Origin of the sequence: Streptomyces sp. PR69 (assembly GCF_026420845.1) — a bacterium.
Classification (GTDB): Bacteria; Actinomycetota; Actinomycetes; order Streptomycetales; family Streptomycetaceae; genus Streptomyces.
Genome location: NZ_JAOWCB010000001.1, coordinates 172,017 through 287,359 on the forward strand (window position 1 = coordinate 172,017; position 115,343 = coordinate 287,359).

A 115,343-nucleotide genomic window follows, 5' to 3' on the forward strand; every position below is an offset into this window, starting at 1 on the left:
CCTCCGCGTACGCGGAGGCGGGGTTGGCCGCGTTGACCAAACCCACCGGGGCCATGTACATGGCCGCACCGCAGTTGACGATATTGCCCGCGCCCGCCTCGCGGGGGTCGGCATGACCGTAGTGGAGCCGGGCGACCAGCCACTTCTCGGCGAGGAAGATGCGCTGGAGCGGAAGTGCCTCGGCTTCGAGTTCGGGAATCCAGCGGGGGTGCGACATGAGGTCGGGGACAAGATGACCGGCGACGGCGTAGGCGTCGAGGTGGTCCCGTACCGTCGTGTAGACGCGGACCAGCGCATGGGTCATCAGGGTGTCGTCGGTGACATGGCCATCGCCCTTGTGGTACGGCGCGATCGGGCGGGCGGTGCGCCAGTCGTCGCCGTGCCAGGGGCCGACGAAGCCGGTGATGCGGCCCCCGTGCCGCTGGACGATCTGCTCCGGGGCGTAGCCCTCGACCGGTCCGCCGAGGGCGTCGCCGACCGCCGCGCCGACCAGGCTGCCGGCGATCCGGTCATCGAGTGATGTCATGCCGGAATTGTCCACCCGCGGCGGTCAGTTCCGTGTGTGCGAGCAGCCCGGCGAGTTCCACGAGGTCCGTGCCGGACAGCCGGGGCAGCGCACAGCCCGCGAGGGTGCGGCAGACGTCGCGCCAGCTGGCCGGGATGCCGCTCGCGCCGCCGACGACCCCGGTCAGCGCGCCCGCCAGGGCGGGTGCGGAGTCGGCGACCCGGGACAGACAGGCGGCAGCGGGGACGGCCTCGGCGACCCGGCCACGGGAGGCGGCCGTCAGGGCGAGGGCGACGGGGACGGTCTCGGCGGCCGCGATGCCATAGCTGTAGACGTGGTCGACGATCTGATGCTCAAGGAGCGGGACAAGCTCGAACGCGCCCCGGCTGTGCCGGGCGAGCTTGACGGCGTGGCGGGCGTTGCGGCCGATCTCGGTGGTGTCGGGGAGCTCGTCTAGGGCGGCGTCCACGGTGGCCGTGACGTCCGCGCCGCCGAGCGCCGCGGCCACGGCGGCGGCCAGCGCCCGTGCGCCGTGCACCCCGTCGCCGTCCTGGGTGTAGCGGGCGTCGAACTCGGCGAGCTCGGCGGCCGCGTCGGGATCGCCGGGGTGCACCACGGCGAGGACCGCGGCGCGCACACAGGCGGCGTCGTCGAAATAGTGCGGATTATCGTGCCCGGTGGCGGGTGGGCGCAGTCCGGTGGCGAGGTTGCCGAGACCGGCGCGCACGGAGATGCGGGCGCGCAGCGGCGGCACGGCGGACTCCACCTCGGGGGCGCGGGCCGCCGCGGCGGCGATCTCGCCGGCGAGGGAGTTCCAGGCCAGGTCGACGGCGGCGCGCATGCGGAGCGCGGGGGCAAGGCCGTCGAAGCGGCCGCCGGCGGCGGAGAGCACGGTCTCGGCGGCGAAGGCGGCCCACTCGGAGTCGTCCGAAGGGCCGAGGCGGAGAGGTTCGGGGGGCTGGTTGAGGGCGAGGGGGACGGGGAGGGTGGTGGTGGCGTTCTGCTCGGCGAAGGTGTCGAGCTCACGGGTGAGGCGGCGGGTCCACTCGGGCATGCGGGCGGCACGGTGCCTGGCCGCTGGCCAGCCGGCGGCGTCGCCTGCGGCGAGCCCGAGGAGGAGCCCCTCGATACGGCTGCCCTTGCCGCCCGGGCCGGTTGTCTCCCCTCCCCCTGCGCCCTGCGGCGCAGCGGGACCCCCGTTTCCCGCGGCCGGGGGCACGTCCCCGGCCCTCCGCTGTTTGCGGGGCTGCGCTCCGGGCTGTGGGCCGGCCGCCTCCCGCCGCTCCTCGCGCCGTCGTGCGGCCCCCTCCCCGGGCCGGCGACCGTCCTCGCCGCCGGTGGGCGGGGTCATGAGGTGGCTCGTACGGAGGCGTCCGGGGTGAGCAGGGACGCCACGTGCAGGACGTGGTAGCCGCGCATCGAGGGCAGGCAGGCGCCGCGGACGGGGCCGATCGCCGAGGACCACTCCGGAGGGATCGCCGCGGCCCCGGACAGGGCGCCGGCGAGCGCGCCGGCCACCGCCGCCGTGGTGTCCGCGTCGCGGCCCATGTTGACCGCCGTCAGCACCGACGTACGGAATTCACCGCGGGCCGCGGCGAACGCGCCGAACGCAAGGCCCACCGCCTCGGGGGCCAGATCCGTCCATGGATAGCCGCCGATCACCACCGCGGAGCGGACCCCGCGCTCCGCGGACAGCCGGTCCGGGTACCTGCGGCCCGCCGCCACGACCGCGCGCCGCAGGGAGCGCGCCGTCCAGGAGTCCATCGGGATCACGGACAGCGCCGCCCCGATGACCCCCGCCGGGCCCGCGCCCGCCATCGCCGCCGCGACCCCGGCCGCCACCGCCTGCCCGCCGTAGATCCCTTCGCCGTCGTGGCTGACGGCCCCGTCGATCGCGACCAGCCGTGCCGCCTCCGCGGGCCGCCCGGCCGCGAACACCCCGAACGGGGCCGCCCGCATCGCCAGCCCGTCGCTCCACGCGTGCCGGTGCTGGGCGGAGATGGGCGCGGCCAGCCCGCGCCGCAGATTCTCCAGGGTGCCGCGCTCGCTGAACCCCGCCCCCCGGAACGGCCCTTCGTCGAGATCGGCGATCCAGCGGTGCCAGGCGCGCTCCACATGGGCGACGGACAGCGCGGAGCCGTGCCGGGCCAGCAAAAGCCCGGAGAAGACGGCGTACTCCGTGTCGTCCGTGCCCGCCGGGTCGTCGCTGACGAACCCTTCGATCCGGCCCCAGCGGCGGCGGATCTCGGACGGCCGCATATTCTCCGCGGGCGCGCCCAGCGCGTCCCCCACCGCCAGTCCCAGCAGCGCCCCGCGCGCCCGCTCCAGGAGCGTCGCCGGCTCCGCCGACGTCGGCGGATTGCATGCAATCAACTCCATGGGCGGGTCCTTTCCGTGGAGTGCGGACCGTTCCCGGATATGTGCCACGCGGGATGCGGCGACGCGCTTCCCGGGGCTCAGCGTCACCCGCCTGACGCCAGGTAAGTATGCCCTGCCTTGCTGGCGCGCCCCTTACATCGCGCGTACTTTCGAGGTGTTGAGGGGGAGCGGGTCCACCGCCCGGGCCCGACAGATTCCTATGCGTGCACGCGGCGCATTCCGCGACGACAAAGCAAGACGACAAAGCAGACGACAAAGCAGGGGGAGAGCTGTGTCCATCATCGAGACCGAGGCGGCGCTGCACGAGGCGCACCGTGACAACCACACCCACCGTGACGTCAACGGCGGCTGGCTGCGTCCCGCGGTGTTCGGCGCGATGGACGGTCTCGTCTCCAACTTCGCCCTGATGGCGGGTGTGGCGGGCGGCGCCGTCTCCCAGCAGACCATCGTGATCACCGGGCTCGCCGGGCTCGCGGCGGGCGCCTTCTCCATGGCCGCGGGCGAGTACACCTCGGTCGCCTCGCAGCGCGATCTGGTCCAGGCGGAACTGGACGTCGAACGTGTGCAGTTGCGCAAGCACCCGGTGGACGAGATGGAGGAGCTGGCCGCGCTGTATGTCTCGCGCGGCGTCGACCCCAAGCTCGCCCGCGAGGTGGCGATGCAGCTCTCCGCGGATCCGGAGCAGGCGCTGGAGATCCATGCCCGTGAGGAGCTCGGCATCGATCCGGACGATCTGCCGTCGCCGCTCGTGGCCGCGGTGTCGTCGTTCGGCTCCTTCGCGCTGGGCGCCCTGCTGCCCGTGCTGCCGTATCTGCTCGGGGCGAGCAGCCTGTGGCCTGCCGTGCTGCTGGCGCTCGTCGGGCTGTTCGGCTGCGGTGCGCTGGTGGCCCGTGTCACCGCCCGCAGCTGGTGGTACAGCGGTCTGCGGCAGCTGGCGCTCGGCGGGGCGGCGGCCGCGGTGACATACGGGCTGGGGGCTCTGTTCGGCGCGGCGTTCTGACGCGGGTCGCTCGGCGCACTGGCTGGGCGCGGTGCACTGGCGCGGTGCACTGGCTGGGCGCGGTGCACTGGCGCGGTGCACTGGCTGGGCGCGGTGCACTGGCGCGGTGCACTGGCGCGGTGCACTGGCTCGGCGCGCTGGCGCGGTTCGGCGCGGCGCTCTGACGTGCGGCAGACGGCCGGTTTTGGCCCCGGCCGCCGGAATATTCGCCTCCGCAGGGTTGCGTCATTCCCCGCTCCCGCTCATCCTGGGGCGACCGGGGCGCAGGGGCCCCGGTCACCGTCTGTCACAGATGTCGACGATCTCGATGGGCAGCGGGGCCGGCCGCGGGCGTCGGCCGCATACCGGAACACCACAGCGGTGGCGCGGGCACACCACAGCGCGGGCGCGTCTGTGATGAACCTCCCTCCCCGGAGCCCTTCCGGGGTGAGACACTATGCGTGAAGCCACATAAATTTTCGTTACCCCCCGGTTTCAGGTCCTTGACCGCAGGGCATGAGCCGAGAGCGCGCAGGCAATGAAGCCTGCGCTGCGCCGGTCCGGCGGATGCGATCCGCCCGGCCTCCATCCGCTTCCACCGCTGCTGCGGTGTCCGCAGCGTCCGCATGCTGGAATGCGCTATCCACTTCGCGAGAAGCGCTCCATCATGTAACCTGCACGAAATTTCGCGGAGGGCCAACGTCGTCCCTCGGCACGGAAACATGCCACGACGACGACGGGAGAGCCGATGCGTTCCGACGCCTGGTCGCCCATGGACGGTCGCCCCGCCCCGCAGGGGATGTACGACCCCCGTAACGAACACGACGCGTGCGGCGTCGGGTTCGTGGCCACCCTCACCGGTGTTGCCAGCCATGAGCTGGTCGAGCAGGCGCTGACCGTACTGCGCAACCTGGAGCACCGCGGCGCGACCGGCTCGGAGCCCGACTCGGGCGACGGCGCGGGCATCCTGCTCCAGGTCCCGGACGCATTCCTGCGCGAGACCGCGAACTTCACGCTCCCCGAGGCCGGCGCGTACGCCGTCGGCATCGCCTTCCTGCCCGCCGAGGACGACGCCGCCGCGAACGCCGCCGCCGTCTCGCAGATCGAGACGATCGCCGGCGAGGAGGGCCTGACCGTCCTGGGCTGGCGTGAGGTCCCCGTCGCCCCCGATCTGCTCGGGGCCTCCGCCCGCGCCACCATGCCGGCCTTCCGCCAGCTGTTCGTCGCCGACGGCGTGAGCAGCGGCATCGCGCTGGACCGCAAGGCGTTCGTGCTGCGCAAGCGCGCGGAGCGCGAGGCCGGGGTGTACTTCCCGTCGCTGTCCGCCCGCACGATCGTCTACAAGGGCATGCTGACCACCGGCCAGCTGGAGCCCTTCTTCCCCGACCTGTCGGACCGGCGTCTGGCCACCGCGGTCGCCCTGGTCCACTCGCGGTTCTCCACCAACACCTTCCCGAGCTGGCCGCTGGCCCACCCGTACCGCTTCGTCGCCCACAACGGCGAGATCAACACGGTCAAGGGCAACCGCAACTGGATGCGCGCCCGCGAGTCGCAGCTCGTCTCGGAGCTCTTCGGGGACCGGGAGCGCCTGGAGCGGATCTTCCCCGTCTGCACCCCGGACGCCTCCGACTCCGCCTCCTTCGACGAGGTCCTGGAGCTGCTCCACCTCGGCGGCCGCTCACTGCCGCACAGCGTGCTGATGATGGTCCCCGAGGCGTGGGAGAACCATGACTCCATGGACCCGGCCCGGCGCGCCTTCTACCAGTACCACTCCACGATGATGGAGCCCTGGGACGGCCCCGCCTGCGTCACCTTCACCGACGGCGTCCAGGTCGGCGCGGTCCTGGACCGCAACGGCCTGCGCCCCGGCCGCTACTGGGTCACCGACGACGGCCTGGTCGTGCTCTCCTCCGAGGTCGGCGTCCTCGACATCGACCCCGCCAAGGTGGTCCGCAAGGGCCGGCTGCAGCCCGGCAGGATGTTCCTCGTCGACACCGCCGAGCACCGGATCATCGAGGACGACGAGATCAAGGCGTCCCTCGCCGCCGAGCAGCCGTACCAGGAGTGGCTGCAGAGCGGGATCATCGAACTCGGCGATCTGCCCGAGCGTGAGCACATCGTCCACACCCACGCCTCGGTCACCCGCCGTCAGCAGACCTTCGGCTACACCGAGGAGGAGCTGCGGGTCCTGCTCGCCCCGATGGCGCGCAGCGGCGCCGAGCCGATCGGCTCCATGGGCACCGACTCGCCGATCGCCGCGCTCTCCGAGCGCCCCCGGCTGCTCTTCGACTACTTCACCCAGCTGTTCGCGCAGGTCACCAACCCGCCGCTGGACGCCATCCGCGAGGAGCTCGTCACCTCGCTGCACTCCTCGCTGGGCCCGCAGGGCAATCTGCTGGAGCCGACCGCCGCGTCGTGCCGCAGCGTCACCCTGCCCTTCCCGGTGATCGACAACGATGAGCTGGCCAAGCTCATCCACATCAACGCCGACGGCGACATGCCCGGCATGACCGCCGCCACCCTCTCCGGCCTGTACCGGGTCAGCGGCGGCGGCGAGGCGCTGGCCGCCCGCATCCAGGAGATCTGCGCGGAGGCGGACGCGGCCATCGAGGGCGGCGCCCGGCTGATCGTGCTCTCCGACCGCCACTCGGACGCCGAGCACGCCCCGATCCCGTCGCTGCTGCTCACCTCCGCCGTCCACCACCACCTCATCCGCACCAAGCAGCGCACCCAGGTGGGGCTGCTGGTCGAGGCCGGCGACGTCCGCGAGGTGCACCATGTCGCGCTGCTGATCGGCTACGGCGCGGCCGCCGTCAACCCCTACCTGGCGATGGAGTCCGTCGAGGACCTCGTCCGCGCCGGCACCTTCATCGAGGGCATCGAGCCCGAGAAGGCCATCCGCAACCTGATCTACGCCCTGGGCAAGGGCGTGCTGAAGGTCATGTCCAAGATGGGCATCTCGACCGTCGCCTCCTACCGCGGCGCGCAGGTCTTCGAGGCCGTCGGCCTGGACGACGCCTTCGTCGCCGAGTACTTCGACGGCACCGCCACCAAGATCGGCGGCGCGGGCCTGGACGTCATCGCGCAGGAGGTCGCCGCCCGGCACGCCAAGGCGTACCCGGCCAGCGGCATCGCCCCCGCCCACCGCGCCCTGGAGATCGGCGGCGAGTACCAGTGGCGGCGCGAGGGCGAGCCCCATCTGTTCGACCCGGAGACGGTCTTCCGCCTCCAGCACGCCACGCGCACCAAGCGCTACGACATTTTCAAGAAGTACACGGACCGGGTGAACGAGCAGTCCGAGCGGCTGATGACGCTCCGCGGCCTGTTCGCCTTCAAGACGGGCAAGAACGGCGCCTCCGACCGCCCGTCGATCCCCATCGAGGAGGTCGAACCGGCCTCGGAGATCGTCAAGCGGTTCTCCACCGGCGCGATGTCGTACGGCTCCATCTCCAAGGAGGCGCACGAGACGCTCGCCATCGCCATGAACCGGCTGGGCGGCAAGTCCAACACCGGCGAGGGCGGCGAGGACCCGGAGCGCCTGTACGACCCGGAGCGCCGCTCCTCCATCAAGCAGGTCGCCTCCGGCCGCTTCGGCGTCACCTCCGAGTACCTGGTCAACGCCGACGACATCCAGATCAAGATGGCGCAGGGCGCCAAGCCCGGCGAGGGCGGCCAGCTGCCCGGCCACAAGGTGTACCCGTGGGTGGCCAGGACCCGGCACTCCACGCCCGGCGTGGGCCTGATCTCCCCGCCGCCGCACCACGACATCTACTCCATCGAGGATCTCGCCCAGCTGATCCACGACCTCAAGAACGCCAACCCGGCCGCCCGCATCCATGTGAAGCTGGTCTCCGAGGTCGGCGTCGGCACGGTCGCCGCGGGCGTGTCCAAGGCGCATGCGGACGTCGTGCTGATCTCCGGCCACGACGGCGGCACCGGCGCCTCCCCGCTCACCTCGCTCAAGCACGCGGGCGGCCCCTGGGAGCTGGGTCTGGCCGAGACCCAGCAGACGCTGCTGCTCAACGGGTTGCGCGACCGGATCGTGGTACAGACCGACGGCCAGCTCAAGACCGGCCGCGACGTCGTCATCGCCGCGCTGCTCGGCGCGGAGGAGTTCGGCTTCGCCACCGCCCCGCTCGTCGTCTCCGGCTGCGTCATGATGCGCGTCTGCCATCTGGACACCTGCCCGGTCGGCATCGCCACCCAGAACCCGACGCTGCGGGACCGCTTCTCCGGCAAGCCCGAATTCGTCGTCAACTTCTTCGAGTTCATCGCCGAGGAGGTCCGCGAGCTGCTGGCCGAGCTGGGCTTCCGCACGCTCGACGAGGCCGTCGGCCACGCCGAGCTGCTGGACACCACCCGCGCGGTGGACCACTGGAAGGCGCAGGGCCTGGACCTCGAACCCCTCTTCCACGTCCCCGAGCTGCCCGACGGCGCGGTGCGCCACCAGCTGGTCGAGCAGGACCACGGGCTGGCGAAGGCCCTCGACAACGAGCTGATCAAGCTGGCTGCGGACGCGCTGGGCGCGGCCACGGCCGAGGACGCCCAGCCGGTGCGCGCCCAGGTCGCCGTCCGCAACATCAACCGGACCGTCGGCACCATGCTCGGCCACGAGGTGACCAAGAAGTTCGGCGGCGCGGGCCTGCCCGACGACACCATCGACATCACCTTCACCGGCTCCGCCGGCCAGTCCTTCGGCGCGTTCGTGCCGCGCGGCATCACCCTGCGCCTGGAGGGCGACGCCAACGACTACGTCGGCAAGGGCCTGTCCGGCGGCCGGATCGTGGTCCGCCCCGACCGCGGCGCCGACCACCTCGCCGAGTACTCGACCATCGCCGGCAACACCATCGCGTACGGCGCGACCAGCGGCGAGATCTTCCTGCGCGGCCGCACCGGCGAGCGGTTCTGCGTACGCAACTCCGGTGCGACGGTCGTCTCCGAAGGCGTGGGCGACCACGGCTGCGAGTACATGACCGGAGGCCACGCCGTCGTCCTCGGCGAGACCGGACGCAACTTCGCGGCCGGCATGTCCGGCGGCGTCGCCTATGTCGTCGACCTCGACCGGGACAGTGTCAACCCCGGCAATCTGCAGGCGATCGAGCCGCTGACGGACGCCGACAAGCAGTGGCTGCACGACGTCGTGCGCCGCCACCTGGAAGAGACCGGCTCCACCGTAGCCGAGAAGCTGCTGGCCGACTGGGACGCGTCCGCGGACCGCTTCAGCAAGATCATTCCGACCACGTACAAGGCAGTGCTCGCCGCCAAGGACGCCGCCGAGCGGGCCGGGCTCTCCGAGTCCGAGACCACCGAGAAGATGATGGAGGCGGCGATCAATGGCTGACCCCAAGGGCTTCCTGACCACCGGGCGCGAAGTCGCCAAGACCCGCCCCGTCGAGGAGCGCGTCAAGGACTGGAACGAGGTCTACGTCCCCGGCTCGCTGCTGCCGATCATCAGCAAGCAGGCCGGCCGCTGCATGGACTGCGGCATCCCGTTCTGCCATAACGGCTGCCCGCTGGGGAACCTGATCCCCGAGTGGAACGACTACGCCTACCGCGAGGACTGGGCCGCCGCCAGCGAGCGGCTGCACGCCACCAACAACTTCCCGGAGTTCACCGGGCGGCTGTGCCCCGCGCCCTGCGAGGCGGCGTGCGTCCTCGGCATCAACCAGCCGGCCGTCACCATCAAGAACGTCGAAGTCTCCATCATCGACAAGGCGTGGGGCGCGGGCGACGTCAAGCCGCAGCCGCCGGAGCGGCTGTCCGGCAAGACCGTCGCCGTCATCGGCTCGGGACCGGCCGGCCTGGCCGCCGCTCAGCAGCTCACCCGCGCCGGCCACACCGTGGCCGTGTACGAGCGGGCCGACCGCATCGGCGGACTGCTGCGCTATGGCATCCCCGAGTTCAAGATGGAGAAGCGGCACATCAACCGCCGCATCGAGCAGATGCGCGCGGAGGGCACCAAGTTCCGCACCGGCGTCGAGATCGGCCGCGACATCGACGCCGCGCAGCTGCGCCGCCGCTATGACGCGGTGGTCATCGCCGCGGGCGCGACCGTCTCCCGCGATCTGCCCGTCCCCGGCCGGGAGCTGAAGGGCATCCACTTCGCGATGGAGTATCTGCCGCTGGCCAACAAGGTGCAGGAAGGCGACTACGTCGCCCCGCCGATCACCGCCGAGGGCAAGCATGTCGTCGTCATCGGCGGCGGCGACACCGGCGCGGACTGCGTGGGCACCGCCCACCGGCAGGGCGCGGCCTCCGTCACCCAGCTGGAGATCATGCCCAGGCCCGGCGAGGAGCGGAACGCGAACCAGCCGTGGCCGACCTTCCCCATGCTCTACAAGGTCACCTCGGCGCACGAGGAGGGCGGCGAGCGGGTCTACTCCGTGTCCACGACGCACTTCGAAGGCGACGAGGACGGCAATGTCCAGTATCTGCACCTGGTCGAGGTGGAGTTCAAGGACGGCAAGCTGGAGCAGAAGCCCGGCACCGAGCGGAAGCTCCCGGCGCAGCTGGTCACCCTGGCGATGGGCTTCACCGGCACCGACCGGTCCAACGGCCTGGTCGAGCAGTTCGGCCTGGAACTGGACGAGCGCGGCAACGTCGCACGCGACGCCGACTTCGCCACCAACGTCGACGGCGTGTTCGTCGCGGGCGACGCCGGCCGCGGCCAGTCCCTGATCGTCTGGGCCATCGCCGAGGGGCGCTCCGCCGCCCGCGGAGTGGACCGCTACCTCACGGGGGCGAGCGAGCTTCCCGCCCCCATCCGCCCGACCGACCGCGCGCTCACGGTCTGAGCGCGTGACCGGCCTGACCGGCGACCGGCCTGACCGGCCTGACCGCGTGACCGCCGCGGCCCCGCGGAAAGGCCCATAGACGTCCCGTACAACGGCGTACGGAACTGATCGCGGCGCCTGCCTCGTCCCCGACCGGACCACGGCAGGCGCCGCGGTGTTGCGCGGGGTTTTCCACAGCCTGCTGACACATCGCGCCCGGACTTCTACAGTGCTGAGCCTGAAGCTGTTCCGGGGGGTGGCATGGAACGGACGATCGGCATGGGGAAGCCGGTGCGGGGGAGAGTCGCGCTGTTATGCGCGAGCCTGCTGCTGCTGGGCAGCCCCTGGGCGCGGGAGCCGCTGCGCGAGCTCCGCGCGGACAACGCCGTCCAGGCGCTGCTGTACCGCGCGCTGTACGTGCCCGAGTGGGATCCCTCACCGGGCCCTGACAGCTTCTCGGCCGCGATCGGCTGGAGCGGGAACGCCTCGGCGGCCGTGCTGCTCCTCGGCGTCATCGTCCTGGTGCCCCGGCTGATGGCCCGGGCCCCGGCCGCGGGCGGTGTCCGGTGGGCCGCGGCGCTCGGCGTCGGCGTCCTCGTCTCCGCCGTCGCAGCGGTGCCCGCATGGGCGGTCATCGTAAGCAGGGGCCCCAGAGCCGTCAGCGTCTTCGGCCGGGACGAGGCCGACGCGTTCGTCTATCTCCTCGTCGACGGACTGGTCTTCGGCGTACTGCTGGGCCTGGCCGTCGCCGCCGTCTTCGCCGGGTCCATCGGAGCAGCCGGATCGGCTGGATCAGCCGGATCGGCTGGGTCAGGCAGGTCAGGCGGATTTTTCAGCGTTTCGTCAGCCCGTGGCCGCGAACGGAGAAGAGCCATGGCCGCCATCTCCTCCTCCCAGGACGCCGTCGACGCCGTCGCGACCGGCAGCGCGCCGGGCGACGTCACCCGCTATCTGTGCGCCGCCGCCTACACCGATCCGGCCTTCTCCCGCCGTGTGGTCGAGGATGTGCTGGGGGACGAACTGGGCGCGGTCGCCACCTCGCCCGGCGTCGACCTGGTCCCGGTCGCGCGGCACTGTCTGGCCGCCCGGCAGCTGCACCGGGAGCGGGATGTGCGGCTCACCCTCGCCTGGGGCGTCATCGCGGTGTTCAGCCCCTTATGGCTGGTGTTCGCCCGCTGGGGGCTCAATGCGCTGAGCGCCGCTGCCACGATCCCCCGGCGCTCCCTGCGCGGCCGCGAGCTGCCGGACCCGGCGGCCGCGGCCTGGCGGCTGGCCCTCACCTCGGCCGCCCTGCTCATCACCGGACTGCTGCTGGGCCTCGCCCTGTCCGCGATTCCCCTGCCGGGGCTGCTCGCCTGGCTCGCCGGCGGCTATCTGCTGGGCATTCCGCCGCTGCTCGCCACGGTCGCGGCGGGCTTCCTGGCCTTCCGTACGCTCGCCGACGAGGAACTGGACGTGGACGCGCGGCTGCGGGGGACGCTGCGCCGCGAGGTGTTCGACCCGAGCGCGCTGCCGCAGCCGAGGCCCGTCGAGCAGTGGGCCGCCGGCCGGATCGACGAGGTGGCAGAGGCGCAGCGCGGCAATGTCACCGTCTACAGCGGATACTCGCCGTTCCTCGGGTACGCCCGGCGGGAGTCGACGTGGTCGCTGTCGCTGCCTCTGCTGCCCGCCGAGCACCCGTCCGACTCCGCAGGCGACGCGCGCGCGGTCGTGGAGTTCGACGCGTGGGAGGTCGTCGAACGCCTGCGTGCCCGGCTCAAGGCGGCGGCGGAACGGCACGCCGCCACCGTGCCCACCCAGACCGGCGGCGCGCCCGGCGGGACTCCCGCCGGCGGGCCGAGCCTCTCCGGTCTCCTCCTGGAGGACCGGGTGTTCGTCAGCGGCACGCAGATCGCCTCGGACGGCAGACTGCTGCCCGAACCCCTCTGCGCGCCGGTCACCTCGCTGCCCGACGAGGAGATACGGCGGATCGCACTGAGCCCGGACGGACCGGCGCGGCACTGTCTGGCCGCCCATCTGCCCATGTGGGGCGGCGATGTGGTGCCCAGCCAGTTCCTGCATGTGGCCGTGGTCGGCAAGTCGCTTCATCTGCACTGCGAACGGCATGTCCTCGGGCCCGTACGGCGCGAGCTGCACATCGTGGACCTGCTGCCCGCCACGCTCACCGCGGAGCGCCGCCGCGCCTTGCTGCTGAACGCCGTGCGACGCACCGGCGGCGCGTTGTTCGCCGCCCCGGGCTCCTCCTTCCGCTACGCGCGCGCCGAGGACCGCAGACGCCGCAGGCTCCTCCGTGAGATGCAGGCCGCGGACGAGGACCCCGCCTTTGACCGCGGCGCACGGCTGAGCATCCGCGAGGAGGTCCTCAGCCCGGAATACCTCAACCACTTCCAGCGGGTGGACGCCGAGCGGACGCTCGCCGCGCTGGACCGGCACACCCTGGCGGCCGTACGGGACTTCCTCGACGAGCACGGCGTCGACACCGCCGACTTCCGCAGCCAGACCCAGACCATCCTCAACCACGGGGTCATGCAGACCGGCGGGGTGAGCGTCGTGGGCAACCAGGCGGTCGGCCAGGGCGCGCAGGCCACCGCCCGGACCGCGTCGGCTCAGGCGTCCGGGGCCTCTTCGGCCGCGGCGAAGGGTTAGGAGGACCCGATGCCCGATCAGTCCCGTCCGTCGCCCGACGGCTCACCACGCGGGGACAACCTCGGCGTGCAGTACTACGGCGGGAACAACCAGGCCGGCAACCAGGCTGTGGGCTCCGGCGCACAGGCCAACGCCGGCCGGGTCTTCGTCCAGGCCGCCGCCCCCACAGCCGATGAGCGCGCGCAGATACGGGAGCTGCTCGCCCTCATCGAGCGCCTGCTGGAGGAGCACCGCGCCGCCCTGCCGGACCAGGAGTCCCCCCGGGCGGAGCTGCGCAGACTCCGCGAGGAACTGGACGACGAGGAACCCCAGCCCGGGGTGGTGCGCCGCGCCCTCGACCGGCTGACGGCCTTCGCCCAGCCGGTGGCCCCCCTGGCGGCGGCGGTCGGCGAGCTCTCGCAGGCGGTGCAGTCCTTCTGAGCGGCCCTGAAGCCCCCTCCCGGGAAGGACGGTTGACCGGCCTCTTCCGCCGGTTCGGCAGGAGGGAGCAGCGGGGGCAGGGCGTTCCGGGCCACAGCCAGTGGCTGGCCGCCGCCGCACGAGGCATCAGCGTCTGACGCCAGGCCCGGCGTCAGACGCGGCGACGGGTGCCGACAGCACCTCCGCCCGGCACCGGGCGGGCGTCCCCCAGGCGTCCCGCAGCGGCCGGGCCTTGCGCAGCCACAGGGAGAGGTCAAGCTCCTCGGTGTAGCCGATCGCGCCGTGCAGCTGAAGGGCCGTGCGGGCGGCGGTGTACGCGGCCTCGCCCGCCGCCGCCTTGGCGGCGGCGACATCCCCCGGGGCCATGGTGACGGCCGCCCCGTACACCAGGGGGCGGGCGAATTCCAGGCCGATCAGTGTGTCGGCCAGCCGGTGCCTGACCGCCTGGAAGGAGCCGATCGCAGCGCCGAACTGGGTGCGCTGCTTCACATGGGCGACCGTGCGGTCCAGCAGGGCGAGGCCGACGCCGAGGCACTGCGCGGCGGTGGCCAGCCGCGCCCAGTCGGCCGCCCGCCGCGCCGCCTGAGCCACCCGCGGACCTCTCGCCAGCACCGGTCCGCCGGGCCCGGCGACGCCGAGCCGCCGCGCGGGATCGGCCGACGCCCGCGGCGCGCCCTGCCCGGCGGGCGCGAGACGCAGCGTGTCCGCCCCGCCTTCGCCCCGTACCGGCGTGTCCGCCCCGCCCGAGCCGGTGGGCTCGACGGCGAGAACACAATCCGCCGCGTCCGCGTCGAGGGCGTACGGGCCTGCGCCGTGCAGGGCGAGCGTCGGCAGCAGCGCCCCCGCGGCGAGAGGCGGAAGCAGGCGCTTCGCCGGAGCCGGATCGCCTGCTTCCGCCAGCGCGGACAGCAGCGCCGCCGCACCGGCCGTCTCGGCGTATGGCCCCGGCGCGGCATGACGCCCCAGCTCCACGAAGGCGACGGCCAGTTCGACGGGCCGCGGCCCCAGACCCCCGTACGCCTCGGGCACGGCCAGCGCCAAGACGCCCGCCTCCGCCAGCCGGGACCACAGTGTGCGCCCGGGCGCGAAGTCCCCGGCCGCCCAGGCCCGTACCGTCTTCGGCGTGTCCGCGGCCGTGAGCATCGCGTCCAGCGAGCGGGCGAACGCGGACTGTTCCCCGGTGAGCAGAAATCGCATCAGCGGCGGCCCTTCCCCAGTCCGAGCAGCCGCTCGGCGATGATGTCGCGCTGGATCTCGTTCGTACCGGCGTAGATGGGGCCCGCGAGAGCGAAGACATACCCCTCCGCCCACTCGCCGTCCGCCCGCTCCGCCTGGTCGCCGAGCAGATCGAGCGCCGTCTCGTGCAGGGCGAGGTCGTACTCCGACCAGTACACCTTGTTGAGACTGGACTCCGCGCCCAGCGCCGCGCCCGCCGCGAAGCGCGAGGCGGCGGCACAGGTGAACAGCTGATAGGCCCGTGCGCCGATCACCGCGTCCGCCACCCGGTCACGGGCCCCGGCAGGCTCGCCCCGCTCGCGCCACAGCCGCACCAGCCGGTCCGCGGCGGCCAGATACCGGCCGGGGGAGCGCAGCATCAGCCCGCGCTCGTTGCCCGTGGCCGACATGGCGATGCGCCAGCCCTGGCCGGGCTCCCCGATCACATCCGCGTCCGGCACGAAGACCTCGTCCAGGAAGAGTTCGGCGAAGGCGGGCTTGCCGTCCAGCCGCCCGACGGGCCGCACCGTGACGCCCCGCGCCCGCAGGTCGAACATCAGATACGTCAGCCCCTGATGGGGCCTGGCCGCCCCCGGGTCCGTACGGAACAGCCCGAACGCCCGGTCCGCGAACGCCGCCCGCGACGACCAGGTCTTCTGCCCCGACAGCAGCCAGCCGCCGTCCGTCCGCACCGCACGGGATCTCAGCGCGGCCAGATCCGATCCCGCCTCCGGCTCCGACCAGGCCTGCGCCCAGATCTCCGCACCGCTCGCCATCGCCGGCAGCACCCGCGCCCGCTGCTCGGCCGTGCCGTGGCCGAAGAGCGTGGGCGCGAGCAGCTGAATGCCGTTCTGCGAGACCCGGCCGGGCGCGCCCGCCGCGTAGTACTCCTCCTCGAAGGCCAGCCACTGGAAGATGTCCGCGCCCCGGCCCCCGTACTCCCGCGGCCAGGAGACCGCCGACCAGCGGTCCGCGTAGAGCTGGGCCTCCCAGGCGCGATGGGCCGCGAAGCCCTCGCGCGTCTCCAGGGACGGCAGCGGCTCGGGCGGCACATGCGCGGCGAGCCAGGCGCGGGCCTCGGCGCGAAGGGCGTCGTCGCCGGGGGAGCTGTCCAGGTCCATATGACTGCCCACCTTCCCTAACAAGTGTTTGGTAGGTTAACGTGCCGCCGTGACGGACAACAGGGCCGGGGGCGACAGGGCCGAGGCCAACAGCGCCGGGGGTGAGAAGGTGGGGGCCGACAAGCCGCAGTACGTTCCGGGGCACGGCCTGCTCACCGGCCGCACCGCCGTCGTCACGGCCGCGGCCGGAGCGGGGATCGGCGGTGCGACCGCCCGCCGACTCCTGGAGGAGGGCGCGCGCGTCCTCCTCGGCGACCGCCATGCCCGACGGCTGAAGGAGGCGGAGGCCGCGCTCGCCGAGGAGTTCGGCGTCGCCGCCGTCGCCGCACTGCCCTGCGACGTCACCCAGGAGCCCCAGGTCCAGGCGCTGTTCGACACCGCGGTGCGGCTGCACGGCGGCCTGGACATCGTCGTCAACAACGCCGGGCTCGGCGGCGCCGCGCCCCTCGCCGAGATGACCGACGAGCAGTGGTCCACGGTCCTCGACACCACCCTGACCGGCACCTTCCGCTGCACCCGCGCCGCCCTGCGCCGCTTCCGCGACACGGCCCGGGCCCCCCGGGGCGGCGGCTGCGTCGTCAACAACGCCTCCGTCCTCGGCTGGCGCGCCCAGAAGGGCCAGGCCCACTACGCCGCCGCCAAGGCGGGCGTCATGGCGCTGACCCGGTGCGCCGCCGTCGAGGCGGCCGAGTACGGGGTGCGGGTCAACGCGGTCGCGCCCAGCCTGGCCATGCACCCGCATCTGGCCAAGGTCACCTCGCCGGAGCTGCTCGACGAGCTGACCGCGCGGGAAGCCTTCGGGCGCAGCGCCGAACCCTGGGAGGTCGCCAACGTGATCGTCTTCCTGGCCAGCGGCTACTCCTCGTATATGACCGGCGAGGTCGTCGCCGTGAGCAGTCAGCGTGCCTAGGCCGTGTCGGCAGAGCAGCGCCGTCCGGGGACGACAATGGTCATGTGCCCAAGATGAAGAAGACACAGGTGGCCGCGGCCCCCGTGCCCGACCGACGCAGAGAACTCCTCGACACGGCGGCCGAGGTGTTCGCCGCGCACGGCTACAACGCCACCACCGTGCGCCAGATCGCGGACACGGCCGGGATGCTCGCTGGCAGCCTCTACTACCACTTCGACTCCAAGGAGTCGATGGTCGACGAGATCCTCTCCACCTTCCTCGACGAGCTGTGGCAGGGGTACGACGCCGTGCTCGCCGCCGGACTCGGCCCGCGGGAGACCATCGAGGCCCTGGTCACCGAGTCCTTCCGGGAGATCGACCGGCACCGCGCGGCCGTCGCCATCTACCAGAAGGAGTCCCGTCAGCTGGCCGCCCAGCCGCGCTTCGCCTATCTCACCGAGTCCCAGCGGAAGTTCGAGCAGGCATGGCTCGGGACGCTTCAGCGCGGGGTGGCCGAGAGGGTCTTCCGCGCCGATCTGGACGTCCGGCTCGCCTACCGGTTTCTGCGCGACACCGTGTGGGTCGCCGCCTCCTGGTACCGGCCAGGGGGACTGCACAGCCCCGAGGAGATCGCCCGCCAGTACCTGTCGATGGTGCTGGACGGCATCGCCGTACGAGACACCTAGCCCGGCACTCTCAGCAGCGAAGGAGCGGCAGCCATGGCCGAGGCCTATATCGTCGAAGCGGTACGCACCCCGGTGGGGCGGCGCAGGGGAGCCCTCGCCGCGGTCCACCCCGCCGACCTCGGCGCCCATGTGCTGACCGCCCTGGTCGAACGCTCCTCCATCGACCCCTCCGCCGTCGAGGACGTGGTCTTCGGCTGTCTGGACGCGGTCGGCCCGCAGGCCGGCGACATCGCCCGCACCTGCTGGCTGGCGGCCGGGCTGCCCGAGGAGGTGCCGGGCGTCACCGTCGACCGGCAGTGCGGCTCCTCGCAGCAGGCGGTGCACTTCGCCGCGCAGGGCGTGCTCTCCGGCACCCAGGACCTCGTCGTCGCGGGCGGCGTGCAGAACATGTCACAGGTGCCGATCGCCTTCGCCTCCCGGCAGGCCGCCGAGCCGCTCGGGCTCACCGAGGGCCCCTTCGCGGGCAGCGCGGGCTGGCGGGCGCGCTACGGCGAGACGCCGGTCAGCCAGTTCCACGGCGCCGAACTGATCGCGCGGAAGTGGGGCATCTCGCGGCGCGCCATGGAGGAGTTCGCGCTCACCTCCCACCGCCGCGCGATCCGCGCGGCCGACGAGGGCCGCTTCGAGAGGGAGATCGTGGCGTACGGGGACATGACGGCGGACGAGGGCCCGCGCCGCGACACCACCCTGGAGCAGATGGCGGCCCTGAAACCGGTCCTGGACGGCGGGACGATCACCGCGGCCTGCTCCTCCCAGGTCTCGGACGGCGCGGCGGCGCTGCTGCTGGCGAGCGAACGGGCGGTCCGCGACCACGGCTTGACGCCGCGCGCCCGTGTGCACCATCTGTCGGTGCGCGGCGAGGACCCCATCCGCATGCTGACCGCGCCCATCCCGGCCACCGCCCACGCGCTGAAGAAGACCGGCATGTCCATCGACGCCATGGACCTGATCGAGATCAATGAGGCGTTCGCCCCGGTCGTGCTCGCCTGGCTGCGGGAGACCGGCGCGGACCCGGACCGGGTGAACGTCAACGGCGGCGCGATCGCGCTGGGCCACCCGCTGGGCGCGACCGGCGCACGGCTGATGACGACGCTGCTGCACGAACTGGAGCGTACGGGCGGCCGCTTCGGCCTCCAGACGATGTGCGAGGGCGGCGGCCAGGCGAACGTCACGGTCATCGAACGGCTGTGAGCGCCGGCGGCTCAGCTCCGCCAGGTCACATGGGCCAACGATCATTCGGTGAACGGCGGGGTCCGCAGCGCGCGGAGCACCTCCTCCGCCTCCCGCATCACCCGCTCCACCAGCTCCGCGCAGCTCGGCAGGTCCTCGATCACTCCCGCCACCTGGCCGGAGGCCATCACACCCAGGTCCGTACGGCCGTCGACCATGGCCGCCTTCAGCAGCATCGGAGTGTTCGCGGCGAGCAGCACCTGGCTGAGGGACAGCTCCCTGCCGTGCTTCAGTGCGCGGCCGTCACGGACCAGCTCCGCCCAGGACAGCCCCGAGATCCGGCGGAAGCGGGCGGCGCCGCGCAGCGCGTGCGCCAGCGCTTTGAGACGTCCGGCGCGCTCCAGCGCGTCGACCAGATCCGTGCGGAGCATCCGGTGCGGCAGCCCGTCGACCGCCGTGGTCACCGTGACGTCCCGCACGGACGCCGCCAGATAGCGCGCCTTGACGGCGTCCGGCACGGTCGAGTCCGACGTGAGCAGAAAGCGGGTCCCCATGGCGACGCCCGCCGCGCCGTACGCCAGCGCCGCCACCAGCCCCCGCCCGTCCCGGAAGCCGCCGGCCGCGACGACCGGAACCGACACCGCGTCGACGACCTGCGGCAGCAGCACACCGGTCGCCACCTCCCCGGTGTGCCCGCCGCCCTCGCCGCCCTGCACGATGACCGCGTCCGCGCCCCATGCCGCGACTTTCTCCGCATGCCGCCGCGCGCCCACCGACGGGATCACGACCACGCCCGCGTCTTTCAGCTCGGCGATCAGCTCGGGCGAGGGCGCGAGGGCGAACGACGCCACCCTCACCCCCTCCTCGACGATGATCCGGACCCGTTCGCGGGCGTCGGAGGCGTCGGCGCGCAGATTGACCCCGAAGGGAGCGCCGGTACGGGCCGCCACCTCCCGCACCGCCTCGCGCAGCCGGCCGGGCGTCATGGTCGCGGAGGCGAGGATGCCCAGCGCCCCGGCGTTCGCGGCGGCGGAGACCAGCCGTGGGCCGGCGACCCATCCCATCCCGGTCTGCACGATCGGATGCCGTACTCCGACCAGCTCGGTGAGCGGCGTTCTCATCGGGCCGCCGCCCCGACCGCGTGTTCGCGGCGTCCCTCGGGGTCGATGACCTCGCGGATCAGCCGCAGTTCGGCCGCGGTCGGCTCACGGGTGTACGGGACCTCCCCGGACGCGGACGCGGACCCGGACCCGGACGCTGACGCAGACGCTGACGCGGACATGGACCCGGACCCGGACCCGGACCCGGACGCGGACCCGGATGCGGACCCGGATGCGGACCCGGACCCGGACGCTGACGCGGACATGGACCCGGACCCGGTCACCGGCATGGTCAGCGCGAAACCGGTCGCCTCCCGCACCTCCTCGACCGTGACGCCCGGATGCAGCGACACCAGCCGCATCGTCCGGTCGGGCGTCTCGAAGTCGAACACGCCGAGGTCGGAGACCACCCGCGGGATGCGGTGGAACCGGCTCGCCGACGGGCCCGCGGCCGCCGCCCGCGTGTAGCCGACCCCGCACACCATGTCGACCCGCTCGACGAACACCCTCCGCGCGTGCCGCGGCACCCAGTAGCTCACCGGGTGGTTGAGGGTGTTCGCGGGCGCGCCGCGCACGCCCAGCAGCTGGCGGGCGGGCCGTCGCCAGTCGCCGATGCAGGAGATGTTCTGGTTGCCGTGCCGGTCCAGCTGGCTCGCGCCCATCATCACATGCCGCCGGCCCCCGGTGACCAGCGCCAGATGCTGCCGGTACGGCAGCCAGCCCTCCACCGTCCCGTCGAGGCCGACCAGCATCGCCTCCCCGTCGGTGAGCAGCAGGTCGGGGGAGAAGGTGTACTTGGCCAGGCGCGCGCCGAGAGACGGGATCAGGCCCATCGGGCTGGCCAGCACCTCCCCGTCGCCGCGCCATGCCTCGGCGCAGGCGACCACGCAGTACTCGGCCCGGCTGACCGCGCCGTCCGTCATCGCCGCACCCCCTCTTCCCGCCGCTCCTCATGCCAGGTCCGCACCGCCGACTGATAGGCGGCCTCGCCGCCGCCCGCGAGGAAGCGGTCCGCGAACTGGGGCCAGCCGGTGGTCGCGTACAGCTGCTGGAAGGGCTCGTCGCGGTCGTAGTCAGGGGCGCACGAGGTGAAGTGCGCGCCGTTCGGGGCCTCGACGACACCGGTGACGGCATGGCGTTTGAGCAGCAGGGTCTGCGGCGCGGCCCCCTTGGCGAGGTCGGCCGTCTCCACGAGCCGCTCGCAGGAGACATAGGCCGTGTCGGCGGCCTCGCAGAACAGATCGTCGAAGTACGGGTCGGGGCCCAGATACTGGCCGTTGCCGGACCGGTCCGCGCGGTTCATATGCACCAGCGCGGCGTCCAGCCGCAGAGCGGGCGCGGCGACGAACTCCTCGCCGTCCTCGTACGGCGAGACCACCGTGCGCAGAGTGGGGTTGACCCGCATGACGTCGGAGCCCAGCGCGGTGCGCACCGGCAGGAACGGCAGCCGGTGGGCGGCCGCGGTGAGCCCCCACATGAACATCGCCTCGTCGAGCTCCGTCAGTTCGAAGGCGGCCTGCTGCCGGGCGGTGCGGAAGTGCGGTTCGAGCGGGATCGAGTCAAGGGTGGCGAAGGGGGCGACAAGACGGCGCACCCGGCCCGCCGCGATGAGCAGCCCCACGTCCGGGCCTCCGTACGACACCACGGTGAGATCCGTGAGGCCCGCCCTGAGCACCGCCCTGACCAGCGCCATCGGCTTGCGGCGCGAGCCCCAGCCGCCGATGCCGAGCGTCATCCCGCTGCGCAGCCCGCCCGCGACGTCCTCAAGTGCCATGGTCTTGTCCGTCACCGTCCCGCCTCCCCGGCCGGAGGCTCGCCGAAGGCGTCGCGGACGCGGTCAGCGAGCCCGCTGAGCCCTGCCTCGAAGGTGAAGCCCTGCTCGAAGCGGTAGCTGCGGCGGACGTCGACCGGGTCGATGCCGTTGATCGCGGCCTTGGCCAGCCGCAGCAGTTCGCCGTCCTTCGCCGCGATCTCCCGGGCCAGCCCCAGCGCGGCCTCACGCAGCCGGGCGCGCGGGGTGACCTGCCATACCGCGCCATGGGCGTGCAGATCGCGGGCGGTGACGGTCCGCGAGGTGAAGTACAGCGTGCGCATCAGATGCTGGGGGACCAGCCGGGCGAGATGGGTGGCCGCGCCCAGGGCGCCCCGGTCCAGCTCCGGGAGGCCGAAACGGGCGTCGTCGGAGGCGACGAGCGCGTCCGCGTTGCCCGCAAGGCCGACGCCGCCGCCCAGGCAGTGGCCGTGCACGGCCGCGACGACGGGGACCTCGCACCCGTACACGGCGGCGAACGCCTCGGCGCAGGCGCGGTTGACGCCGATGAGCGCCGTGCGCGCCGCGTCGTCCCGCTGCAGCTCCTTGAGGTCGACGCCCGCGTTGAAGCCGCGGCCCTCGGCCGCCAGCACGACACAGCGCACCGCCGGGTCGCGGCCCGCGGCGCGCACCGCGTCGGCGAGGTCGTGCCAGCCGCGCACCGGCAGGGCGTTGACGGGCGGGAAGTCGACGGTGACGAGGCAGACGCCTTTTCCGGGACGTGCGGTGGAGACACCCATGGGCGGATCAGCTACCTTTCCACCAAACGTTTGTTAGGTGAGGAAGGTAGCAGCCCATGGAGTGGGAGGGGAGGGTCGCGGTCGTCACCGGCGGCACACGGGGGGTGGGCGCGGGCATCGCGCGGGCGTTCCTGCGGGCCGGGGCCGAGGTCCTGGTCTGCGCCCGCCGCCCGCCCGAGCAGCCGGTGGCACACGACGGCAGGCGGGCGCGCTTCCTGCCCGTCGACCTGCGCGACACGGACGCGGTACGGCGTCTGTTCGACGAGGTGGCCGCCCGGTACGGACGGCTGGACACGCTCGTCAACAACGCCGGCGGAACCCCCTACCGCCCGCTGGGCGACGGCGGGCCCGAACGCCACGCCAGGGTGGTGGAGCTCAACCTCCTCGTACCGCTCACGGTGTCGCTCGCCGCCTATGAACAGCTGCGCGCCGCGCACGGCTCGGTGGTGATGACCGGCAGCGTGAGCGGGACCCGCCCCTCGCCGGGCACGGCGGCGTACGGGGCGGCCAAAGCGGGTCTGGAGAGCCTGGCCCGGTCCATGGCGGTGGAGTGGGCCCCCGAGGTGCGGGTGAACACCCTCGTCCTCGGCATGGTCCGCACGGAGCTGTCCGCGCTGCACTACGGGGACGCGGCCGGGGTGGCGGCGGTGGAGCGCACGGTGCCGCTTGGGCGGCTCGCACAACCGGACGAGATCGGCGACGCGGCGCTCTTCCTCGCCTCGGACCGCGCCGCCTACATCAGCGGGGCGTCGCTGCTGGTGCACGGGGGCGGCGAGCGGCCCGCCTTCCTCGCCGCGGCGACCGCCAACCGGCAGCAGCAGACCGCGGACGAGAGAGCCGGCGAGACCGTCGGCCGGCAGGGGGAAGCCGTCGACCGGCAGAAGGGGAGCACCAGATGAGCGGCATCTGCGACGGGCGCGTCGTCATCGTCACCGGAGCGGGCAGAGGACTCGGCCGCGCCCACGCCCTGGCCCTGGCAGCCGAGGGCGCGCGCGTCGTCGTCAACGACCTCGGCGTCGGCCCCGACGGGCTCCCGGGCGAGCCCCCGGGCCCGAGCGGTCACGCACGGCAGGTCGCCGACGAGATCCGCGCCGCGGGCGGCGAAGCGCTGGCGCACGGCGGGGACATCGCCGCGCCCGAGGGCGCGCGCTCCCTGGTCGCCGCCGCCGTCGACGGCTTCGGCCGGCTGGACGCCCTCGTCAACAACGCCGGTTTCCTGCGTGACCGGATGCTCGTCAACCTCGGCGAGGACGACTGGGACGCCGTCGTACGCGTACACCTCAAGGGCCACTTCCTCCCGCTGAAGCATGCGGCGGCGCACTGGCGCGCCGAGGCGAAGGCGGGCCGCGGGACGGCCGCCAGGGTCGTCAACACCACCTCAGGGGCTGGTCTGCTCGGCAGCGTGGGTCAGGGTGGCTACTCGGCGGCCAAAGCCGGAATCGTCGCCCTGACGCTGGTCGCCGCGGCGGAACTGGGGCGCTACGGAGTCCAGGTCAACGCCGTCGCCCCGGCCGCCCGCACCCGGATGACCGAACGCGCCTTCGCGGAGACGATGGCGGCCCCGGCGGCGCCCGGCGCGTTCGACGCGATGTCCCCGGAGAACGTCTCGCCGCTGGTCGTCTGGCTCTGCTCCGGTCCGCCCAGCGCGGGCGTCACCGGGCGGGTCTTCGAGGCGGAAGCGGGCCGCATCACCGTCATGGAGGGCTGGCGGCGCGGCCCCACCGCCGACAAGGGGGCGCGCTGGGCCCCGGCCGAGGCGGGGGAGGCGGCCCGCGGCCTGCTCGCCGGGGCCGAGCCGCCCCTCCCGGTGTACGGGGCGGAGTGACCCCGCCTTCCCATACACCGCTTGACGCCGCTGCTCGGGCGGCGCTGCTCGGGGGCTGCGGCTCAGGGACTGCGGCTCAGCCGCCGCCGCTCAGGTGTCGCACTCCAGAACCGTGCGGCACAGCCCGCAGCGGGCCCGCACCCGCCCGCGGACCGGCAGCCGGATGCGCTGCCGGCAGGTGGGACAGGGGAAGGAGACCTTCAGCCCGCCGTCGGGTCCCCCGCCCTCGAACGCGTACGGCGAGCCCTTCCCGGCGGCGTGCGGATGCTCCAAGGCGTGCCGCCGCTCCTTGGCGTACCGGCGGCGGCCCGCCCATCCGGCCGCCGTCAGCGGGGGCTGCCGGCGGTCGTGCTGCGCCTGCGCCCTGCCCTTGGCGAACGCCGTGTACGCCTGCGGGCTGGTGAACCACGGCGAGGGGTCCTCGCCGAACACCTCCGACCGTTTGGCCAGCACATAGCCGAACTCCTCCGGCGTGAGATAGCCCAGCTTCTGGCTGGAGAGCCGGTCCTCCCGGAACGCGTCGAGCAGCAGCCACCCCGCCCCCAGATAGGTGGTCGCCGTGTCCGTGAGGATCTCGTTGTCGCGCGTCCCGGCGAACGACAGATCCAGCCGGTGCAGCAGCACATGCATGATCTCGTGGGCCAGGGCCGCCCCGATGTCCCGGCGATGCTTGCGGAATCGGTCGTTCAGTTCGATGAAGTACTCGGGGCCCGCGGCCAGTTCGACGGACGCGGCATGCTCCATCTCCCGGAAGCTCACGATCATCCGGGCGTCCGGCAGCCGCAGCTGCTGCACCAGGGCACGCGCGACACGCTGTGCGCCCAGATGCAGATCGTCGTGGTCGGCGAACGCCACATCGGCGGGCAGCACGCTGGTGCCGTACGCGAGGACCCCGTCCGGCGACAGCCGCCGGTACAGCGCGGTGATCGCCTCCCGCACCGTGTCGAGGTGCGGAAAGCCGTGTACGACCTCGCTGCCGTTCACCACGTCCGTACCCCCATGCGCGACGGTCGGCCGGACTCAACTCTACGGCGCTTCGTCGCGGGGCTCCTGGCATGGCCGAAAAGGCCGTCTTGTGAGGTCATGATCCACTCTCCATAATCCGAGCAGGCTTGTCGGGCTCATGTCATGCCGTGCTTGGCCGTGGGGCCGGCGGGCGTATCTCAACCCCCCCACGAAAGGCAGTCCGTTGAAGCAGCTTCTGCGCGCAGCCAAAAGATGCGCCGCGGCAGGGGCGGTCGCCCTCGCCGTGATCAGTCTCCAGCCCGCCTCGGCCTCCGCGGCCCCCGCCGCCGCCCCGCCCGCACAGCAGACACCGTCCGCTCGGCCCGCCCCCTCCGCCGTGCCGCCCGTCGTCGGCGGAACCCGCGCCGCCCAGGGCGAGTTCCCCTTCATGGTCCGGCTCTCCATGGGCTGCGGCGGATCGCTCTACGCCCCCGACATCGTGCTGACCGCCGCCCACTGCGTGAACGGCTCAGGCAACAACACCGGCATCACCGCCACCGCGGGCGTCGTCGATCTGCGCAGCCCCAGCGCGATCAAGGTCCGCTCCACCAAGGTCGTCCAAGCCCCCGGCTACAACGGCGAGGGCAAGGACTGGGCGCTGATCAAACTCGCCAGGCCCATAGACCTGCCCACCCTGAAGATCGCCGACACCACGGCGTACAACAACGGCGCCTTCACCGTCGCTGGCTGGGGCGCCGCCCGGGAAGGCGGACCGCAGCAGCGCCATCTGCTCAAGGCCGAGGTCCCGTTCGTCTCCGACGCCGTCTGCCGCCAGGCGTACGGCAGCGCTCTCATCCCGGCCGAGGAGATCTGCGCCGGATACAACCGGGGCGGCGTCGACACCTGCCAGGGCGACTCCGGCGGCCCGATGTTCCGCAAGGACAACACCGGCTCCTGGATCCAGGTCGGCATCGTGAGCTGGGGCTACGGCTGCGCCCGGCCGGGCTACCCCGGCGTGTACGCCGAGGTCTCCACCTTCGCCTCGGCCATCAGGAGCGCGGCGGCGAACCTGTAGCCGCACACCGGGCCGGGCACACCGGCACCGCAGCACACCGCACAGCAGAGGCGGCCGACCGGGATGACAGCCCGGCCGGCCGCCGTCCCCGCACCCCGGTCCGTTACCCGGAGCCAGGACATCCGCATCCCAGACCCTGAACACCCGCCGACCCTTTTGACCACGGCGACGTAAGCTCCGAGACCATGACCACGAGGGACATCGACGAGTCCGTACAGGCCCAGCTCAACCGGCTCCGCGAGAGCATCGACAACATCGACGCGGCAGTCGTGCACATGCTCGCCGAACGCTTCAAGTGCACCCAGCAGGTGGGCCACCTCAAGGCCCAGCACAACCTGCCGCCCGCCGACCCCGCCCGCGAGGCCCGCCAGATCGAGCGCCTGCGCCAGCTCGCCGAGAGCGCCAAGCTGGACCCCGCCTTCGCCGAGAAGCTGCTGAACTTCATCATCGCCGAGGTCATCCGCCACCACGAGACCATCGCGGCCAACCCCGACACCCCCCGCCAGCCCTGATCCGTCCCCGGCCCGCCGGACCTCTGCACACCGGAGCGCCGCCGAGCCGCAAATCCGGCGCACCCGGCGGGCGACGAACCCCCTCACCGACCGGAGCCCGGGCCCGCCCCGCGCCCCGCGCCCCGCAAGAACGGCCTTGGGCGCCCCGGCCGCCCGGCCGCCAGTGGCCCCGCCCCCGCGCGGGGCACGGGCTCCGGCCATATGAGCCCCGGCCTCCGCCGCCCCGCCTCCGCGTGCGCTCTCAGCGCAACGGGAACCCCATGTGCCGGGCCCGGCCCATCAGGCAGCATGTCACCCATGTCCGTACTGACGCGCGACGAAGCGCAGACCCGAGCCCAGCTCCTCGACGTCCATCGGTACACCGTCGAGCTCGACCTCACCACAGGCGAGGACACCTTCGACTCCCGCACGGTCATTCACTTCACCGCGGGCACAGCCGGAGACACCTTCGTCGAACTGAAGCCCGCGGTCCTGCGCTCCGCCACCCTCGACGGCCGGCCCCTCGACCCCGAGACGCTCCAGGAGAACAGGCTCCCCCTCACCGGCCTCACCCCGGGCGAGCACGAACTGCGCATCGACGCGGACATGCGGTACTCACGCACCGGCGAAGGCATGCACCGCTTCACCGACCCCAGCGACGGCGAGGTGTACGTCTACACCCAGCTCTTCCTGGACGACGTCCAGCGCGTCTTCGCCGCCTTCGACCAACCCGACCTCAAGGCCGTCTTCGAGATGGCCGTCACCGCCCCCGAAGGCTGGACCGTCCTCGGCAACGGCATCGCCACCCACACCGGCGGCGGCCGCTGGCGCTGCGCCCCCACCCCGCCGCTCGCCACCTACTTCGTCGCCGTCGCCGCGGGCCCCTGGCACTCCGTGCGCACCGAACACGCCGGCCTGCCCTTCGGCCTGCACTGCCGCCGCTCCCTCGCCCCTCATCTCGACGCCGACGCCGACGAACTCTTCGAGATCACCCGGCAGTGCTACGACCGGTACCACGAGAAATTCGAGGAGCCCTACCCCTTCGACTCCTACGACCAGGCCTTCGTCCCGGAATTCAACTCCGGGGCCATGGAGAACCCCGGCCTGGTCACCTTCCGCGACGAGTTCGTCTACCGCTCCGCCGTCACCGACACCCAGCGCCAGACCCGCGCCATGGTCATCGCCCACGAGATGGCCCATATGTGGTTCGGCGACCTCGTGACCCTCGCCTGGTGGGACGACATCTGGCTGAACGAGTCCTTCGCGGAGTACATGGGCTACCAGACCCTCACCGAGGCCACCCGCTTCACCGACACCTGGGTCGACTTCGGCATCACCCGCAAAGCCTGGGGCTACGACGCCGACCAGCGGCCCTCCACCCACCCCGTCGCCCCCGCACCGGAAGCCGTCCCCGACACCGCCTCCGCGCTGCTCAACTTCGACGGCATCTCCTACGCCAAGGGCGCCTCCGCACTCCGCCAGCTCGTCGCCTGGCTCGGTGAGAAGGACTTCCTCGCCGGCATCAACCTCCACTTCGCCCGCCACAAGTTCGCCAACGCCACCCTCGCGGACTTCATCGACTCCCTCTCCCGGGCCACCGACCGGGATGTGCCCGCCTGGGCCGAGCAGTGGCTGGGCACCACCGGAGTCGACACCCTCACCCCGCAGACCGCCGAGGCCGCCGGCGGCTGGTCGCTGACCGTGAACCGCGACGGCAGCAGGCCCCACCGCGTCGCCGTCGCCGCCTACGACCAGGACCCGGTGGAGTCCGGCCGGCTCGTCCTGCGCGAACGCTTCGAACTCGACCTCCCGCAGCGCGAGCCCCGGACAGCCTCCGGCCGCCGCCCCGCCCTCGTCGTCCTCAACGACGGCGACCTCAGCTACGCCAAGGTCCGCCTTGACGCCGCCTCCTGGGACACCGCCCTGCGCTCCCTCTCCGGCATTCCCGATCCGCTCACCCGCGCCGTCGTGTGGAACGCCGCACGCGACATGGTCCGCGACGGCGAACTCGCCCCCGACGCCTACCTCGACGCGGCCCGCGCCCACCTCCCCCGCGAAAGCGACCTGGCCATCGTCCAGGGCGTCCTGGCCTTCGCCTCCGGGCAGCTCGCCGACTGCTATCTGCCGCCAGAACGACGCCCTGCCGCGCTGACCGCCGTCACCGCCGTCTGCCGCGACCTGATGCGGCACACCGAGGACGGCCGCGACCCCGGACTGCGCCTCACCGCCGTCCGCCACTTCATCGCCGCCGCCGCCCGGCCCGAGAACCTCCAGGAGTGGATCAACGACGGCAGCGTGCCCGGCGGACCCGAACTCGACCCGGAACTGCGCTGGCGCGTCCTGTGCCGCCTCTCCGTCCTCGGCGCCGCCGACGAGAGGGTCATTGCCGCCGAACTCGACCGCGACCCCAGCGCCGCCGGCCAGGAAGGCGCCGCCCGCTGCCGCGCCGCCCTGCCCGACCCGGAGAGCAAAGCGGCCGCCTGGGACCGGATGTTCCGCTCCGACAGCTTCTCCAACTATCTCTTCATCGCCACCGCCCAGGGCTTCTGGCAGCCCGAACAGGCCGGCCTCGTACGCGACTACGTCCACCGCTACTACCCCGACTCCGTCGCCCTCGCCGCCCGGCGCGGCCCCGCCATGGCCGAAGCGGCCGGACGCCATGCCTTCCCCGCCCACCACGTCGACGCCGAGGCGCTGCGGCTGGGCGAGAAGTGCCTGCGCGACGACGAGATGATCCCCGCCCTGCGCCGCAAACTCGCCGACCAGCTCGACGACCTGCGCCGCGCCCTGGCCGTGCAGGAGGCCCACCGGGAGGACGGTCCCGCCCGGGAGGGCTGATGACCTCTCCGACAGGGCCCCGGAGCACCACTCCGGGGCCCTTCGCCATCCCCGCCCCATCCCCCGCCCCCTTGGCCCCCTCCCACCCCCGCGACGTCCGCCCTGCCCACCCGCACCGCCCCTTACCAGTCGGCCCACCCCGAACGCCTCCGCATCGCACGGCAGTACCCCTTTCGGGTTGAGATCCCCCTCCTCTCCGGTCACCTCCACCAGCCGCCGTCCACCCTGGTGGAACACCCATGTTCCGAGAAGGACCCGAGGATCCCACATGAGTACGCCGCCCCTCGCCGGAGGCATCGACGGCCCCGACGCCCTGCGGCCGCTGCTCGCCACCGTGCTCGATGCGCTGCGCAACGGCGCCATGGCCCGCGGCGGCCCCCTCCCGGCAGGCGGCCCCGACGCCGTCGCCGCCCGTGTCCGCCGGGCCGCACACCCTGTCCTCCCCGACAGCGGCGTCGGAGCCCATGAAGCCCTGCACACCCTCGTCCAGGCCGTCGCCCACGGTGCCGCAGACCCCGCCGACCCGCTGTGCGCGGCACATCTGCACACCCCGCCGCTCGCCCTCGCCGCCGCCGCCGATCTCGCCGCCTCCGCGCTCAACCCCTCCCTGGATTCCTGGGACCAGGCGCCCGCCGCGTCAGAACTAGAGGCCGCCGTCGCCCGCACCCTCGCCGCCGAGGTGTACCCCGCAGGTCAGAGCCCCGATGCCCTCGTCACCACCGGCAGCACCGAGGCCAACCAGCTGGCACTGCTCCTTGCCCGAGAACGCCACGGCCCGGTCCGCGTCGTCTGCGGCCCCGACGCCCACCACTCCGTCCACCGCGCGACCTGGCTCCTCGGCCTGCCCCGGCCCGTCACCGTCCCCGCATCCCCCTCCGGCCTGCTCGACCCGGCGGCCCTCGACACCGTCCTGACCTCGCTGCCCGGGCCTCATCTCGTCACAGCCACCGCCGGCGCCACGGACACCGGCCGCATCGACCCCCTCTCCGACATCGCCGACATCTGCGCCGCACACGGCGCACAGCTCCACATCGACGCCGCCTACGGCGGCGCCCTGCTCTTCAGCAAACAGCGCCGCAGCCAGCTCCATGGACTCGACCGAGCCCACACCGTCGCCCTCGACCTGCACAAACTCGGCTGGCAGCCGGTCGCCGCCGGACTGCTCGCCGTACCGGACACAGAACAGCTCACCCCCCTCGCCCACACCGCCGAATACCTCAACGCCGAGGACGACACAGAAGCCGGTCTCCCCGATCTCCTCGGCCGCTCGCTGCGCACCACCCGCCGGCCCGACATCCTCAAAGTCGCCGTCACCCTCCGGGCACTCGGCCGCACCGGCCTCGGCGACCTCGTCGACCGCACCTGCGCCGCGGCCATACACCTCGCCGACCTCGTCGAGAAGAGCACGCTGCTGGAGCTGTACGAGCGGCCCGCCATCTCCACCGTGCTCTTCCGCCCCATCGCGGCCGACGACCGTCAGACCGCGGCCATCCGCCGCTCCCTCCTCACCGAGGGCCGCGCCGTCCTCGGACGCGCCCGGGCGTCAGGACGCCTCTGGCTCAAGGCGACCCTCCTGAACCCCCATGTCACCGCCCGCGATCTGGAAACCCTGATCGAACTCGTGGAAGGCAGCACCCCCCGATGACCGGCACCCCAGCAACCGAACCCTCCCACCGCGCCCCCGGGGCGGGCGCGGACACCCGGCCCCACGATCTCGTGGGCATCGGCATCGGCCCCTTCAACCTCTCCCTGGCCGCCCTCGCCCACGGCGTCCCCGGCGGCCTCGCCACCGCCTTCTACGAACAACGGCCCTCCTTCCACTGGCATCCCGGGCTTCTCATCGACGGCACCACGCTCCAAGTGCCCTTCCTCGCCGACCTGGTGACCCTCGCCGATCCGACGAGCCCCTGGACCTTTCTGAACTATCTCCGCTCTCTCGACCGCCTCTTCCCCTTCTATTTCGCCGAGCGCTTCCATGTGCAGCGCGCCGAGTACGACGCGTACTGCCGCTGGGTCAGCGACAACCTCCCCGGACTCCACTTCGGCCACCAGATCGACGCCGTGCGCTGGAACCCCGAACGCGCCCTTTTCGAAGTCGACTACACCCAGCTCGACGGCCATGGGGAAGCCGAGGCACTCGGCCGCGCCTACACCCGCAACATCGTGCTCGGCGTCGGCACCGAGCCGTTCGTCCCCGAACCCCTCAAGCTGCTCGCCGAGGCGCCCGCCGTCCCCGTCTTCCACTCCGCCGACTATCTCGACCACCGCGAACAACTCCTCTCCGCCGAACATGTCACCGTCATCGGCTCGGGGCAGTCAGGGGCCGAGGTCTTCCTCGATCTGCTCCGCTCCCGCCCCGTCGGCGCGGAGCAGATCCACTGGCTCGCCCGCACCGAAGCCTTCGCCCCCATGGAGTACTCCAAGCTCGGTCTGGAACACTTCACCCCCGACTACAGCCGCTATTTCCACGCCCTTCCCGAACAGGTCCGCGACGACCTGGCGCCCCGCCAGTGGCAGCTCCACAAGGGCATCGACGCCGGCACCATCGCCGCCATCCACGACGAGCTCTACCGCCGCTCCCTGCACGGGGGCTGGCCCGACACCGTCCTCACCCCCGGAGTCACCGTCCGCACCGCGGGCCGTGTCGCCACCACCAAGGTCGAACTGCACCTTGAGCACCTTCAGCAGGGGACCCGCTCCCGGCTCACCACCGACGCCGTCGTCCTCGCCACCGGATACCGCGAACGGCCCCTCGACCGCATGCTCGCCGGCATCGACCCCTATATGCGCCGCGACGCCTCCGGACGCCCCCGCATCGACGACCGGTACCGCCTCGTCCTCGACCCGTCCGTCAGCGGCTCGATCTATGTGCAGAACGCCGAACGCCACACCCATGGCGTCGGCGCGCCTGACCTCGGTCTCGCCGCCTGGCGCAGCGCCAGCATCCTCAACTCCCTCACCGGCAAAGAGCCCTATCCGCTGCCCCGGCGCACCGCCTTCACCACTTTCGGGCTTCACCAGCAGCAGACGTCGACCGTCCCCGCTCAGAAGCCCCCGCTCACCCCGCTGGACCAGTGCTAGAACTCGGGCTCGCGTAGATTCTGGCGCAGGCGGCAAGAGCTGCGAAAGGCTTGTGGATAACTGTCGCCGCACGGCACGGACCAGGCCAGCGCAGACCCCGGGAGCCCGCCCATGACCAGCTACGACGCATCGTCATCCGAATCCGCAACCGGCGCCGTACGGCCGGGCGGCAGCGCGCCCGCGCCGTACGGGACGCCTGAAGCCCCCCGCGTCTCCGTACGCGGCGAGGCCCGTCTGGAGTTCGATCCGGAGATCGCCAGGCTCTCCGTCACCGTCAAGGCCCGCGGCAGGGACCGCCGCGGCGCTCTGGAAGACCTCACCCGCCGCAATGCCGCCGTTCTCGATCTGATCAAGAGCTATGGCGAGGCCGTCGAGAAACTGGAGACCGGGGCCTTCTGCATCACCCCCGAGCTCACCCGGCACGGCCGTGAGGACCGCGTACGCGCCTGCCATGGGCGTGTTCACATCACCGCCGAACTCCGCGACCTCACCGTCGTCGGCGAGCTCGCCACCCGGCTCGCCGACCTCGAACTCACCCATGTCGGCGGCCCCTGGTGGTCGCTGCGCCCCGACTCGCCCGCCCATGGAGAAGCGCGCCGCCAGGCCGTGCGAGAAGCCGTGCAACGCGCGCGTGAGTACGCCGACGCGCTCGGCGCCCGGCTTGCGGCGCTCGTCGAGCTCGCCGATCTCGGCGCGGAGGGCGCCGTACCGTACGGAGAGTCTCCCGGGTTCGGCGGCGCCTTCCGGGCCGCACCCGCAGCCGCGGCGGCGGAGACGGCGCCCGCCCTCGATCTCGAACCGCAGCGCCAGACCGTCTACGCCCAGGTCAATGCGCGCTTCACCATGACCCCGCCGCAGTTGTGAGCTCAAGCCCCCGGCACAGCAGCACGGGATGCTTTCCACGCTCATCAGAGCACCCCCATGCACAATTCAACACTTGTCAATAACGTTTCATGCAAAGGTTGTTGAGTCGTCATGCGCAGCCGATTCTCTACCGGTTGGTAAGCCATAGGCTCGAGATATGCGCCGAGCAAAGATCGTTTGTACCCTTGGACCGGCCACCGACACATACGACCAGATCAAGGCATTGGTCGAAGCCGGAATGGATATCGCCCGCTTTAACCTCAGCCACGGTGTCTACGCCGACCACGAGGAGCGCTACCGGCACGTCCGGAAGGCGGCCGAAGAGGTCGGCCGCAGTGTCGGGGTCCTGGCAGACCTTCAAGGCCCGAAGATCCGACTGGGCCGATTCCGCGAAGGGCCCGTACTCCTTGAACGCGGCGATGAATTCACGATCACCGTCGAGGAGACGGAAGGCGACCGCCACGGCTGCGGCACCACCTACGCCGGGCTCGCCGCCGACGTCACCCGCGGCGAGCGCATCCTCGTAGACGACGGCAAGGTCGCGCTCGATGTGGTCGAAGTCGACGGGCCCCGCATCCACACCGTCGTCATCGAAGGAGGCATGGTCTCCGACCACAAGGGCCTCAATCTCCCCGGGGTCGCCGTCTCCGTCCCCGCCCTGTCCGACAAGGACATCGAGGACCTCCGCTGGGCCCTGCGCACAGGCGCGGACGTCATCGCGCTCTCCTTTGTGCGCTCCGGCCGTGATGTGGAGGACGTCCACCGGATCATGGCGGAGGAGGGCCGCAGGCTCCCCGTGATCGCCAAGGTCGAGAAGCCCCAGGCGGTCGAGAGCATCGACGACATCGTCGCCGCCTTCGACGGGATCATGGTCGCCCGCGGCGACCTCGGGGTGGAGCTGCCCCTTGAGCAGGTTCCGATGGTCCAGAAGCGCGCGGTCAAACTCGCCAGGCGCAACGCCAAGCCGGTCATCGTCGCCACGCAGATGCTGGACTCGATGATCGACAGCTCCCGGCCCACCCGGGCCGAGGCCTCCGACGTCGCCAACGCCGTCATCGACGGCACCGACGCCGTGATGCTCTCCGGGGAGACCAGCGTCGGCAAGTACCCCGTCGAAACCGTCCGCACCATGAGCCGTATCGTCGCGGCCGCGGAGGAGGACATCCTCGCCAAGGGGCTTCCGCCGCTGACCGAACGGAACAAGCCTCGCACCCAGGGGGGAGCGGTCGCACGGGCGGCGGCGGAGATGGGCGACTTCCTGGGGGCGAAGTACCTGGTGGCCTTCACTCAGTCCGGGGACACCGTCAAGCGGCTCTCCCGCTATCGCTCGCCGATCCCTCTCCTCGCCTTCACCCCGGACGCGGCCACCCGCGCCCAGCTGAGCCTCACCTGGGGCGTCGAGACGTTCCTCGGCCCGCGGGTGGACTCCACGGACGCGATGGTGGCCCAGGTGGACGAGGAGCTGCTGAGGATCGGCCGCTGTGAGCGAGGTGACATCGTCGTGATCACCGCGGGCTCCCCGCCGGGCGTTCCTGGCTCCACCAACCTGGTCCGCGTCCACCGCATCGGCGAGGCCGTATGAAGGCCGTGTGCCCCCCTCCGGGCCTGGTCGCACACCCCCGGGGCCTGGCCGTGCACACAGAAGGCCACGCTCTAAAGCGTGACCTTGGAAAGAAAGAGAACGTACCCCGGGTGGGATTCGAACCCACGCTGGATGGTGTTTGAGACCATTGCCTCTACCGCTGGGCTACCGGGGCCCCTTAGAAACGAAGGGAGGCGGTGACCCTTCGTGACCTAACCATACAGGAGCTGGGTAGGCTCATGGGCAGCAGTACCAGCCCCGCACCGAGGAGCCCCGAGTGACCGCCCCCGAGTCGCCCCAGCCCGTCGACGACGACAAGGCGCATATTCCGCCGTTGACGACCCGCGTCGTGATCGCCGAGGACGAGGCCCTCATCCGGCTCGACCTGAAGGAGATGCTTCAGGAGGAGGGGTACGCGGTCGTCGGCGAGGCCGGCGACGGGCAGCGGGCCGTGGAGCTGGCCCGGGAGCACCGCCCCGACCTGGTCATCCTCGATGTGAAGATGCCCGTGCTGGACGGCATCTCGGCCGCGGAGAAGATCGCCGAGGAGGCGATCGCCCCGGTGCTGATGCTGACCGCCTTCTCGCAGCGCGACCTGGTGGAGCGGGCGCGGGACGCCGGAGCGATGGCATACCTCGTCAAGCCGTTCAGCAAGAGCGACGTCGTGCCCGCGATCGAGATGGCGGTGTCCCGGTTCGCCGAGCTGAAGGCTCTGGAGAAGGAGGTCGCGGACCTCTCCCAGCGGCTGGAGACCCGCAAGCTGGTGGACCGGGCGAAGAGCATCCTGCAGACGCAGTACGGGCTGACGGAGCCGGCCGCCTTCCGCTGGATCCAGAAGACGTCGATGGACCGCCGGCTGTCGATGCAGCAGGTCGCCGAGGCGGTCATTGAGGACGCCGAGGAGAAGAAGACGGCGGAGAAGAAGGCGGCAGAGAAGAAGACGGCGGAGAAGAAGACGGTCGACGGACAGTGATTCCGTAGCCCTTCAGCCCTCAGTGCCCTTCGGCACTTCCGGCCCTTCGCGTCTCGACTGCCGGACTCGCCTCCGGCCCCGTGCAACCCAGGAGCCCCCGGTCGCCGACCGGGGGCTTTTCCATGGCCGGCGCACACCCTGTGACATGGCACTTTGGCTGCCGTCGCCCATCGGACCACGGTCGCGCGCAAGTTGTCTGGATCTTGTCGGTCGGGGCCAGGTTGTCCGCTCGCCGGTAAGGGGTGTTCTGTTTCCGGCGCATGACTCAGGTCACAGGGCGATCACACATCAGGCGGCTGTCTATCCGAGCGGCCGAACAGACGATTACATTCCCCGCACACCGCGCGGACAAGCGGTGTCCTGTGAGGAAGTCTCCCAACTTCCCACACACACAAGATCGTTCGGGCGGCTCCAGGGAGTGCGTTGTGCTGAACAAAACCATCGTCAAGCTGGCAATTCCGCTGGCCATGGGCGCGCTGGCGCTGACCGGATGCGGTGGCGGCTCAGGCAGTGACGGCGACACGCTGAAGATCGCTTTCCAGGGCCCGCTTTCCGGTGACAACGTCGCCCTCGGCGAGAACATGCAGAACGGCGTGAAACTGGCCATCGACCAGGCGAACGCCAAGGGCGATCTGGACGTCAAGCTTGAGTACGTCGCGGGCGACGACCAGGGTCTGCCGGACAAGGCGACCGCCGCCGCCCAGAAGCTGATCGACGACCCGGGCATCGTCGCCGTCGTCGGCCCCGCCTTCTCCGGCGCCACCAATACCGCGTCCCCGCTGTACGCGGAGTCCGGGCTGGTCACGGTCTCCCCGTCGGCCACCAACCCGACGCTCACCGACCCCGAGAACAAGTTCACCAGCCTGCTGCGCGGCGTCCCCAACGACAACCAGCAGGGCGCGGCCATGGCGACGTACTTCGCCAAGAAGCTCAACGCCAAGAAGGTTTATCTGCTCGACGACAAGACCGACTACGGCGCGGGCCTGGCCGGTGTCGCCGAGGAAGGCCTGAAGGCCGCCGGCATCGAGATCGTCAAGAAGTCCGTACCCCAGAAGACTCCGGATTACAGCGCGACCGCCAAGGACGTCGTCAACTCCAAGGCCGATGCCCTGATCTACGCCGGCTATTACCAGGACGCTGCGCCGCTCGCCAAGAAGCTCAAGGAAGCGGGCTACAAGGGCGCGGCCATCTCCGGCGACGGCGTCAACGACGCGAAGTTCATCGAGCTGTCCGGTGACGCCTCCGAGAACTGGCTTCTGACCTGCCCGTGCACCGACGCCACCGTCGAGGCAGGCACCAAGGAGTTCTCCGCCGAGTACCAGAAGGCGTTCAACCGGGCGCCCGGCACATACTCCGCCGAGGCCTATGACATCACCAACATGATCATCGAGCAGATCAAGACGATGAAGGGCGATGTGGAGCGCGAGGCGCTGCGCGACGCGCTGGCGAAGGCCTCGTACAAGGGCCTGACGAAGACCTTCTCCTTCGATGAGAACGGTGAGTTCAAGGGCACGGACGTCTACCTGTACCAGGTCAAGGGCGGCAAGATCGCCTACCAGGGCAACGTCAACCAGCTGGTCGGCTAAGGCCGAGGCCGAAGAGGCGCCAGCGGCTGACAGCCGTCGAGCGGGGGTCGGGAGGCAGCAGTGCCCCCGGCCCCCGTCTTCGGCCCATGGCCGGTCAGCCGCTACTGATCCGCAGGTTCCGCGGGTTCCATGAGGGCCATGGGGCCGACACGCTCCACAGGTTCCGCAGATCCCCCGGTCCCGCTTGTTCCGCCGCGGGTCGCCCTCGTCGCCACGAGCACCAGCGACCCGCCCAGCTCCCACAAGGAAGTCTGTTCCATGTCCCTTCAGGAATTCTGGGACTATCTCGTCCTGGGGGTGATGCTCGGCTCGCTGTACGCCGTCATCGCCATCGGCTACACCCTTGTCTACGGCGTTCTCCAGCTCCTCAACTTCGCACACAGCGAGGTCTTCATGCTGGGCGCCTACGGCAGTCTCATCGTCCTCCAGCTCGTCAGCCCGGCGGACAACCCCTCGGCTCTGGCGTCGATCGGATACGTCGCACTGGCGATGGCCGGCTCGGCGCTGTTCGGCGGAGTGACGGCCTACGGCCTGGAAAAGGTCGCATACCGGCCATTGCGCAGACGCGGCGCGCCACGGCTGATCTTCCTGATCACCGCGATCGGCGCCTCGTTCTTCCTCTACAACCTCGCGGGGAAGCTCTTCGGCCGTGACCCGATGACGCTGCCCACGATGTACGACAACCACAATGTGTTCACGATCTTCGGCGCTGGAGTGAACACCACTCAGCTGCTGCAGTTCGCCACGGCCGTGGTGATGATGATCTGCCTCGACCTCCTGGTGAACCGTACGAAGCTCGGCAAGGGCATCCGCGCGGTGGCCCAGGACGCCGAAGTGGCCAGCCTGATGGGCGTGGACATCGACCGGGTGATCTCCCGGACGTTCGTCATCGGCGGCGTCATGGGCGGTGTGGCGGGCTTCCTGTTCGCCAATCTGAACCAGGCGTCGTACACGATGGGCTTCATTCCCGGCATTACCGCCTTCGCCGCGGCTGTGGTCGGCGGCATCGGCAACATCCGCGGTGCGATGGCCGGCGGCATTCTGATCGGCATCGTCGAGACGATGACGGTGCCGCTGCTCGGCGACCAGTGGCGAAGCGTTTCCGCAATGGTGGTCCTGATTCTGGTGCTGATGTTCCGTCCGATGGGCATCCTCGGTGAGCGAGTGGGGAGGGCGGCATGAGCGTGGTGGAGTCCTCCAAGAACACAGGCAAGGACACGGGCAAGGACATGGGCGAGGACATCGCCTTCGCGGCGAGCAGACTGCGTCGTACGGCCTGGTATCAGCAGCCGCGGTTCACCCGGCTGTGGGCGATGGTGGCGCTCGGCGTGCTGCTCGCCCTGGTGACCGGGGAACAGGGCACGACACGGGACATCTTCTTCTCGGTCGAACACTCTCTCACCGGCCTCAACCTGTGGATCTGTCTCGCCGTCACCATCGGCATCTGGGCGTTGCGGGAGTTCGCGGCTGAGCCGATCAAGAGCGGTGTGGCGGCGGCGAAGACGAGTGTGAGCGGCCCGGCGGGGGCGGTGCAGGACCGGCTGCGGGGCGATGCGCGGCTGCGCTGGGGCCTGATCGTCGCCGGTCTGGTGCTGGCGCTGTGGATTCCGTCGACCCTCGCCCGCACCTGGCAGACGGTGCTGGTGGACCAGATCGCGATCTTCGCACTGCTGGCCATCGGCCTCAATGTGGTGATCGGCTGGGCCGGTCTGCTGGACCTCGGCTTCTTCGCCTTCTTCGCCGTCGGCGCATACTCCACGGCGTACTGGACGGGCCGGCTGCCGGTCGAACCCCCGGTCGTGCTGAACAACTTCTGGGTGATCCCGATCGCGGTGGCGACCTGTCTGATCACCGGAGTGCTGCTGGGCGCGCCGACGCTGCGGCTGCGCGGCGACTATCTGGCGATCGTCACCCTCGGCTTCCACGAGATCATCTATCTGGTCGCCAAGAACGCGGACGGACTGACCGGCGGCCCCCAGGGCGCACGGCTCATCCCGGACTTCTCGTTCAACTTCGCCGGGGTCGAGTACAAGTGGTCGATCGATCCGCTGCCGTACTGGTATCTGCTGGTCTTCTTCATCGTCCTGGTGATCGTGCTGTTCTCCCGCCTTGAGCACTCACGGGTGGGACGGGCCTGGACCGCGATCCGGGAGGACGAGATCGCCGCCGCCGCCAACGGCGTGGACACCGTGAAGTTCAAGCTGATGGCCTTTGCGATCGGCGCTTCCACCTCCGGTGTCGCCGGCGTGATCTTCACCAGCAAGTACGGGTACATCAACCCCGAGGTCTTCCCGCTGCTCCAGTCGATTCTGATCCTCGCGTATGTGATCTTCGGCGGGATGGGCTCGATCCCGGGCGTGCTGATGGGCGCGGCCCTGCTGGTATGGCTGCCGGAGGCGCTCAAGGACTATGTGGACCCGGCCGACCGGTATATGTACCTGGGCGCGCTGCTTGTGATCATGATGATTTACCGGCCCCAGGGCATCTGGCCTTCCCGCCGCCGGCAGCGAGAGCTGGCGATGGCGGGGGAGGGCGCCGGCGGCGCAGACTCCGTATCCGAGCCGGCGGGAGGCAAGGCGTGATGACTGCCGAAGTGACGACCGATGCGACCGCGGCGGCTCCTGAACCCGCGGACGGCGCCGACCTGGTGCTGCGGGCCACGGATGTGACGCTGAGGTTCGGCGGCCTGACCTGTCTGGACGCGGTGAACCTGTCGATGCGCCGTGGGGAGATCCTCGCGGTGATCGGCCCCAACGGCGCCGGCAAGACATCGCTGTTCAACTCGCTCACCGGCGCGTACACCCCGCAGGAGGGCCGGATCGTCTTCCTGCCCAGAGACGGCGGGGAGAAGTCCCTGCTGGGCAGCAAGCCGCACATCGTGAACCGGCTCGGCCTGGCGCGTACATTCCAGAACATCCGGCTCTTCTCCGCGCTGACCGCGCTGGAGAATGTCAAGATCGCGGCGGAGACCCGGCAGAAGGCCGGCCCTGTCTCGATCATGCTGGGGCTGCCGAAGGCACGCCGGGCGGAGCGGGAGAGCGACGAACAGGCCCACCGCCTGCTGAAATTCGTCGGCCTGGAGGACAAGCTCAACGAGATCGCCGGCAGCCTCAGCTACGGCGACCAGCGCAGTCTGGAGATCGCACGGGCGCTGGCCACCGACCCTCAGGTGCTGCTGCTCGACGAGCCTGCCGCGGGTACGAACCCGACGGAGAAGCTGGAACTGGAACAGCTGATCCGCCGCATCAACGACGAGCTGGGCGTGAGCGTGCTGCTCATCGAGCACGATATGCGGCTGGTGATGTCGGTGGCGGACCGGGTGATGGTGCTGAACTTCGGCAAGAAGATCGCCGAGGGGACGCCGAGCGAGGTCCAGCAGCATCCCGCGGTGATCGAGGCGTATCTGGGGGCGTCGGCGGAGGACGCGGAGGCGGTACGCAGCGCGATCGCCGAACACGACCATGCGACGCGGGACGCGGAGCCGGACTCCGTGGGCCCGGGCGGCTCCGGGCCGAACCGCCCGGGGGCCGACGCCGTCGAGCCGACCGATTCCGAGACCGGCGACGCAGAGGACTCCGCCCCCGAAGGGCCGGACGACAGCGTGGCGCCGGACGGCGGCGAGGCGTCCGGCGACCGCGAGGCCGGTGCACCCGGCGGTGAGGGCCGGGAAGGCGACCGGGCGAAGGGCGACGCAGCGCGTGACGCGGTGCGCGACAGCAAGGAGAGCGGCGAGTGAGCGCGACGACACAGCTGCGCAAGGACTCCGACGCGGCCGGAGCCCCGGAGCGGGGCGAGACCCTGCTCGAACTGAAGGGCATGCGGGTGTTCTACGGCGCCATCGAGGCGCTGAAGGGCATCGATCTGACCGTCGCCAAGGGTGAGATCGTGGCACTGCTCGGCGGCAACGGCGCGGGCAAGACCACCACGCTCCGCACGGTCTCCGGCATGCTGCAGCCGCGCCACGGTCAGGTACTGCTGCGCGGCGAGCGCATCGACGGCATCAAGTCGCATGAGCTGGTGCGCTTCGGGATCGGCCATGTGCCGGAAGGCCGACGGGTGTTCGCGACGATGTCGGTGCGCGAGAACCTGGAGATGGGCGCGTACAAGTTCTCGTCGGTGGACTCCGCCGACGTCGACCGGGTGTTCACCCTCTTCCCCCGGCTGGCCGAGCGGCGCTCTCAGCTCGCGGGCACGCTCTCGGGCGGTGAGCAGCAGATGCTGGCCATCGGCCGGGCGCTGATGGGCAGGCCGGAACTGCTGCTGCTCGACGAGCCGTCGATGGGCCTCGCCCCGCTGATCGTGAAGCAGATCTTCGAGATCATCCAGGAGATCAACGAGCAGGGCACGACGGTGCTGCTGGTGGAGCAGAACGCTACGCAGGCGCTTGCACTCGCCGACCGCGGCTATGTGCTGGAGACCGGTTCGGTGGCGATGTCCGGCGAGGCAGGCGAGCTGCTCGCCGACAGCCGCATCCGTGCGGCCTACCTCGGGGAGGGCGCGGGCTGACCCGCCGCGCGCGTCGCGCGTGGTGTCTGACGGCGGACGCCCTCTCCGCGTGTGTGCGGAGGGGGCGTCCGTGTGCGGCAGCCCGCTTGGGAATCCCGCTGTCCCGCCCCTTCCCGAAACGGGGGCTCCGCCCCAGACCCCGTCTTGCGGGGGCTCCGCCCCCGGACCCCCGCGCCTCAATCGCCGGCGAGGCTGGATGTGCTGGTCCCGCAGGCGACGCCCCCCCCGCGTACCTCAGGCCGCCGCCGGCCCCCGCGGCGCATCCCGCAGCAGACACGTCAGCCGCGCCGTGCAGACCCTCTTGTCCTCGTCGTCGGTGATGACGATCTCGTACGTGGCCGTCGAGCGCCCCCGGTGCACCGGCGTGGCCACACCGGTGACCTGGCCGGAGCGCACCCCGCGGTGATGCGTGCAGTTGAGGTCGACACCCACGGCGATCTTGGAGATGCCGCCGTGCAGCATCGAGCCCACGGATCCCAGCGTCTCGGCGAGCACGGCGGACGCACCGCCGTGCAGCAGCCCGTACGGCTGGGTGTTGCCCTCGACGGGCATGGTGCCGACGACCCGCTCTGCCGAGGCCTCGAGAACCTGTACGCCCATGCGCGTACCGAGCGTCCCGGCGGAGAACAGCGCGGGCAGGTCGATGCCCAGCGCGGCGTACTCGTCGATGACCTCTTGTGGGAACTTCACGGTGGTGTGCTCGCCCATGGGGACCGGCTCCGATCGTTGTACCGTCCAGAAGGAATATGCCAGTGACGTGCCTGCGCCTGAGCAAACGCTTAGGCGGAGGCTGATTGTTCCAGACGGATCACCACGGACTTGCTGGCGGGGGTGTTGCTGGTGTCCGCCGTGGAATCCAGCGGCACCAGCACGTTCGTCTCCGGATAGTACGCGGCGGCGCACCCGCGCGCCGTCGGGTAGTGCACCACCCGGAAGCCCGGAGCGCGCCGCTCGGCGCCGTCGCGCCATTCGCTGACCAGATCGGCGTACGCCCCGTCGGCCAGCCCCCTTTCCGCCGCGTCTTCGGGGTGGACGAGGACGACTCTGCGGCCGCTCCTGATGCCCCGGTAGCGGTCGTCCAGGCCGTAGACGGTGGTGTTGTACTGGTCGTGCGAGCGCAGCGTCTGGAGCAGCAGCCGCCCTTCGGGAACCCGCGGATACTCAACGGCCGCGGCGGTGAAGTTGGCCTTGCCGGTCGCCGTGGGGAAGCGCCGCTCGTCGCGCGGCGCATGGGGGAGGGTGAAGCCCCCGGGGCGGGCGATCCTGGCGTTGAAGTCCTCAAAGCCGGGCACGACCCGGGAGATCCGGTCCCGGATCACGGCATAGTCCCTCTCGAACTCCTCCCACGGCGTGGCAGAGGAGTCGCCCAGCACGGCGCGCGCCATCCGGGCGACGATGGCCGGCTCGGACAGCAGATGCGGGCTTGCGGGGGTGAGATTGCCCCGGGACGCGTGCACCATCCCCATCGAGTCCTCGACCGTCACGAACTGCCGCCCGGCTGCCTGCACATCCTTGTCGGTGCGCCCCAGCGTCGGCAGGATCAGCGCCCGCGCCCCGGTGACGGCATGCGAGCGGTTCAGCTTGGTCGACACCTGGACGGTCAGCCGGGCTCGCCGCATCGCGGCTTCGGTGACCTCGGTGTCCGGGGTGGCCGCGACGAAGTTGCCGCCCATCGCGAAGAACACCTTCGCCTCGCCGTCACGCAGGGCCCGGATCGACCGTACGACGTCGAGGCCGTGACGCCGCGGCGGAGCGAAGCCGAACTCCTTCTCCAGGGCGTCCAGGAACGCCGGGGCGGGCCGCTCGAAGATGCCCATGGTGCGGTCGCCCTGCACATTCGAGTGTCCGCGGACCGGGCAGACCCCTGCTCCGGGGCGGCCGATCGCCCCGCGCAGCAGCAGGAGGTTGACCACCTCGCGGATGGTCGCCACCGCGTGCTTGTGCTGTGTCAGCCCCATCGCCCAGCAGACGACGGTCCGGCGGGACGCGAGGATCATCTCCAGCGCCCGCTCGATCCCGGAGCGGTCGAGGCCGGTCGCGGCGAGGGTCTCGGCCCAGTCCGCGGACCGGGCGGCCTCCGCGAACGCCTCGAAGCCGTGCGTGTGCTCCTGTACGAAGGCCTCGTCGACGGCTCCCGGCGTTTCGAGGACCAGCTTGTTCAGCATCCGGAACAGGGCCTGGTCGCCGCCGATGCGGATCTGCAGGAAAAGATCGTTGAGCGCGGCGCCCTTGACCAGACCTCGTGCGGTCTGCGGGTTCTTGAACCGTTCCAGGCCCGCCTCGGGCAGCGGATTCACTGAAATGATCTTCGCGCCCGAGGCTTTGGCCTGCTCCAGCGCGGAGAGCATCCGGGGGTGGTTCGTGCCCGGATTCTGCCCCGCGACGATGATCAGATCGGCCTGGTGCAGATCCTCCAGCGACACGCTGCCCTTGCCGACGCCGAGCGTCTCCGTCAGCGCGGAGCCGGACGACTCATGGCACATGTTGGAGCAGTCGGGGAGGTTGTTGGTGCCGAACTCCCGGGCGAAGAGCTGGAGGAGGAACGCCGCCTCGTTGCTGGTGCGGCCCGAGGTGTAGAACAGCGCTTCGTCGGGGGAGTCCAGAGCGTGAAGTTCCTCGGCGATGATCCCGAAGGCCCGCTCCCAGCTCACGGGCTCGTACCGGGCCTCTCCGTCCGGAGTATCGCCCCTCTCCAGCAGCATGGGCTGGGTGATCCGGCCCTGCTGCCCCAGCCAGTACCCGCTGCGGGACGCCAGATCGGCCAGCGGATGGTCCGCGAAGAACGCGGGCGTCACCCGGCGCAGCGTCGCCTCCTCGGCCACCGCCTTCGCGCCGTTCTCGCAGAACTCCGCCACATGGCGTTTGTCGCCCTCCGGCCAGGCGCAGCCCGGGCAGTCGAAGCCGTCCTTCTGGTTGACCTTCAGCAGCGTCTGCGCGGTGCGGCGCACCCCCATCTGCCGCTGGGCGACCCTGAGCGTGTGCCCGATCGCGGGCAGCCCGGCGGCGGCGTGCTGGGGCGCCCCGACCTGCGGCGCGTCCTGGACCGGGTCGCCTGCGGGCGGCTTGCTGGCCATCGTGCTCCCCTTTGAGCGCGGAAACGGTGTCGGTGTGCGGTGCCGGTACGCGGTGCCGGTGTGCGGTGCCGACATGCGCGCCGGTGTGTGTCGTACGTAACCGATCCTGTCACGCACCGCCGACAGCGGCGGCGGCCAGGCTGCCGCGGGCGGGAATGTCAGTGGTCCGTGGCAGGATCGGGGACGTGGCTGAGACAGCATCGAAGAAGACCCCTGACGACAACCGTCCGCGCCTGCTCCTCATGGACGGGCACTCCCTGGCGTACCGGGCGTTCTTCGCGCTGCCCGCGGAGAACTTCACCACCGCGAGCGGCCAGACGACCAACGCCATCTACGGCTTCGCGTCGATGCTGGCGAACACGCTGCGCGACGAAGCGCCCACGCATTTCGCCGTGGCCTTCGACGTGTCCCGCAAGACCTGGCGTTCGCAGGACTTCCCGGAGTACAAGGCGAACCGCTCCTCGACGCCCGACGAGTTCAAGGGCCAGGTCGAGCTGATCGGCGAGCTGCTCGACACCATGAACGCGGTGCGGTTCGCGGTGGAGGGCTTCGAGGCGGACGACGTCATCGCCACCCTCGCCACCCAGGCGGAGGCCGCCGGCTTCGAGGTCCTGATCGTCACCGGCGACCGGGACTCCTTCCAGCTGGTCTCCGACCATGTGACCGTGCTGTATCCCACCAAGGGCGTCTCCGAGCTGACCCGCTTCACCCCGGAGAAGGTCAAGGAGAAGTACGGGCTGACCCCCTCGCAGTATCCGGACTTCGCCGCCCTGCGCGGCGACCCGTCCGACAATCTGCCCGGCATTCCGGGCGTCGGCGAGAAGACGGCCACCAAGTGGATCAACCAGTTCGGCTCGTTCGCGGAGCTCGTCGAGCGCGCTGACGAGGTCAAGGGCAAGGTCGGCCAGGCGCTGCGCGATCACCTGGAGTCCGTCAAGCTGAACCGCCACCTCACAGAGCTGGTGCGCGATGTGGAGCTGCCCAAGGCGGTCGCCGACCTGGAGCGCGCCCCGTACGACAGGGCGGCGCTCAAGGGCTTCCTTGAGATCCTCGAGATCCGCAACCCGAGCCTGCGGGAGCGGCTGCTCGCCGTCGACCCGGGCGCCGAGGAGGCCGAGCCGCCGGCCCCCGAGGCCGGCGTCGAGATCGACGGCAGCGTCCTGGGCGCGGGCGAGCTGGCCGGCTGGCTGGAGCAGCACGGCAGGCAGCCGCTCGGCGTGGCCACGGTCTCTGCCTGGGCGCTGGGCGTCGGCAGCGTCAGCGAGATCGCGCTGGCGGCAGCGGACAATACGGCGGCCTGGTTCGACACGACCCAGCTTGACGAGGCCGACGAGCGGGCCTTCGCCGCCTGGCTCGCCGACCCGGACCGCCCCAAGGTGCTGCACAGTGCCAAGGAGGCCCTGCGGGTCTTCCCCGAGCACGGCTGGGACATCGCGGGCATTGCCATGGACACAGCGCTGGCCGCCTATCTGGTCAAGCCCGGCCGGCGGTCCTTCGCGCTGGACGCGCTGTCCGTGGAGTATCTCCACCGTGAGCTCGCCCCGGCCGCCGCCGAGGGCCAGCTGGCTTTCGGCGCCGACGAGCAGGCCGAGGCAGATGCCCTGATGGCGCAGGCCCGCGCCGTCCTCGATCTGGGCGAGGCGTTCGGCGAGCGGCTCAAGGAGGTCGGCGCCGCCGAGCTGCTGCACGATGTGGAGCTGCCCGTCTCCGCCCTGCTGGCCCGCATGGAGCGGCACGGCATCTCCGCGGACCGCGCCCATCTGGAGGCGATGGAGCAGCAGTTCGCCGGCGCCGTGCAGCAGGCGGTGAAGGAGGCGCACGCCTCGGTGGGCCATGAGTTCAACCTCGGCTCGCCCAAGCAGCTCCAGGAGGTGTTCTTCGGCGAGCTGAACCTCCCCAAGACGAAGAAGACCAAGACCGGCTATACGACAGACGCGGACGCGCTGGCCTGGCTGGCCGCGCAGACCGAGCACGAACTGCCGGTGATCATGCTGCGCCACCGTGAGCAGGCGCGGCTGCGCTCCACCGTCGAGGGGCTGATCAAGACGATCGCCCCGGACGGCCGGATTCACACCACTTTCAGCCAGACCGTCGCGGCGACGGGCCGGCTGTCCTCCACCGACCCGAATCTGCAGAACGTACCGGTGCGCACGGACGAGGGCCGCGCCATCCGCCGCGGCTTCGTCGTCGGGGAGGGCTTCGAATCCCTGATGACCGCCGACTACAGCCAGATCGAGCTGCGGGTGATGGCCCATCTGTCGGAGGACGAGGGCCTGATCGAGGCGTTCACCTCCGGGGAAGACCTGCACACCACCGTCGCGTCCCAGGTCTTCGGGGTCGGACAGTCCGCCGTCGACGCCGAGATGCGCCGCAAGATCAAGGCGATGTCGTACGGACTGGCCTACGGTCTGTCGGCGTTCGGACTGTCCCAGCAGCTGAACATCGAGGCGGCCGAGGCCCGGGCGCTGATGGACACCTACTTCGAGCGCTTCGGCGGGGTCCGCGACTATCTGCGGCGCGTTGTGGACGAGGCGAGGTCCACCGGCTACACGGCGACGATGCTGGGCCGCCGCCGCTATCTCCCGGACCTCAACAGCGACAACAGACAGCGCCGGGAGGCCGCCGAGCGGATGGCGCTCAACGCCCCGATCCAGGGCACGGCCGCGGATATCGTCAAAATGGCGATGCTGAGGGTGGACGGCGCACTGCGCGAGGCGCGGCTTCAGTCCCGGCTCCTGCTTCAGGTCCACGACGAAATCGTGCTGGAGATCTCCCCGGGCGAGCGTGAACAGGTCGAGGCCCTGGTCCGCCGGGAGATGTCCTCGGCTGTCTCGCTGCGCGCACCGCTGGACGTATCGGTAGGCGTCGGCCCGGACTGGGAGTCCGCGGCTCACTGATCCGGTCGAGGGCGCCGTCCCGTCAGGAGGCCGACCGCCGGCGTGGCGGCCGCCAGGGCCCCTTGACGGGGCATGGTCGGGGCCCCTCAGGGCCCGGCGAAATTGACCGATATGATCGGCGATGCGCAACGGCGCTCAAAATGCGTCAGGTTCCATCCCTGGGTAGGGGGGAAGTCCGCAGATGGCGAATTGGTGAAAACCGGTCAGGGGCCGGTGTGCCGTGGTGTGAGTTGTCGTAGGGTCGCGGGAGAGCTCGCGGTGGGGAGCGCGATACGCGCCGACGGGGAGGGAAACGACGTTATGGCACCGCTGTTCGGCCGCCGTATGCGCAAGGGGGCGACGACGACCGCCGTGGCCGCGGCCGCCGTGGCGGCGCTCTCCGCTTCGCAGGCGCCCTCGGTGACGCCCGCTCCGTCGGGCGGCAGCCAGGAGGCGGCCGACGCCGACGTGCCGCCCGGCACACCCGTCTCCGGCAACTCCCCGTACTACACGGATCTGCCGCCGCTGAAGACTACGGGCCAGCCGGTTGATCCGTCCGGTGACCTCCCCGCCGCGGGGGAGACGGAAGCGGGCATACCGGCCACCGTCCTCGCCGCGTACAAGCAGGCCGAACAGACCATCGCGGCTTCCGACCCCGGCTGCCACGTGCCCTGGCAACTGCTCGCCGCCATCGGCAAGGTGGAGTCGGGGCAGGCGCGCGGCGGCAAGGTGGACGCCGAGGGCACCACCTTCTCCCCGATCCTCGGCCCCGTGCTCAACGGCGTCGGCTTCGCCAATATCTCCGACACGGACAACGGCGCATACGACGGCGACACCACCCACGACCGCGCCGTCGGGCCGATGCAGTTCATCCCGTCCACCTGGGAGATATGGGGCCAGGACGCCAACGGCGACGGCCGCAAGGACCCCAACAACATCTACGACGCCGCACTCGCCGCCGGCCGCTATCTGTGCGCGGGCGACCGCGATCTGTCCGACAAGGAAGACCTCGACAAGGCCATCCTCGGCTACAACCACTCCCGGGCGTATCTGCGTACGGTGCTGTCCTGGTTCGAGTACTACAAGCGCGGCACGCACGAGGTCCCGGACGGCACGGGCGTGCTGCCCGTCGAGGACAAGCCCGACAGCGGCCCTGTCACCCCGCCGACGCCCGTCCGCACTCCCACGCCGACTCCTCCTTCCCCTCCGGCGCCCAAGCCCAAGCCAGACCCGGCGGAGTCCGGCGGCACGCCCAGCCCCAAGCCCACACCGGAGCCGAAGCCGACCCCCAAGCCGACCCCCAAGCCGACTCCGCCCGTCACCCCCGAGGTGAAACCCTCGCCCAAGCCGACCCCGCCCCCCACCCCCACCCCGACTCCGGCCCCGGTCGCCCGGATCGAGGACGCGGGCACCGGCGAGCTCACGGCCATGGCAGGCCGTGCCTTCGCGGCGCAGCCCACGGTGAGGGTGAAGGACACCGGCGGCAGGACCGTGGCGGGCCATCCCGTGCGGTTCGAAATCGTCGGCGACACCGACGCCCGCTTCGCCGGAGGTGAGAACAAGGTCACCGTCAGCACGCGAGCCGACGGCACGGCCGTCGCACCCGTGATCGAGGCCGGCGAGCAGACCGGGACCTTCACCGTACGGGCGATCGCCGCGAACAAGGCCGCGCCCGCGGTCTTCGCCGATCTCATCGCCACCGTGACGCCCCGAGCCGCCGACGCCCTCGCCCGCACCGGCGACACGCCGCTCACAGCCGCCCCAGGAGGCGAGTTCGCGGATCGCATCGAGGTCAGGGCCACCTATCAGGGCGAGCTCGCGGCAGGCGTGGCGGTGAAGGCCGCCGTGCTCACACCGGCCGAGGAAGAGCCCGCCAAGGGCCAGACGCCCGAGGAGCCCGCCGAGCACAAGGCCGACGAGCCGGCCGGGGACCAGGCCGGGGACCGGGCCCGTGAGCCGTCCGGGACTCCGGGCGGCGGCGACGAGGCTGCCGACCGGCCTGCCGTGAGCGAGAAGGGCCCGTACTTCAAGGACGCGGAGGGCAAGCCCGTGCGCACGCTCACGGAGCTGACCACCGACGCTGACGGCCTCCTCACCCTCCCGAAGCTCTTCGCGGACGACACCACGGGAACGTTCCTGCTCCGTCTGACCGCCGAAGGGGGCGCGACCGTGACGATCGAGCTGACGGTCGCGACGCCGCCGCCGGCGGACGGCGACACGGCCTGATCCCGGGAAACCGCCCCCTCACCCCTCTGTCCCCCAGGACGGAGGGGTGTTCTCATCTCACAGCGTCATTGCTACGGTGCTCCGACCTGACGCAGCATCAGATCAGCTGTGTCCCGAGCTCCACGGGAGGCCGAGCATGCGCGCCCTCGCCGCCGCAGCCGTGGGGCTTCTCGCCGCGCTCGCCCTCGTCCTCACCGTCTCCGCGATCGGCCAGCCGCCGGGCGAGACCTCGCCCAAGCCGCTGCTGACCACCGTCCCCGGTCCCAAGAAATAGCGGGAGGCAAGGTCATGCGCCGTCGAGCGAGCCTCGTACTCCTCGCCCTCGCCGTCTTCTTCGCCGCGCTCTCGCCCCTTCTGCGCTGGTACGCCTTTCCGCGGCTGGTGAAGATCCCGCCCGGCCAGTACCAGGAGATGGTGCTCGAAGCCAAGCCCGCGACCCTGCTTGACTACGGCACCCTGCAGGCAGAGGAGGTGGAGAAGGTCACCATCGTGCAGACCCTCAAGGGCAACGTGGAGGAGTCCGAGAGGATCGAGCGGAGCGTCGGCCGTGACGTCGTCGTCTGGGACTGCCTCTCCTATATCGAAGGCCCTGACGGCGCGATGGTCTCCCAGATCCCCGAGCGCTACGTTTTCGACGCCCACAGCCAGGCGCCGGTCCACGCCACGGGGGAGTCGGTGGACGGGGAGGCCGTACGGCGCGAGGGCATCGAGTTCAAATGGCCGTTCCTCACCGAGAAACGCGACTACGAGTACTTCGACGCCCAGACCCGGACCTCCGCGCCCATCCACTACAAGGGGACCCGGACGTTCCGAGGGCTTGAGGTCTACTACTTCGAACAGACCATCCCATGGACGAAGGTGCCGTACCCGAAGAAAATGCCCATCCCCGGGATCGACGCCACGACCCTGGAACAGCAGACCGGGACGACCCGCTGGTACACCACCAAGCGGATGTTCTGGGTGGAACCGGTCACCGGCGCGCCCGTCAACGGCGAGGAGATCCACCAGGAGGAGCTCCGCGGAGGCACCCTGCTGGGCGGCCGGGACAAGGTGACCGCCTTCGCCGGACATGTGAAGATGCGGCCCGACTATGTGGACCACACCGTCGAACTGGTTGCCTCCCAGCGGCGGCTGGTGCTGCTGATGACGTCCCATCTGCCGTGGGGTTTCCTGACGCTCGGCGGAGCGCTGCTGACCCTGGCGCTGGTCCTGGAGGCGCGCAGCCGCCGCGTCAGCGTGTGACGCCCGGGCCGCGGGCCTGACGGGCCTTCGTATGACGCGTCGGCGCCGCGGTCGAAGGGTCCTCGGGCCACGGGTGCTTGGGGTATCGGCCGCGCAGTTCCGCCCGCACCGCCCGGTAGCCGTCCTTCCAGAAGGACCCCAGATCCGCGGTGACCGCGGCGGGCCGTCCCGCGGGCGACAGCAGATGCGCCAGCACCGGCACGCCCGCGACCACGGGAGTCTCGGCGAGCCCGAACATCTCCTGGAGCTTCACCGCAAGCACCGGCTGCTCCCCGCCGTACTCCACCCTGATCCTGGAACCGCTCGGCACCTCGATCCGCTCCGGCGCGAGCTCGTCCAGCCGGGCCGCGTCGCCCGACGCCCACGGCATCAGCCGGGTGAGCGCCTGGGCCGCGTCGAGCCGCCCGAGGTCCGCCCTGCGGCGGGCGCGGGACAACTCCGGCTCCAGCCAGTCCCCGGCGCGGTCCAGCAACGCCTCGTCCCCCACATCGGGCCATGGTCCGCCCACTGCCCGGTGCAGAAACGCCAGCCGCTCGCGCAGGGTCCGCGCCTCCCGTGTCCAGCGCAGCAGGCCCGGACCTTCGCGGCGCAGCCCCTCAAGCAGCGCGTCGCGTACGAGGGCGGGGTCCGGATCCCGCAGTCCGCGGCCCGACAGCTCGATCGCGCCGAGCCGCCGTACGTCCCGGGCCATGACGTCCCCGTCCTGCCAGTGGACCTCTTCGCCCTCGGTCAGCAGATGCGCTGCGGCCGTTCGAGCGGTGTCCTCGTCGATCACGGCCGCGAGCCGCACGCGCGCGGAGGCGGCCGCCCCGGACCGGTCCGCCACGGCGATGGCCAGCCATCCGGCGTCCCGCAGGCCCGACCCGTCGGCGGTCTCCGCGGCTGTGCCCGAGGCCATGAGGAAGGCCCCCTGGCCGCGGGTTCTGGCGACGCGCTCGGGGAAGGCGAGGGCGGTGACGAGTCCGGCGACGGCGTCGTCGGTGTGCGGGGGGCGGGTTCTTCCCCCACCCCGCCCCTTCCCGAAACTGGGGGCTTCGCCCCCAGACCCCCCTCCGGGGGAAGGGGGATGCGGGGCTGACGCCCCGCTTCCCGAACGCGGCAGCTTCGCGCCGCGAAGTGGGGCCTCCACGCCGCCTGGCCGTGACGGCTTTGTGCCGGGAGGAGCGGTCTTCGCTTTGTCCGGGTGCGGTGGCTTCGCGGCGCGAGGGGCGGTCTCTGTGCTGTCTGGGTGTGGCGGGTTTGTGCTGTGGGGCGCGGTGTCTGTGTTGTCTGGGTGCGGCAGGTTCGCAGCGCGAGGGGCGGTCCCTGCGCAGTCCGGGTGCGGCGGGTTTGTGCCGTGGGGCGCGGTCCCTGCGCCGTCTGGGTGCGGCGGGTTTGCGCCGCGAGGTGTGGTCCCCGCGCCGTCCGGCCGTGGCGGGTTCGCGCCGGGCGGTGTGCCTGCCGTGCCGTTCGGGGACAGCGCACCGGGTTCCGTGCCGGGCGGTGTGGTCGCCCGGGCAGCCGCTGTGCCGGGGGCGGGCGCTCGGGGGGCCGAAGGGGACAGGGCTGCCGACAGGCGTGATGTCTCCGTTCGCCAGCGGGTCGCATAGGCGTCGCCGCCGCGCCGGGCCGTTCGCCAGGCGGAGGACAGGTCGTCGCCGTACTCCCGTGGCGGCTCCTCGCTCAGCAGGGCGACAACCTCAGCCGCGCGCCGGGCCCCCACCTCAGGGGCGGCGTCCAGCAGGGCGCGGGCCAGTCGGGGGTGGACGCCCAGGCGGGACATGCGGGTGCCGCGCTCGGTCACTCGGCCCGTGTGGTCGACCGCGCCGATCGCCGCAAGCACCGAGCGCGCGGCTGCCATCGCCCCCGAAGGGGGCGCGTCGAGGAGCGCGAGACCGGCCGCCGAGGGGTCGCCCCAGCAGGCGGCCTGGAGCGCGAAGGCCGTCAAGTCGGCCACCTTGATCTCGGGGGAGGGGAACGCCGTCAGCCGGGCGTCCTCCGCCTGGGACCAGCAGCGGTACACCGTGCCCGGGCCCTCGCGGCCAGCGCGCCCGGCGCGCTGGCGGGCAGCGGCCCGCGACACCCGTACCGTCGTCAGCGCGCTCAGCCCGCGTGCGTGATCCATCCGCGGCTCACGCGCCAGACCGGCGTCGACCACTGCCCGCACCCCCGGCACGGTCAGCGACGACTCGGCGACCGAGGTGGCCAGCACGACCCGGCGACGCCCCGCGGAGCCCGCCAGGACCGCGTCCTGCACGGCGGCGGGAGCACGCCCGTGGACCTGAAGGACCTCCACGTCCAGATCGGCCAGTCGCCCGGCCACGCGAGCGATCTCGCCCACCCCCGGGAGGAAGCAGAGCACGTCGCCGTCCCGCTCGTGCAGCGCCCTGCGCACCGCGGACGCCGTATGCGCCAGCAGCGCCGGATCCACCCACATCCCGTGCGGCGGCCGCACCGGGCGCGCCGGAGGCGCCCACACCTCCTCCACGGGATGCGAGACGCCCGTCGCCTCGACCACGGGCGCACCACCCAGCAGGCGCGCCCAGCCCGCCGTATCCGTGGTCGCCGACGCCGCCACCAGCTTCAGCTCCGGCCGCAGCGCCGCCCGCACGTCAAGGACGAACGCCGCGGCCGTATCCGCGTCCAGATGCCGTTCATGGCACTCGTCAAGGATCACCACGTCGACCCCGGCGAGCTCCTGATCCCGCTGCAGCCGCTGCACCAGCACACCCGTGGTGACCACCTCGACCGCGGTGCGGTCCGACACGGCCCGTTCTCCGCGCACCGTGAAGCCGACCGTCTCGCCTGGCTGCTCGCCGAGCAGCCAGGCCATCCGCCGGGCGGCCGCGCGCGCCGCGATGCGCCGGGGTTCGGCGACCACCACACGGGCTCCACGCTGCGCCAGGGCGAGCGGCACCAGCGTCGTCTTGCCGGTCCCGGGAGGCGCGCACAGCACCGCCGCCCCGTGCTCGTCCAGGGCCCGCTCCAGGGCGGGCAGAGCGGTGCGCACGGGGAGCCGGCCCAGCGCGCCCTCGCGTATCGCGCCCACTCGCCTCACGGTCACTCGTCCCGTACGCAGACGAAAACGGCCGTCCCGGGGATCAGGTTTCCGCGCAGCGGGGACCAGCCGCCCCACTCCTGGCTGTTCCAGGCGGGCCACTCCGGCTCGACCAGGTCGATCAGCCGGAAGCCCCCGGCCACCACGTCCCGCACCCGGTCGCCGATCGTCCGGTGGTGCTCCACGTACACGGCGCGCCCCCGTTCGTCCTGCTCCACGTAGGGGGTGCGGTCGAAGTACGAACCCGACACACTCAGCCCCTCGGGCCCCGGCTCGTCGGGGAACGCCCAGCGGATCGGGTGGGTGACCGAGAAGACCCACCGTCCCTCGGGCCGCAGCACGCGCCGGACCTCCCGGAACACCTTCACGGGGTCCGCCACGAAGGGCACCGCCCCGTACGCCGAGCAGGCCAGATCGAAGGACTCGTCCCGGAAGGGGAGGGCCCCCGCGTCCGCCTCGACCAGAGGAATGCCGCCGCCGATCCGCAGCGCGTGCTGGAGCTGCCGGTGGGAGAGGTCGAGCGCCACGGGGCGCGCCCCCTGGGCGGCCAGCCAGCGTGAGCACTGTGCCGCGCCCGCGCCGATCTCAAGGACGTCCGCGCCCTTGAGGAAGGACACCGGGCCCAGCAGTCCCGCCTCCGCCTCGTCCAGCCCCTCCGGCCCCCACACGAAGCGGTCGTCCCCCAGGAACGCGCCGTGCTCGGTCTGGTACTCGTCTGCGTTGCGGTCCCACCAGCCCCTGCTGGCCCGACTGCTCTCCGCGTCCCCCGCGCTACGGCGCGTCGCTTCTGGCTCGAAATCTTGGATCATCGTCACCGTCGTTGTACTTTGCGTTCGGCACGCCGGTCATCCCTCAGCAGTGCAGTCGGTCCGCCATAGTGGCCTCGGCAAACACAAGTTGTGCCGGGTTTGCGGCATTCCGCCCCCGGTGTGCGCCTTCGCGCATTGACCGTGTCCGGCTGCCCCCGTATGCTACAAGTTGCGCTGCGGGCCTGCGCGCCTCAGACGGAGCAGGCCGCGCTCGCATCTGTATGTATGTCCCCTCGGTTCACGAGGCGCTGCCAGAAAGCTGGGGTGGCGCTTCCTAGGCTGTCCGGCTTCTGCAGCTGCGATACGGGCTCTCGGCGTAGCAGTACCTACGACTTCAATGTCCGTACCGGAGCCCTTTCCCACATGACGAGCAGCACCGAGACCACCGCCACCACCCCGCAGGTAGCGGTCAACGACATCGGTAACGAGGAAGCCTTCCTCGCCGCGATCGACGAGACGATCAAGTACTTCAACGACGGCGACATCGTCGACGGCGTCATCGTGAAGGTCGACCGGGACGAGGTCCTGCTCGACATCGGTTACAAGACCGAAGGTGTCATCCCGAGCCGCGAGCTCTCGATCAAGCACGACGTCGACCCGAACGAGGTCGTCAAGGTCGGCGACGAGATCGAGGCGCTTGTCCTCCAGAAGGAGGACAAGGAAGGCCGCCTGATCCTCTCGAAGAAGCGCGCCCAGTACGAGCGTGCCTGGGGCACCATCGAGAAGATCAAGGAAGAGGACGGCATCGTCACCGGTACCGTCATCGAGGTCGTCAAGGGCGGTCTCATCCTCGACATCGGCCTGCGCGGCTTCCTGCCGGCCTCCCTCGTTGAGATGCGCCGCGTCCGCGACCTCCAGCCGTACGTCGGCAAGGAGCTCGAGGCCAAGATCATCGAGCTGGACAAGAACCGCAACAATGTGGTCCTGTCCCGCCGTGCCTGGCTGGAGCAGACCCAGTCCGAGGTCCGCCAGACCTTCCTCACCACCCTCCAGAAGGGTCAGGTCCGTTCCGGCGTCGTCTCCTCGATCGTCAACTTCGGCGCCTTCGTGGACCTCGGCGGCGTCGACGGTCTGGTCCACGTCTCCGAGCTGTCCTGGAAGCACATCGACCACCCGTCCGAGGTCGTCGAGGTGGGCCAGGAGGTCACGGTCGAGGTCCTCGACGTCGACATGGACCGCGAGCGTGTCTCCCTGTCGCTGAAGGCGACCCAGGAAGACCCGTGGCAGCAGTTCGCCCGCACCCACCAGATCGGTCAGGTCGTCCCGGGCAAGGTCACCAAGCTGGTTCCGTTCGGTGCGTTCGTCCGTGTGGACGAGGGCATCGAGGGTCTGGTCCACATCTCCGAGCTGGCCGAGCGCCACGTGGAGATCCCGGAGCAGGTCGTCCAGGTCAACGACGAGATCTTCGTCAAGGTCATCGACATCGACCTGGAGCGTCGCCGGATCTCGCTGTCCCTCAAGCAGGCCAACGAGTCCTTCGGCGCCGACCCGGCCTCGGTCGAGTTCGACCCGACCCTGTACGGCATGGCCGCGTCCTACGACGACCAGGGCAACTACATCTACCCCGAGGGCTTCGACCCGGAGACCAACGACTGGCTGCCGGGCTACGAGAAGCAGCGCGAGGAGTGGGAGGCCCAGTACGCCGAGGCGCACCAGCGCTTCGAGCAGCACCAGGCCCAGGTCATCAAGTCCCGCGAGGCCGACGAGGCCGCTGCCGCCGAGGGTGCTGCCCCCCAGGCCGGCGGTGCCCCGGCTGCTTCCGGCGGCTCCTACTCCTCGGAGTCGGACGACAACTCCGGCGCCCTGGCGTCGGACGAGGCCCTGGCCGCCCTGCGCGAGAAGCTGGCCGGCGGCCAGAGCTGAGGCTCTGCCCCGGCGGGTGATCCGCTGAAGGTCTGACTGTAAGGCCCGCTCCCCAATGGGGAGCGGGCCTTACACATGCCCGCATTGGCCCGAATCAGCCAGCGTTCCTCCGCTTCCACCCGTATTCTTCTTGATCGAAAAATAAGCGCGGCGTCGGTGCAGCAGGGAATGCCCCCGCCGTACCGCGCGTTCTTCCCTACGAACACGAGGAGGAGCGGTAATCGTGCTGGATCCGCAGGGATTGTACGAATGGGAGCCGAAGGGCCTCGCGGTCGTCGACATGGCGCTCGCGCAGGAGTCCGCCGGCCTGGTCATGCTGTACCACTTCGACGGATACATCGACGCGGGGGAGACCGGTGAGCAGATCGTCGACAACCTGCTGGGCACGCTGCCGCACCAAGTCGTGGCCCGTTTCGACCACGACAGGCTGGTGGACTACCGGGCACGCCGCCCGCTGCTGACCTTCCGGCGCGACCGCTGGAGCGGATACGAGGTCCCGGCCATCGAGGTCCGGCTCGTCCAGGACACCACGGGCGCGCCGTTCCTGCTGCTGTCCGGGCCCGAGCCGGACGTGGAATGGGAGCGCTTCGCCGCAGCCGTGGCGCAGATCGTCGAGCGCCTCGGAGTCCGGCTCTCCGTCAACTTCCACGGCATCCCGATGGGCGTCCCGCACACCCGTCCCGTCGGCCTCACCCCGCACGGCAACCGCATCGATCTGATGCCGGGTCATCGCAGCCCCTTCGACGAGGCGCAGGTTCCCGGCAGCGCGGAGGCCCTGGTCGAGTACCGCCTGATGGAAGCCGGCCATGACGTCCTGGGCGTCGCCGCCCATGTGCCGCACTATGTGGCGCGCTCCTCCTACCCGGACGCCGCGCTCACCGCCCTTGAGGCGATCACCGCCGCCACGGGCCTGGTCCTGCCAGGGGTCGCGCACTCGCTGCGCACCGAGGCGCACCGCACCCAGACCGAGATCGAGCGGCAGATCGGCGAGGGCGACGAGGAACTGGTGTCACTCGTGCGGGGGCTTGAGCATCAGTACGACGCGATGGCGGGCGCCGAGACCCGGGGCAGCCTGGTGGCTGAGCCAGTGGACCTGCCGTCCGCCGACGAGATCGGCATGGAGTTCGAGCGCTTTCTGGCGGAGCGCGAGGGAGACGCCTGACGCCGGGCCCGCCTGACCGGGACGCCGGGCGCCTGACCGGGGCCGCAGGAAAGCACGTATGCTGCCGACCATGCTGACGGTGGGGCTGACCGGTGGGATCGGAGCCGGCAAGAGCGCGGTGTCACGGCTGCTCGTCTCGTACGGCGCCGTGCTGATCGACGCCGACAAGATCGCCCGCGAGGTCGTCGAGCCCGGGACGCCCGGGCTCGAAGCCGTCGTCGAGGCTTTCGGGCCCGATGTCCTGACCCCCGAGGGGGCGCTGGACCGGCCCAGGCTCGGCTCGATCGTCTTCGCCGACCCCGAGCGTCTCAGTGTGCTCAACGGCATCGTCCACCCGCTCGTCGGCGCACGCTCAAAGGAGCTGGAGAACGCGGCCGCACCCGACGCGGTCGTCGTCCATGATGTGCCGCTGCTCGTCGAGAACGGCCTTGAGTCGCTCTATGACGTTGTGGTGGTGGTGGACGCCTCGCCCGAGACGCAGCTCGACCGCCTCGTACGGCTGCGCGGAATGCCGGAGTCCGAGGCTCGCGCACGGATGGAGGCGCAGGCCACACGAGAACAGCGGCTGGCTGTCGCGGATCTCGTCATCGACAATGACGGGCCGCTGGAGGAGTTGGCGCCGCAGGTCCGCAAGGTGTGGACCGAACTCGCCGCCCGCGCTGCCGCCTCGGGTGAGCGGCCCGCTCCGGAATAGCCTGCTCCGGAATAGCCCTCTCCGTCCCGGTGTTGGAACAGGGCGACAAGGGGAAGGATGCAGCTGTGCCCAAGAGCAACCCGGAGACGCACGTCATCGACTTCCGCGCGGCTGAGCAGTTGCTCGATGCGAGGGATCCGCGTGGCGCCGTGAAGCTGCTGGACTCGGTGATCGCCGCCCATCCCGAGAACACGGCCGCGCGGCTGCTGCGTGCCCGGGCGTTCTTCGCCGCCGCCCAACTCCGTGCCGCTGAGCTGGAATTCGCGCTGGTCCTGGAGCGCGAGCCGGACAATGCCTTCGCGCATTTCGCCCTGGCCCGCACCTTCGAGCGCGCCGGCCGCCCCGAGCCCGCCCAGCGTCACTTCCGGCTGGCCGCAGCGCTTGACCCGAAGCCCGAATATCTGAAAGCGGCGCGCTTTGCCGCCGACGGCCGCGGTGACAGCTCCGGTGGCGGCAGTCCGGAGCGGGAGAGCTGACGCCAAGGTCGGCGGTCCGCTCGCAGTTCTGCGGTCACGGCCCCCGCTGCGAGCCGGTGCCGCCTGGGTCCTGCCCGTCGGACCTCTGGGAGGTGTCGGGGCCTCCGGGGCTCTGTCGCCGCGAGCCTCCGGTGAGCCCGCCTCCCCCCTCATCCGGCTTCCTCAGCGGAGGCCGGTGCGCATGCGTGCCCCCGTGATCCGGCTCGTACGGCGGGATGTCACGGCCCGGCTGGAAATGCGGGCCCTGGCGGATATGGCGCACGATCATGATCAAGTCGATGACGACGATCAGCGCCAGCGCCCCGCAGAGCGCCGCCCAGCCCGTGCGCCCGGTGAAGGCGAAGGCCGTGGCGCCGCCGACAGCCCAGATCAGACCCCATATGCTCAGCCAGAAACGCATCCGCAGGGGGCTGCGTGCGGTGATCGGTTCACTTCCCGTGCGCATGGCATCCGCATCTCCTCTTCCAGCATGCATCAGGAAGGCCCGCGGAGGGGAGGCCTCGCCGGGCAGTGGAGCGAAGCCGCGGAACGGCGCGGTGCAACGGCGCAGTGGACGGCGGTGCGTCCGGGAACGTTCTGAGAGGCATGAGCGGGGAGCGCACCGCACCGTACGCAGTCTGATCGAAACCCTGGAGCTGGACGAGCAGTTCGACGTCGTCGTAGCCGAAGGAGCGTGTCGATCCGGCGGGGTACACGGTGCGGTTCCTCTCCTCGGAGCCGCTGGGGGACGGCACCCACATCGGTTCAGGACGCCGCACCGGCGCGGACGGGCGGCTGAGCACCCCGGTGCGACAGAGAAGCCCGGGGTGAAGGCTCGACCGGGCGGGTATACCGGACATATCTTGGCATTAGTCGTCGCGAAGAGTGCGAAGGGCACCAAGAAGCGTCGGGCTCGTACGGCAGGGGGTGCCCCCGATGGTCGAAGAGCTGGTGGCGGCGGGTATCGCGGCCGCATCTGTGTGCGCCGTCTACCTCACGGCGGCTGCCAAGGTGGTCAAGCAGTACGAGCGGGGCGTGGTGCTGCGCCTCGGGCGGCTGCACAAAAATGTCCGGCCGCCCGGATTCACCTTGATCGTTCCGGCGGTGGACCGGATGCACAAGGTGAACATGCAGATCGTGACGATGCCCGTACCCGCCCAGGAAGGCATCACCCGCGACAACGTCACCGTCCGCGTCGACGCCGTCGTCTACTTCCGCGTCGTGGACGCCGCGGACGCCATCATCCGGGTCGAGGACTACCGGTTCGCGGTCTCGCAGATGGCGCAGACCTCACTGCGCTCCATCATCGGCAAGAGCGATCTAGACGATCTGCTGTCGAACCGTGAAAAGCTCAACCAGGGGCTGGAGTTGATGATCGACAGCCCGGCGGTGGGCTGGGGTGTGCAGATCGACCGCGTCGAGATCAAGGACGTGTCACTGCCGGAGACCATGAAGCGCTCGATGGCGCGGCAGGCGGAGGCCGACCGTGAGCGGCGGGCCCGGGTCATCAACGCTGACGCGGAGCTCCAGGCGTCCAAGAAGCTGCGGCAGGCGGCTCGTGAGATGTCGGAGCAGCCCGCGGCGCTGCAGCTGCGGCTGCTGCAGACCGTCGTGGCCGTGGCCGCAGAGAAGAACTCGACTCTGGTGCTGCCGTTCCCGGTGGAGCTGCTGAGGTTCCTGGAGCGCGCGCACCAACCGGGTGCGCAGGCGGCTCCGCAACAGCCTGTGTCCACGCCGACCCCGACGCCGTCACCCCTGCCGCAGGAATCCGAACCAGAGCCAGAACCAGAACGGGAACTGGAGCCGGAGCCGGAACCGGAACCGCAGCTTGAAGCGCAGCCCCGGCCGGAGCCGGATTCCGACCGGCAGCTTGAGCCCGAGCCGACGGCAGAGGCGCTTGAGGCGCCCGCAGTCCCGGACGAGCCGCGCATCGGCTAGCCCTCGGCGCTGCACCGCAGGTCAGAGAGGATTGTCAGTCCCTCCCCGTAAGGTCGTGGAACCGAAGCGCAAGGACGCTTCTGCCGCTGCGGCCCAGGGGAGGTGACCTGTGACCACGACGCCGAGGGACGGCGCGCACCCCCTGAACACCTGTGCGGCGGTGTTCCTGCCGGCCGAACCCCCGAGAGACGGACGGATCGCCTTCTGGAGTGCGGACGGGGACCGGCTTCCGGGCGCGACCGGAGAGGTGACCCTGGTGCGGCCCCACAGCCGCGGGGTTCGCACGCGTGCCGTTCGCGCCGCGCTGATGCCCGTCTCGGAGGCGCTTCCGCTGCTTGTGCGGGCACGGCACGCCCCCGGAGCCCATCCGTCCGCCGCCTGCTGGGGCGCGGCAGCCCTGCACGCTCTGCATCTCGCGGCGCGCGGCAGGCTCCTGCCCGGACTGACCAAGGCCGATCACGATGCCTGGCGGGCCGGCCCGCTCGACGCGGACGACATCGCCCAGCTGCGCGCCATCGCCGCCGCCATGCCGTACGAGGCGTATGCCGTCCCCGTCCCGCAGCTGCGGCCCCTGCGGCTGCCCGAGCCGGAGAGCCTGGTGCGGGCGTTCTTCGACGCGGTGGCCGACACACTGCCCCGCACCCCGGCCGCCGCGCATGCGTACGGCGCGCCTTTCGCCTCCTTCGCCGCCCAGCATCTGCCCGGAGCGCGCGAGTGGGCAGCGGAGGCCGCCGTCGGCATGGACGCGGGAGTCCGGATCTCGCTGCGGCTGGACCTGTCTGCGTTTGAGCTGTTCGACACCTCGGAGGAAGGGGGCGACGAGCGCCATGCGGCAGCCGCGCTCGTCCAGGTGCACAGCCTCGCCGACCCGACGCTGGTCACGGACGCCGCCCGGCTGTGGGCCGGCGAGGGCAGGGAGCACTTCGGCCCGCGCGCCACTGTCGACGCCCTGCTGGCCCTGCGCCGCGCCGCACGGGCATGGCCGCCGCTCACCCGGCTTCTGGAGCGGGAGGTGCCCGATGTGCTTCCGCTCACCGAAGACGAGCTGTACGACCTGCTCGGGCCCGGCGCGGACCGGCTCGGCGACTGCGGCGTCGCGGTCCACTGGCCGAAGGAGCTGGCCCGCACGCTCACCGCGTCCGCCGTGGTCCGGGCGACGCAGGCGCCGGGCTCGGCCACGGACGGCACCCCGTTCTTCGACAGCGACGAGCTGCTGAGGTTCGACTGGCAGCTCGCGCTGGACGGCGACCCGCTGACCGAGAGCGAGATGGACGCGCTGGCGGAAGCCCACCGCCCGATCGTCCGGCTGCGCGACAAGTGGGCCGTCGTCGACCCGGGTCTCGTACGCAAGGCGCGCAAGCGGGAGCTGGGGCTGCTCCGGCCGGCCGACGCGCTCGCCATGGCCCTGACGGGCACGGCCGAGGTGGACGGCGAGACGGTGGAAGCCGTGCCGACCGGGACGCTGGCCGCGCTCCGCGACCGGATCGCCGGGCCTTCGCAGCCGGTCGTCCCTCCCGGCGGGCTGACCGCCACGCTGCGCGACTACCAGCTGCGCGGCTTGGCCTGGCTGGACCGGATGACATCGCTCGGGCTCGGCGGCTGCCTCGCGGACGACATGGGCCTCGGCAAGACCGTCACCGTGATCGCCCTCCACCTCAGGCGCGCCCGCACCGCCCCCACGCTCGTCGTCTGCCCCGCCTCGCTGCTCGGCAACTGGCAGCGGGAGATCGCCCGCTTCGCCCCCGGCGTACCCGTGCGCCGCTTCCACGGGACGAGCCGCGCCCTGCCCGGACCCGACGACGGCGGATTTGTGCTCACCACCTACGGCACGATGCGCACCAGCGCCGAGCGGCTCGCCGCGCACCCCTGGGGCATGGTCGTCGCGGACGAGGCGCAGCATGTGAAGAACCCGTTCTCGGCGACCGCCAGAGCGCTGCGCACCATCCCGTCGCCCGCGCGCATCGCCCTCACCGGCACCCCCGTGGAGAACAACCTCTCCGAGCTGTGGGCGCTGCTCGACTGGACCACCCCGGGGCTGCTCGGCCCGCTGAAGGCGTTCCGGGCCCGCCATGCACGTCTGGTCGAGAGCGGCGAAGACGACGAGGCCGCCGACCGGCTGGCCCGGCTGGTCCGCCCGTTCCTGCTGCGCCGCAAGAAGTCCGACCCCGGCATCGTCCCCGAGCTCCCGCCGAAGACGGAGTCCGACCATCCCGTCCCCCTCACCCGGGAACAGGCCTCGCTGTACGAGGCGACGGTACGGGAGGCGATGGCCGCGATCGAGGGCGCGGAGGGCATTGCGCGCCGCGGGCTGGTGATGAAGCTGCTCACCTCCCTCAAACAGATCTGCAACCACCCGGCCCAGTTCCTGAAGGAGGACCGTGCCCGGCTGGCCGGCCGGTCCGGCAAACTGGCGCTGCTCGACGAGCTGCTGGAGACGATCCTGTCCGAGGAGGGCTCCGTGCTGGTGTTCACGCAGTACGTGGCGATGGCGCGGATCCTCTCGGCGCATCTGGAGTCCCGAGCCGTCCCGTCCCAACTGCTCCACGGCGGCACCCCGGTCGCCGAACGCGAGCGCATGGTCGACCGGTTCCAGTCGGGGCGGACACCGGTGTTCCTCCTCTCCCTCAAGGCCGCGGGCACCGGGCTGAACCTCACCCGTGCGGGGCATGTGATCCACTACGACCGGTGGTGGAACCCGGCCGTCGAGGAACAGGCCACCGACCGGGCGTACCGCATCGGCCAGACCCAGCCGGTGCAGGTCCACCGGCTGATCGCGGAGGGCACGGTCGAGGACAGGATCGCCGAACTGCTCACCTCCAAGCGGGCGCTGGCGGACGCGGTCCTCGGATCGGGGGAGGCGGCGCTGACCGAGCTGACCGACCGTGAGCTGGCCGATCTCGTCTCGCTCAGGAGGTTCCCATGAGCTGCCTCAGGAGGACGTCATGAGCCCGCGGACCAGGCGCGGCGGGGCGCGGCCGCCGCTGCACGACGACCGCCGGCGGACCTTTCCCGCGCTGGAGCCGCTCAGCGGCGCGGAGCCGGCGGCCAGCTGGTGGGGCAACGCCTGGGTGGAGGCGCTGGACGACGCCGCGCTCGACCCCGCCCGGCTGGCCCGGGGCCGGGGCTATGCCTCTCGCGGCCGCGTCGACGCCATCACGGTCACACCGGGCCGGGTGACGGCGTATGTGCACGGCAGCCGGCCCCGGCCGTACCGTGCCGAGATCCGGCTGCGTCTGCTGTCCGATGACGCATGGGGCGACCTCCTGGCCGCCGCGGCGGCCCGCCCCGACCATATCGCCGCCCTGCTCGACAAGGACGTGCCGCACACCCTCACGGCGGCCGCCGATCTGCTGCCCGCACCCGGCGACCTGGTCCCCGACTGCTCCTGCCCCGACGACGGATACCCGTGCAAGCACGCGGCCGCGCTGTGCTATCAGACGGCCCGGCTGCTGGACGAAGACCCCTTCGTGCTGTTCCTGATGCGCGGCCGGGGAGAGCGGGAGATCCTCTCCGACCTCGCCCGCCGCAACGCGACGCGGTCGGCGGCAGAGCGCGCCACGGCCGACGCCGCCCCCGAGCTGCCGACCGTCCCGGCCCGCGACGCCATAGCGAAGGATCAGGCCGGACTGCCCTCGCTTCCCCCGCCCTTTCCACCGCCCGCCCGGCCCGGCCAGCCACCCGTCTATCCGCAGGGACCCGCGGCCCCCGGCGGCTTCGCCCCCGACCCCCTCGCCCTCGACCAGCTGGCCACCGAGGCCGCGGCACGTGCCCACGCCCTGCTGACGACGGGCGACGACCCGGCCGGAGACCTCACACCGTGGGAGGACGCGGTACGGCTGGCCGCCGCGCACCCGGGCTCGGGGCTGACCGCCTCCACCCGCGCGCTCTACCGCGACCTCGCGGCCGCCGCCGACCGCACGCCGACCGAACTGGCCCGTGCCGTGGCCGCCTGGCGGCAGGGCGGCCGGGCCGCCCTCGCGGTGCTCGACGAGCCATGGGACCCGCCTGCAGGCCCCTTCGACCGGGCCCGCCCGGCCCTGGCAGCCGCCGGTCTCCCGTCCTTCCGTCCCTGGCGCAACCAGCTGTCCGCCGGCACGGTCCAGCTCCGTCTCGGCCGCGACGGACTCTGGTACGGCTATGAGTCGGACCGGGGCCGCGAGGACTGGTGGCCCCGGGGGACACCCGACGCCGACCCCGTAGGAGCGCTCTCCACCGTGCTGGAGAGATGAGACGTGCAAGGAGAGTTGACCGGAGAGATGAGACGTGCAGGAGGGGGAGCGTCGCGAGAGACGCCTCCGCCCCGGACGGCGTGTGCCGACCGGGGCGGAGGGAGAAGGCAGCGGCCGCCGCCTCATCAGACGGGCGCGGGCGCCGTCGCGTCAGGCGAGCGAGGCCAGAGCCTGGTTAAGGGTCTGCGACGGACGCATCACGGCCGAAGCCTTGGCGGCGTCGGGCCGGTAGTAGCCGCCGATGTCGACCGGGGAGCCCTGCACCGCGATCAGCTCGTCGACGATGGTCTGCTCCTGCTCCGCCAGCGTCTTGGCCAGCGGGGCGAACGCCTCGGCGAGCTGTGCGTCGTCCGTCTGCTTCGCCAGCTCCTGCGCCCAGTACAGCGCCAGATAGAAGTGGCTGCCGCGGTTGTCGATGCCGCCCAGACGGCGGCTCGGCGACTTGTCCTCGTTGAGGAATGTGGCCGTGGCACGGTCAAGGGTGTCCGCGAGCACCTGGGCGCGCGCGTTGCCCGTGGTCTGCGCCAGGTGCTCGAAGCTGACCGCGAGCGCCAGGAACTCGCCCAGGCTGTCCCAGCGCAGGTAGTTCTCCTTGACCAGCTGCTGGACGTGCTTGGGCGCGGAGCCGCCGGCGCCGGTCTCGAACAGCCCGCCGCCGTTCATCAGCGGGACGACCGACAGCATCTTGGCGCTGGTGCCCAGCTCCAGGATGGGGAACAGGTCGGTCAGATAGTCACGCAGCACATTGCCGGTGACCGAGATCGTGTTCTCACCGCGGCGGATGCGCTCCAGCGAGAACTTCGTCGCCTCGACCGGCGACAGGATCTCGATCTGCAGTCCCTCGGTGTCGTGCTCGGGCAGATAGGCCCTGACCTTCTTGATCAGCTGGGCGTCATGGGCGCGGCTCTCGTCCAGCCAGAAGACGGCCGGGTCGCCGGTCGCCCGGGCGCGCGTGACGGCGAGCTTCACCCAGTCCTTGATCGGCGCGTCCTTGGTCTGGCACATGCGGAAGATGTCCCCCGCGCTCACCGTCTGCTCCAGCACCACATCGCCGGACTCGTCGACGACCCGCACCGTGCCGGTGGTCGGGATCTCGAAGGTCTTGTCGTGGCTGCCGTACTCCTCGGCCTTCTGCGCCATCAGGCCGACGTTCGGCACGGAGCCCATCGTCGACGGGTCGAAGGCGCCGTTCGCCCTGCAGTCGTCGATGACGACCTGGTAGACGCCGGCGTAGCTGCTGTCGGGCAGCACGGCGAGGGTGTCGGCCTCCTGGCCGTCCGGCCCCCACATATGGCCGGAGGTGCGGATCATGGCCGGCATGGAGGCGTCGACGATGACGTCGCTCGGCACATGCAGATTGGTGATGCCGCGGTCGGAGTCGACCATCGCCAGGGCCGGGCCCTCGGCCAGCTCGGCGTCGAAGGACGCCTTGATCTCCGCGCCGTTCGGCAGCGACTCAAGGCCCTTGAAGATGCCGCCGAGACCGTCGTTCGGGCTCAGACCGGCCGCGGCGAGCGACTCGCCGTGCTCGGCGAACGTCTTCGGGAAGAAGGCCCGCACCACATGGCCGAAGATGATCGGGTCGGAGACCTTCATCATCGTGGCCTTCAGATGCACCGAGAACAGCACGCCCTCGGCCTTGGCACGCGCCACCTGGGCCGCGAGGAACTCACGCAGCACCGCCACGCGCATCACGGAGGCGTCCACCACCTCGCCCGGCAGCACCGGCACGGACTCGCGCAGCACCGTCGTGGTGCCGTCGTCGCCCGCCAGCTCGATGCGCAGCGAACCCGCCTTGGCGATGACCGCGGACTTCTCGGTGGACCGGAAGTCGTCGCCCGTCATATGCGCGACATTGGTCTTCGAGTCGGCCGTCCACGCGCCCATGCGGTGCGGGTGGGACTTGGCGTAGTTCTTCACCGACGCCGGAGCGCGGCGGTCGGAGTTGCCCTCGCGCAGCACCGGGTTTACGGCGCTGCCCTTGACCTTGTCGTAGCGGGCGCGGATCTCCCGCTCCTCGTCGGTCTTCGGGTCGTCCGGGTAGTCCGGCAGCGCATAGCCCTGCTGCTGCAGCTCGGCGATGGCCGCCTTCAGCTGCGGGATCGAGGCCGAGATGTTCGGCAGCTTGATGATGTTGGCGCCCGGCGTCTTGGCCAGCTCGCCGAGCTCGGCGAGCGCGTCGTCGATCCGCTGGTCCTCCTCCAGACGCTCCGGGAAGCTGGCGATGATCCGGCCCGCGAGGGAGATGTCACGGGTCTCCACGCGGACCCCGGCCGTCGAGGCGTACGCCTGGATCACCGGCAGGAACGAATGCGTCGCCAGCGCCGGCGCCTCGTCGGTGTGCGTATAGATGATGGTCGAGTCAGTCACCGGGTGCTCCGCTCCACGTCTCCACATCTGCAACATTGCTCGACATCAAGATATCCCGTGGATCGCCGTGACTCGACAGGCGGCCTGCCTCCCTCCGGAGCGAGCACGGACTGTTGTCCAGGGTGTGCGCAGGGCAACCATCGCACCCGGTCCCGCGCGGCAATCGACGGTCTCAGAAGTCGACGCGGACGGATTCGTCGACGCGGGCCACGGACTCCTGCCCGTACTGCGCCTTGTATTCCTTGCGGATCTGCTCGATCGCCGCGTGGCTCTTCCAGGAGTCGGCGACCGGATAGAAGAGGATCAGCTCGTATGAGCGCTCCCGCTCGATGACCCCATGGGCGTCGCGCCACTGCCCGCGGCCTTCCTGGACGGTCAGCCCGTCGGGGAAGCCCGGTGTGACATACCGGTCGACGAACGCCATGAACTGCCGGTCCGTCACATCAGGCCCGCCGTCAGGGCGCTCCGTGCCGAAGAAGAGCCTGGTCTCGATGAACGGACTGCCCGACTCCGCCGCCGGCGCAGCGGCTGCGCTCACCGGCTCCGCTTTGGGCCGCTCGACGTCGAGCGTGGCGTACGCGGCCGGGGCGCCCAGCGTCAGCATGGCAACGGCGGCGCCGGCGACCGCCAGCGAGCCGCGCTGCTTCCGGGTGCGCGGCCTGAATGACGACTGGTTGAGGAACGGCACGGGCGAAACCCCTTCGGTCGGGTGCGGGACGTGCTGTCTGTCCGGCGTTCACACTCTGACCAGCGGCCCGGCCGTGTAACCCCCACACGACCGATGTCGGCCGGATACCACCCGTACGTGGGAGAAAGCGGTCATCGCGCCCAAGGGCGACCCGGCGCGTCAAGGGCCGCCGCATCCAGGGTCACGACGGGTGATGGCCAGTTCGATAAACCTCCCACTCGATGGGGTGAAAGGCGTATTTGACATAACCCGCTTGGCCTCTCGTGGCGTTAATCCGGGTGTGGGCAGTTGCTGCCCGCGAACTTCTTCTGAAGGCAGGAAAACCCATGAGGAAAGCTCACCGAAAGGGTCGCAGGCAACTGGCCGTCGCTGCGCTCACCGGCGGTGCGCTCGCCATGGCAGGGGCGGCGCACGCAGACTCCCACGCCGAGGGCGGCGCGGTCGGTTCGCCCGGCGTGCTGGCGGGCAACACGGTCCAGCTTCCGGTGAACGTCCCGGTCAATGTCTGCGGAAACACCGTCAATGTCGTCGGCCTGCTCAATCCGGCCGCCGGAAACACCTGCGCCAACAAGGACCGCCCCGCGCGGGGCGGTGGCTCCGGCGCCGTCGCCGAAGGAAGCAGAAAGGATTCCCCTGGCGTCGTCTCCGGCAATGGCGTGCAACTGCCGGTCGAGCTGCCCGTCAATGTCACCGGCAACACCGTGAACGTCGTGGGCATCGGCAATGCCGCCGTGGGCAACTCCTCCTCCAACGGCGCCGGCAAACCGCCGGCCCGCCCGCGGCCGACTGCCCCGCCGAAGGGCGAGGAACCCCGGCCCGAGCCCCCGAAGCCGCAGTCGCCGAAGCCGCGGGAGCCCGCGGACCAGCCGTCCGCACTCGCCGAGACCGGCGCGGGCGGGGCGGCCTCCCTGGCCCTGCCGGCGGGCGCCGCGCTCGTCCTCGGCGGCCTGGTGCTCTACCGTCGCTCCCGTCCCGCCGCGGCTGCCGTACGGGCGTCACGACAGCACTGTGCCGCCCCCGGAAGCCGGACGTCCTAGGTCGTGTCGTCAAAGTCCCGTCTGCCGGGCGACGCCTGGCACGCACCCTCGCGGCGTTGTCGGTCGTCAGCGCAGCCCGCTGCGCTCTCTCCCCCTGGGCCTGGCGGCCCGGGAGGCGCCCCGACCCTCCGCCTTGCGATCTCCCCCGCGGCCCTTCGGGCGCGGGGGCGCCCCCAGCGCCAGACGCCGCCCGGCCCGCCCTCCGGGCGGACGACGCTACTTTGACGACACTCCCTAGGCGCGCCAGGACGCCAGCACCGCGTCGATCGCCGCCGCCACCAGCGACCGTGCCGCCCGGCGGGAGACGCCCGCCATCAGCAGTGCGTCGTACTCGGTGTCGAGATGCCGTACGGAGGCCCGCACCGCCGCCGTCACCGCGCCCCCCTCCAGGGAACGGGCCGCGGCGGTACGGCCCACCCGGCCGCTGCCGCGCACCGAGGTGTGCGCGGCGATCTCGCGGGCGCGCTCCGGCGGACAGCGCGGAAAGAGCCGCAGGATCTCGCCGAGCAGCGCCTCGGCGAACCGCTCGTCCTCCGCCGCCCGCCGCAGGGCGTCCCGCTCCCTGCGGCGGGTCCGGGCGTCCGCGTCCGCAAGGCACGACGCCTCCGCCCGTGCGAGCGCCGCCTCCTCGACGAGCAGACCCTGACGCTCATGGCGGCCGCGGCGGCGATTGAAGCGGATGACGACCGCGCACAGCGAACTCGCCTCACGGGCACGCCGGGTGAGAGCCGCATTGCCCCGCGGCAGATAGACCAGGTGAGCGAGGTCGGCGCAGTCCAGACACACCGGAGCACTGGACTCCAGCACATGGAGCGACAGCGGCCCCTGGCGGCACTCCGCGCAGTGCGGCGGTTTCAGCGGCTCGATCACCACCAGATCCATGCCGGACACGTACCCACGCCTTGCGACGCCTACGGATGGCGTGGTCGCCCACTGCCACTCGCGGACCGCCGCGGACGCTGAGGACGTCAGTCCCTGGCCCCGGGCAGGCCCCGGCCGCCCGCCGGGCCGCTGCCTGTTGGGCCGCCGCCGGTCGGTCGGCCGCCGAGCGCCGTGACCGCCTCCGCGCCGGCCCGGCAGCCCTCCGCCGCTGCTCGTGCCGGGTCCCCGCCGGTCAGCCAGGCCGCCAGAAACGCGCCGGTGAAGGCGTCACCCGCCCCTGTGCTGTCGACGGCCTGCGCCCGGAGGCCGGGGACCCGGGCCGTGACCGCACCGGACTGTGCCACCAGCGCGCCCCGCGCTCCCAACGTGACCACGGTCAGCGGGACCAGCCGGCTGAGCTTCGCCGCGGCGTCCGCAGCGTCCGGAAGGCCGGTGAGCAGCCGGGCCTCGTCGGCGTTCGGGAGCAGGACGTCCACGCCGTCGATCGCGGCCAGCGTGCGGTCCACCCCGAGCGCCGCGATGAATCCGGTGGACGCCGGATCCACGCTTGTCGTCACACCACGGCTGCGTGCGGTCTCCAGAGCGAGCCGTACCAGCCCGCGGCCCGCGTCGGAGAACAGCAGATAGCCCGACACATGGAGATGCCCGACCCCCTCCAGCAGCGAAGGCGACCAGTCGGCCCGCGCCAGGCGCAGCGCCGCGCCGTTGTCCGTGAGGAACGTCCGCTCCGCGGTCGCGTCCACCAGCGCGATCACCGTGGCGGTGGGCGCGTCCCGGTCGGCGGCCAGGAGCGGCCGCACTCCCGCCGCCCGCAGCCGCTCCTCGTGCCAGGCCGCGTCATCGGCCCCGACCTGTGCGAGGACACGCACATCGGGAAGTCCCCAGCGGGCCGCCCAGCACGCGGCGTTCGCACCCGCCCCGCCGGGCAGGATCCTGATCACCGCCTCCGTGTCGGTTCCGCGGGCCAGCGGGGTGCGGTGGACGGCGACGACGTCCGTGACGACGTCCCCTGCCACCAGCAGCCCGACGCGGGCCCGCCCGCTCCCGTGTCCTTCGCCGCCCGTGCGCAGGCCCGTGCGCAGGTCCGTGTTCGGGCCGGCTCCGAGGTCCGTCACAGTGCGGCCGCGATGTCCGCGGCCAGCCGCGCGTTCCCGCGGACGGCCGCCAGATTGGCCTCCAGCGACGCGCCTTGTGTGCGGCGCATCAGATGGTCGAGCAGGAAGGGTGTGACGGCCTGCCCGCTGATCCCCCGCTCCCGGCACTCGTCGAGTGCCTCCGCCAGCACTCTGTCGTGCAGTTGGGGATCGAGCTGCTCGTCCTCAGAGACCGGCTGGGCGACGATCAGCGCCGATTCGGGCCCGCCGAGCCGCTCCTGGGCGTGCATCACCGCCGCCACCTCCGCGGGGGACCGGACCGTCCAGTCGACGGGCTCGCCCGAAGACCGCAGATAGAAGCCGGGGAACCGGTCGACCCTGTAGCCGAGGATGGTCACGCCCAGCGTCTCAAGTCGCTGCAGCGTCGCCGGCACATCGAGGACGGACTTCACACCCGCGCACACCACGGTGATCCTGGTCTGTGCGAGCAGCCGCAGATCGGCCGACTCGTCGTGCGTCTCCGTCCATTCGCGGTGCACGCCGCCCAGGCCTCCGGTGGCGAAGACGCGGATCCCCGCGCGCGCCGCCAGGAAGGCAGTCGCCGAGACCGTCGTCGCCCCGCTCGCCCCGGCCGCCAGAGCGGGCGCCAGGTCACGGTGACCGAGCTTGCGTACGGAGTCGTCCCCGGCAACCCGCTCCAGCTGGTCCTTGTCCAGCCCGATGCGGATCTGTCCGTCCAGTACGGCGATGGTGGCGGGAACCGCCCCTCCGGCCCGGACAAGCGCCTCCAGCTCCTCGGCTACGGCCAGATTGCGTGGCCGCGGCAGCCCATGGGCGATGATCGTCGATTCAAGGGCGACGACGGGACGCCGGTCGGTGAGCGCTTCCTGTACTTCTTCGGTCAGCAGCATGTCCCATCCCTGGCACGGCGACCGGTCGCTCAAACGTCTGTCCGTCCACCGCGGATGCGATGGCGTATCCCCGCCGTCCGGTTAAGGTGACCCGCCATGACGACTTTTGATCAGGCGGTGCCGTCCTTCGCCGTGCACATTCCGGACGTGGAGCTGGAGCCGGAGCCCCTCGACCCCACGCAGATCGTCTCCGGGGAGCCGGAGGTGAGCGGCAAAGTGCTGTGGGAGTCCGCCGACGGAACCCAGCTGCGGGGCATCTGGCAGATCACCCCGGGCGTGGTGACGGACACCGAGGCCAATGAGCTGTTCGTCGTGGTGAGCGGGCGCGCCACGATCGAGGTGGAGGGCGGCGGGACGTTCGAGGTCGGCCCCGGCGACGCATGCGTACTGCGCGAGGGCGACCGCACCACGTGGACCGTGCACGAGACGCTCCGCAAGGCGTACCACATCTGCCTCTGAGGCCCTCTGGAGTCCGGACGCCGGCTCAGGGGCCGGCCGGTTCTCCGGACTTGTCCGCAGCCGCAGCCGCAGCCGCAGCCGCAGCCGCAGCCGCAGCGCCAGCCGCAGCCGAAGGTGCGGTGCCGAGGGCGCGTCGCACCGCAAGTGCAGCCATCGGCAGCAGCAGGCAGGCGCCGATCAGATTGAGCCAGCCGTAGCCCGCCTGGGAGACGATCAGTCCGGCCGCAGCGCCGCCGATGCCCGCCGTGGTGTTCATCGTCAGGTCCGAGAGGCCCTGCACCGCGGCTCGGGCGGGTTGCGGCACCGAGTCGGTCAGCAGCGTGGAACCGGCGACCAGGCCGGCCGACCAGCCCAGCCCCAACAGGAACAGCCCCGTCGCCGTCTGCCCATGGCTCGCCCCCGCGGTGCCGGACAGCAGTGCCGCCATGGACAGCAGCGCAACGGCCAGCCCGATCACCGAGAGCCGTCCGATGCGGTCGGCGAGCCAGCCCATCAGCGGGGAGAAGGCGTACATGCCTGCGATATGCCCGCTGATCACCAGACCGATCAGCTGGATCCCCGCTCCGTGGTGGCTCAGGGCGACCGGGGTCATCGACATGATGGACACCATGGCTGTGTGCGACGCGGCGACCGTGACCAGCGCGAGCCGGGCGAGCGGGGACTCGCGCACCGCCCGCAGCCCGGCCTTCAGCGAACGGCCCGCCGGGGACTGGTCGGCTGCCGGAGCCAGCGCGCGCGCCGTCAGCAGCGGATCGGGCCGCAGCAGCGCGAGGACCAGGAAGGCGGAGACGACGAACACCCCCGCAGCCCATATGAACGGCCCCGCGGCCGTGGGTATGCCGAGCCCCGACACGCTGCGGCCCGCGGGCGCGGCGACATTGGGTCCGAGGACGGCGCCGATCGTCGTCGCCCATACGACGGTCGAGATCGCCCGGCCGCGCCGCTCGGGCTCCGCGAGGTCCGCCGCCGCGAAGCGGGCCTGCAGATTCGCCGACGATCCCGCCCCGAACGCCGCCATGCCGGCCAGCAGCAGCGGGAAGCTGCCGATGAGGGAGGCGAGGACGACCACTCCGGCGCCGAGCGCCCCGATCAGATAGGCGAGCACCAGCCCAGGCCGTCGCCCCCGTGCGGTCATCACCGCGGCCAGCGGCATGGAAAGCAGCGCGGTCCCCGCCACCATGGCGGTCGGCGCCAGCCCGGACAGCGCCTCCGAGCCGCTCACCTCCTGCGCCAGCACGGCCGCGAGCGCGATGCCGATCGCCACGCCGAGCCCGCCGAGCATCTGACTGCCGATGAGCACGGCCGTGACCCGCCGGCGCAGCGCGGGCAGCGCGTCGTCGGCAACGCGGTGGGCGGCGTCGGCGGTCCGCGACCCGCCCGGCGAAGCGTCCTTGGGACGCCGGGCGTCCTCCGCCGTGCTCATCGGACCGGGCCCGGAGTCCGGGCGCCGGCTACGGCGTATATGCAGGGCGCGTCAACGGTGATGGTCACCGACGCAGTGTGCCAGCCCCTTCCCGGACACGGCACTGTGTTCCGTCCCACGATTCCGGCCCCCCTTCCGGTCCCGCTCTTACCCCACGCGTCAGAACAGCGGCTGCGGCAGCACGCCCTCCAGTGCCAGCAGCTTCCTCTTGGTCTCCAGCCCGCCGCCGAAGCCGCCCAGGCCGCCGTCCGTCTCCACCACCCGATGGCACGGCACCACCACCGGAAGGGGATTGGAACCCATCGCCGCCCCCACGGCCTGCGCTGCCCCGGGCTCGCCGACCCATGCCGCGAGGTCCCCGTACCCCACCACTGTCCCGTACGGCACATCCGCCGCCAGCCGCTGCAGCACCTGGCGATTGAAGCCGGCGGACAGCGACCAGTCGAGCGCCAGTCCGAACGACCGCAGCTCTCCCGAGAAGTACGCCCGGAGCTGATGTATCGGCTCCGCGAGCCGTCCCGACGCACTCTCCACCGGATTGGCGGCCAGCCGCCGCGCCAGCCGTCCAAGCGCCTCTTCGCGCACCCGCCCGCGGGCATGGAAGACGACGCTCACCAGACCTGTGCCCGTCGCGGCGAGCAGCAGCGGCCCGATGTCCGTGTGCAGCACGGACCACTCGAAGACAGCGGTGTCCGAACTCTCCTGGGAGATCATGCGAACCACCGTACGGCCCGCCACTGACAATGCGGCCGAGCCGGCGGCGTCAGCGCCCTTCGATCGCGTCGCGGACCACGTCGGGCTTGTTGGTGATGATGCCGTCCACGCCGAAGTCCCGGACCCTGATCGCGCCCTCCGCGTCGTTCACCGTCCAGGTGCTGACCCGCAGCGGTTTGTTGTGGGGGCCCTTGAGCCGGTGGACCTCGGCCACGTAGTCAGCCGTCAGCGAGGTGTGGCTGGGGTTGATCTGGTCGGTGAACTCCGCGTACGCGGGCAGGTCCGCGACCGGGGGCTTGCCGAGGAAACCGGTGATGACATCCGGCCTCGCATGGTGCACGGCCCGCACGGTGTCCGCGCCAAAGCTCTGCACCACCAGCCGGTGCCGTACATGGCCGCGGTCCAGCCAGCCCTCCTCGCCGAGGACGCGCAGCGTGTCGTGCTCGATGCCCGGGTAGAGCTCCGGCTTCTTGATCTCCAGCAGCAGCTTCTGGCCGTTGTGCTCGACCCGGTCCAGATACTGGGTCAGCGTGGGCACGCGCTGCCCCGCCCACTCCTCCCCGAACCAGCTTCCGGCGTCCAGGGTCGCGATCTCCGCCGCCGTGAAGTCCCCGACCTTCCAGGGCGAGCGCTCCGGGAAGCGCTGCTCCACATCCGTGGTCCTGGCCAGCGAGTCGTCGTGGATCACCACCAATACGCCGTCCCTGGTGCGCTGTACGTCGTTCTCGACCCAGTCGAACCCCATGTAGGCGGCGGCGTCGACGGCGGCGAGGGTGTTCTCCGGCGCATAGGCGGACGCACCCCGATGGGCGATCACTGCAGGCGGCCGCCGGTAGGCCTCCCGGGTGGGCGGGGCGACGGAGGCGTAGGGCACGGCGGAGGAACCGATCGCGGCGGAGGCCGCGCGCGTGGCGGTTGCGGCCGAGGCGGAGCTGACGGGGGCGCAGCCGGGCAGTGCCAGCGCGGTGAGGCCGACGGCGGTCACGGCCGCAGTGGCGGCGGGGCGTACGGGCACGGGGACTCCTCGCATGGTCGCTACGGCGGTTCGCCGGCAAGGCTGTGGTCAGGTCGTGCCGTCACAGTCCCGTACAGCGTGACAGCGGAGCGTCAACGGCGGACAGGCGGAGTATGGCCACGAGGTGAATGGATTCACTCCACGGGGATCACTCGTCCGCTTCCGTATCGACTAATCTCCGCTCAAATGTTTGCCAGCCGGGTGGAGAGTCATACCCTCGCCCCGAGCCAGACATCCCGTCAGGGAGATCCCGGCCGGGGACCGGGCATCGACGGGATCGCGGGGGACCACCAGGGGCGAAGGGCTAGGGGATGCAGGGCACTGTGGACGGATTCAGCTATGGGCTGGTCACTCCCGTGGCGGGGTATGTGATGGCCTGCCTCGGCGGGGCCCTCGGCTTGCGCTGCACCACCCGCTCCGTGCGCACCGGGCGCTCCTTCAAGCCCGGCTGGCTGGCCCTGGGGGCGGCGTCGATCGGGTCCGGCATCTGGACCATGCATTTCATCGCGATGATGGGGTTCTCCGTCGCCGAGACGCCGGTCAGCTACGACAGGCCGACGACCTTCGCCAGTCTCGCCGTCGCCATCGTGATGACCGGCATCGGGATCTTCATCGTCGGGTATCGCGGCGCGACCCGGATGGCCCTGGTCACCGGAGGCACGATCACCGGCCTCGGGGTCGCCACCATGCACTACCTCGGCATGGCCGCGATGAGGCTCGACGGCCGCATCGAGTACAACACCTTGATCGTCGCGCTGTCCGTGGTGATCGCCGTCGTGGCCGCCACCACCGCGCTGTGGGCCGCGGTGTCGATCCACGGCTTTCCGGCCAGCCTCGGGGCCAGCCTGGTGATGGGCGTGGCGGTCAGCGGCATGCACTACACCGGCATGGCGGCGGTCAGCGTCCATCTGCACGCCGCGCCCGGCCCCGTGCCGCCCGGCGACTCGGCCGCCACCCTGCTGGCTCCGATGCTCATCGGCCCCGCCGTCTTTCTGCTGCTCGCCGGGGTGGTGGTGATGTTCGACCCGCTGCTGGTCATGGGGGAGCCGGACCGGAGGACGGGCGTCGCCCGGGACTCCCGTCCCGGTGTGCCCGCCGCCTCGCGGCAGATCCGGCAGACAGACCGGGAGCCGGCCGGCCGGTCCGCCGACCGCGGCCCGCGCCGGGGCCGCGGAGGCCGCTGAACCACGGCCGTGCGCCGTCTGCGGCCCCGGCTGTCAGTGGTGGGTCGTACGGTGGTTCCATGCGGCCCGTTACCCAGATCGAACGTACGGTGGCGCCTTTCGAGGTCGTCAGCCCCTACCGGCCCAGCGGCGACCAGCCGACGGCCATCGCCGACCTTGAGCGGCGTATCCGCGCAGGTGAGAAGGATGTCGTCCTGCTCGGCGCGACCGGCACGGGCAAGTCGGCGACGACCGCCTGGATGATCGAGCGGCTTCAGCGCCCCACCCTGGTGATGGCGCCCAACAAGACCCTGGCTGCCCAGCTGGCCAACGAATTCCGCGAACTCCTGCCCAACAACGCGGTCGAGTATTTCGTCTCCTACTACGACTACTACCAGCCCGAGGCGTACGTCCCCCAGTCGGACACCTATATCGAGAAGGACTCCTCGATCAACGAAGAGGTGGAGCGGCTGCGGCACTCGGCGACGAACTCCCTGCTCACCCGCCGGGATGTGGTCGTGGTCGCCTCCGTCTCCTGTATCTACGGCCTGGGCACCCCGCAGGAGTACGTGGACCGGATGGTTCCGCTCAAGGTCGGGGACGAGATCGACCGGGACCAGCTGCTGCGCCGCTTTGTCGACATCCAGTACACGCGGAACGACACCGCGTTCACCCGGGGCACCTTCCGGGTCCGCGGCGACACCATCGAGATCTTCCCGGTCTACGAGGAGCTCGCGGTCCGCATCGAGATGTTCGGCGACGAGATCGAGGCGCTGTCCACCCTCCATCCGCTGACCGGCGAGATCCTCAGCGAAGACCAGTCGCTCTACGTCTTCCCGGCCAGCCACTACGTCGCGGGTCCCGAGCGCATGGAGCGGGCGATCAACGGCATCGAGCGGGAGCTTGAGGAGCGCCTCGCCGAACTCGACAAGCAGGGCAAGCTGCTGGAGTCCCAGCGGCTGCGCATGCGCACCTCGTACGACATCGAGATGATGCGCCAGATCGGCTCCTGCTCCGGCATCGAGAACTACTCCATGCACTTCGACGACCGTTCGCCCGGCTCCCCGCCCAACACCCTCCTCGACTACTTCCCCGAGGACTTCCTCCTCGTCATCGACGAGTCGCATGTCACCGTGCCCCAGATCGGCGCGATGTACGAGGGCGACGCCTCCCGCAAGCGGACGCTGGTCGACCACGGCTTCCGGCTGCCCTCCGCCCTCGACAACCGCCCGCTGAAGTGGGAGGAGTTCCAGGAGCGCACCGGCCAGACCGTCTATCTGTCGGCCACCCCCGGCCCCTACGAGCTCTCCCGCTCGGACGGCTTCGTCGAGCAGATCATCCGCCCCACCGGCCTGGTCGACCCGGAGGTCGTCGTCAAGCCCACCGAGGGCCAGATCGACGACCTGGTGCACGAGATCCGCGAGCGCACCGAGAAGGGCGGGGTGCCGCCCGCCGAAGGCAGGAGCAGGGTGCTGGTCACCACGCTGACCAAGAAGATGGCCGAGGACCTCACGGACTACTTCCTCGAGCTGGGCATCCAGGTCCGCTATCTGCACAGCGACGTCGACACCCTGCGCCGGGTGGAACTGCTGCGCGAGCTGCGCGCCGGCGAGTTCGACGTCCTCGTCGGCATCAACCTCCTCCGCGAGGGCCTCGATCTCCCCGAGGTGTCGCTTGTCGCCATCCTCGACGCCGACAAGGAAGGCTTCCTGCGCTCCGGCACCTCGCTGATCCAGACCATCGGCCGTGCGGCGCGCAATGTCTCCGGCCAGGTCCATATGTACGCCGACAAGATCACCCCGGCGATGGAGAAGGCCATCGAGGAGACCAATCGCCGCCGCGCCAAGCAGATCGCGTACAACACCGAGCACGGCATCGACCCGCAGCCGCTGCGCAAGAAGATCAACGACATCGTCGCCACCATCGCCCGCGAAGAAGTCGACACCGAGGAGCTGCTCGGCAGCGGCTACCGGCAGGCCAAGGAAGGCAAGGCGGGAAAGGGCGTCGCCAAGGCGCCGGTCCCGGCTCTCGGCGCACCCGCCAAGGCCGCGGCCGGTTCCGCCAAGGGCAAGACGGCAGGCGCGGCGCTCACCGACCGGCCCGCGGCCGAACTGGCCGGGATCATCGAGGAGATGACCGAGCGTATGCGCGCGGCCGCCGCCGAGCTGCAGTTCGAGGTGGCGGCACGGCTGCGCGACGAGGTGAGCGAGTTGAAGAAGGAGCTCAGGCAGATGAAGGAGGCGGGCCTCACCTGAGCCCGGCACGCCCGTGTGTTGCAAGACCGACACAAACCGTGCCGCACATGCTGCGTGATTCGTCCGACTGCGTAGGGTGCCAGACAACCGCACATACAGGCGGCGGCAATTCGGGAGAAGGGGACAGCGCGTGACGGTCAACATGACCAAGGGTCAGGCCATCAGCTTGCAGAAGAGCGACGGGGGCACGCTGACCGCCGTGCGGATGGGGCTCGGCTGGCAGGCGGCGCCGCGCCGCGGTCTGTTCGGCTCGCGTACCCGGGAGATCGACCTGGACGCCTCGGCGGTCCTGTTCGCCGACAAGCAGCCGGTGGACGTGGTCTTCTTCCGCCATCTCGTCAGCGACGACGGCTCCGTGCGCCACACCGGCGACAATTTGGTCGGCGGAGCGGGCTCCGGCGGCGACGACGAGGCCATCCTCGTGGACCTCCAGCGGGTGCCGGTCCATATCGACCAGATCGTCTTCACGGTGAACTCCTTCACCGGCCAGACGTTCCAGGAGGTGCAGAACGCCTTCTGCCGGCTGGTTGACGAGACCAACGGCCAGGAACTCGCCCGCTACACCCTCGACGGCGGGGGCCAGTTCACCGCGCAGATCATGGCCAAGGTCCACCGCTCCGGCAGCGGCTGGCAGATGACGGCCCTCGGCAACCCCGCCAACGGACGCACCTTCCAGGACCTGATGCCGGCGATCCTGCCGCTTCTGTAGCGGCCGGCCCGGACGCACCCCGTGTGAACCCGCAGCTCCCGGAGGCATCGGCCGCCGGGAGCTGCCCCGCTTGCCACCGCCGCCGCGGACGCCGTGACCGCGGCGCCGCCCGAGTGCGCAGGGACACCCCGAGCGCGCCGCAACGAGGAGGGGACTGAGCCGATGACGGCCGAGCTGGTCCGGGGGCAGAACCACCCCTTGCCCCACACCCGCCTGGAGATACGGGTCTCGGCCGGCCGCCCCGTCGTGGCCCTGGCCACCTACGCCGACGACCGGCTGGCGGTGAGCGACGAGTGGATCGCCCATCCCGCGTCGCCCACGCTGCCGGGCCTCGACATCTCGGGCGTGGCCGCACAGGCCCCGCGGTTCACCGTCGACCTGGCCGCCGTGCCCGCGCCGGCACAGCAGGTGAATGTGCTGCTCGCGCTCCCTGAAGACGGCCGCCCCGGCTCCTTCGGGACGGGCGCGGCCCCGTTCGTCGCCGTCGCCGGCCAGGACGGCGTCGACATCGCCAGCTTCACCATCACCGGCCTGGGCGCGGAGACGGCGCTCGTCGCCGTGGAGCTGTACCGCCGTCAGAGCTCCTGGAAGGTCCGTGCGGTCGGCCAGGGGTACGCGGGAGGCCTCGCCGAGCTGCTGGCCGACCAGGGAGTCGTCCAGGCGCCCAAGAAGGCGGCAGCCATCGCCGCGGCACTGCGGGAGGCGGCCACACCCGTACCCCGCGCGGAACCGGCCCGGGTGCCCACCCGTGGTGACAGCCCGTACGACGACGCCGCGACGCCCCGGCCGGGACGGCGGTCGCCGACGGCGGCACACCAGGAGCCCGCTGTCCCGGACGGCACAGCGACGTCCGGTGCGCCGGGCGGGGAGGCGGACGCAGGGCAGCCCGCCGCCTCCGACGCCGAGCAGCCTGCCGGGGGCGGCGGCCGGATCGACTATGCGCATCCCCGGCGCTCTGCCGCGCCCCCGCCGCCTCCGGCCGTCTCCCCGCCTCCGGCCGTCTCCCCGCCTCCGGCCGTTTCCGCGGCCCCGCCGGGACGGCCCGCCGCCCCCGTCGCAGGCGATGCCACCGGATGGTCCATGGAAGAGCGGCTCTACAACCAGATCTGGGGCATGTTCGAAGACCTCGCCCGGTCGACCGCCGCCTACCGCAGCGCGGTGGAATTCGCCGAGTCCCGGATGGACCAGGAGCTGGACCGGGCCCTGGGCGATCCGCGCAGCCGCATCGGAGGAGCGGGCGACGCCGCGCGCGAGGCCGCCCGCGCCAAGTGCCGGAAGCTGACCGAGGAGGCACGCCGGTCACTCGACCGGGACCTCGCCCAGCTGGCCGCCGAGTCCGACGTCGTCGAGCCGGCGCTGCCGCCCGCCTTCGCCCGCTGGGACAACCCCTCCTGGCATGCCTACCGGGTGCCCATGGAGGTCCCGATGGCGCTGCGCGTCGGCGATCTCCATCTGCCGGAGAGCCCCGCCCTGCGCATCCCCCTGCTGGTCCGGCTGCCCCTGGAACGCGGTCTGTGGGTCGACAGCGGGCGCACCGGCTCCGAAGCCGCCCGGCTGCTCGACGAGGCACAGCTGCGCAGGCAGGCGCTGGACTGCGCGGCAGGGCACGCCGCCCGGCTGCTCGCCGTCCACCCGCCGGGGGAGTTCTCCGTCCATCTCATCGACCCGGCGGGCGCGGGCGCAGCCCAGCTCGCTCCGCTGACCGACTCGGGGCTGGTCGGCGGACCGCCCGCGCCGGGCGCGCAGGGGGTGCGCGAGGTGCTCGACCGGCTCACCCGGCGCGTCGACCTGGTGGCGATGGCGGTGCGCGGCGGGGCGGCAGACTCGCTCCCGCCGGATGTGGACACCGCAGAACAGCTGCTGATCGTCCATGACTTCCCGCACGGCTTCGACGACCGGGCGGTCAACCAGCTGCGCTATCTGGCGGACGAGGGCCCGGCCGTCGGCGTCCATCTGCTGATGGTCGCCGACCGGGAGGACGCGAGCGGGTACGGACCCGTCCTCGATCCGCTCTGGCGCTCCCTGCTGCGGATCACTCCGGTGCCGGACGACCACCTCGCGGACCCATGGGTCCGCCACGCCTGGACCTATGAGCCGCTGACCGTTCCGCCGGGCAGCGACGTGGTGCGCCAGGTGCTGGGCCAGGTAGCGGCCGCCCGTCGGGCATGGGGGCGCTGACCTGCATATTTGAATATCTTTTTACCAACTCCTTTACCTTTGCTTGGGCTTTGCTGTACTGTCTTCCGGACGGAGGGGAGTACTCCCACCTCGCGGCGTCCCCGTCAATACGGACCGTTCGGTCATGGACCGGTCCCGGGGCGTCGGCCCGTGTCGCGTCAGCGTCCCCCGGGTGGAGGAGACCTCCGGCAGGAGACGAGGCTGCGCGGCAGCCCTTGTGAAGCCGGAGGCTCAGTGGACGTTTCATGGACCCTGTGGGCGCTGACCGTGTTCGGTCTGACCGCCCTGATCGCTGTCGACTTCTTCATCGGGCGCAAACCCCATGACGTGTCGATCAAAGAAGCCGGCATCTGGACCGTCGTCTGGATCGTGCTGGCCGCACTCTTCGGCCTCGGCCTGCTGATATTCGGCAACAGCCAGGCGTCCGGCGAGTTCTTCGCCGGCTTCATCACCGAGAAGTCGCTGAGCGTCGACAACCTCTTCGTCTTTGTGCTGATCATGGCGAAGTTCTCGGTGCCCTCCCACCTTCAGCAGCGGGTGCTGCTGGTGGGCGTGCTGATCGCCCTGGTGCTGCGGGCGATCTTCATCGCCGCCGGTGCAGCGATCATCGCCAACTTCTCCTGGGTCTTCTACCTCTTCGGCGCATTCCTGATCTACACCGCCTGGAAGCTCATCCAGGAGGCGCGCTCAGGCGAGGAGGAAGAAGAGTACGAGGAGAACCGCCTCCTGAAGTCCATCGAGAACCGCTTCGGCGTCGCCGATCGCTACCACGGCACCAAGCTGTTCATTCGCAACAACGGCAAGCGCGTGCTGACCCCGCTGATGGTGGTCATGCTCGCCATCGGCACCACCGATGTGCTCTTCGCGCTGGACTCCATCCCCGCCATCTTCGGCCTCACCCAGGACCCGTACATCGTCTTCACCGCGAACGCCTTTGCGCTGATGGGTCTGCGGCAGCTCTACTTCCTCATCGGCGGACTGCTCAAGAAGCTGGTCCACCTGAGCTATGGGCTGTCGGTCATCCTCGGCTTCATCGGCGTCAAGCTGGTGCTGCATGCGCTGCACGAGTCCGGGGTGCATGTCCCCGAGATCTCCATCCCGTTCTCCCTGTCCGTCATCTGCGGCGTGCTGATCGTCACCACGATCACCAGCCTGATCGCCTCGAAGAAGCAGGAAGAGCAGGCGTCGAAGCAGGAGTCGGCGAAGGACGAGGACAAGGGCCAGGACAGGGACAGCGTCGGGGCCTGACGCTCTGGGAAGGCAGTCGGCGCCGGCGGCGCAAGTGCGGACCGGCGCGGAGTGCGGCCGCCGGGAGCGGGGTAACCATGACTCGCTGCCCGACGGCCGCCCGCCTGTGGCCCTCCCGGCAGCACCGATGAGGAGGTGACCCCCATAGGCGTCAGCCACCCCAGCCGGCATGGGCGGCAGCCGGACACATCACTGCTGCTTGACCGGGCCGCAGCGCCGCCGAAGGCCGCGGTGCTGCTGCTCCACGGCGGCCGCGCCGACAGCCTGGAGCCACCCTCCGCATGGAACCTCCCCGGCGTGCGGATGCGCCCCTTCGGCCGGGCGATCGCCCGCGCCACCGCCGACCATGATGTGGTGCTTGGCCGGGTGCGGTACCGCTGCCGCGGCTGGAACGGCGACCGCGCCGACGCGGCGCACGATGCCCTGCAGGCCCTGGAAGAACTGGCCTTTCTCGCAGGGCCGGTGCCGGTGGTGCTGGTCGGCCACTCGATGGGCGGCCGGGCGGCCCTGCGCGCCGCGGAGCATCCGTCGGTGGAGGCCGTCGTGGGACTCGCGCCCTGGTGTCCCGACGGTGAGCCCGTGGCACATCTGGCGGGGCGGCGGATCGTGCTCGTGCACGGCGACCGCGACCGGGTCACCGACCCCCGCGGCAGCTGGGACCTGGCTGCCAGAGCCCGCGCCGCCGGAGCGGAGACCTGCGCGCTGCGGATCCCGGGCGGCGATCACGCCATGCTCCGCCGCGCACAGGTCTGGCACACGCTGACCACCCGCCTGGTCACCGGGCTGCTGCGGCTCGGGCCGCTGCCGGCGACCGTGGCGGACAGCTTCGACGATCTGGGCCCCGGCGACGTACGCCGCCCTGCGCGGCGTCGCTGAACCGGGCCGGGCCCCGGCGACGGCGGCTACCAGCCGCGCTCGCGCCACTCCGGCAGATGAGGGCGTTCCGCGCCCAGCGTGGTGTCTTTGCCATGGCCGGGATAGACCCAGGTCTCGTCCGGGAGGCGGTCGAAGAGCTTGGTCTCCACATCGTGGAGCAGGCTGGCGAAGGCCTCCGGGTCCTTCCAGGTGTTGCCGACTCCGCCGGGGAACAGACAGTCGCCCGTGAAGACATGGGGGTGCCCGTGCTGATCGTCGTAGATGAGGGCGATCGACCCGGGGGTGTGGCCCACCAGATGGCGCGCCGTCAGCTCCACCCGGCCGACCCGGATGACATCCCCGTCGTCGACCAGCACATCCGTGGGCACCGGGATGCCTTCCGCGTCATGCCGCCCGGCGTAGGTGCGGGCGCCTGTGGCGCGGACCACCTCGGCGAGTGCCTGCCAGTGGTCGCCATGCCGGTGTGTGGTCACCACGGAGGCGATCGAGTCCTCGCCGATCAGCTGGAGGAGCGTCTCGGCGTCATTGGCCGCGTCGATCAGCAGCTGTTCGCCGGTGGCCCGGCAGCGCAGCAGATACGCGTTGTTGTCCATGGGGCCGACCGCGACCTTGGAGATCATCAGGTCCGTCAGCTCATGAACGTCCGCCGGGCCGCCGACCTTTACCACTCCGCTGTACGTCATGGGCCCAGCGTAGGCCCTCGCGGTGTCCGGAGGATCTTTCCCCCACCCCGCCCTTTCCCGTAACTGGGGCTCCGCCCCAGCCCCCTTCGGCAATGCCGTTGCACTGATACGCCTTCGCGGCCTCCGACGGGCGGCCTTCCGCAGCTCACCGGCCCAGGACCGCTGGATGGGGGCGTGGCTGGACCCCTTTTCCGTAACTGGGGGCTGCGCCCCCAGACCCCCGTCGGGGGAGGGCTGCGGGGCTGCCGCCCCGCGCCCAGGGTGCGGCAGCTTCGCGCCGCCGCCCCTGTCCGGCCTGAAGGCCGTGTCCTCAAGCTGCCCCAGTACCTCCCCCAGCTACCCCCAGGGGTACCCCCACGGAGGTACCCCCAGTGGGACCCCGCGGAGGCACCCCACGGGCTGGAAAATCCAGCCCCGCCTGGGGGTGCCGCCCAGCGGTAGCCGGGGCAGCTTGAGGCGCAGGGGCCGGAAACCCGGCCCCGTGGGTGGCTCCTCCAGCGGCAGCTGGAGAAGGAGTCTGGGGGCGGTTGGGAGGCGCGAGGGCGGAAACCCAGCCCCGCCGGCGTTTGAGGCGGGAAGGGCTGCACAATCCAGCCTCGCCTGGGGGTACCTCTGGGGGTACCTCCCAGCGGTAGCTGGGGGAGGCAGCCGGGGGAGTTTGAGGCGCGGGGGTCAGGGGGCGGAGCCCCCCGCACGGGGGCAGGGCGGAGACCCGGCTGCGGGCGGGGCCGGGTGTCCAGGGGCGCCCGGGGGCGTGCGGCGGGTGGGTACGCCCCGGGCCGAGCGGGTGACCGGGGCACACGGTCACAGGGGCGGCAGCGTCGGCAGCGGGCCGCCCGAGGTGTGCAGGTCGGCGCCGTCCCGGCGGCCGGCCAGCCAGCCGAGCAGCGCCGGGGCGGCGCCGGAGACCTTGATCTCCGCGCCCTCCGTGCCGCCCGTGCGCCACTGGCCGCCGTCCGCGGAGGAGACCAGGACCGGCGGGACCGCCGCCAGGCCGCTGAAACGCTGGGTGAGGAACTCAATCTCCCGGCTGGTGAAGTCCCCGGGCAGGTCCTCCAGCTCATAGCCGAAGCCCAGGTCGACATGGTGCAGCTCGACCTCGATGAGCCGCCGGAAGGGGAGCCGCGCCGCCGTGTCGGTGACGCCGTTGCGCAGTTCGACGGCGCGGGCCCAGTCGGAGACGGCCGCGCCCCTCGACTGGAAGCGGTCGGCGCTCTCGCGCACGTCCGCGAGGTGCTCGGCGAGGGGCCGGCGGGCGTCGCGCTCGATGTCGGCCTCACGCGCCTCGGCGCTCTCGTACATCGGGCGGCCTTCGAGGACGTTCACCAGCGCGTCGGCGTTGCGGGCGACATGGGCCAGGACGTGGCCCCGGCTCCATCCCGGAAGCCGTGAGGGCGCGGCGACCGCCGCGTCGTCCAGGGCGGCGGCTGCGCTCAGGAGCCGGTCTGTCGCATCACGTACTGAGGCCAGGTCACGTACAGGATCGATCATGGGCCCGACCATAGCCCCGCCACACGTTCGGGTGAAGGTGGCAAACCAGCGCAGTAAATCGAATGCACGTGCTATAGGCTCGGGGGAGGCATCCTTGGTTGTCAGGCATTCATCGATCTGGCCGCCCCCATAGGCTGGAACAGTCTGGGACGGGGGCTGTGCCCCCGCTTCTCTCAAGAAAGGTGCGGACCGGCGTGGCCGACCGTCTCATCGTCCGTGGCGCTCGCGAGCACAACCTGAAGAACGTCTCGCTTGACCTCCCGCGCGACTCCCTCATCGTCTTCACCGGGCTCTCGGGGTCGGGGAAGTCGTCGCTCGCGTTCGACACGATCTTCGCCGAGGGACAGCGCCGCTATGTCGAATCCCTCTCCTCCTACGCCCGGCAGTTCCTCGGCCAGATGGACAAGCCGGACGTCGACTTCATCGAGGGTCTCTCCCCGGCCGTCTCGATCGACCAGAAGTCCACCTCGCGCAACCCCCGCTCGACGGTGGGCACCATCACCGAGGTCTACGACTACCTCCGTCTGCTCTTCGCCCGGATCGGCAAGCCGCACTGTCCCGAGTGCGGCCGGCCCATCTCCCGCCAGTCGCCGCAGGCCATCGTGGACAAGGTCCTGGAGCTGCCCGAGGGCAGCCGCTTCCAAGTGCTCTCGCCTCTGGTCCGGGAGCGCAAGGGGGAGTTCGTCGATCTCTTCGCGGATCTGCAGACCAAGGGATACAGCCGGGCACGCGTCGACGGACAGACCATCCAGCTCGCCGATCCGCCCAGGCTCAAAAAGCAGGAGAAGCACACCATCGAGGTGGTCGTCGACCGCCTCACGGTCAAGGACTCCGCCAAGCGCCGGCTCACCGACTCCGTGGAGACCGCGCTCGGACTCTCCGGCGGCATGGTCGTGCTCGACTTCGTCGACCTCCCCGAGGACGACCCCGAGCGGGAGCGGATGTACTCGGAGCATCTGTACTGTGCGTACGACGACCTGTCCTTCGAGGAGCTGGAGCCCCGCTCGTTCTCCTTCAACTCCCCCTTCGGCGCCTGCCCCGACTGCACGGGCATCGGCACCCGCATGGAGGTCGACCCCGAGCTGATCGTGCCCGACCCGGAAAGGTCCCTCGACGAGGGCGCGATCCACCCCTGGTCCCATGGCCACACCAAGGAATACTTCGGCCGGCTGATCGGCGGGCTCGCCCTGGCCCTGGGCTTCTCCACCGACATGCCCTGGGCCGGTCTGCCGCAGCGCGCCAAGAAGGCCCTGCTGCACGGGCACAAGACACAGGTCGAGGTCCGCTACCGCAATCGGTACGGCAGGGAGCGCGCCTACACCACGCCCGCCTTCGAAGGGGCCGTGCAGTTCGTCAAGCGCCGGCACTCCGAGGCCGAGAGCGACTCCAGCAGGGAGCGCTTCGAGGGCTATATGCGCGAGGTGCCCTGCCCCACCTGTCAGGGCTCCCGGCTCAAGCCGATCGTCCTCGCGGTCACGGTCATGGGGAAGTCCATCGCCGAGGTCTCCGCCATGTCGATCAGCGAGTGCGCCGACTTCCTCGGCGAGCTGAAGCTGAACGCCCGCGACAAGAAGATCGCGGAGCGGGTGCTCAAGGAGGTCAACGAACGGCTGAGATTCCTGGTCGACGTCGGCCTGGACTATCTCTCGCTCAACCGCGCGGCGGGCACCCTGTCCGGCGGAGAGGCCCAGCGCATCCGGCTGGCCACCCAGATCGGCTCCGGTCTGGTCGGCGTGCTCTATGTCCTCGACGAGCCCTCCATCGGACTGCACCAGCGTGACAACCACCGCCTGATCGAGACCCTGGTGAGGCTGCGCGACATGGGCAACACGCTCATCGTCGTCGAGCATGACGAGGACACCATCAAGGTGGCCGACTGGGTGGTCGACATCGGCCCGGGCGCGGGCGAGCACGGCGGCATGGTGGTCCACTCGGGCCCGCTGGCGGAGCTGCTGTCCAACAAGGAGTCGATGACCGGGCAGTACCTCTCCCGCAAGCGCGCCATCGCCACGCCCGACGTCCGCAGGCCCGTCGACCCGGCGCGCCGGCTCACCGTCCACGGCGCCCGGGAGAACAACCTGCAGGACATCGACGTCTCCTTCCCGCTCGGGGTGCTCACCGCCGTCACCGGAGTCTCCGGCTCCGGGAAGTCGACCCTGGTCAACGACATCCTCTACACCCATCTCGCCCGCGAGCTGAACGGCGCGAAGTCGGTGCCCGGCCGTCACACGCGTGTCGAGGGCGACGATCTCGTCGACAAGGTGGTGCATGTCGACCAGTCGCCCATCGGCCGGACCCCCCGCTCCAACCCGGCCACCTACACCGGCGTCTTCGACCATGTGCGCAAGCTCTTCGCAGAGACGATGGAGGCCAAGGTCCGCGGCTATCTCCCCGGCCGGTTCTCCTTCAACGTCAAGGGCGGCCGCTGTGAGAACTGCTCCGGCGACGGCACCATCAAGATCGAGATGAACTTCCTGCCGGATGTGTATGTGCCGTGCGAGGTCTGCCATGGCGCGCGTTACAACCGGGAGACGCTGGAGGTCCACTACAAGGGCAAGTCCATCGCCGAGGTGCTGGACATGCCCATCGAGGAGGCCCTGCACTTCTTCGAGGCCGTCCCCACGATCTCGCGGCACCTCAAGACCCTCACCGAGGTCGGACTGGGCTATGTGCGGCTCGGGCAGCCGGCCCCGACGCTCTCCGGCGGTGAGGCGCAGCGGGTCAAGCTGGCCTCGGAGCTCCAGAAGCGCTCCACGGGCCGCACGGTCTATGTGCTGGACGAGCCGACGACCGGTCTGCACTTCGAGGACATCAACAAGCTGATCAATGTGCTGTCCGGCCTCGTTGACAAGGGCAACACCGTGATCGTCATCGAGCACAATCTGGATGTCATCAAGACCGCGGACTGGGTGCTCGACCTGGGTCCCGAGGGCGGCAGCGGCGGCGGCCTGGTGATCGCCGAAGGCACTCCGGAGCAGGTCGCCGGGGTGCCGGCCAGCCATACCGGAAAGTTCCTCAGGGACATTCTGGACGCCGAGCGGATCAGCGACGCGGTGCCGCCGCCGCGCAGTGCGAAGAACGCCGTGCCCAAGAAGACCGCGCCCAAGAAGACGGCCCCGAAGAGGGCCGCGGCGAAGAACGCCGGTGCGAACGCGGCCACCGCCGGGAAGGCAGCCGCGGTCACCAAGAAGGTCACCAAGACGGTCGCGGCCAAGAGCGCGGCGGCCAAGAAGACGGCCACCGCACGGACCCGTACCCGCAAGGCCTGACGCCGTGCTTCCGGTGTGCCGGGGAGGCCCCCGGCACACCGGCGAGGTGCTAAGCCTCCAGTTCCCGGGCGTACGGCGGCTCGGCGCCGGTACGGGAGCAGGTGATCGCGGCCGCACGGGCGGCGAAGCCGAGCACCTCGCGCCAGCCGTCGGCGTCCAGAGCGTCCAGAGCGCCCGGCGCGAGGGCGCCGCGGGCCTCAAGGGCATGGAGGAGCGCCGCGTTCACCGTGTCGCCCGCGCCGATCGTGTCGGCGACCCGCACCGCGACGCCCGGCACGGCCGCCTCCAGTCCGGCCCGGGTCCGTACGGACAGCCCCCGCGAGCCCCGGGTCACCACCACGGCCGCAGGGGAGGCGGCCGTCCCGGCGGGCGGCAGGCCGCCCAGCCAGGCGGCGTCCTCTTCGGAGACCTTGAGCAGCGACACCGAGGGAAGCCAGCGGGTGAAGCGCGCCCGATAGGCGTCCGCGTCGGGGATCAGCCCTGGCCTGATGTTCGGGTCGAGCAGGGTGAACACCCCGCGGTCCGCCTCCCTGCGCAGCAGTGCCTCATAGGCCGTCGCACCCGGCTCCAGCACCAGTGAACAGGTCCCCACGGCCAGCGCCCGCACCGCGTCGGGCAGCCGCGGAGGCAGCGCGAAGAGCCGGTCGGCGGTGCCCTCCGCATAGAAGGCGTAGCCGGCGGAGCCGTCCGCACCCACGGCGGCGACCGCCAGCGTGGTCGGCTCGGGGCCGCGCTGCACCAGGGAGACGTCGATGCCTGCCGTACGCAGCCCGTCGAGCAGCGCCTCGCCGAAGGGGTCCGTCGAAACCCGCGAGCAGAAGGCGGCCCCGGCGCCCAGACGCCCCAGTGCGACGGCGGTGTTGTACGGGCCTCCGCCGGGCCGGGGCAGCAGCGGGGACAGGGGGCTGCCGTTCTCTCGGGGGACCAGGTCGATCAGGGACTCTCCGGCGACGACGATCACGGCCCGAACGTAACCCATCCGCCGCACGGGTGGCAGACCGTCCCCGTACAGCAGACCGTCCCCGTACAACAGGCCGGCCCCCTACATCAGACCCGTCCCCGTCAGCAGACCGCGCCTGACCGCGTGCCCGTCCCCGACGGCAGGCCCGCAGACGGCGGCAGCGGAGCCGGGACCCGCCCCGAGGAGCGCCGGACTCGCCCGGTATCGTCGGGTTCTGCCTGTCGGGTTGACGACAGACCCCCACCCCGCCCGAACCATGGAGATCCCATGCCCCCGCAGCCCTCCTCCCGCCGCACCGTGCTGAAAGGCGCAGCCCTCGCGGGCGTGGCCGGGCTGGGGGCGGCTGCCTGCTCCACCGACTCGAAGCTGGGCCACGCCCAGACGCCCACCCCCACGGCGCCCGTCGACCTCGGCGCCGCCGACGCCGTCCCCGTGGGCGGAGTCAAGCTCTACCGCGAGCAGCGACTGGTGGTGAGCTGCCCGGCCGAGGGGCAGTACAAGGCATTCAGCGCGCAGTGCACCCATGCGGGCTGTGTCCTCGACAAGGTCGAGGGCACGGAGGGCAACTGCCCCTGCCACGGAAGCCGCTTCGACTGCACCACGGGCAAGGCGCTCAAGGGACCGGCGACCGTTCCACTGCCCGAGGTCCCGGTCAGGGCGGAGGGCGGCAAGCTGATCGCGGGCCCCGACGCCTGAGCGACCGCCCGCCGGGCTGTCGGCACGGGCTGTCGATCCGGACTGTCGGCACGGGCCGTCAGTCCCAGTCCCAGTCGATCCCGAGGATCCCCGGCCGCACGCCGTGCTCCACCAGATGGACCGTACGGTGTCTGCCGCTCAGCGTGAGATCGGTCCGCGCGCCCCGCGGAGCGCCCGTCGTGGCCTGGGCGAAGCGTCCGCACCGCACCGGCAGCGCGTGCTCGTCGAAGCGCACCTGCAGCACGTACTGGCCGCCCGCGAAGCTGAAGCCGCGCACATACTCGGCGCTCGGCCCGCCCGTGCCGTCCTCGATGCCGTACCCGAAGAGATACGTTTCCCCCGCCCGCAGCCGGGAGTCGAACAGCAGTTCCGCGACGAGTACGCCCGTCTCCCGGTGCCAGCGCACCCGCCCGGTGCGGCAGTTCTCCAGCGCGCTGACCTCCACCCGCGCCGGATCGCAGCCGGGGTCGCCGTGGTGGATGGCCAGATAGCGGTCGATCCCGTCGCGGTGGGCGCGTACGACCTGGTGCGAGTCACGGCCCAGCAGCTCGCGCCGGGCCCCGATCCGCACCCGCTCCTGGTGCCCCACGGTGTGCAGCCCGCCGTCCGCGGGCGACTCCAGCTCGGCGAGCAGCTTCACCACCACGCCTGAGACCTCCACCAGGGAGCGGTAGGAGCGGGCGGGCGGCCGCTCCACGCGCTCCGGATCGCTCCGCGGGCCGCCGCCGTCGGACCCCAGGAGCCGGATCAGGGAGTTCCCCGGCAGCTCCAGCACCTCCTCCAGCGCCCGCACCGCGCGCAGCGACTCGGGGCGCTGCGGTCTGCGTGCGCCCTGCTGCCAGTAGCTCAGACTGGTCACCCCGACCCTGATCCCGCGATGGGCGAGATGGTGCTGCACCCGCTGGAGAGGCAGCCCGCGCACCGCCAGCGCGGCGCGCAGCGCCAGATGGAAAGGGCCGGTGTGCAGCACCTGGGCCAGATCGGCCTCGGTGTGGCCCCTGTGAGCCATGGGAATCCTCCAGCGTTCGCGCGATGCCTCGGTGAATGTGGTGAATGTTCACGGGCACGGGAAGGCGCCGTGGGCGGGCGGCGAAGGGCGTCCAGGTGGCGTGGGACGGCGGCGTTCACATCCCTGCCCCGCCGTTCACAGCTCCGTTCACCCCGCATTGAAGCGTGTTGACCTGCTCCCGACAAGAACTGATGCTCGCCCCAGCGTCCGGACGCGCTCCCCCGACCACCCCCACCTCGGGAGGAACGCAATGCGCAACACCGTCAGACGGCTGTCCGCCGCAGCCGTCGCCGCCGCCGCACTGTGCGCGCTGCCCATGTCGACCGCGACCGCGACCGCCGCCGCGACCGCCGCCGCGACCGCCGACGACCGGGCGTCCCTCGCGTACAAGCGTCTGAACATCACCATGCAGGCGCAGCAGAAGACCAACTGGTGCTGGGCCGCCGCGGGCAACACCATCGCGGACTGGTTCGGCCGGAACCACAGCCAGAACCAGTTCTGCAACGCCGCCTTCAACCGTCAGCAGGGCTACGAGTGCCCCAACTGGCAGGCCACGCTCGGCCATGTGCAGCGAGGACTGCGCTGGGCGGGCGTCAACCCGGGCTCGTACGTCAACGGCTGGCTGCGCTACTCCACCGTGCAGACGGAGATCAACGGCAACCGCCCGATCGAGACCCGCATCCAGTGGTCGAGCGGCGGCGGCCATATGCATGTGATCTACGGCTACGACCAGGCCGACAGCTGGGTCTACTGGGGCGACCCCTGGCCGTCCAACTACCGCTACAACTGGGCTTCGCACGCCTGGTACGTCGACAACAACTCGTTCTCCTGGACCCACTCCCTCTACCGGATCGGGGCGTGAGCGCGATGACGACCATGCGACGCATCACCCGTGCCTCGGCCGCCTCGGCGGCGGCCGCCTGCCTGTCCCTCGGCGTCATCGGAACCGCCACCGCCACCGCCGCACCCGCGCCGCCCCCGCCCGCGGCCCCCTCCGCCGCGGACCGGGCCGAGGCCCGCTCAGCGGCCGCCGCGCCCGAGACCCTCGCCACCCTCTCGCGCTTCTTCGCCCGCGACGGCCTGGCCCGGACAGCGGGAGCACCCCGCGTCGAGGGCGCGGCCGTGCCCGTCTACACCCTCGCGCCGGACTTCGTCGCCGGGAAGGAAGGCGCTCCTGTGGCACGGCTGGAGTTCCTCGCCAGCGAGGCGGTCGCCCCGGACGGGCGGAAGGCCGCGCTGTGGGCCGCCCGCCACGACGGCAGGTGGCAGGTGGTCAACATCGCCGAAGGCGACGACGAGATCCGGTACGCCCGGCAGGGCGCACGCACACTGCCCGGCGGCACGGTCTTCCGCGAGCCCCAGATCGACGCCTGGTATGTCTACAAGGGCGCCAAGGTGCTTCCGCTGGACGCCGACGCCCGGCGGGCGGTGGGCGCGCAGGGCGCCACGCTGGACGCCTACCAGGACCGGGTCGAGCAGGCGTACGCGGACAAGCTTCCCGGCTCCTCCTACGCCCGCAAGGGCGGCGCGGGCGGCTACGCGGAAAGCGCCCCGCGGCAGGACACGCCGCGGCAGGACGCGCAGCAGGACGCGCCGCGGCGGGCCGAAGCACGCCAGGACGGCACCACGGCCCTGCTCGCCTCGACGGCCGGGGCGGGCGCGGCCCTCGCCCTGGCCCTGTGCGCGGTCACCGCCCGCCGGATCAGGGCACGGGCCGGCCGGGAAACGGGCTGAAGCGCCCCCGAAGCGCCCTTGAAGCGCCTCTGAAACGCCCGGGAGCCGGACCCGGGCGCCGGACGCCCGGCCCTCCCCCGCGCCGGGCGTCCGGGCCCGGCCGAGCCCCGTGCTCCCAGGGCCGGGAAGCCAGAGACGACGGCCCCCGTTGTCACTGCCCGCAAGTAGGGTGGGCCACATGGCCGACCCCTCCACCTACCGCCCCAAGCCGGGAGAGATCCCCGACTCTCCGGGGGTCTACAGGTTCCGCGACGAGCACCGCCGGGTGATCTACGTCGGGAAGGCGAAGAGCCTGCGCCAGCGCCTGGCCAACTACTTCCAGGACCTGGCCGGGCTCCACCCGCGGACCCGCACCATGGTCACCACCGCGGCCTCCGTGGAGTGGACGGTCGTCTCCACCGAGGTCGAGGCGCTTCAGCTGGAATACTCCTGGATCAAGGAGTTCGACCCCCGCTTCAACGTCAAGTACCGGGACGACAAGAGCTATCCCTACCTCGCCGTCACCCTCAACGAGGAGTTTCCGCGGGTCCAGGTCATGCGCGGCGCGAAGCGCAAGGGCGTGCGCTACTTCGGGCCGTACGCGCACGCCTGGGCGATCCGCGAGACAGTCGACCTGATGCTCCGCGTCTTCCCCGTCCGCACCTGCTCCGCGGGCGTGTTCCGGAACCATGTGCAGAAGGGCCGCCCCTGCCTGCTCGGCTATATCGGCAAGTGCTCCGCCCCCTGTGTGGGCCGGGTCACCCCCGAGGAGCACCGCGAACTGGCCGAGGAGTTCTGCGACTTCATGGCCGGCCGCACCGGCACGTACATCCGCCGCCTGGAGCAGCAGATGAACGAGGCCGCCGAGGAGCTGGAGTACGAGAAGGCGGCACGGCTGCGCGACGACATACAGACCCTCCGGCGAGCCCTGGAGAAGAACGCCGTCGTGCTCGGCGACGCTACGGACGCCGATCTGATCGCCCTCGCCGAGGACGAGCTGGAAGCCGCGGTGCAGATCTTCCATGTCCGAGGCGGACGGGTGCGCGGCCAGCGCGGCTGGGTCACCGACAAGGTCGAGGCCGTCGACACCGGGGCACTGGTCGAGCACGCACTGCAGCAGCTGTACGGAGAGGAGAGCGGCGACGCCGTCCCCAAGGAGGTCCTCGTCCCGGCCCTGCCCGAGGACCCCACGGCCGTCACCCAGTGGCTCGGCGGCCGCCGCGGCTCGAATGTCTCCCTGCGTGTGCCGCGGCGCGGCGACAAGAAGGACCTGATGGAGACGGTCCAGCGCAACGCGCAGCAGGCGCTGGCCCTGCACAAGACCAAGCGCGCCAGCGATCTGACCACCCGCTCGCGCGCCCTGGAGGAGATCGCCGAGGCCCTCGGGCTCGACTCCGCTCCGCTGCGGATCGAGTGCTTCGACATCTCCCACCTCCAGGGCGAGGACGTGGTGGCATCCATGGTCGTCTTCGAGGACGGGCTGCCCCGCAAGAGCGAGTACCGCCGCTTCCAGATCAAGTCCTTCGACGGTCAGGACGACGTCCGCTCCATGCACGAGGTGGTGAGCAGGCGCTTCAAGCGCTACCTCGCGGAGAAGGACAGGACGGGGGAGTGGATCGGGGCCGACTCGCCTGAGGACGCCGACGCCGCGGCGCATTCCCCCACGCATTCCCTGGCGGGCTCCCCGGCGGGCGGCGCGGTCCCCGCTGACGACGGCCGGCCCAAACGGTTCGCCTACCCGCCCCAGCTCGTCGTGGTCGACGGCGGAGCGCCCCAGGTGGCCGCCGCCCAGCGCGCCCTCGGCGAACTGGGCATCGACGATGTCGCCGTCTGCGGGCTGGCCAAGCGGCTGGAGGAGGTCTGGCTGCCCGGCGAGGACGACCCGGTGGTGCTGCCGCGCTCCAGCGAGGGCCTCTATCTCCTTCAGCGCGTCCGTGACACGGCCCATGACTTCGCCATCCGCTATCAGCGCTCCAAGCGGACCAAACGCATCAGGACCGGTCCCCTGGACGCCGTGCCGGGTCTCGGAGAGACCCGCAAGCAGGCCCTGATCAAGCATTTCGGCTCGGTGAAGCGGCTGCGGCAGGCCACAATCGAGCAGATCACCGAGGTTCCCGGCATGGGCCGCAAGACGGCGGAGTCCGTCGTCGCGGCGCTTGCCGAAGCGGCTCCGGCCGCGCCCGCCGTGAACACGGCGACAGGAGAGATCATGGAAGAGAACAACGGGGGCAGCACGAGATGACCGAGCACGACGGAGACGGAGCAGCAGACGTGAGTACGGGCAATGGAACAGAGCCCGGCGAGGCCGCAGAGGCGGCCATCCCCGAGCTGGTGATCATCTCCGGTATGTCGGGCGCCGGACGCAGTACGGCGGCCAAGTGCCTGGAGGACCTCGGCTGGTTCGTCGTGGACAACCTGCCGCCCGCGCTGATCCCCACCATGGTGGAGCTCGGCGCCCGCTCCCAGGGCAATGTGGCCCGCATCGCCGTCGTCGTGGACGTCCGCGGACGACGGTTCTTCGACAATCTCCGCCAGTCCCTGGCCGATCTGGACGCCAAGCAGGTCACCCGGCGGATCGTCTTCCTGGAGTCCTCGGACGAGGCGCTGGTGCGCCGCTTCGAGTCCGTCCGCCGCCCGCACCCCCTCCAGGGGGACGGCAGGATCGTCGACGGCATCGCCGCCGAACGGGATCTGCTGCGCGAGCTGCGCGGCGACGCCGATCTGGTGATCGACACCTCCAGCCTCAATGTGCATGAGCTGCGCGCCAAGATGGACGCCCAGTTCGCCGGGGACGAGGAGCCCGAGCTGCGGGCCACCGTGATGTCCTTCGGCTACAAGTACGGCCTGCCGGTCGACGCCGATCTGGTGGTGGACTGCCGCTTCCTGCCCAATCCGCACTGGGTGCCGGAGCTGCGGCCCTTCACCGGACTGCACGAGGAGGTGTCCGGCTATGTCTTCAACCAGCCCGGCGCCAAGGAGTTCCTGGACCGGTACACCGAGCTCCTCCAGCTGATCGCCGCGGGGTACCGCCGCGAGGGCAAGCGGTACGTCACCATCGCCGTCGGCTGCACGGGCGGCAAGCACCGCTCCGTGGCCATGTCCGAGAAGCTCGCCGCCCGGCTGGGCGCCGAAGGGGTCGAGACCGTCGTCGTCCACCGGGACATGGGGCGCGAGTGACCGGACGCACCCTCCGGCTGCGACGGCTGCGCAGGACCGGCCACGCCCCCTCCGGGCACAAGCGCGGAGCTCAGCCCAAGGTCGTCGCCCTCGGCGGCGGCATGGGCCTGTCCGCCTCGCTCGCGGCCCTGCGCCGGATCACCGGCGATCTCACCGCGGTCGTCACCGTCGCCGACGACGGCGGCTCCAGCGGACGGCTGCGCGAGGAGCTCGGCGTGCTGCCGCCGGGCGATCTGCGCAAGGCGCTCGCCGCCCTGTGCGGCGACGACGACTGGGGCCAGACCTGGGCCCGGGTCATCCAGCACCGCTTCCAGTCCAAGGGCGATCTGCATGAGCACGCCGTCGGCAATGTGCTGATCGTCGCCCTCTGGGAGCAGCTCGGCGACCATGTCCAGGCCCTGGACCTGGTCGGCAAGCTCCTCGGGGCGCACGGCCGGGTGCTGCCGATGTCCGCGGTGCCGCTGGAGCTCCAGGCGCTCGTACGGGGCCATGACCCCGCCCGCCCCGATGCGGTGGCCACGGTGCGCGGGCAGGCGACCGTGGCGCTCACCCCCGGCGAAGTGCAGTCGGTGCATCTCGTCCCGCACGACCCGCCCGCCGTGCCCGAGGCGGTCTCGGCCGTTCTGGACGCCGACTGGGTGGTGCTCGGGCCCGGCTCCTGGTTCTCCTCGGTCATCCCGCATCTGCTGGTGCCCGAGCTGCTTGAGGCGCTGACGGCGACCAAGGCCAGGAAGGTCCTGTCGCTCAATCTCGCCCCGCAGCCCGGTGAAACCGCGGGCTTCTCACCGCAGCGTCATTTGGAGGTTTTGGGGCGACACGCGCCTAAACTCGCCCTGGACGTGGTGCTGGCCGACGAGGCCGCCGTGCCCGACCGCGAGTCCCTCTCCGACGCCGCCAAGCGGCTGGGCGCGGCGGTGGAGCTGGCGCCCGTGGCCAGGCCCGACGGTGTTCCGAAGCACGACCCGGAGCTGTTGGCCGCCGCGTACGACCGTATTTTTCGGATGCATGGAAGGATCGGCCCATGGCGATGACGGCAGCGGTGAAGGATGAGATCTCCCGGCTCCCCGTCACCCGGACCTGCTGCAGAAAGGCGGAGGTCTCGGCGATTCTTCGGTTCGCGGGCGGGCTGCATCTGGTCAGCGGGCGCATCGTGATCGAAGCGGAGCTGGACACCGGGATCGCGGCCCGCCGGCTGAAGCGGGACATCCTGGAGATCTTCGGACACAGCTCCGAGCTGATGGTGATGGCCCCCGGAGGGCTGCGGCGAGGTTCCCGCTATGTCGTACGGGTGGTGGCGGGCGGCGACCAGCTCGCCCGTCAGACCGGCCTCGTCGACGGCCGCGGCCGGCCCATCCGCGGGCTGCCCCCGCAGGTCGTCTCCGGCGCGACCTGTGACGCCGAGGCCGCCTGGCGCGGCGCCTTCCTGGCGCATGGCTCGCTGACCGAGCCGGGCCGCTCCTCCTCCCTCGAAGTCACCTGCCCGGGCCCGGAAGCCGCCCTGGCGCTCGTCGGCGCGGCCCGCCGGCTCTCCATCGCGGCCAAGGCGCGGGAGGTGCGGGGCGTGGACCGGGTCGTCGTACGGGACGGCGACGCGATCGGCGCGCTGCTGACCCGGCTCGGCGCGCATGAGTCGGTGCTGGCCTGGGAAGAGCGGCGGATGCGGCGCGAGGTGCGCGCCACCGCCAACCGGCTGGCCAACTTCGACGACGCCAACCTGCGCCGCTCGGCACGCGCCGCGGTGGCCGCGGGGGCGCGGGTGCAGCGGGCGCTGGAGATCCTGGGCGAGGAGGTGCCCGAGCACCTCGCCGCGGCGGGGCGGCTGCGGATGGAGCACAAGCAGGCGTCCCTGGAGGAGCTGGGTGCGCTGGCGGATCCGCCGCTGACGAAGGATGCGGTGGCGGGGCGGATTCGGCGGTTGCTGGCGATGGCGGACAAGCGGGCGGCGGATCTGGGGATTCCGGGTACGGAGTCCAACCTCACGGAGGAGATGGCGGACGGCCTGGTGGGCTGACCCTTGTACGGCCTGAAGGCCGTGTCCTCAAGCTCCCCCAGCTACCTCCCCCAGACTCCGTCCGGAGCCCCCGTACGACGGGGTCTGGGGCGGAGTCCCAGTTACGGGAAGGGGCGGGCAGGGGGAGAAACGCCATATTGACATGATCATGTTGGATGACGAGCCTGTCCTCCTGTTCGCTCACGTGGCAGACAACCGCAAGGGGGGCTCATGAGACGCAAGGCGAGATCGATCCTCGCAGCAAGCGCGCTACTCCTTGGCACACTCGCGGCCGCGCCGTTCGCCCAGGCTGAACCCCGGGCCGGGAACCAGGCGGGTGCGGGCAAGGCCGCTGATCCCGCGGCGGATGCCGTCAAGGTGTTCGACGCGGAGGTTTCCAAGGAGCAGGTTCCGCTGCTCCTCGCACTGGGGCAGGACGCCCATGAACTGGGCGAGCGGGCTCCTGAGCGGGGGACCGCGCGGGTGGAGCTGTTCCTGACCGATGCGCAGGCGGCAGGGCTGGAGAAGCAGGGCGTACAAGTCACCGAACGCAAGGTCCCGGCCAAAACGCAGGCCCGTCTCCAGGCCGCGGGCGACGGCGTGTACCGGCCGTACGGCGGCAAGGGCAACCTCAAAGAGGAGATCGTCGAGACCGCCGCGGCCCACCCGGGCATCGCCAAAGTGGTCTCCATCGGCAAGACCCTCCAGGGTCAGGACATCCTCGCCCTCAAGCTCAGCAAGCACGCCAGGAAGACCAAGGACGGCTCCAAGCCCTCCGTGCTGTATGTGTCCAATCAGCACGCCCGTGAGTGGATCACTCCGGAGATGACGCGCCGGCTGATGCACCACTACATCGACAACTACGGCAAGGACCGGCGGATCACCAGGGTCGTGGACTCCGCCGAGCTGTGGTTCGTCATCTCCGCCAACCCCGACGGATACGACCACACCCACAAGTCCCCCGCCAACCGCCTCTGGCGCAAGAACCTCAGGGACAACGACGGCGACGGAGCGATCACCAACGCCGACGGCGTGGACCTCAACCGCAACTTCCCCTACAAGTGGGGCTATGACAACGAGGGTTCCTCGCCGAACCCGGCCAGTCAGACCTACCGCGGCACCGGCCCGGCCTCCGAGCCCGAGACCGTCGCCATGGACCGCTTTATGAAGCGCATCGGCTTCACCTTCGGCATCAACTACCACTCCGCCGCCGAGCTGATCCTCTACGGCGTCGGCTGGCAGGTCGCCACCCCCACCCCGGACGACGTGCTCTACAAGGCGCTCGCCGGCACCCCGGAGAACCCGGCGGTGCCCGGCTACTACCCGCAGCTGTCCTCCGAGCTCTACACCACCAACGGGGAGACCGACGGGCACGCCGCCAACGTCAACGGGACGATGATGTTCACCCCGGAGATGACCACCTGTCAGACCGTGTCCGACCTGGACCCGGACGACCCGTGGAACCGTGAGGACTGCCAGTCCGGCTTCAACTTCCCCGACGACGAGAAGCTGATCCAGGCGGAGTTCGCCAAGAACATCCCCTTCGCGCTCTCCGTCGCCGAGAGCGCCCTCCACCCCGACCGGCCGTCCTCGGCCGTCGGACTGGAGGCCCCGGACTTCACCGTCGACCCGTTCGACGTCTCGTACGCCCGCGGCGGCAGCCAGGAAGTGTCGGTCATCGCACGCAAGTCCGTACGCCACAAGGAGCTCAAGTACCGCATCAACGGCGGGCGCGTCCATGACCAGAAGCTCCGGCCATGGCGGGGCGGCGAGCGCTACGGCGGCGAGGACAACATCAGCTTTGACGAGTACCGCGCCCGGGTCAGGGGCGCGGACGCCGGAGACCGGGTCGAGGTCTGGTTCACCGGTCGAAAGGGGTACGGCAAGCGCACGTCCAGCGAGCACTTCACCTACACCGTGGCCGAGCGGCCCCGCGCCCGCACCCTGGTGATCGCCGAGGAGGGCGCACCCGCCCAGCACACCCGGACCTACGTCGACGCCCTGCGGGCGGCCGGCCGCAAGGCCGCCGTCTGGGACGTCGCCACCCAGGGCGTCCCGCATCCGCTCGGCGTGCTCTCCCACTTCTCCGCGGCCGTCCACTACACCGGCGGCCGGACACCCGGCGGCGACACCCAGCTCGCGCTCCGCGACTACCTCAACGAAGGCGGCCGGCTGATCGAGGCCGGAGAGGCAGCGGGCGGCGGCGCCCAAATCGGCCGGGCGTTCACCGACGACTTCAGCCAGTACTACCTCGGGGCGTACAGCAGGACCTCCGCGCCGACCGCCGCCGGGCTGATCGGCGCGGGCCGGCTCGACGGCTTCACCGGACCGCTGGCGGACGCGGCCGGCAACCCGCTGGACGCCGCCGGCGCCTACACCGTCACCTCCGACAGCCTGTCCGCGGAGGACTTCCCGCAGTTCAGCAGCGCCCAGGCCGGCAGCTACAGCGGGGTGCGAAACCCCTACGCCCCGTACGCGGGCGACTGGATGGCCTCCGCGCCCCACGCCGACAACGACTGGAAGCGGCTGGTGCGCACCGTGGACCTCACCGGCGTCACCGCCGCCGACAGGCCTCAGCTCAGGCTGGCGCTCAACTGGGACCACGAGCCCGGCTACGACCATGCGCTGCTGGAGGCCCACACGGTCGGCGCCGACGACTGGACGACCCTCCCCGAGGAGAGCGGGCTGACCGGCACGGCCGTGCCCACCGAGTGCGACGCCGGGTTCTTCGTCAACGGCCATCCCTTCCTGCGCCACTATCTGACTCTCGACTCGGGCGGCTGCACCGCGACCGGCTCCACCGGCGAGTGGCACAGCTTCACCGCCTCCTCCGGCGGCTGGCGGCAGGTCTCCTTCGATCTGAGCCGTTACGCGGGCAAGCGGGTCGAGCTCTCCCTCAGCTCCGTCACCGACCCCGGATTCGGCGGCCGCGGGGTCTTCGCCGACGACACCCGCCTGGTCATCGGCGGGGCGGAGCAGCAGACGGAGGGCTTCGAGACCTCGCTCGGCCCCTGGGCCGTCCAGGCCGCGCCCGAAGGCTCCCCCGAGGTGGCAGGCGACTGGGGGCGCACCGGCGAGCTCTTCAAGTCCTACGCCGCCGTCACCACGCGTGACACGGTGCTCCTCGGCTTCGGCCTGGAGCACATCCCCGCGGCGGCCGACCGCGCCCAGCTCGTCCGGAAGGCGCTGCGGGCACTGCGCCGCTGATCCGTCCGGCGCCCCGCCCCTGAACAGCGGCTCCGCGGTCCGCGGTCCTACTGACGGGTATGGACCGCGGGGCCGTCTCCGGGCCACGTACGGCACCCATCGATGTCACTCCGGGGCCCTCAGGGAGGTAGGGTCGTGGGTGGTCGGGGACATCCCATAACAGCCGCCGGCATCGAAACCCGGCATACCAACGAGGAGATCGGTTCGTGACGATCCGCGTAGGCATCAACGGCTTTGGCCGCATCGGTCGTAACTACTTCCGCGCGCTGCTGGAGCAGGGTGCAGACATCGAGATCGTGGCTGTCAACGACCTGGGTGACACCGCGACCACCGCTCACCTGCTGAAGTACGACACGATCCTGGGCCGTCTCAAGGCCGAGGTCACCCACACCGACGACACCATCACCGTCGACGGTCACACGATCAAGGTGCTTTCCGAGCGCAACCCCGCCGACATCCCGTGGGGCGAGCTGGGCGTCGACATCGTCATCGAGTCGACCGGCATCTTCACCAAGAAGGCCGACGCCGAGAAGCACCTCGCGGGCGGCGCCAAGAAGGTCCTGATCTCGGCTCCGGCCAAGGACGAGGACATCACCATCGTGATGGGCGTCAACCACGACAAGTACGACGCGGCCAACCACCACGTCATCTCCAACGCCTCCTGCACCACCAACTGCGTGGCGCCGATGGCGAAGGTCCTCGACGAGAACTTCGGCGTCGTCAAGGGTCTGATGACCACCGTCCACGCGTACACGAACGACCAGCGCATCCTGGACTTCCCGCACAAGGACCTGCGCCGCGCCCGCGCCGCCGCGGAGAACATCATCCCGACCTCCACGGGCGCCGCCAAGGCCACCGCCCTGGTCCTGCCGCAGCTCAAGGGCAAGCTGGACGGCATCGCCATGCGCGTCCCGGTGCCGACCGGCTCCGTCACCGACCTGGTCGTCGAGCTTGACCGCGAGGTCACCAAGGACGAGATCAACACTGCCTTCCAGAAGGCCGCCGAGGGCCAGCTCAAGGGCATCGTCGAGTACACCGAGGACCCGATCGTCTCCTCCGACATCGTGAACTGGCCGGCCTCCTGCACCTTCGACTCCTCCCTGACCATGGTCCAGGGCAAGCAGGTCAAGATCGTCGGTTGGTACGACAACGAGTGGGGCTACTCCAACCGCCTGGTCGACCTGACCGTCTTCGTCGGCGGCCAGCTCTGATCCCGGGCCGTTAGCATCCCGATGTGAGCGAAGGGGCTCGGACAGCGCGCGCAGCGCCGTTCGGGCCCCATCGCTTGCGTCGACCCCTCGTTGCCCTCCCAAGGAGCAGTGTGACCACCATGAAGACCATCGACGAACTCCTCGCCGAAGGGGTCGCAGGCAAGCGCGTCTTCGTCCGCGCCGACCTCAATGTGCCGCTCGACGGCACGGCCATCACGGACGACGGCCGTATCCGCGCCGTCCAGCCGACCATCGCCAGGCTGGCCGAGGCGGGCGCGCGCGTCGTCGTCGCCTCCCACCTGGGCCGCCCCAAGGGCGCCCCGGACCCCGCCTTCTCGCTCGCCCCGGCCGCCAAGCGGCTCGGCGAACTGCTCGGCGCCGATGTCGCCTTCGCGACCGACACGGTCGGCGACTCCGCCCGCTCCGTCGTCGCCGGCCTTGCGGACGGGCAGGTCGCCGTCATCGAGAACCTGCGCTTCAACGCCGGGGAGACCAGCAAGGACGACGCCGAGCGCGGCGCGTTCGCGGATCAGCTCGCGCAGCTCGCGGATGTGTACGTGGGCGACGGCTTCGGCGCCGTGCACCGTAAGCACGCCTCCGTCTACGACCTTCCCGCCCGCCTTCCGCACGCCGCCGGCCACCTCATCGCGGCCGAGGTCGACGTGCTGAAGAAGCTCACCGAGGAGGCGCGCCGGCCGTATGTCGTCGTCCTCGGCGGGGCGAAGGTCTCCGACAAGCTCGGCGTCATCGACGAGCTGCTCGGCAGGGCCGACCGCATTCTCATCGGCGGCGGCATGGCCTACACCTTCCTCAAGGCCAAGGGGTACGAGGTCGGCATCAGCCTGCTGCAGGAGGACCAGATCCCGACCGTGACGGAGTACATGGAGCGGGCCGAGAAGAACGGCGTCGAGCTGGTGCTCCCGGTCGACGTCCTCGCCGCCAAGGACTTCCCCGACCTCAAGGGCAAGACCCCCGCCGAGTACATCACCGCCGACGCCGACGCCATCCCCGCCGACCAGGAGGGCCTGGACATCGGCCCCAAGACCAGGGAACTGTTCGCCTCGAAGATCGAAGACGCCGCGACCGTCTTCTGGAACGGCCCGCTCGGCGTCTTCGAGCACCCGGACTACGCGGGCGGCACCCGCGCCATCGCCCAGGCGCTGCTCGACAGCGACGGCTTCACCGTCGTCGGCGGCGGCGACTCGGCCGCGGCCGTGCGCACGCTGGGCTTCGACGAGAACGCATTCGGCCATATCTCGACCGGCGGCGGCGCCAGCCTCGAATACCTCGAGGGCAAGACGCTCCCCGGCCTCGCAGCACTGGAGGACTGACCCTTTCCATGAGTAATCTGACTCATCGCATCCCGCTGATGGCGGGCAACTGGAAGATGAACCTCAACCACCTTGAGGCCATCGCCCATGTCCAGAAGCTTGCCTTCGCGCTCGCCGACAAGGACTACGAGGCCGTCGAGGTCGCCGTCCTGCCGCCCTTCACCGATCTGCGCTCCGTGCAGACCCTGGTCGACGGCGACAAGCTGAAGATCAAGTACGGCTCGCAGGACATCTCGGCGCAGGACTCCGGCGCATACACCGGTGAGATCTCCGGGCCGATGCTGTCCAAGCTGAAGTGCACCTTCGCCGTGGTCGGCCACTCCGAGCGCCGCCAGTACCACGCCGAGAACGACGAGCTGTGCAACGCCAAGGTGAAGGCCGCCTTCAAGCACGGTCTGACCCCGATCCTGTGCGTCGGCGAGGGGCTCGACATCCGCAAGGCCGGGCAGCAGGTCCAGTTCACCCTGAACCAGCTCGACGGCGGCCTGAAGGACGTCCCGGCCGAGCAGGCCGAGACCATCGTGATCGCATACGAGCCGGTGTGGGCCATCGGCACCGGCGAGGTCGCGACCCCCGAGGACGCCCAGGAGGTCTGCGGCGCGATCCGCAAGCGGCTGGCCGAGCTGTACTCGCAGGATGTCGCGGACAAGATCCGCATCCAGTACGGCGGCTCGGTGAAGTCCGGGAACGTCGCCGCGATCATGGCGCAGCCCGATGTGGACGGCGCCCTGGTGGGCGGCGCCTCGCTGGACGCCGACGAATTCGTCAAGATCGTCCGCTTCCGCGACCAGTGACACGACCAGTGAGTAGGCGCTAGCGCCGATACGTCGTACCCTTGCGGGGGTCCGGGGAATGCCCGAAGCAGCCCGGACCCCCGCAGTCCGTTTCTTGACTCCGTCAATGTCCGAGGAAGTTGGTCCAGCCGTGGTTATGGGGTTCTCGATCGCCCTGATCGTCTTCAGCCTGCTGCTGATGCTGCTGGTGCTGATGCACAAGGGGAAGGGCGGCGGCCTCTCCGACATGTTCGGCGGCGGCATGCAGTCGTCCGTCGGCGGCTCCTCGGTCGCCGAGCGCAACCTCGACCGGATCACGGTCGTGGTCGGTCTGCTGTGGTTCGCGTGCATTGTCACACTCGGTCTGCTGATGAAGCTGGACAGCTGACCAGGACTTACCCGTCTCGGGGGTGGGGTGTAACTCCAATCACTGGACGAGCGTTGGGCCTTACGTAAACTGGGGCACCCGCGGCGCAGCCGCTGTGAGACGCTGTGCAGCACCATCACGCAGGGAGTTACGACCGTGGCAAGTGGCAACGCGATCCGGGGAAGCCGGGTCGGAGCGGGGCCGATGGGCGAGGCTGAGCGAGGCGAGTCAGCACCCCGCCTGCGCATCTCCTTCTGGTGCTCGAACGGGCACGAGACGCAGCCGAGCTTCGCCAGCGACGCACAGGTCCCGGACACCTGGGACTGTCCGCGCTGCGGCTTCCCGGCGGGGCAGGACCGGGACAATCCGCCGGACCCGCCGCGCACCGAGCCGTACAAGACACACCTCGCGTATGTGCGTGAACGGCGCACGGACGCGGATGGAGAGGCGATTCTCGCGGAGGCGCTCGCGAAACTGCGGGGCGAGATCTAGGAGTTGCGGTCCGGTTGGGCACCGAAGGGTGGCCGACCGGACCTTTTGCTGCCTGACCTGGGGCTCTGCCCCAGACCCCGCGCCTCAAACGCCGGCGAGGCTGGAAAATCCAGCCCGTCCGGCGCTTGAGGACAAAACAAGCCCCGCCGGCGTTTGAGGCGCGGAGGTCCGGGGGCGGAGCCCCCGGTTACGGGGAGGGGCGGGGTGGGGGAAACGGCACCGGTCAGTGAAGGCACGCAGCAACACGCGCCCGCCTGGCGCGGCGGCTTCGGCCGGCTCTGGGCCGCCGCGGCCGTCTCCAAGTTCGGGGATTCGCTGCGCATCGCGGCCATGCCCCTCCTCGCCGTCTCGCTCACCGACGACCCGCTGCTCATCGCGTCCGTCACGGCCTGCGGCTATCTGCCATGGCTGCTGTTCGGGCTGGTCGGCGGGGCGGTCGCCGACCGGGTGGACCAGCGGCGGGCGATGTGGACCGTGGACCTCGTCCGCGGAGTCCTGATGGCCGGCTTCGCCGCGGCCGTCTGGCTGGACGCCCATTCGATCGCGCTGCTGATCGCGGCGGCCTTTGTGCTCACCGCGCTGCAGACGGTGTTCGACAACGCCGCCACCGCTCTGCTGCCCACCCTGGTGGAGGCCGGTGCGCTGGGCAGCGCCAATGCCCGGCTGATGACCACCCAGCAGATCGTGGGCAGTTTTCTGTCCGCTCCGGCGGCGCCGGTGCTGCTCGCGGCGGGCGCGGCCGTGCCGTACGCGGTCGATGCGGCCACCTATGCCGTGGCGGCCGTCCTCATCGCCTCGCTGCGGATACAGGGGCCACAGGGGCCGCCGCGGGCGCCCGGACCCGCCGGGAGCACCCTGCGCGGCCAGATCGCGGAAGGGCTGCGCCATCTGTGGCGGGACAGGGCGTTGCGCGGCCTGTGCATCGCCACCACCATCTGCAATGTCGGCATGGGCGCGCTCATCGCCACCCTCGTCGTCCATGTCACCGTCTGGCTGGACGCCGGGACCGCCGGATACGCGGCCGTGCTCACCGCCTTCGGCGCGGGCAGCGTCGTCGGCGGACTGGCGGCCGGCCGTCTCGCCGACCGGATCGGGCGCATACGCAGCGTGTTCCTCGCAGCTCTGGTGCAGACGGGCGCACTGGTGGCCATGGGCTCGGTGCGCGCCCTGTGGGCGACGATCGCGGCGATGGCCGTGTTCGCCGTGATGGGCATGGTGTGGAACGTCAATCAGACGACGCTGATGCAGCAGCGCAGCCCCGCCGGGATGCTGGGCCGTGTCAGCGCGGCCATCCGCACCCTCGCCGTCGCGGGTGCGCCGCTCGGCGCACTGCTCGGCGGCGCGGCGGCCGGGGCCCTGGGGCCGAACGCCCCCGCGCTGTTGGCCGCGGCGCTCTTCGTGCCGGCCGTGGCCGCACTGAGCGGTCTGATCAATTAGGTTGGTGACGCAGCGGGGCATGCAGGCAGGTACGAGAAGAATGGGCGATGTCCTAGATGAACGCACAAGGACGCACGCGACTTAACCAGACCCCGGAATGGGCCGCTCTCGGCAAGCATCGCGAACAGCTCGGAGACACCCATCTGCGCGAGCTGTTCGCGGCCGACGCCGCCCGCGGCGGGCGGTACACCCTCCGGGTGGGCGATCTGTACCTCGACTACTCGAAGCATCTCGCGACCGACGAGACACTGCGGCTGCTGCGCGAACTGGCCGCCGCCACCGGCGTCGCCGAGCTGCGGGACGCCATGTTCCGCGGCGAGAAGATCAACACCACCGAGGGCCGCGCCGTGCTGCACACCGCGCTGCGCGCGCCCCGGGACGCCGTCATCGAGGTCGACGGCGAGAACGTGGTGCCGGGTGTGCACGCGGTGCTCGACAAGATGCGCGCCTTCTCCGACCAGATCAGGTCGGGCCGGTGGACCGGTCACACCGGCAGGCCTGTCAGGAACATCGTCAACATCGGCATCGGCGGCTCCGATCTGGGCCCCGCCATGGCCTATGAGGTGCTGCGTTCCTACACCGCACGGGATCTGACGTTCCGTTTCGTCTCCAACGTCGACGGCGCCGATCTGCACGAGGCCGTCAGGGATCTGGACCCGGCCGAGACGCTGTTCATCATCGCGTCCAAGACCTTCACCACCATCGAGACCATCACCAACGCGACATCCGCGCGCACCTGGCTGCTCGACGGCCTCGGCGGCGACGAGAGCGCCGTCGCCAAGCACTTCGTCGCCCTGTCGACCAATGCGGAGAAGGTCGCCGAGTTCGGCATCGACACGGCCAATATGTTCGAGTTCTGGGACTGGGTCGGCGGCCGCTACTCCTATGACTCCGCGATCGGCCTCTCCCTGATGATCGCCATCGGTCCGGACCGGTTCGGCGAGATGCTCGACGGCTTCCGGCTCGTCGACGAGCACTTCCGCAATGCCCCGCCGGAGGCCAACGCACCGCTGCTGCTGGGGCTTCTCGGGGTCTGGTACGGCGCGTTCTTCGACGCCCAGTCGCACGCGGTGCTGCCGTACTCGCACTATCTGAGCAAGTTCACCGCCTATCTGCAGCAGCTCGACATGGAGTCCAACGGCAAGTCCGTGGACCGCGAGGGGAACCCGGTGGACTGGCAGACCGGCCCGGTGGTCTGGGGCACTCCGGGCACCAACGGCCAGCACGCCTACTACCAGCTGATCCACCAGGGCACCAAGGTCATTCCGGCGGACTTCATCGGCTTCGCCAAGCCCGTGGACGATCTGCCGCCCTTCCTCATCGCCCAGCACGATCTGCTGATGGCCAACTTCTTCGCCCAGACGCAGGCGCTCGCCTTCGGCAAGACGCCGGAGGAGGTGCGGGCGGAGGGCGTGCCCGAGGAGCTGGTCGCGCACAAGACGTTCCGCGGCAACCATCCGACGACCACGATCCTCGCCGACGAGCTGACCCCCTCCGTGCTGGGCCAGCTGATCGCGCTGTACGAGCACAAGGTCTTCGTCCAGGGCGCGATCTGGAACATCGACTCCTTCGACCAGTGGGGCGTCGAACTCGGCAAGGTGCTGGCCAAGAAGATCGAGCCCGTGCTGACCGAAGGAGCGGGCGGCGACCAGCTCGACTCCTCGACGGCCACGCTCGCCGCCGCGTACCGCGCCCGCCGGGGCCGCTGATCCGATGGCGGGGGAGAAGACGGTCCGGCTCAGACCGCCCGGCAACCGGCTGAACCAGCGGGCCGTCCCCTGGTGGCGCGTGCAGTGCCTGCTGACCGCGGCCGTGCCCGTCGGAGTGCTCGCCGTGCTGGCCGTGTTCCTCGGGTCCGCCGGCCGCTGGCTGCTCATCGCGGCCGGTGCGGCAGCCCTGCTGGGGCTCGCCGCGACCGCCTTCTTCCCCGCCTGGTGGTACCGGGTGCACCGCTGGGAGGTCACCGACGAGGCGGTGTACGTCCGCACGGGTGCGTTCTGGCAGGAGTGGCGGATCGCGCCCATGTCCCGGATCCAGACCGTGGACACGATGCGCGGACCGCTGGAGCAGGTGTTCCGGCTGGCGACGGTGACGGTCACCACCGCCTCCGCGCGGGGCGAGATCAAGATCCAGGGCCTGGACCATGAAACGGCGGCGGACCTCGCCGAGCAGCTGACCCGGATAACCCAGGCCACGCCCGGAGACGCGACATGAACGCGCCTGCCCCTGACGGCGGCGGCTCGGGGCCGGCACCCGGAGGGCCTGAGTCTGGGTCGGCGCCCGCGTGCGGGCCCGCGCCCGGACCGGTCCCCGTTCCCGGACCGACGCCCCAGTCCTCCGCCCGCGGGCCCGTGCCGGGGCCGTCCGCGCGTGACGGCGACGGGTGGCGGCGGCTCGATCCCCGTACCGTCTGGGTGACCGGGCTGGTCATGACCGGCGTCGCCGGCGGAGCGGCCCTGCCCGTGTTCTTCGGGCTCGCCGGGGGCCTGCCGCTCGGGCAGGCCGCCGCTCTGGTGCTGGCCGGGGCCGTCCTGCTCGTCGCGGCGGCCGTGGGCGCGGACTATGTGCGCTGGCGCAGAACCCGCTATCGCATCGGGCCCGAGCGCGCCGAACTCCACACCGGGCTGCTGCTGATAAAGCGCCGCTCCCTGGCCAGAGAGCGGATTCGCAGCGTCGATCTGACGGCCAATGTGCTGCAGCGGCTGCTCGGCCTGGTGAAGGTGCGCATCGGCACCGGAGAGCAGACCGGGACCGGCGAGTCCACGCTGGAGCTGGACCCCGTCTCCAGAACGGAGGGCGAACGGCTGCGCCGGGAGCTGATCGCCCGTGCACCGCGCGCCGCGGCCGCGGAGCACCACCGCGACGGCCTGCTCGCCGCACTGGATCTCCGGTGGATCCGCTATGCGCCGGTCTCCTTTGTCGCACCCGTCCTCGGCGGTGCGGCAGTCGGCGCGGTGCTCCAGGTCAGCGAGTGGTTCGGGATGCAGGGAGAGGTCGTCGAGTGGGTGCGGGAGCTGTTCAGGGCCACGCCCGTCGTGCTGACCGTCGCGGTCCTGGCTCTCGCGGCGCTCGTCGCGGGCGTCGTCGGCGCGCTCGCCTTCTGGATCGAGATGTGGTGGGGCTACCGGCTGGAGCGGGAGCCGGGCGGCACCCTGCGGGTGCGCAGGGGGCTGCTCACCGCGCGCTCGATCTCCATCGAGGAGCGGCGGCTGCGCGGAGTCGAGCTCGTCGAGCCGCTCGGCGTACGGCTGTTCGGAGCGGGGCGGCTCGACGCGGTCGCCACCGGGCTGGTCAGGGAGGACGACCACCAGCACGCGGGACACCAGGCGCTGCTGCCCGCGGTGCCCACAGCCGCCGCGCACGAGGTCGCGGCACAGGTCCTCAAGGAGGCGTCGACGCCCCTGGGCGCGCCCCTGACCGTCCATCCGCCGGCGGCGCGGACCCGCAGACTCCGCTGGGCGCTCATGGCCGTGCTGGTGCCGGCGGCGCTGCTCGCCGCGCTGGGCGTCTGGGTCACTCCGGTCCTGCTGTCCGTCGCGGCGGGATGGACAGCGGTGGGAGTGCCGGTCGCGGTGCTCTTGGCGCGTGACGCGTACCGGAATCTGGGGCATGGCATCAGCGGCGCGTATCTGGTCGCCCGCAGCGGAACGACACGGCGCTCCACGGTCGCGCTCCAGCGGAGCGGAGTGATCGGCTGGACGGTCAGACAGTCCTACTTCCAGCGGCGGGCGGGGCTGATCACCCTCACCGCGACGACGGCCGCGGGGGCGGGCGCGTACGACGTCTACGACGCGGAGGAGAGCGAGGGCCTGCGCTTCGCGGCCACCGCGGCCCCCGGTGTGCTGGAACCCTTCCTGCAGCCCGTCCCGGAGGAGCAGCCCGGTTGATCACGGAGGCCGACGGGAGGTGATCATAGTGGGCATGACATCGACCAGCCGCCGTACGCTCCTCACCGCGTTCACCGCCGCCGCCGTCACCGGCCCGCTGCTCGGAGGCGTCGCCGCACCGCCCGCCCACGCCGCCGATGACCTGTACGACTCCAACACCGACCTCTACACCCGGCTCGCGGGGCTGGAGGGCACGGATTTCGCCCGCCGCTACCGGCGGCATCAGCACTTCGACGACAGCCCCGGCCGGACCTACCCCTTCAACCGCACCACGATCATGGCCCTGCACGGCGGCAGCATCGAGATCGGCACCTCAGAGCTCTGCCTCGGCATCGCCGGATACCGGCCGGACAGCCTGACGCCGCTTCAGGACGGCCACGGCGTCCATGACTACTGGATGTTCGAAGGGCTGAAGAACGGGGGGAACAGCGTGCTGCATGTGACCTCCACCCACAACGACGACCATGTCGCCGTCTCCATGGCCGCGAGCAGCCTCAATGTGCTGAGTCTGCACGGCTGCTCCACCGCCTCGGCCGGGGCGAGCGGCGTCGTGGTCGTCGGCGGACGCAACGAGCGCTTCAAGACGCTGCTGAAGCGGGAGTTCTCCGCCGCGGGCATCGGCTGGCGGGACGGCAGCGAGGTCCCGCACCTCGCGGGCGTCTCCACCGCCAATCTGTGCAACCGCACCATGCTCGGCAAGGGCGCACAGCTGGAGATCACCTCCGATCTGCGGGCCGCGATGTTCCGCGTCAACACCCGCGCGGGGCGGGCCGGCAGCACCAAGGACGAGTTCGACGCGTTCGTCGGCGCATGCCGCAGGGCGATCGCCACCCTGGAGGCCGACCCCGACCAGGTCATCCTCTGACAGCTGACAGCTGACAGCTGACAACGGCGGCGGGGCCCGGTCCGCAGCCAGGCGAAAGCCTGCGAACCGGGCCCCGTGGCCGAAACCGCGTGCTACGCCGGGGGATACAGATCCCGCGGAAGCCGGGACGCCGCGGCCGTGTCGAGCAGCCAGAGCGTCCGGCTGCGGCCGTACGCGCCCGCGGCGGGGGCCTGGATCTCGCCCGCGCCGGAGAGTGCGATCGCCGCCGCCTTGGCCTTGTCCTCGCCGGCCGCCAGCAGCCACACCTCACGCGCCGAGCGGATCGCCGGAAGCGTCAGCGAGATCCGGGTCGGCGGCGGCTTGGGCGCGCCATGGACGCCGACGACCGTGCGCTCCGTCTCGCGGACTCCCGGAAGCTCCGGGAAGAGCGACGCGACATGCGTGTCAGGACCGACGCCCAGCATCAGCACGTCGAACGACGGCGCCGCGGCGTGGTTCTCCGGCCGTGCCGCGGCGGCGAGTTCGGCCGCGTACGCGGCGGCCGCGGCATCCGCGTCACCGCCCCACTCGCCGTCGGAGGCGGGCATGGCGTGCACCCGCGAGGGATCGACCGGCACCCGGTCCAGCAGCGCCTGCCGGGCCTGCGTGACATTGCGCTCCGGATCACCCTCGGGAAGGAACCTTTCGTCGCCCCACCACAGATCCAGCCGCCGCCAGTCGACCGCGTCACGGGCCGGGGAGGCGGCGAGCGCGGCCAGCAGGGCATTGCCGTTGCGGCCGCCCGTCAGCACCACGGAGGCCGTGCCGCGCGCCGCCTGGGCGTCCACGACCCGCGTGATCAGCCGGGCGGCTGCGGCCTGTGCCATCAGCTCCTTGTCGTGGTGCACCACGATCTGACGGACAGTCACTTCGCCGCCCTCTTCGCAGCGGCGGTCTTCTTGGCGGCCCCGCCCTTCGCCGCGCCCTCGGACCGGCCACTCCCGGACCCGGCGTCGCCGGAAGCGGAATCACCGGAAGCACCGGCCGCTTCGGGCTCGGCGGCCGCCGCGGCGGTCAGATTCTCCACGCCGAACCGCAGCGCCGACGCATATGTGTCGTCCGGGTCCAGCCGCCGCAGCTCCTCCGCGATCAGCTCCGCCGTGTCACGCCGCTTGAGCGCCACCGCCCGCTTGGGCTGCCCCTGGATCGACAGCGTCGCCAGCGAGCCGTCCGCGCGGTCCAGCACGATCGGGCCACAGGTCGTCTCCATCCGCACCGCCGTCAGACCGGGGCCCGACGACTTGAGCCGCCGCACCGGCACCTGCAGCCGGTCCGCCAGCCACATGGCGAGCAGCTCGCCGCTCGGGTTGAACTCCTCGCCCGCCACCTCCACGGAGGTGACATCGCACTCGACCTGGTCCAGCGCGGCCGCCAGCATCGAGCGCCACGGCGTGATCCGGGTCCAGGCCAGGTCCGTGTCGCCCGGCGTGTACGCCGCGGCGCGCGCCGCCAGCTCCCGCACCGGGTGCTCGGCCGCATAGGTGTCCGTCACCCGGCGCTGCGCCAGTGCGCCCAGCGGGTCCTGGGCGGGGTCGGCCGGCGCGCTCACCGGCCACCACACCACCACCGGGGCGTCGGGCAGCAGCAGCGGCAGCACCACCGACTGGGCGTGGTCGACCACCTCGCCGTACAGCCGCAGCACCACCGTCTCACCGCCGGTCCCGGCGTCCGCGCCGACGCGCACCTCGGCGTCCAGCCGGGCCTTGGCGCGGTCGCGCGGCGAGCGCGAGACCCGCTTGATGACCACCAGGGTGCGCGAGGGGTGTTCGCGGGATGCCTCGCTCGCGGCCTTCAGGGCGTCGTAGGCGTTCTCCTCGTCGGTGACGATGACCAGGGTCAGCACCATGCCGACGGTCGGCGTGCCGATCGCCCGCCGCCCCTGCACCAGCGCCTTGTTGACCTTGCTGGCCGTGGTGTCCGTAAGGTCGATCTTCATGGCCGACGCCAGCTCCGTCCGT

At 71.3% G+C, this 115,343-nt stretch carries 91 protein-coding genes and 1 tRNA gene (2 of these 92 cut by a window edge); 61 read left to right on the forward strand and 31 right to left on the reverse strand.

Features of this window, described 5'->3' with window-relative positions:
• The 3 genes in view from OF819_RS00770 to OF819_RS00780 are tightly spaced (each overlapping or abutting the next) and all read right to left on the reverse strand, a layout consistent with a single transcriptional unit that may run on beyond the window.
• Window positions 1-526, reverse strand: partial view of an ADP-ribosylglycohydrolase family protein gene (locus OF819_RS00770; RefSeq protein WP_267241282.1) — the 5' portion only. It extends 617 nt beyond the left edge of the window; 526 of the gene's 1,143 nt are visible here — the first part of the coding sequence; the start codon lies at window positions 524-526; its stop codon lies off the left edge, out of view.
• The gene (locus tag OF819_RS00775) at window positions 510-1,856 is read right to left on the reverse strand and encodes an ADP-ribosylglycohydrolase family protein (RefSeq protein ID WP_267241283.1); all 1,347 of its coding nucleotides are present in this window, start codon (window positions 1,854-1,856) and stop codon (window positions 510-512) included. The genes OF819_RS00770 and OF819_RS00775 overlap by 17 nt, the downstream gene beginning before the upstream one ends.
• Window positions 1,853-2,884 carry an ADP-ribosylglycohydrolase family protein gene (locus OF819_RS00780; protein ID WP_267241284.1) on the reverse strand — a complete coding sequence of 344 codons (1,032 nt, stop codon included), beginning with the start codon at window positions 2,882-2,884 and terminating at the stop codon, window positions 1,853-1,855. Before OF819_RS00780 ends, OF819_RS00775 begins: the two co-directional genes overlap by 4 nt.
• A gap of 271 nt (window positions 2,885-3,155) precedes the next feature.
• Here OF819_RS00780 and OF819_RS00785 point away from each other — a divergent pair, with 271 nt between their 5' ends.
• From OF819_RS00785 to OF819_RS00805, 5 genes are all read left to right on the forward strand, one after another.
• Window positions 3,156-3,884, forward strand: a complete 729-nt coding sequence (locus OF819_RS00785) for a VIT1/CCC1 transporter family protein (protein WP_267241285.1) — start codon at window positions 3,156-3,158, stop codon at window positions 3,882-3,884.
• A gap of 727 nt (window positions 3,885-4,611) precedes the next feature.
• A complete protein-coding gene (gene gltB, locus OF819_RS00790; RefSeq protein WP_267241286.1) occupies window positions 4,612-9,204 on the forward strand; it encodes a glutamate synthase large subunit in 4,593 nt (1,530 codons plus the stop codon).
• Complete coding sequence (locus OF819_RS00795) at window positions 9,197-10,657, forward strand: glutamate synthase subunit beta (protein WP_267241287.1); 1,461 nt, start codon at window positions 9,197-9,199, stop codon at window positions 10,655-10,657. Before gltB ends, OF819_RS00795 begins: the two co-directional genes overlap by 8 nt.
• Before the next feature lie 240 nt (window positions 10,658-10,897).
• Window positions 10,898-13,282, forward strand: a complete 2,385-nt coding sequence (locus OF819_RS00800) for a hypothetical protein (RefSeq protein ID WP_267241288.1) — start codon at window positions 10,898-10,900, stop codon at window positions 13,280-13,282.
• 9 nt (window positions 13,283-13,291) lie between these two features.
• Window positions 13,292-13,702 carry a DUF5955 family protein gene (locus OF819_RS00805; protein ID WP_267241289.1) on the forward strand — a complete coding sequence of 137 codons (411 nt, stop codon included), beginning with the start codon at window positions 13,292-13,294 and terminating at the stop codon, window positions 13,700-13,702.
• 126 nt (window positions 13,703-13,828) lie between these two features.
• Here OF819_RS00805 and OF819_RS00810 read toward each other — a convergent pair whose 3' ends face one another.
• Both OF819_RS00810 and OF819_RS00815 read right to left on the reverse strand, forming a co-directional pair.
• Window positions 13,829-14,899 carry an acyl-CoA dehydrogenase family protein gene (locus OF819_RS00810; RefSeq protein ID WP_267241290.1) on the reverse strand — a complete coding sequence of 357 codons (1,071 nt, stop codon included), beginning with the start codon at window positions 14,897-14,899 and terminating at the stop codon, window positions 13,829-13,831.
• Complete coding sequence (locus OF819_RS00815; RefSeq protein ID WP_267241291.1) at window positions 14,899-16,038, reverse strand: acyl-CoA dehydrogenase family protein; 1,140 nt, start codon at window positions 16,036-16,038, stop codon at window positions 14,899-14,901. The genes OF819_RS00810 and OF819_RS00815 overlap by 1 nt, the downstream gene beginning before the upstream one ends.
• Before the next feature lie 109 nt (window positions 16,039-16,147).
• Between OF819_RS00815 and OF819_RS00820 the strand changes: the two genes are divergently transcribed.
• Genes OF819_RS00820 through OF819_RS00830 form a run of 3 tightly spaced genes read left to right on the forward strand, consistent with a single transcriptional unit; the run spans window position 16,148 to window position 18,804 of the window.
• Window positions 16,148-16,948, forward strand: coding sequence for an SDR family oxidoreductase (locus OF819_RS00820; RefSeq protein WP_267241472.1), 801 nt, complete (start codon window positions 16,148-16,150; stop codon window positions 16,946-16,948).
• 53 nt (window positions 16,949-17,001) lie between these two features.
• Window positions 17,002-17,613 carry a TetR/AcrR family transcriptional regulator gene (locus OF819_RS00825; protein ID WP_416370453.1) on the forward strand — a complete coding sequence of 204 codons (612 nt, stop codon included), beginning with the start codon at window positions 17,002-17,004 and terminating at the stop codon, window positions 17,611-17,613.
• A gap of 33 nt (window positions 17,614-17,646) precedes the next feature.
• On the forward strand, window positions 17,647-18,804 hold the full coding sequence (locus tag OF819_RS00830) for an acetyl-CoA C-acetyltransferase (protein ID WP_267241293.1): 1,158 nt from the start codon (window positions 17,647-17,649) through the stop codon (window positions 18,802-18,804).
• A 41-nt stretch (window positions 18,805-18,845) separates the two neighbouring features.
• Here OF819_RS00830 and OF819_RS00835 read toward each other — a convergent pair whose 3' ends face one another.
• From OF819_RS00835 to OF819_RS00850, 4 genes are read right to left on the reverse strand one after another with little or no spacing between them, the layout of a single operon-like run.
• Window positions 18,846-19,904 (reverse strand): NAD(P)H-dependent flavin oxidoreductase, encoded by a 1,059-nt coding sequence (locus OF819_RS00835; protein WP_267241294.1) that lies wholly within the window; start codon window positions 19,902-19,904, stop codon window positions 18,846-18,848.
• Entirely contained in the window at window positions 19,901-20,806 is a 906-nt protein-coding gene (locus tag OF819_RS00840; RefSeq protein ID WP_267241295.1) for a CoA-transferase subunit beta, read from the reverse strand. Before OF819_RS00840 ends, OF819_RS00835 begins: the two co-directional genes overlap by 4 nt.
• A complete protein-coding gene (locus OF819_RS00845) occupies window positions 20,803-21,672 on the reverse strand; it encodes a CoA transferase subunit A (protein WP_267241296.1) in 870 nt (289 codons plus the stop codon). Before OF819_RS00845 ends, OF819_RS00840 begins: the two co-directional genes overlap by 4 nt.
• The gene (locus tag OF819_RS00850) at window positions 21,669-22,433 is read right to left on the reverse strand and encodes an enoyl-CoA hydratase family protein (protein ID WP_267241297.1); all 765 of its coding nucleotides are present in this window, start codon (window positions 22,431-22,433) and stop codon (window positions 21,669-21,671) included. Before OF819_RS00850 ends, OF819_RS00845 begins: the two co-directional genes overlap by 4 nt.
• 56 nt (window positions 22,434-22,489) lie before the next feature.
• On the opposite strand from OF819_RS00850, the gene OF819_RS00855 reads away from it, so the two are divergent.
• Window positions 22,490-23,332, forward strand: coding sequence for an SDR family oxidoreductase (locus tag OF819_RS00855; RefSeq protein ID WP_267241298.1), 843 nt, complete (start codon window positions 22,490-22,492; stop codon window positions 23,330-23,332).
• Window positions 23,329-24,258 (forward strand): SDR family oxidoreductase, encoded by a 930-nt coding sequence (locus OF819_RS00860; RefSeq protein ID WP_267241299.1) that lies wholly within the window; start codon window positions 23,329-23,331, stop codon window positions 24,256-24,258. Before OF819_RS00855 ends, OF819_RS00860 begins: the two co-directional genes overlap by 4 nt.
• Before the next feature lie 90 nt (window positions 24,259-24,348).
• Here the strand turns inward: OF819_RS00860 and OF819_RS00865 are convergent, their stop codons facing one another.
• Window positions 24,349-25,245, reverse strand: coding sequence for a hypothetical protein (locus OF819_RS00865; RefSeq protein WP_267241300.1), 897 nt, complete (start codon window positions 25,243-25,245; stop codon window positions 24,349-24,351).
• A 202-nt stretch (window positions 25,246-25,447) separates the two neighbouring features.
• On the opposite strand from OF819_RS00865, the gene OF819_RS00870 reads away from it, so the two are divergent.
• From OF819_RS00870 to pyk, 7 genes are all read left to right on the forward strand, one after another.
• Entirely contained in the window at window positions 25,448-26,278 is an 831-nt protein-coding gene (locus tag OF819_RS00870) for a S1 family peptidase (RefSeq protein ID WP_267241301.1), read from the forward strand.
• A 185-nt stretch (window positions 26,279-26,463) separates the two neighbouring features.
• Window positions 26,464-26,790: a chorismate mutase gene (locus OF819_RS00875; protein WP_267241302.1), complete on the forward strand. Its 327-nt coding sequence runs from the start codon at window positions 26,464-26,466 to the stop codon at window positions 26,788-26,790.
• Window positions 26,791-27,087: 297 nt separating this feature from the next.
• Window positions 27,088-29,607 (forward strand): aminopeptidase N, encoded by a 2,520-nt coding sequence (gene pepN, locus OF819_RS00880; protein WP_416370440.1) that lies wholly within the window; start codon window positions 27,088-27,090, stop codon window positions 29,605-29,607.
• A gap of 268 nt (window positions 29,608-29,875) precedes the next feature.
• On the forward strand, window positions 29,876-31,252 hold the full coding sequence (locus OF819_RS00885; protein WP_267241304.1) for a pyridoxal phosphate-dependent decarboxylase family protein: 1,377 nt from the start codon (window positions 29,876-29,878) through the stop codon (window positions 31,250-31,252).
• Entirely contained in the window at window positions 31,249-32,688 is a 1,440-nt protein-coding gene (locus OF819_RS00890) for a lysine N(6)-hydroxylase/L-ornithine N(5)-oxygenase family protein (RefSeq protein WP_267241305.1), read from the forward strand. Before OF819_RS00885 ends, OF819_RS00890 begins: the two co-directional genes overlap by 4 nt.
• Before the next feature lie 111 nt (window positions 32,689-32,799).
• Window positions 32,800-33,552: an SIMPL domain-containing protein gene (locus tag OF819_RS00895; RefSeq protein ID WP_267241306.1), complete on the forward strand. Its 753-nt coding sequence runs from the start codon at window positions 32,800-32,802 to the stop codon at window positions 33,550-33,552.
• Window positions 33,553-33,709: 157 nt separating this feature from the next.
• A complete protein-coding gene (pyk, locus tag OF819_RS00900) occupies window positions 33,710-35,134 on the forward strand; it encodes a pyruvate kinase (RefSeq protein WP_267241307.1) in 1,425 nt (474 codons plus the stop codon).
• Between the two features lie 102 nt (window positions 35,135-35,236).
• Here pyk and OF819_RS00905 read toward each other — a convergent pair.
• Window positions 35,237-35,309: transfer RNA gene (locus OF819_RS00905), tRNA-Leu, on the reverse strand.
• 102 nt (window positions 35,310-35,411) lie between these two features.
• Between OF819_RS00905 and OF819_RS00910 the strand changes: the two genes are divergently transcribed.
• From OF819_RS00910 to OF819_RS00935, 6 genes are all read left to right on the forward strand, one after another.
• Window positions 35,412-36,107 carry an ANTAR domain-containing response regulator gene (locus tag OF819_RS00910; RefSeq protein WP_267241308.1) on the forward strand — a complete coding sequence of 232 codons (696 nt, stop codon included), beginning with the start codon at window positions 35,412-35,414 and terminating at the stop codon, window positions 36,105-36,107.
• Window positions 36,108-36,532: 425 nt separating this feature from the next.
• On the forward strand, window positions 36,533-37,693 hold the full coding sequence (locus OF819_RS00915; protein ID WP_267241309.1) for a branched-chain amino acid ABC transporter substrate-binding protein: 1,161 nt from the start codon (window positions 36,533-36,535) through the stop codon (window positions 37,691-37,693).
• 258 nt (window positions 37,694-37,951) lie between these two features.
• Window positions 37,952-38,875: a branched-chain amino acid ABC transporter permease gene (locus tag OF819_RS00920; RefSeq protein WP_267241310.1), complete on the forward strand. Its 924-nt coding sequence runs from the start codon at window positions 37,952-37,954 to the stop codon at window positions 38,873-38,875.
• The gene (locus OF819_RS00925; RefSeq protein ID WP_416370441.1) at window positions 38,872-40,275 is read left to right on the forward strand and encodes a branched-chain amino acid ABC transporter permease; all 1,404 of its coding nucleotides are present in this window, start codon (window positions 38,872-38,874) and stop codon (window positions 40,273-40,275) included. Before OF819_RS00920 ends, OF819_RS00925 begins: the two co-directional genes overlap by 4 nt.
• The gene (locus OF819_RS00930) at window positions 40,275-41,429 is read left to right on the forward strand and encodes an ATP-binding cassette domain-containing protein (RefSeq protein ID WP_267241311.1); all 1,155 of its coding nucleotides are present in this window, start codon (window positions 40,275-40,277) and stop codon (window positions 41,427-41,429) included. The genes OF819_RS00925 and OF819_RS00930 overlap by 1 nt, the downstream gene beginning before the upstream one ends.
• Before the next feature lie 80 nt (window positions 41,430-41,509).
• Window positions 41,510-42,199, forward strand: a complete 690-nt coding sequence (locus tag OF819_RS00935) for an ABC transporter ATP-binding protein (protein WP_267241474.1) — start codon at window positions 41,510-41,512, stop codon at window positions 42,197-42,199.
• Window positions 42,200-42,433: 234 nt separating this feature from the next.
• Here the strand turns inward: OF819_RS00935 and OF819_RS00940 are convergent, their stop codons facing one another.
• Both OF819_RS00940 and OF819_RS00945 read right to left on the reverse strand, forming a co-directional pair.
• Window positions 42,434-42,907, reverse strand: coding sequence for a PaaI family thioesterase (locus tag OF819_RS00940; RefSeq protein WP_267241312.1), 474 nt, complete (start codon window positions 42,905-42,907; stop codon window positions 42,434-42,436).
• A gap of 71 nt (window positions 42,908-42,978) precedes the next feature.
• Window positions 42,979-45,273 (reverse strand): FdhF/YdeP family oxidoreductase, encoded by a 2,295-nt coding sequence (locus OF819_RS00945; RefSeq protein WP_267241313.1) that lies wholly within the window; start codon window positions 45,271-45,273, stop codon window positions 42,979-42,981.
• A gap of 185 nt (window positions 45,274-45,458) precedes the next feature.
• On the opposite strand from OF819_RS00945, the gene polA reads away from it, so the two are divergent.
• From polA to OF819_RS00965, 4 genes are all read left to right on the forward strand, one after another.
• Complete coding sequence (gene polA / locus OF819_RS00950; RefSeq protein WP_267241314.1) at window positions 45,459-48,170, forward strand: DNA polymerase I; 2,712 nt, start codon at window positions 45,459-45,461, stop codon at window positions 48,168-48,170.
• A gap of 300 nt (window positions 48,171-48,470) precedes the next feature.
• Window positions 48,471-50,375 carry a lytic transglycosylase domain-containing protein gene (locus tag OF819_RS00955; RefSeq protein WP_267241315.1) on the forward strand — a complete coding sequence of 635 codons (1,905 nt, stop codon included), beginning with the start codon at window positions 48,471-48,473 and terminating at the stop codon, window positions 50,373-50,375.
• A gap of 136 nt (window positions 50,376-50,511) precedes the next feature.
• Window positions 50,512-50,649: an SPW_0924 family protein gene (locus OF819_RS00960; protein WP_267241316.1), complete on the forward strand. Its 138-nt coding sequence runs from the start codon at window positions 50,512-50,514 to the stop codon at window positions 50,647-50,649.
• A 14-nt stretch (window positions 50,650-50,663) separates the two neighbouring features.
• The gene (locus tag OF819_RS00965; RefSeq protein WP_267241317.1) at window positions 50,664-51,617 is read left to right on the forward strand and encodes a DUF3068 domain-containing protein; all 954 of its coding nucleotides are present in this window, start codon (window positions 50,664-50,666) and stop codon (window positions 51,615-51,617) included.
• On the opposite strand, the gene OF819_RS00970 is transcribed toward OF819_RS00965, so the two are convergent.
• Both OF819_RS00970 and OF819_RS00975 read right to left on the reverse strand, forming a co-directional pair.
• Window positions 51,607-54,645, reverse strand: coding sequence for an ATP-dependent helicase C-terminal domain-containing protein (locus OF819_RS00970; RefSeq protein ID WP_416370442.1), 3,039 nt, complete (start codon window positions 54,643-54,645; stop codon window positions 51,607-51,609). The genes OF819_RS00965 and OF819_RS00970 overlap by 11 nt on opposite strands.
• Before the next feature lie 11 nt (window positions 54,646-54,656).
• Entirely contained in the window at window positions 54,657-55,463 is an 807-nt protein-coding gene (locus tag OF819_RS00975) for a class I SAM-dependent methyltransferase (protein ID WP_267241476.1), read from the reverse strand.
• Between the two features lie 363 nt (window positions 55,464-55,826).
• Here OF819_RS00975 and rpsA point away from each other — a divergent pair, with 363 nt between their 5' ends.
• From rpsA to OF819_RS00995, 4 genes are all read left to right on the forward strand, one after another.
• Window positions 55,827-57,326: a 30S ribosomal protein S1 gene (rpsA, locus tag OF819_RS00980; protein ID WP_240139094.1), complete on the forward strand. Its 1,500-nt coding sequence runs from the start codon at window positions 55,827-55,829 to the stop codon at window positions 57,324-57,326.
• A 223-nt stretch (window positions 57,327-57,549) separates the two neighbouring features.
• Complete coding sequence (locus tag OF819_RS00985; protein WP_267241318.1) at window positions 57,550-58,488, forward strand: PAC2 family protein; 939 nt, start codon at window positions 57,550-57,552, stop codon at window positions 58,486-58,488.
• Window positions 58,489-58,558: 70 nt separating this feature from the next.
• Complete coding sequence (coaE, locus tag OF819_RS00990; protein WP_267241477.1) at window positions 58,559-59,182, forward strand: dephospho-CoA kinase; 624 nt, start codon at window positions 58,559-58,561, stop codon at window positions 59,180-59,182.
• A 65-nt stretch (window positions 59,183-59,247) separates the two neighbouring features.
• Window positions 59,248-59,658: a tetratricopeptide repeat protein gene (locus tag OF819_RS00995; protein WP_267241319.1), complete on the forward strand. Its 411-nt coding sequence runs from the start codon at window positions 59,248-59,250 to the stop codon at window positions 59,656-59,658.
• A gap of 34 nt (window positions 59,659-59,692) precedes the next feature.
• Here the strand turns inward: OF819_RS00995 and OF819_RS29190 are convergent, their stop codons facing one another.
• Window positions 59,693-60,103, reverse strand: coding sequence for a DUF6343 family protein (locus OF819_RS29190; RefSeq protein WP_416370443.1), 411 nt, complete (start codon window positions 60,101-60,103; stop codon window positions 59,693-59,695).
• A gap of 470 nt (window positions 60,104-60,573) precedes the next feature.
• Between OF819_RS29190 and OF819_RS01005 the strand changes: the two genes are divergently transcribed.
• The 3 genes from OF819_RS01005 to OF819_RS01015 all read left to right on the forward strand — a co-directional run bounded on the left by OF819_RS01005 (window position 60,574) and on the right by OF819_RS01015 (window position 65,804).
• Window positions 60,574-61,575, forward strand: coding sequence for a slipin family protein (locus tag OF819_RS01005; protein WP_267241320.1), 1,002 nt, complete (start codon window positions 60,574-60,576; stop codon window positions 61,573-61,575).
• A 109-nt stretch (window positions 61,576-61,684) separates the two neighbouring features.
• On the forward strand, window positions 61,685-64,498 hold the full coding sequence (locus OF819_RS01010) for a DEAD/DEAH box helicase (RefSeq protein ID WP_267241321.1): 2,814 nt from the start codon (window positions 61,685-61,687) through the stop codon (window positions 64,496-64,498).
• A gap of 19 nt (window positions 64,499-64,517) precedes the next feature.
• The gene (locus OF819_RS01015) at window positions 64,518-65,804 is read left to right on the forward strand and encodes an SWIM zinc finger family protein (RefSeq protein WP_267241322.1); all 1,287 of its coding nucleotides are present in this window, start codon (window positions 64,518-64,520) and stop codon (window positions 65,802-65,804) included.
• Between the two features lie 150 nt (window positions 65,805-65,954).
• Here OF819_RS01015 and OF819_RS01020 read toward each other — a convergent pair whose 3' ends face one another.
• Window positions 65,955-68,174 (reverse strand): NADP-dependent isocitrate dehydrogenase, encoded by a 2,220-nt coding sequence (locus OF819_RS01020; RefSeq protein WP_267241323.1) that lies wholly within the window; start codon window positions 68,172-68,174, stop codon window positions 65,955-65,957.
• Window positions 68,175-68,346: 172 nt separating this feature from the next.
• Window positions 68,347-68,778, reverse strand: a complete 432-nt coding sequence (locus OF819_RS01025) for a DUF3574 domain-containing protein (protein WP_267241478.1) — start codon at window positions 68,776-68,778, stop codon at window positions 68,347-68,349.
• A gap of 410 nt (window positions 68,779-69,188) precedes the next feature.
• Between OF819_RS01025 and OF819_RS01030 the strand changes: the two genes are divergently transcribed.
• Window positions 69,189-69,899, forward strand: coding sequence for a chaplin (locus OF819_RS01030; RefSeq protein WP_267241324.1), 711 nt, complete (start codon window positions 69,189-69,191; stop codon window positions 69,897-69,899).
• 234 nt (window positions 69,900-70,133) lie between these two features.
• Here OF819_RS01030 and OF819_RS01035 read toward each other — a convergent pair whose 3' ends face one another.
• From OF819_RS01035 to OF819_RS01045, 3 genes are all read right to left on the reverse strand, one after another.
• Window positions 70,134-70,781 (reverse strand): DUF2293 domain-containing protein, encoded by a 648-nt coding sequence (locus OF819_RS01035; RefSeq protein ID WP_267241479.1) that lies wholly within the window; start codon window positions 70,779-70,781, stop codon window positions 70,134-70,136.
• Window positions 70,782-70,867: 86 nt separating this feature from the next.
• Entirely contained in the window at window positions 70,868-71,851 is a 984-nt protein-coding gene (locus OF819_RS01040) for a carbohydrate kinase family protein (protein ID WP_267241480.1), read from the reverse strand.
• Between the two features lie 41 nt (window positions 71,852-71,892).
• Entirely contained in the window at window positions 71,893-72,786 is an 894-nt protein-coding gene (locus OF819_RS01045; protein ID WP_267241325.1) for a pseudouridine-5'-phosphate glycosidase, read from the reverse strand.
• Between the two features lie 96 nt (window positions 72,787-72,882).
• On the opposite strand from OF819_RS01045, the gene OF819_RS01050 reads away from it, so the two are divergent.
• The gene (locus OF819_RS01050) at window positions 72,883-73,245 is read left to right on the forward strand and encodes a cupin domain-containing protein (RefSeq protein ID WP_267241326.1); all 363 of its coding nucleotides are present in this window, start codon (window positions 72,883-72,885) and stop codon (window positions 73,243-73,245) included.
• Window positions 73,246-73,270: 25 nt separating this feature from the next.
• On the opposite strand, the gene OF819_RS01055 is transcribed toward OF819_RS01050, so the two are convergent.
• The 3 genes from OF819_RS01055 to OF819_RS01065 all read right to left on the reverse strand — a co-directional run bounded on the left by OF819_RS01055 (window position 73,271) and on the right by OF819_RS01065 (window position 76,343).
• A complete protein-coding gene (locus OF819_RS01055) occupies window positions 73,271-74,668 on the reverse strand; it encodes an MFS transporter (RefSeq protein WP_267241327.1) in 1,398 nt (465 codons plus the stop codon).
• Between the two features lie 159 nt (window positions 74,669-74,827).
• The gene (locus tag OF819_RS01060) at window positions 74,828-75,382 is read right to left on the reverse strand and encodes a methylated-DNA--[protein]-cysteine S-methyltransferase (protein ID WP_267241328.1); all 555 of its coding nucleotides are present in this window, start codon (window positions 75,380-75,382) and stop codon (window positions 74,828-74,830) included.
• A gap of 49 nt (window positions 75,383-75,431) precedes the next feature.
• Window positions 75,432-76,343, reverse strand: a complete 912-nt coding sequence (locus tag OF819_RS01065) for a glycerophosphodiester phosphodiesterase (protein WP_416370454.1) — start codon at window positions 76,341-76,343, stop codon at window positions 75,432-75,434.
• Between the two features lie 365 nt (window positions 76,344-76,708).
• Here OF819_RS01065 and OF819_RS01070 point away from each other — a divergent pair, with 365 nt between their 5' ends.
• From OF819_RS01070 to OF819_RS01095, 6 genes are all read left to right on the forward strand, one after another.
• Window positions 76,709-77,581, forward strand: coding sequence for an MHYT domain-containing protein (locus OF819_RS01070; RefSeq protein ID WP_267241329.1), 873 nt, complete (start codon window positions 76,709-76,711; stop codon window positions 77,579-77,581).
• Between the two features lie 59 nt (window positions 77,582-77,640).
• On the forward strand, window positions 77,641-79,815 hold the full coding sequence (uvrB, locus tag OF819_RS01075; RefSeq protein WP_267241330.1) for an excinuclease ABC subunit UvrB: 2,175 nt from the start codon (window positions 77,641-77,643) through the stop codon (window positions 79,813-79,815).
• Window positions 79,816-79,945: 130 nt separating this feature from the next.
• The gene (locus OF819_RS01080) at window positions 79,946-80,524 is read left to right on the forward strand and encodes a TerD family protein (protein ID WP_267241331.1); all 579 of its coding nucleotides are present in this window, start codon (window positions 79,946-79,948) and stop codon (window positions 80,522-80,524) included.
• Window positions 80,525-80,686: 162 nt separating this feature from the next.
• Window positions 80,687-82,702: a TerD family protein gene (locus OF819_RS01085; protein ID WP_267241332.1), complete on the forward strand. Its 2,016-nt coding sequence runs from the start codon at window positions 80,687-80,689 to the stop codon at window positions 82,700-82,702.
• A 234-nt stretch (window positions 82,703-82,936) separates the two neighbouring features.
• Window positions 82,937-83,950, forward strand: coding sequence for a TerC/Alx family metal homeostasis membrane protein (locus tag OF819_RS01090; protein WP_267241333.1), 1,014 nt, complete (start codon window positions 82,937-82,939; stop codon window positions 83,948-83,950).
• Window positions 83,951-84,085: 135 nt separating this feature from the next.
• The gene (locus OF819_RS01095) at window positions 84,086-84,826 is read left to right on the forward strand and encodes an alpha/beta hydrolase (protein ID WP_416370444.1); all 741 of its coding nucleotides are present in this window, start codon (window positions 84,086-84,088) and stop codon (window positions 84,824-84,826) included.
• A 26-nt stretch (window positions 84,827-84,852) separates the two neighbouring features.
• On the opposite strand, the gene OF819_RS01100 is transcribed toward OF819_RS01095, so the two are convergent.
• Together OF819_RS01100 and OF819_RS01105 are read right to left on the reverse strand one after the other, a co-directional pair.
• Window positions 84,853-85,509 (reverse strand): MBL fold metallo-hydrolase, encoded by a 657-nt coding sequence (locus OF819_RS01100; RefSeq protein WP_267241334.1) that lies wholly within the window; start codon window positions 85,507-85,509, stop codon window positions 84,853-84,855.
• 804 nt (window positions 85,510-86,313) lie between these two features.
• Complete coding sequence (locus OF819_RS01105) at window positions 86,314-87,000, reverse strand: maleylpyruvate isomerase family mycothiol-dependent enzyme (RefSeq protein WP_267241335.1); 687 nt, start codon at window positions 86,998-87,000, stop codon at window positions 86,314-86,316.
• 194 nt (window positions 87,001-87,194) lie between these two features.
• Between OF819_RS01105 and uvrA the strand changes: the two genes are divergently transcribed.
• Window positions 87,195-90,269: an excinuclease ABC subunit UvrA gene (gene uvrA, locus OF819_RS01110; RefSeq protein WP_267241336.1), complete on the forward strand. Its 3,075-nt coding sequence runs from the start codon at window positions 87,195-87,197 to the stop codon at window positions 90,267-90,269.
• A 49-nt stretch (window positions 90,270-90,318) separates the two neighbouring features.
• Here the strand turns inward: uvrA and OF819_RS01115 are convergent, their stop codons facing one another.
• Entirely contained in the window at window positions 90,319-91,230 is a 912-nt protein-coding gene (locus OF819_RS01115) for a carbohydrate kinase family protein (protein WP_267241337.1), read from the reverse strand.
• A 267-nt stretch (window positions 91,231-91,497) separates the two neighbouring features.
• Here OF819_RS01115 and OF819_RS01120 point away from each other — a divergent pair, with 267 nt between their 5' ends.
• Window positions 91,498-91,926, forward strand: a complete 429-nt coding sequence (locus OF819_RS01120; protein ID WP_267241338.1) for a Rieske (2Fe-2S) protein — start codon at window positions 91,498-91,500, stop codon at window positions 91,924-91,926.
• A 58-nt stretch (window positions 91,927-91,984) separates the two neighbouring features.
• On the opposite strand, the gene OF819_RS01125 is transcribed toward OF819_RS01120, so the two are convergent.
• Complete coding sequence (locus OF819_RS01125) at window positions 91,985-92,935, reverse strand: hypothetical protein (RefSeq protein WP_267241339.1); 951 nt, start codon at window positions 92,933-92,935, stop codon at window positions 91,985-91,987.
• A 250-nt stretch (window positions 92,936-93,185) separates the two neighbouring features.
• On the opposite strand from OF819_RS01125, the gene OF819_RS01130 reads away from it, so the two are divergent.
• The 17 genes from OF819_RS01130 to OF819_RS01210 all read left to right on the forward strand — a co-directional run bounded on the left by OF819_RS01130 (window position 93,186) and on the right by OF819_RS01210 (window position 113,385).
• Window positions 93,186-93,797, forward strand: coding sequence for a papain-like cysteine protease family protein (locus OF819_RS01130; RefSeq protein WP_267241340.1), 612 nt, complete (start codon window positions 93,186-93,188; stop codon window positions 93,795-93,797).
• Window positions 93,798-93,802: 5 nt separating this feature from the next.
• Window positions 93,803-94,669, forward strand: a complete 867-nt coding sequence (locus OF819_RS01135; protein ID WP_267241341.1) for a hypothetical protein — start codon at window positions 93,803-93,805, stop codon at window positions 94,667-94,669.
• A 178-nt stretch (window positions 94,670-94,847) separates the two neighbouring features.
• Window positions 94,848-96,890 carry an excinuclease ABC subunit UvrC gene (gene uvrC / locus OF819_RS01140; protein ID WP_267241342.1) on the forward strand — a complete coding sequence of 681 codons (2,043 nt, stop codon included), beginning with the start codon at window positions 94,848-94,850 and terminating at the stop codon, window positions 96,888-96,890.
• Entirely contained in the window at window positions 96,887-97,825 is a 939-nt protein-coding gene (gene rapZ / locus OF819_RS01145; protein ID WP_267241343.1) for an RNase adapter RapZ, read from the forward strand. Before uvrC ends, rapZ begins: the two co-directional genes overlap by 4 nt.
• Window positions 97,822-98,856 carry a gluconeogenesis factor YvcK family protein gene (locus OF819_RS01150; RefSeq protein ID WP_267241344.1) on the forward strand — a complete coding sequence of 345 codons (1,035 nt, stop codon included), beginning with the start codon at window positions 97,822-97,824 and terminating at the stop codon, window positions 98,854-98,856. The genes rapZ and OF819_RS01150 overlap by 4 nt, the downstream gene beginning before the upstream one ends.
• On the forward strand, window positions 98,847-99,836 hold the full coding sequence (gene whiA / locus OF819_RS01155) for a DNA-binding protein WhiA (RefSeq protein WP_240135884.1): 990 nt from the start codon (window positions 98,847-98,849) through the stop codon (window positions 99,834-99,836). Before OF819_RS01150 ends, whiA begins: the two co-directional genes overlap by 10 nt.
• 210 nt (window positions 99,837-100,046) lie before the next feature.
• Entirely contained in the window at window positions 100,047-103,022 is a 2,976-nt protein-coding gene (locus OF819_RS01160) for a M14 family metallopeptidase (protein WP_267241345.1), read from the forward strand.
• Window positions 103,023-103,228: 206 nt separating this feature from the next.
• The gene (gap, locus tag OF819_RS01165; protein WP_267241346.1) at window positions 103,229-104,233 is read left to right on the forward strand and encodes a type I glyceraldehyde-3-phosphate dehydrogenase; all 1,005 of its coding nucleotides are present in this window, start codon (window positions 103,229-103,231) and stop codon (window positions 104,231-104,233) included.
• A gap of 119 nt (window positions 104,234-104,352) precedes the next feature.
• Window positions 104,353-105,564, forward strand: a complete 1,212-nt coding sequence (locus OF819_RS01170; RefSeq protein ID WP_267241483.1) for a phosphoglycerate kinase — start codon at window positions 104,353-104,355, stop codon at window positions 105,562-105,564.
• A gap of 17 nt (window positions 105,565-105,581) precedes the next feature.
• Window positions 105,582-106,358 (forward strand): triose-phosphate isomerase, encoded by a 777-nt coding sequence (tpiA, locus tag OF819_RS01175; protein WP_267241484.1) that lies wholly within the window; start codon window positions 105,582-105,584, stop codon window positions 106,356-106,358.
• A gap of 136 nt (window positions 106,359-106,494) precedes the next feature.
• Window positions 106,495-106,725, forward strand: coding sequence for a preprotein translocase subunit SecG (secG, locus tag OF819_RS01180; protein WP_267241485.1), 231 nt, complete (start codon window positions 106,495-106,497; stop codon window positions 106,723-106,725).
• Window positions 106,726-106,860: 135 nt separating this feature from the next.
• Window positions 106,861-107,196, forward strand: a complete 336-nt coding sequence (locus tag OF819_RS01185; protein ID WP_267241347.1) for an RNA polymerase-binding protein RbpA — start codon at window positions 106,861-106,863, stop codon at window positions 107,194-107,196.
• 204 nt (window positions 107,197-107,400) lie between these two features.
• A complete protein-coding gene (locus OF819_RS01190) occupies window positions 107,401-108,633 on the forward strand; it encodes an MFS transporter (RefSeq protein WP_267241348.1) in 1,233 nt (410 codons plus the stop codon).
• Window positions 108,634-108,689: 56 nt separating this feature from the next.
• Entirely contained in the window at window positions 108,690-110,342 is a 1,653-nt protein-coding gene (pgi, locus tag OF819_RS01195; protein WP_267241349.1) for a glucose-6-phosphate isomerase, read from the forward strand.
• A 4-nt stretch (window positions 110,343-110,346) separates the two neighbouring features.
• Window positions 110,347-110,847, forward strand: a complete 501-nt coding sequence (locus tag OF819_RS01200; RefSeq protein WP_267241350.1) for a PH domain-containing protein — start codon at window positions 110,347-110,349, stop codon at window positions 110,845-110,847.
• A 215-nt stretch (window positions 110,848-111,062) separates the two neighbouring features.
• Entirely contained in the window at window positions 111,063-112,520 is a 1,458-nt protein-coding gene (locus OF819_RS01205; RefSeq protein ID WP_416370455.1) for a PH domain-containing protein, read from the forward strand.
• A gap of 34 nt (window positions 112,521-112,554) precedes the next feature.
• Window positions 112,555-113,385: a poly-gamma-glutamate hydrolase family protein gene (locus OF819_RS01210; RefSeq protein WP_267241352.1), complete on the forward strand. Its 831-nt coding sequence runs from the start codon at window positions 112,555-112,557 to the stop codon at window positions 113,383-113,385.
• A gap of 92 nt (window positions 113,386-113,477) precedes the next feature.
• On the opposite strand, the gene pgl is transcribed toward OF819_RS01210, so the two are convergent.
• The 3 genes in view from pgl to zwf are tightly spaced (at most 38 nt apart) and all read right to left on the reverse strand, a layout consistent with a single transcriptional unit that may run on beyond the window.
• Window positions 113,478-114,212, reverse strand: a complete 735-nt coding sequence (gene pgl / locus OF819_RS01215; protein WP_416370456.1) for a 6-phosphogluconolactonase — start codon at window positions 114,210-114,212, stop codon at window positions 113,478-113,480.
• 38 nt (window positions 114,213-114,250) lie between these two features.
• On the reverse strand, window positions 114,251-115,321 hold the full coding sequence (opcA, locus tag OF819_RS01220) for a glucose-6-phosphate dehydrogenase assembly protein OpcA (protein WP_267241354.1): 1,071 nt from the start codon (window positions 115,319-115,321) through the stop codon (window positions 114,251-114,253).
• A protein-coding gene (zwf, locus tag OF819_RS01225; RefSeq protein WP_267241355.1) for a glucose-6-phosphate dehydrogenase crosses the window boundary here: on the reverse strand, window positions 115,318-115,343 show its end. The gene runs 1,498 nt beyond the window's last position; only the last 26 of its 1,524 coding nucleotides appear in the window; its start codon lies off the right edge, out of view; the stop codon is at window positions 115,318-115,320. The genes opcA and zwf overlap by 4 nt, the downstream gene beginning before the upstream one ends.

Excerpts from the sequence above, each read along its gene's own strand:
- OF819_RS00775 (WP_267241283.1), bottom strand. The coding sequence starts at position 1,856 with ATGACCCCGCCCACCGGCGGCGAGGACGGTCGCCGGCCCGGGGAGGGG.
- OF819_RS00780 (WP_267241284.1), bottom strand. The coding sequence starts at position 2,884 with ATGGAGTTGATTGCATGCAATCCGCCGACGTCGGCGGAGCCGGCGACG.
- gltB (WP_267241286.1), top strand. The coding sequence starts at position 4,612 with ATGCGTTCCGACGCCTGGTCGCCCATGGACGGTCGCCCCGCCCCGCAG.
- OF819_RS00795 (WP_267241287.1), top strand. The coding sequence starts at position 9,197 with ATGGCTGACCCCAAGGGCTTCCTGACCACCGGGCGCGAAGTCGCCAAG.
- OF819_RS00800 (WP_267241288.1), top strand. The coding sequence starts at position 10,898 with ATGGAACGGACGATCGGCATGGGGAAGCCGGTGCGGGGGAGAGTCGCG.
- OF819_RS00805 (WP_267241289.1), top strand. The coding sequence starts at position 13,292 with ATGCCCGATCAGTCCCGTCCGTCGCCCGACGGCTCACCACGCGGGGAC.
- OF819_RS00810 (WP_267241290.1), bottom strand. The coding sequence starts at position 14,899 with ATGCGATTTCTGCTCACCGGGGAACAGTCCGCGTTCGCCCGCTCGCTG.
- OF819_RS00815 (WP_267241291.1), bottom strand. The coding sequence starts at position 16,038 with ATGGACCTGGACAGCTCCCCCGGCGACGACGCCCTTCGCGCCGAGGCC.
- OF819_RS00825 (WP_416370453.1), top strand. The coding sequence starts at position 17,002 with ATGAAGAAGACACAGGTGGCCGCGGCCCCCGTGCCCGACCGACGCAGA.
- OF819_RS00830 (WP_267241293.1), top strand. The coding sequence starts at position 17,647 with ATGGCCGAGGCCTATATCGTCGAAGCGGTACGCACCCCGGTGGGGCGG.
- OF819_RS00835 (WP_267241294.1), bottom strand. The coding sequence starts at position 19,904 with ATGAGAACGCCGCTCACCGAGCTGGTCGGAGTACGGCATCCGATCGTG.
- OF819_RS00840 (WP_267241295.1), bottom strand. The coding sequence starts at position 20,806 with ATGACGGACGGCGCGGTCAGCCGGGCCGAGTACTGCGTGGTCGCCTGC.
- OF819_RS00850 (WP_267241297.1), bottom strand. The coding sequence starts at position 22,433 with ATGGGTGTCTCCACCGCACGTCCCGGAAAAGGCGTCTGCCTCGTCACC.
- OF819_RS00855 (WP_267241298.1), top strand. The coding sequence starts at position 22,490 with ATGGAGTGGGAGGGGAGGGTCGCGGTCGTCACCGGCGGCACACGGGGG.
- OF819_RS00860 (WP_267241299.1), top strand. The coding sequence starts at position 23,329 with ATGAGCGGCATCTGCGACGGGCGCGTCGTCATCGTCACCGGAGCGGGC.
- OF819_RS00875 (WP_267241302.1), top strand. The coding sequence starts at position 26,464 with ATGACCACGAGGGACATCGACGAGTCCGTACAGGCCCAGCTCAACCGG.
- pepN (WP_416370440.1), top strand. The coding sequence starts at position 27,088 with ATGTCCGTACTGACGCGCGACGAAGCGCAGACCCGAGCCCAGCTCCTC.
- OF819_RS00885 (WP_267241304.1), top strand. The coding sequence starts at position 29,876 with ATGAGTACGCCGCCCCTCGCCGGAGGCATCGACGGCCCCGACGCCCTG.
- OF819_RS00890 (WP_267241305.1), top strand. The coding sequence starts at position 31,249 with ATGACCGGCACCCCAGCAACCGAACCCTCCCACCGCGCCCCCGGGGCG.
- OF819_RS00895 (WP_267241306.1), top strand. The coding sequence starts at position 32,800 with ATGACCAGCTACGACGCATCGTCATCCGAATCCGCAACCGGCGCCGTA.
- pyk (WP_267241307.1), top strand. The coding sequence starts at position 33,710 with ATGCGCCGAGCAAAGATCGTTTGTACCCTTGGACCGGCCACCGACACA.
- OF819_RS00920 (WP_267241310.1), top strand. The coding sequence starts at position 37,952 with ATGTCCCTTCAGGAATTCTGGGACTATCTCGTCCTGGGGGTGATGCTC.
- OF819_RS00925 (WP_416370441.1), top strand. The coding sequence starts at position 38,872 with ATGAGCGTGGTGGAGTCCTCCAAGAACACAGGCAAGGACACGGGCAAG.
- OF819_RS00930 (WP_267241311.1), top strand. The coding sequence starts at position 40,275 with ATGACTGCCGAAGTGACGACCGATGCGACCGCGGCGGCTCCTGAACCC.
- OF819_RS00935 (WP_267241474.1), top strand. The coding sequence starts at position 41,510 with ATGCGGGTGTTCTACGGCGCCATCGAGGCGCTGAAGGGCATCGATCTG.
- OF819_RS00940 (WP_267241312.1), bottom strand. The coding sequence starts at position 42,907 with ATGGGCGAGCACACCACCGTGAAGTTCCCACAAGAGGTCATCGACGAG.
- OF819_RS00945 (WP_267241313.1), bottom strand. The coding sequence starts at position 45,273 with ATGGCCAGCAAGCCGCCCGCAGGCGACCCGGTCCAGGACGCGCCGCAG.
- OF819_RS00955 (WP_267241315.1), top strand. The coding sequence starts at position 48,471 with ATGGCACCGCTGTTCGGCCGCCGTATGCGCAAGGGGGCGACGACGACC.
- OF819_RS00960 (WP_267241316.1), top strand. The coding sequence starts at position 50,512 with ATGCGCGCCCTCGCCGCCGCAGCCGTGGGGCTTCTCGCCGCGCTCGCC.
- OF819_RS00965 (WP_267241317.1), top strand. The coding sequence starts at position 50,664 with ATGCGCCGTCGAGCGAGCCTCGTACTCCTCGCCCTCGCCGTCTTCTTC.
- OF819_RS00975 (WP_267241476.1), bottom strand. The coding sequence starts at position 55,463 with ATGATCCAAGATTTCGAGCCAGAAGCGACGCGCCGTAGCGCGGGGGAC.
- rpsA (WP_240139094.1), top strand. The coding sequence starts at position 55,827 with ATGACGAGCAGCACCGAGACCACCGCCACCACCCCGCAGGTAGCGGTC.
- coaE (WP_267241477.1), top strand. The coding sequence starts at position 58,559 with ATGCTGACGGTGGGGCTGACCGGTGGGATCGGAGCCGGCAAGAGCGCG.
- OF819_RS29190 (WP_416370443.1), bottom strand. The coding sequence starts at position 60,103 with ATGCGCACGGGAAGTGAACCGATCACCGCACGCAGCCCCCTGCGGATG.
- OF819_RS01005 (WP_267241320.1), top strand. The coding sequence starts at position 60,574 with ATGGTCGAAGAGCTGGTGGCGGCGGGTATCGCGGCCGCATCTGTGTGC.
- OF819_RS01015 (WP_267241322.1), top strand. The coding sequence starts at position 64,518 with ATGAGCCCGCGGACCAGGCGCGGCGGGGCGCGGCCGCCGCTGCACGAC.
- OF819_RS01025 (WP_267241478.1), bottom strand. The coding sequence starts at position 68,778 with ATGCTGACGCTGGGCGCCCCGGCCGCGTACGCCACGCTCGACGTCGAG.
- OF819_RS01030 (WP_267241324.1), top strand. The coding sequence starts at position 69,189 with ATGAGGAAAGCTCACCGAAAGGGTCGCAGGCAACTGGCCGTCGCTGCG.
- OF819_RS01035 (WP_267241479.1), bottom strand. The coding sequence starts at position 70,781 with ATGGATCTGGTGGTGATCGAGCCGCTGAAACCGCCGCACTGCGCGGAG.
- OF819_RS01045 (WP_267241325.1), bottom strand. The coding sequence starts at position 72,786 with ATGCTGCTGACCGAAGAAGTACAGGAAGCGCTCACCGACCGGCGTCCC.
- OF819_RS01050 (WP_267241326.1), top strand. The coding sequence starts at position 72,883 with ATGACGACTTTTGATCAGGCGGTGCCGTCCTTCGCCGTGCACATTCCG.
- OF819_RS01055 (WP_267241327.1), bottom strand. The coding sequence starts at position 74,668 with ATGAGCACGGCGGAGGACGCCCGGCGTCCCAAGGACGCTTCGCCGGGC.
- OF819_RS01060 (WP_267241328.1), bottom strand. The coding sequence starts at position 75,382 with ATGATCTCCCAGGAGAGTTCGGACACCGCTGTCTTCGAGTGGTCCGTG.
- OF819_RS01070 (WP_267241329.1), top strand. The coding sequence starts at position 76,709 with ATGCAGGGCACTGTGGACGGATTCAGCTATGGGCTGGTCACTCCCGTG.
- uvrB (WP_267241330.1), top strand. The coding sequence starts at position 77,641 with ATGCGGCCCGTTACCCAGATCGAACGTACGGTGGCGCCTTTCGAGGTC.
- OF819_RS01085 (WP_267241332.1), top strand. The coding sequence starts at position 80,687 with ATGACGGCCGAGCTGGTCCGGGGGCAGAACCACCCCTTGCCCCACACC.
- OF819_RS01100 (WP_267241334.1), bottom strand. The coding sequence starts at position 85,509 with ATGACGTACAGCGGAGTGGTAAAGGTCGGCGGCCCGGCGGACGTTCAT.
- OF819_RS01105 (WP_267241335.1), bottom strand. The coding sequence starts at position 87,000 with ATGATCGATCCTGTACGTGACCTGGCCTCAGTACGTGATGCGACAGAC.
- OF819_RS01120 (WP_267241338.1), top strand. The coding sequence starts at position 91,498 with ATGCCCCCGCAGCCCTCCTCCCGCCGCACCGTGCTGAAAGGCGCAGCC.
- OF819_RS01125 (WP_267241339.1), bottom strand. The coding sequence starts at position 92,935 with ATGGCTCACAGGGGCCACACCGAGGCCGATCTGGCCCAGGTGCTGCAC.
- OF819_RS01130 (WP_267241340.1), top strand. The coding sequence starts at position 93,186 with ATGCGCAACACCGTCAGACGGCTGTCCGCCGCAGCCGTCGCCGCCGCC.
- OF819_RS01135 (WP_267241341.1), top strand. The coding sequence starts at position 93,803 with ATGACGACCATGCGACGCATCACCCGTGCCTCGGCCGCCTCGGCGGCG.
- uvrC (WP_267241342.1), top strand. The coding sequence starts at position 94,848 with ATGGCCGACCCCTCCACCTACCGCCCCAAGCCGGGAGAGATCCCCGAC.
- rapZ (WP_267241343.1), top strand. The coding sequence starts at position 96,887 with ATGACCGAGCACGACGGAGACGGAGCAGCAGACGTGAGTACGGGCAAT.
- whiA (WP_240135884.1), top strand. The coding sequence starts at position 98,847 with ATGGCGATGACGGCAGCGGTGAAGGATGAGATCTCCCGGCTCCCCGTC.
- OF819_RS01160 (WP_267241345.1), top strand. The coding sequence starts at position 100,047 with ATGAGACGCAAGGCGAGATCGATCCTCGCAGCAAGCGCGCTACTCCTT.
- OF819_RS01170 (WP_267241483.1), top strand. The coding sequence starts at position 104,353 with ATGAAGACCATCGACGAACTCCTCGCCGAAGGGGTCGCAGGCAAGCGC.
- secG (WP_267241485.1), top strand. The coding sequence starts at position 106,495 with ATGGGGTTCTCGATCGCCCTGATCGTCTTCAGCCTGCTGCTGATGCTG.
- pgi (WP_267241349.1), top strand. The coding sequence starts at position 108,690 with ATGAACGCACAAGGACGCACGCGACTTAACCAGACCCCGGAATGGGCC.
- OF819_RS01200 (WP_267241350.1), top strand. The coding sequence starts at position 110,347 with ATGGCGGGGGAGAAGACGGTCCGGCTCAGACCGCCCGGCAACCGGCTG.
- OF819_RS01205 (WP_416370455.1), top strand. The coding sequence starts at position 111,063 with ATGACCGGCGTCGCCGGCGGAGCGGCCCTGCCCGTGTTCTTCGGGCTC.
- OF819_RS01210 (WP_267241352.1), top strand. The coding sequence starts at position 112,555 with ATGACATCGACCAGCCGCCGTACGCTCCTCACCGCGTTCACCGCCGCC.
- pgl (WP_416370456.1), bottom strand. The coding sequence starts at position 114,212 with ATGGCACAGGCCGCAGCCGCCCGGCTGATCACGCGGGTCGTGGACGCC.
- opcA (WP_267241354.1), bottom strand. The coding sequence starts at position 115,321 with ATGAAGATCGACCTTACGGACACCACGGCCAGCAAGGTCAACAAGGCG.